Annotated in this window: 77 protein-coding genes; 40 read left to right on the top strand and 37 right to left on the bottom strand. The window is 61.5% G+C overall.

The window, feature by feature from the left end; genetic code table 11:
• Positions 1-38 precede the first annotated feature (38 nt).
• Positions 39-1,361, bottom strand: coding sequence for an MFS transporter (locus CFII68_RS16235; protein ID WP_018605826.1), 1,323 nt, complete (start codon positions 1,359-1,361; stop codon positions 39-41).
• Positions 1,362-1,554: 193 nt separating this feature from the next.
• Between CFII68_RS16235 and CFII68_RS16240 the strand changes: the two genes are divergently transcribed.
• From CFII68_RS16240 to CFII68_RS16250, 3 genes are all read left to right on the top strand, one after another.
• Positions 1,555-3,291, top strand: coding sequence for an IlvD/Edd family dehydratase (locus CFII68_RS16240; protein ID WP_018605824.1), 1,737 nt, complete (start codon positions 1,555-1,557; stop codon positions 3,289-3,291).
• 292 nt (positions 3,292-3,583) lie between these two features.
• The gene (locus tag CFII68_RS16245; RefSeq protein WP_018605822.1) at positions 3,584-4,309 is read left to right on the top strand and encodes a FadR/GntR family transcriptional regulator; all 726 of its coding nucleotides are present in this window, start codon (positions 3,584-3,586) and stop codon (positions 4,307-4,309) included.
• A gap of 113 nt (positions 4,310-4,422) precedes the next feature.
• Positions 4,423-9,105, top strand: a complete 4,683-nt coding sequence (locus CFII68_RS16250; protein WP_018605821.1) for a dermonecrotic toxin domain-containing protein — start codon at positions 4,423-4,425, stop codon at positions 9,103-9,105.
• Between the two features lie 206 nt (positions 9,106-9,311).
• Here CFII68_RS16250 and CFII68_RS16255 read toward each other — a convergent pair whose 3' ends face one another.
• The 8 genes from CFII68_RS16255 to CFII68_RS16290 all read right to left on the bottom strand — a co-directional run bounded on the left by CFII68_RS16255 (position 9,312) and on the right by CFII68_RS16290 (position 19,678).
• Positions 9,312-11,687 carry an RND family transporter gene (locus tag CFII68_RS16255; protein ID WP_018605819.1) on the bottom strand — a complete coding sequence of 792 codons (2,376 nt, stop codon included), beginning with the start codon at positions 11,685-11,687 and terminating at the stop codon, positions 9,312-9,314.
• Between the two features lie 43 nt (positions 11,688-11,730).
• Positions 11,731-12,783 (bottom strand): YCF48-related protein, encoded by a 1,053-nt coding sequence (locus CFII68_RS16260; RefSeq protein ID WP_033062598.1) that lies wholly within the window; start codon positions 12,781-12,783, stop codon positions 11,731-11,733.
• A gap of 360 nt (positions 12,784-13,143) precedes the next feature.
• Complete coding sequence (pepN, locus tag CFII68_RS16265) at positions 13,144-15,801, bottom strand: aminopeptidase N (RefSeq protein ID WP_018605817.1); 2,658 nt, start codon at positions 15,799-15,801, stop codon at positions 13,144-13,146.
• A gap of 13 nt (positions 15,802-15,814) precedes the next feature.
• The gene (locus CFII68_RS16270; RefSeq protein ID WP_018605815.1) at positions 15,815-16,645 is read right to left on the bottom strand and encodes a DUF2797 domain-containing protein; all 831 of its coding nucleotides are present in this window, start codon (positions 16,643-16,645) and stop codon (positions 15,815-15,817) included.
• Positions 16,642-16,902, bottom strand: a complete 261-nt coding sequence (locus CFII68_RS16275; protein ID WP_018605813.1) for a YeaC family protein — start codon at positions 16,900-16,902, stop codon at positions 16,642-16,644. Before CFII68_RS16275 ends, CFII68_RS16270 begins: the two co-directional genes overlap by 4 nt.
• 45 nt (positions 16,903-16,947) lie before the next feature.
• The gene (locus CFII68_RS16280) at positions 16,948-17,820 is read right to left on the bottom strand and encodes a rhomboid family intramembrane serine protease (RefSeq protein ID WP_018605811.1); all 873 of its coding nucleotides are present in this window, start codon (positions 17,818-17,820) and stop codon (positions 16,948-16,950) included.
• Positions 17,817-18,791 carry a metallophosphoesterase gene (locus CFII68_RS16285; RefSeq protein ID WP_172681158.1) on the bottom strand — a complete coding sequence of 325 codons (975 nt, stop codon included), beginning with the start codon at positions 18,789-18,791 and terminating at the stop codon, positions 17,817-17,819. The genes CFII68_RS16280 and CFII68_RS16285 overlap by 4 nt, the downstream gene beginning before the upstream one ends.
• The gene (locus tag CFII68_RS16290; protein WP_003202709.1) at positions 18,788-19,678 is read right to left on the bottom strand and encodes an NAD(+) kinase; all 891 of its coding nucleotides are present in this window, start codon (positions 19,676-19,678) and stop codon (positions 18,788-18,790) included. The genes CFII68_RS16285 and CFII68_RS16290 overlap by 4 nt, the downstream gene beginning before the upstream one ends.
• A 105-nt stretch (positions 19,679-19,783) precedes the next feature.
• Here CFII68_RS16290 and CFII68_RS16295 point away from each other — a divergent pair, with 105 nt between their 5' ends.
• Positions 19,784-20,749, top strand: a complete 966-nt coding sequence (locus tag CFII68_RS16295) for a DUF1853 family protein (protein WP_018605803.1) — start codon at positions 19,784-19,786, stop codon at positions 20,747-20,749.
• Positions 20,750-20,852: 103 nt separating this feature from the next.
• On the opposite strand, the gene CFII68_RS16300 is transcribed toward CFII68_RS16295, so the two are convergent.
• A complete protein-coding gene (locus CFII68_RS16300) occupies positions 20,853-22,136 on the bottom strand; it encodes an arsenic transporter (RefSeq protein WP_018605801.1) in 1,284 nt (427 codons plus the stop codon).
• Between the two features lie 227 nt (positions 22,137-22,363).
• Positions 22,364-22,921: an NADPH-dependent FMN reductase gene (locus CFII68_RS16305; protein ID WP_018605797.1), complete on the bottom strand. Its 558-nt coding sequence runs from the start codon at positions 22,919-22,921 to the stop codon at positions 22,364-22,366.
• A gap of 185 nt (positions 22,922-23,106) precedes the next feature.
• Between CFII68_RS16305 and CFII68_RS16310 the strand changes: the two genes are divergently transcribed.
• Together CFII68_RS16310 and CFII68_RS16315 are read left to right on the top strand one after the other, a co-directional pair.
• A complete protein-coding gene (locus CFII68_RS16310; protein WP_014339045.1) occupies positions 23,107-23,340 on the top strand; it encodes a hypothetical protein in 234 nt (77 codons plus the stop codon).
• 87 nt (positions 23,341-23,427) lie between these two features.
• Positions 23,428-24,321 carry a LysR family transcriptional regulator gene (locus tag CFII68_RS16315; protein ID WP_018605793.1) on the top strand — a complete coding sequence of 298 codons (894 nt, stop codon included), beginning with the start codon at positions 23,428-23,430 and terminating at the stop codon, positions 24,319-24,321.
• Here the strand turns inward: CFII68_RS16315 and CFII68_RS16320 are convergent.
• The 4 genes from CFII68_RS16320 to CFII68_RS16335 form a co-directional block, all read right to left on the bottom strand.
• The gene (locus CFII68_RS16320; RefSeq protein WP_018605792.1) at positions 24,287-24,901 is read right to left on the bottom strand and encodes a GNAT family N-acetyltransferase; all 615 of its coding nucleotides are present in this window, start codon (positions 24,899-24,901) and stop codon (positions 24,287-24,289) included. The two genes, CFII68_RS16315 and CFII68_RS16320, sit on opposite strands and share 35 nt — an antisense overlap.
• Before the next feature lie 301 nt (positions 24,902-25,202).
• Positions 25,203-25,964 carry a DNA polymerase III subunit epsilon gene (dnaQ, locus tag CFII68_RS16325; protein WP_018605790.1) on the bottom strand — a complete coding sequence of 254 codons (762 nt, stop codon included), beginning with the start codon at positions 25,962-25,964 and terminating at the stop codon, positions 25,203-25,205.
• Between the two features lie 241 nt (positions 25,965-26,205).
• Positions 26,206-26,658 (bottom strand): ribonuclease HI, encoded by a 453-nt coding sequence (rnhA, locus tag CFII68_RS16330; protein ID WP_003180633.1) that lies wholly within the window; start codon positions 26,656-26,658, stop codon positions 26,206-26,208.
• 89 nt (positions 26,659-26,747) lie between these two features.
• The gene (locus tag CFII68_RS16335) at positions 26,748-27,506 is read right to left on the bottom strand and encodes a class I SAM-dependent methyltransferase (RefSeq protein ID WP_018605776.1); all 759 of its coding nucleotides are present in this window, start codon (positions 27,504-27,506) and stop codon (positions 26,748-26,750) included.
• A 65-nt stretch (positions 27,507-27,571) separates the two neighbouring features.
• On the opposite strand from CFII68_RS16335, the gene gloB reads away from it, so the two are divergent.
• From gloB to fabI, 8 genes are all read left to right on the top strand, one after another.
• Positions 27,572-28,339 (top strand): hydroxyacylglutathione hydrolase, encoded by a 768-nt coding sequence (gloB, locus tag CFII68_RS16340; RefSeq protein ID WP_018605774.1) that lies wholly within the window; start codon positions 27,572-27,574, stop codon positions 28,337-28,339.
• 99 nt (positions 28,340-28,438) lie between these two features.
• The gene (locus CFII68_RS16345) at positions 28,439-29,887 is read left to right on the top strand and encodes a transglycosylase SLT domain-containing protein (RefSeq protein WP_018605773.1); all 1,449 of its coding nucleotides are present in this window, start codon (positions 28,439-28,441) and stop codon (positions 29,885-29,887) included.
• A gap of 253 nt (positions 29,888-30,140) precedes the next feature.
• Complete coding sequence (locus CFII68_RS16350; protein ID WP_018605772.1) at positions 30,141-31,973, top strand: extracellular solute-binding protein; 1,833 nt, start codon at positions 30,141-30,143, stop codon at positions 31,971-31,973.
• On the top strand, positions 31,970-33,823 hold the full coding sequence (locus tag CFII68_RS16355; RefSeq protein WP_018605770.1) for an extracellular solute-binding protein: 1,854 nt from the start codon (positions 31,970-31,972) through the stop codon (positions 33,821-33,823). Before CFII68_RS16350 ends, CFII68_RS16355 begins: the two co-directional genes overlap by 4 nt.
• Positions 33,824-33,827: 4 nt before the next feature.
• On the top strand, positions 33,828-34,901 hold the full coding sequence (locus CFII68_RS16360; protein ID WP_018605768.1) for a microcin C ABC transporter permease YejB: 1,074 nt from the start codon (positions 33,828-33,830) through the stop codon (positions 34,899-34,901).
• Between the two features lies 1 nt (position 34,902).
• On the top strand, positions 34,903-35,922 hold the full coding sequence (locus CFII68_RS16365; protein ID WP_018605767.1) for an ABC transporter permease: 1,020 nt from the start codon (positions 34,903-34,905) through the stop codon (positions 35,920-35,922).
• Position 35,923: 1 nt separating this feature from the next.
• On the top strand, positions 35,924-37,534 hold the full coding sequence (locus CFII68_RS16370) for an ABC transporter ATP-binding protein (protein WP_014339033.1): 1,611 nt from the start codon (positions 35,924-35,926) through the stop codon (positions 37,532-37,534).
• 19 nt (positions 37,535-37,553) lie between these two features.
• Positions 37,554-38,348 (top strand): enoyl-ACP reductase FabI, encoded by a 795-nt coding sequence (gene fabI, locus CFII68_RS16375; protein ID WP_014339032.1) that lies wholly within the window; start codon positions 37,554-37,556, stop codon positions 38,346-38,348.
• Between the two features lie 195 nt (positions 38,349-38,543).
• Here the strand turns inward: fabI and CFII68_RS16380 are convergent, their stop codons facing one another.
• Positions 38,544-39,506: a diguanylate cyclase gene (locus tag CFII68_RS16380; RefSeq protein ID WP_018605766.1), complete on the bottom strand. Its 963-nt coding sequence runs from the start codon at positions 39,504-39,506 to the stop codon at positions 38,544-38,546.
• A gap of 138 nt (positions 39,507-39,644) precedes the next feature.
• On the opposite strand from CFII68_RS16380, the gene CFII68_RS16385 reads away from it, so the two are divergent.
• Positions 39,645-40,469 carry an AraC family transcriptional regulator gene (locus CFII68_RS16385; protein ID WP_018605765.1) on the top strand — a complete coding sequence of 275 codons (825 nt, stop codon included), beginning with the start codon at positions 39,645-39,647 and terminating at the stop codon, positions 40,467-40,469.
• Positions 40,470-40,646: 177 nt separating this feature from the next.
• Here CFII68_RS16385 and CFII68_RS16390 read toward each other — a convergent pair whose 3' ends face one another.
• Entirely contained in the window at positions 40,647-41,234 is a 588-nt protein-coding gene (locus tag CFII68_RS16390) for a LysE family translocator (RefSeq protein ID WP_014337925.1), read from the bottom strand.
• A gap of 174 nt (positions 41,235-41,408) precedes the next feature.
• On the opposite strand from CFII68_RS16390, the gene CFII68_RS16395 reads away from it, so the two are divergent.
• On the top strand, positions 41,409-42,863 hold the full coding sequence (locus CFII68_RS16395; RefSeq protein ID WP_018605764.1) for a TrkH family potassium uptake protein: 1,455 nt from the start codon (positions 41,409-41,411) through the stop codon (positions 42,861-42,863).
• A gap of 70 nt (positions 42,864-42,933) precedes the next feature.
• On the opposite strand, the gene CFII68_RS27900 is transcribed toward CFII68_RS16395, so the two are convergent.
• Positions 42,934-43,422, bottom strand: coding sequence for a hypothetical protein (locus tag CFII68_RS27900; protein WP_018605763.1), 489 nt, complete (start codon positions 43,420-43,422; stop codon positions 42,934-42,936).
• 144 nt (positions 43,423-43,566) lie between these two features.
• Here CFII68_RS27900 and CFII68_RS16405 point away from each other — a divergent pair, with 144 nt between their 5' ends.
• The 4 genes from CFII68_RS16405 (at position 43,567) to CFII68_RS16420 (ending at position 46,867) form a co-directional block, all read left to right on the top strand.
• Positions 43,567-44,649 carry a bifunctional transcriptional activator/DNA repair enzyme AdaA gene (locus CFII68_RS16405; protein WP_033062597.1) on the top strand — a complete coding sequence of 361 codons (1,083 nt, stop codon included), beginning with the start codon at positions 43,567-43,569 and terminating at the stop codon, positions 44,647-44,649.
• A 23-nt stretch (positions 44,650-44,672) separates the two neighbouring features.
• Positions 44,673-45,287, top strand: a complete 615-nt coding sequence (locus CFII68_RS16410; RefSeq protein ID WP_018605761.1) for a DNA-3-methyladenine glycosylase — start codon at positions 44,673-44,675, stop codon at positions 45,285-45,287.
• A gap of 201 nt (positions 45,288-45,488) precedes the next feature.
• Positions 45,489-45,977: a GFA family protein gene (locus CFII68_RS16415; RefSeq protein WP_018605760.1), complete on the top strand. Its 489-nt coding sequence runs from the start codon at positions 45,489-45,491 to the stop codon at positions 45,975-45,977.
• A 101-nt stretch (positions 45,978-46,078) separates the two neighbouring features.
• Positions 46,079-46,867 (top strand): MipA/OmpV family protein, encoded by a 789-nt coding sequence (locus tag CFII68_RS16420; protein WP_033062596.1) that lies wholly within the window; start codon positions 46,079-46,081, stop codon positions 46,865-46,867.
• A gap of 30 nt (positions 46,868-46,897) precedes the next feature.
• Here the strand turns inward: CFII68_RS16420 and CFII68_RS16425 are convergent, their stop codons facing one another.
• The 3 genes from CFII68_RS16425 to CFII68_RS16435 form a co-directional block, all read right to left on the bottom strand.
• On the bottom strand, positions 46,898-48,184 hold the full coding sequence (locus CFII68_RS16425) for an ATP-binding protein (RefSeq protein ID WP_018605758.1): 1,287 nt from the start codon (positions 48,182-48,184) through the stop codon (positions 46,898-46,900).
• Positions 48,185-48,892 carry a winged helix-turn-helix domain-containing protein gene (locus CFII68_RS16430; protein WP_018605757.1) on the bottom strand — a complete coding sequence of 236 codons (708 nt, stop codon included), beginning with the start codon at positions 48,890-48,892 and terminating at the stop codon, positions 48,185-48,187.
• A gap of 140 nt (positions 48,893-49,032) precedes the next feature.
• Complete coding sequence (locus CFII68_RS16435) at positions 49,033-49,641, bottom strand: tRNA-(ms[2]io[6]A)-hydroxylase (RefSeq protein WP_018605756.1); 609 nt, start codon at positions 49,639-49,641, stop codon at positions 49,033-49,035.
• Between the two features lie 178 nt (positions 49,642-49,819).
• Here CFII68_RS16435 and CFII68_RS16440 point away from each other — a divergent pair, with 178 nt between their 5' ends.
• Positions 49,820-50,683 (top strand): universal stress protein, encoded by an 864-nt coding sequence (locus CFII68_RS16440; protein WP_018605755.1) that lies wholly within the window; start codon positions 49,820-49,822, stop codon positions 50,681-50,683.
• Positions 50,684-50,851: 168 nt separating this feature from the next.
• Here the strand turns inward: CFII68_RS16440 and CFII68_RS16445 are convergent, their stop codons facing one another.
• Positions 50,852-51,322: a DUF1289 domain-containing protein gene (locus CFII68_RS16445; RefSeq protein ID WP_018605754.1), complete on the bottom strand. Its 471-nt coding sequence runs from the start codon at positions 51,320-51,322 to the stop codon at positions 50,852-50,854.
• Between the two features lie 408 nt (positions 51,323-51,730).
• Between CFII68_RS16445 and acnB the strand changes: the two genes are divergently transcribed.
• From acnB to CFII68_RS27895, 3 genes are all read left to right on the top strand, one after another.
• Positions 51,731-54,340 (top strand): bifunctional aconitate hydratase 2/2-methylisocitrate dehydratase, encoded by a 2,610-nt coding sequence (gene acnB, locus CFII68_RS16450; protein ID WP_018605753.1) that lies wholly within the window; start codon positions 51,731-51,733, stop codon positions 54,338-54,340.
• Positions 54,341-54,621: 281 nt separating this feature from the next.
• Positions 54,622-55,797 carry an integrase core domain-containing protein gene (locus CFII68_RS16455; RefSeq protein ID WP_018605752.1) on the top strand — a complete coding sequence of 392 codons (1,176 nt, stop codon included), beginning with the start codon at positions 54,622-54,624 and terminating at the stop codon, positions 55,795-55,797.
• A gap of 72 nt (positions 55,798-55,869) precedes the next feature.
• Complete coding sequence (locus tag CFII68_RS27895; RefSeq protein ID WP_256211722.1) at positions 55,870-55,995, top strand: hypothetical protein; 126 nt, start codon at positions 55,870-55,872, stop codon at positions 55,993-55,995.
• A 592-nt stretch (positions 55,996-56,587) separates the two neighbouring features.
• Here CFII68_RS27895 and CFII68_RS16460 read toward each other — a convergent pair.
• A complete protein-coding gene (locus CFII68_RS16460) occupies positions 56,588-57,868 on the bottom strand; it encodes a serine/threonine transporter (RefSeq protein WP_018605749.1) in 1,281 nt (426 codons plus the stop codon).
• A 731-nt stretch (positions 57,869-58,599) separates the two neighbouring features.
• Between CFII68_RS16460 and CFII68_RS16470 the strand changes: the two genes are divergently transcribed.
• The gene (locus CFII68_RS16470) at positions 58,600-59,553 is read left to right on the top strand and encodes a 2-hydroxyacid dehydrogenase (RefSeq protein ID WP_018605745.1); all 954 of its coding nucleotides are present in this window, start codon (positions 58,600-58,602) and stop codon (positions 59,551-59,553) included.
• Here the strand turns inward: CFII68_RS16470 and tssA are convergent.
• The 5 genes from tssA to CFII68_RS16495 all read right to left on the bottom strand — a co-directional run bounded on the left by tssA (position 59,550) and on the right by CFII68_RS16495 (position 67,075).
• Positions 59,550-60,632 (bottom strand): type VI secretion system protein TssA, encoded by a 1,083-nt coding sequence (gene tssA / locus CFII68_RS16475; protein WP_018605741.1) that lies wholly within the window; start codon positions 60,630-60,632, stop codon positions 59,550-59,552. The genes CFII68_RS16470 and tssA overlap by 4 nt on opposite strands.
• On the bottom strand, positions 60,629-64,453 hold the full coding sequence (locus CFII68_RS16480) for a type VI secretion protein IcmF/TssM N-terminal domain-containing protein (protein ID WP_018605739.1): 3,825 nt from the start codon (positions 64,451-64,453) through the stop codon (positions 60,629-60,631). The genes tssA and CFII68_RS16480 overlap by 4 nt, the downstream gene beginning before the upstream one ends.
• On the bottom strand, positions 64,450-65,211 hold the full coding sequence (locus CFII68_RS16485) for a DotU family type IV/VI secretion system protein (protein ID WP_018605737.1): 762 nt from the start codon (positions 65,209-65,211) through the stop codon (positions 64,450-64,452). The genes CFII68_RS16480 and CFII68_RS16485 overlap by 4 nt, the downstream gene beginning before the upstream one ends.
• A gap of 18 nt (positions 65,212-65,229) precedes the next feature.
• Entirely contained in the window at positions 65,230-66,561 is a 1,332-nt protein-coding gene (tssK, locus tag CFII68_RS16490; protein WP_018605734.1) for a type VI secretion system baseplate subunit TssK, read from the bottom strand.
• A 64-nt stretch (positions 66,562-66,625) separates the two neighbouring features.
• A complete protein-coding gene (locus tag CFII68_RS16495; RefSeq protein ID WP_018605733.1) occupies positions 66,626-67,075 on the bottom strand; it encodes a hypothetical protein in 450 nt (149 codons plus the stop codon).
• A 224-nt stretch (positions 67,076-67,299) separates the two neighbouring features.
• Here CFII68_RS16495 and tssB point away from each other — a divergent pair, with 224 nt between their 5' ends.
• Together tssB and tssC are read left to right on the top strand one after the other, a co-directional pair.
• On the top strand, positions 67,300-67,860 hold the full coding sequence (gene tssB / locus CFII68_RS16500) for a type VI secretion system contractile sheath small subunit (protein ID WP_018605731.1): 561 nt from the start codon (positions 67,300-67,302) through the stop codon (positions 67,858-67,860).
• Positions 67,861-67,890: 30 nt separating this feature from the next.
• The gene (gene tssC, locus CFII68_RS16505; RefSeq protein ID WP_018605729.1) at positions 67,891-69,372 is read left to right on the top strand and encodes a type VI secretion system contractile sheath large subunit; all 1,482 of its coding nucleotides are present in this window, start codon (positions 67,891-67,893) and stop codon (positions 69,370-69,372) included.
• A gap of 197 nt (positions 69,373-69,569) precedes the next feature.
• On the opposite strand, the gene speA is transcribed toward tssC, so the two are convergent.
• The 4 genes from speA to CFII68_RS16525 form a co-directional block, all read right to left on the bottom strand.
• Entirely contained in the window at positions 69,570-71,483 is a 1,914-nt protein-coding gene (gene speA, locus CFII68_RS16510; RefSeq protein ID WP_014336393.1) for an arginine decarboxylase, read from the bottom strand.
• A gap of 211 nt (positions 71,484-71,694) precedes the next feature.
• The gene (locus CFII68_RS16515) at positions 71,695-72,066 is read right to left on the bottom strand and encodes a translation initiation factor Sui1 (RefSeq protein ID WP_003197435.1); all 372 of its coding nucleotides are present in this window, start codon (positions 72,064-72,066) and stop codon (positions 71,695-71,697) included.
• A gap of 168 nt (positions 72,067-72,234) precedes the next feature.
• A complete protein-coding gene (locus tag CFII68_RS16520) occupies positions 72,235-72,792 on the bottom strand; it encodes an NUDIX hydrolase (protein WP_024617882.1) in 558 nt (185 codons plus the stop codon).
• Between the two features lie 3 nt (positions 72,793-72,795).
• Positions 72,796-73,863 carry a DUF2333 family protein gene (locus tag CFII68_RS16525; protein WP_018605722.1) on the bottom strand — a complete coding sequence of 356 codons (1,068 nt, stop codon included), beginning with the start codon at positions 73,861-73,863 and terminating at the stop codon, positions 72,796-72,798.
• A gap of 284 nt (positions 73,864-74,147) precedes the next feature.
• Here CFII68_RS16525 and CFII68_RS16530 point away from each other — a divergent pair, with 284 nt between their 5' ends.
• From CFII68_RS16530 to accC, 5 genes are all read left to right on the top strand, one after another.
• Positions 74,148-75,818, top strand: coding sequence for a PleD family two-component system response regulator (locus CFII68_RS16530; protein WP_018605719.1), 1,671 nt, complete (start codon positions 74,148-74,150; stop codon positions 75,816-75,818).
• A gap of 52 nt (positions 75,819-75,870) precedes the next feature.
• On the top strand, positions 75,871-77,817 hold the full coding sequence (locus CFII68_RS16535; RefSeq protein ID WP_018605717.1) for a methyl-accepting chemotaxis protein: 1,947 nt from the start codon (positions 75,871-75,873) through the stop codon (positions 77,815-77,817).
• Positions 77,818-78,125: 308 nt separating this feature from the next.
• Complete coding sequence (gene aroQ / locus CFII68_RS16540; protein ID WP_018605716.1) at positions 78,126-78,578, top strand: type II 3-dehydroquinate dehydratase; 453 nt, start codon at positions 78,126-78,128, stop codon at positions 78,576-78,578.
• A gap of 47 nt (positions 78,579-78,625) precedes the next feature.
• The gene (gene accB, locus CFII68_RS16545) at positions 78,626-79,090 is read left to right on the top strand and encodes an acetyl-CoA carboxylase biotin carboxyl carrier protein (protein WP_018605714.1); all 465 of its coding nucleotides are present in this window, start codon (positions 78,626-78,628) and stop codon (positions 79,088-79,090) included.
• Positions 79,091-79,107: 17 nt separating this feature from the next.
• On the top strand, positions 79,108-80,463 hold the full coding sequence (gene accC / locus CFII68_RS16550) for an acetyl-CoA carboxylase biotin carboxylase subunit (RefSeq protein WP_018605713.1): 1,356 nt from the start codon (positions 79,108-79,110) through the stop codon (positions 80,461-80,463).
• 80 nt (positions 80,464-80,543) lie between these two features.
• On the opposite strand, the gene CFII68_RS27680 is transcribed toward accC, so the two are convergent.
• Complete coding sequence (locus CFII68_RS27680; protein WP_018605711.1) at positions 80,544-84,515, bottom strand: dermonecrotic toxin domain-containing protein; 3,972 nt, start codon at positions 84,513-84,515, stop codon at positions 80,544-80,546.
• 193 nt (positions 84,516-84,708) lie between these two features.
• Here CFII68_RS27680 and prmA point away from each other — a divergent pair, with 193 nt between their 5' ends.
• From prmA to CFII68_RS16590, 7 genes are all read left to right on the top strand, one after another.
• Positions 84,709-85,587, top strand: coding sequence for a 50S ribosomal protein L11 methyltransferase (gene prmA / locus CFII68_RS16560; protein WP_018605709.1), 879 nt, complete (start codon positions 84,709-84,711; stop codon positions 85,585-85,587).
• Positions 85,588-85,617: 30 nt separating this feature from the next.
• Positions 85,618-86,850 carry a DUF3426 domain-containing protein gene (locus tag CFII68_RS16565; RefSeq protein WP_018605708.1) on the top strand — a complete coding sequence of 411 codons (1,233 nt, stop codon included), beginning with the start codon at positions 85,618-85,620 and terminating at the stop codon, positions 86,848-86,850.
• 185 nt (positions 86,851-87,035) lie between these two features.
• Positions 87,036-88,043, top strand: a complete 1,008-nt coding sequence (gene dusB / locus CFII68_RS16570; RefSeq protein ID WP_018605706.1) for a tRNA dihydrouridine synthase DusB — start codon at positions 87,036-87,038, stop codon at positions 88,041-88,043.
• Positions 88,040-88,360 (top strand): DNA-binding transcriptional regulator Fis, encoded by a 321-nt coding sequence (gene fis, locus CFII68_RS16575; RefSeq protein ID WP_003186237.1) that lies wholly within the window; start codon positions 88,040-88,042, stop codon positions 88,358-88,360. The genes dusB and fis overlap by 4 nt, the downstream gene beginning before the upstream one ends.
• Positions 88,361-88,443: 83 nt before the next feature.
• The gene (gene purH, locus CFII68_RS16580; RefSeq protein ID WP_018605695.1) at positions 88,444-90,051 is read left to right on the top strand and encodes a bifunctional phosphoribosylaminoimidazolecarboxamide formyltransferase/IMP cyclohydrolase; all 1,608 of its coding nucleotides are present in this window, start codon (positions 88,444-88,446) and stop codon (positions 90,049-90,051) included.
• Positions 90,052-90,272: 221 nt separating this feature from the next.
• The gene (gene purD, locus CFII68_RS16585; protein WP_018605693.1) at positions 90,273-91,568 is read left to right on the top strand and encodes a phosphoribosylamine--glycine ligase; all 1,296 of its coding nucleotides are present in this window, start codon (positions 90,273-90,275) and stop codon (positions 91,566-91,568) included.
• Between the two features lie 99 nt (positions 91,569-91,667).
• Complete coding sequence (locus CFII68_RS16590) at positions 91,668-94,442, top strand: hybrid sensor histidine kinase/response regulator (RefSeq protein ID WP_018605691.1); 2,775 nt, start codon at positions 91,668-91,670, stop codon at positions 94,440-94,442.
• Positions 94,443-94,471: 29 nt separating this feature from the next.
• Here the strand turns inward: CFII68_RS16590 and CFII68_RS16595 are convergent, their stop codons facing one another.
• From CFII68_RS16595 to CFII68_RS16605, 3 genes are all read right to left on the bottom strand, one after another.
• Positions 94,472-95,005, bottom strand: a complete 534-nt coding sequence (locus CFII68_RS16595) for a hypothetical protein (RefSeq protein WP_018605688.1) — start codon at positions 95,003-95,005, stop codon at positions 94,472-94,474.
• 98 nt (positions 95,006-95,103) lie between these two features.
• Positions 95,104-95,832 (bottom strand): hypothetical protein, encoded by a 729-nt coding sequence (locus CFII68_RS16600; protein ID WP_018605685.1) that lies wholly within the window; start codon positions 95,830-95,832, stop codon positions 95,104-95,106.
• A 59-nt stretch (positions 95,833-95,891) separates the two neighbouring features.
• Positions 95,892-96,668, bottom strand: coding sequence for a hypothetical protein (locus tag CFII68_RS16605; RefSeq protein WP_018605683.1), 777 nt, complete (start codon positions 96,666-96,668; stop codon positions 95,892-95,894).
• A 246-nt stretch (positions 96,669-96,914) separates the two neighbouring features.
• On the opposite strand from CFII68_RS16605, the gene CFII68_RS16610 reads away from it, so the two are divergent.
• Complete coding sequence (locus tag CFII68_RS16610) at positions 96,915-97,511, top strand: MarC family protein (RefSeq protein ID WP_014336378.1); 597 nt, start codon at positions 96,915-96,917, stop codon at positions 97,509-97,511.
• Positions 97,512-97,522: 11 nt separating this feature from the next.
• Here the strand turns inward: CFII68_RS16610 and CFII68_RS16615 are convergent, their stop codons facing one another.
• Positions 97,523-104,581 carry a TcdA/TcdB pore-forming domain-containing protein gene (locus tag CFII68_RS16615; protein WP_018605680.1) on the bottom strand — a complete coding sequence of 2,353 codons (7,059 nt, stop codon included), beginning with the start codon at positions 104,579-104,581 and terminating at the stop codon, positions 97,523-97,525.
• Between the last annotated feature and the right edge of the window lie 347 nt (positions 104,582-104,928).

Here is a 104,928-nt window from a genome sequence, read left to right as displayed (position 1 = left end):
CGCGAGCAAGCCCGCTCCCACAGTTGATCGCAGTAATTTCAGGTACGCGTCGCCCCGCGGGCGCTGGCGGCGAACTGGTCCGCCGGCAACACATGCTTGCGCTCCAGCAGGCGATAGACCACGCCGGTCAACACCAGGCCGAACACCATCACACAGGACAGGAAATACAACCCAGAGGCCAGGTTGCCGGTGTACTCCTTCAGCGCACCGATCACGAACGGGCCGATGTAGCCGCCCAGGTTGCCCACCGAGTTGATCAACGCAATGCCCGCCGCCGCACTGGCGCCGGCAAAGAAACGCCCCGGCAAGGTCCAGAACACCGCCGTGCAGGAAAACAGCGCGAACGCCACCAGGCACAGCGCCGCCAATTGCAACACCGGCACCGACAACCAGGCGCTGAGGAACAGACCGATGGCGCCCAGCACGTACAACACGGCCAGGTGACCGTAGCGGTCGTTCAAGCGGTCGGAGCTGCGGGGAATGATCAGCAAACCGATGATGCCGAAGATGTACGGCACCGACGACACGAAGCCAGTCACCAGGTCGCTGCCGCCGAACTGCTTGATCAGCGTCGGCAACCACAGGCCCAGGCCGTAGATGCTCAAGGTCACCGGCAGGTAGAACAGCGCCAGCAGCAAGACACGCTTGTCCTTGAGGGCATGCAGCGGATTGCCGTGGCGGGTCTGGCCGTATTCCTGCAGGTCTTTTTTCAGTTCACCGGTCAGCCAGTCCTTCTCGGCCTGGTCCATCCATTTCACTTGTTGCGGGCCGTCCGGCAAGTAACGCAACACCGGCCAGGTCAACAGCACCGCCGGCAGGCCGATGACGATGAACAGCCACTGCCAGCCGTGCAGGCCAAGGATGCCGTCCATGCCCAGCAAACCACCGGACACAGGGCCGGTGATCATCATCGCGATGGGTTGGGACAGAATGAACAGGCCCAGGATCTTGCCGCGATGACGCACCGGGAACCACTGAGTGATGTAGTACAGCACGCCCGGGAAGAACCCGGCTTCGGCCGCGCCGAGCAAAAAACGCATCACATAGAAGCTATGCGGGCCTTGTACGAACGCCATGCCGATGGTGATCGCGCCCCAGGTGACCATGATCCGGGCGAACCAGCGCCGGGCACCGAAGCGCTCCAGCATCAGGTTGCTGGGGATCTCCAGCAGGAAGTAACCGATGAAAAACAGCCCGGCACCCAGGCCGTAGGCGGCGTCACCAATACCGAGATCGGCGCCCATGTGCAGCTTGGCAAAGCCCACCGCAGAGCGGTCCACGTAGGCGATCAGGTACAGCAGGATCAGGAAGGGAATCAGTTTCAGCGTGATGCGACGTATAAGCCGCAATTCCTGGCTCATGGGACCGGTCTCCGATTGTTGTTGTTATGGAACCTCGGGGGATTTCTCTCGCGAATGACCGCCAGGACAATCCCTCCATTGAATCGGACTATATAGTAATACTATTTACCCAACAACACTTCCAAACCGCACAAATTGCGCTTATGTTACCCTTCAGCTAGAACAATATAGTCATACAATAAGAGAATCGATCATGTCTGATAAGAAACCCTTCCTGCGCTCGGCCCAATGGTTTGGCACCGCCGACAAAAACGGCTTCATGTACCGCAGCTGGATGAAAAATCAGGGCATCGCCGACCATCAGTTCCACGGCAAGCCGATCATCGGCATCTGCAACACCTGGTCGGAGCTGACGCCGTGCAACGCGCACTTCCGGCAGATCGCCGAGCACGTCAAGCGTGGCGTGATCGAAGCCGGGGGCTTCCCCGTGGAATTCCCGGTGTTCTCCAACGGCGAGTCGAACCTGCGCCCCACCGCCATGCTGACCCGCAACCTGGCGAGCATGGACGTGGAAGAGGCGATTCGCGGCAACCCGATTGACGGCGTGGTGCTGCTCACCGGTTGCGACAAGACCACCCCCGCCCTGCTGATGGGCGCCGCCAGTTGTGACGTACCGGCCATCGTTGTTACCGGCGGGCCGATGCTCAACGGCAAGCACAAAGGCCAGGACATCGGCTCGGGCACGGTGGTCTGGCAATTGAGTGAACAGGTCAAGGCCGGCACCATCACCCTCGACGATTTCCTTGCGGCCGAGGGCGGCATGTCCCGCTCGGCCGGCACCTGCAACACCATGGGCACCGCCTCGACCATGGCCTGCATGGCCGAAGCCCTCGGTACTTCCCTGCCGCACAACGCGGCGATTCCGGCCGTGGATGCACGGCGTTATGTACTGGCCCACATGTCCGGCATGCGCGCCGTGGAAATGGTCCGTGAAGACCTGAAACTGTCGAAGATCCTGACCAAGGAAGCTTTCGAAAACGCCATCCGCGTCAATGCGGCCATCGGCGGTTCGACCAACGCGGTGATCCACCTCAAGGCCATTGCCGGGCGCATCGGCGTGCAACTGGACCTGGACGACTGGACCCGCATCGGTCGCGGCATGCCGACCATCGTCGACCTGCAACCGTCCGGGCGCTTCCTGATGGAAGAGTTCTACTACGCCGGTGGCCTGCCCGCCGTGCTGCGGCGTCTAGGCGAAGCCAACCTGATCCCCCATCCGAACGCCTTGACCGTCAACGGCAAGAGCCTCGGCGAGAACACCAAGGAAGCGCCGATCTACGGCCAGGACGAAGTCATTCGCACCCTGGACAACCCGATCCGCGCCGACGGCGGTATCTGCGTGCTGCGCGGCAACCTGGCGCCACTGGGCGCGGTGCTCAAGCCGTCCGCCGCCACCGCCGAACTGATGCAGCATCGCGGTCGCGCGGTGGTGTTCGAGAACTTCGACGAGTACAAGGCACGGATCAACGACCCGGAACTGGACGTCGACGCCAACTCGATCCTGGTGATGAAAAACTGCGGGCCGAAGGGTTATCCGGGCATGGCTGAAGTCGGCAACATGGGTTTGCCCGCCAAGCTGTTGGCTCAGGGCGTGACGGACATGGTGCGGATTTCCGACGCACGCATGAGCGGCACCGCCTACGGCACGGTGGTCCTGCACGTGGCACCGGAAGCCGCCGCCGGCGGACCTCTGGCGGCAGTGAAGGAAGGCGACTGGATCGAACTCGATTGCGCCAGCGGCCGCCTGCACCTGGACATCCCGGACGCCGAACTCGCGGCGCGCCTGGCCGACCTGCCGCCACCGCAGAACCTGTTGGTGGGCGGTTATCGCCAGTTGTACATCGAGCACGTGCTGCAAGCGGACCAGGGCTGCGACTTCGACTTCCTGGTCGGCTGCCGCGGCGCCGAGGTGCCACGCCACTCCCACTGATCCACCCATCCCCTGTGGCATCCCCCTGTGGGATGCAAGCTTTTGTGGGAGCTGAGCTTGCTCGCGATAGCGGTGTAACAGACAACAGAGATGTTGACTGGAAGGACCTCATCGCGAGCAAGCTCAGCTCCCACAAAAAGCTCACTCCCACAATGGGTCTGTATCTCTCACAATGGGTCTGTATCTCCCACAATGGGTCTGTATCTAAATCAAAAATCGCACTAGCGACCCGCCATCGCCGCGCCTGCTATCATGCGCAGCACTCCCCTCGCACAGGATCGCGCCGCGTCCCATGGATTACCGTAAACCTTCCGACCGCAAAAGCATGCACGCGCGCATCGTCCAGGAACTGGGCATGCAGATCGTTTCCGGGCGCTTCAAACCGGACGATAAACTGCCCGCTGAAGCCTTGTTGTGCGAAGAGTACGCGGTCAGCCGCCCAGTGCTGCGTGAAGCCACGCGGGTGCTGGTCGCCAAGGGCCTGGTGTATTCGCGACCGCGCGTGGGCACGGTGGTCAAGGCCCGGCGGGAGTGGCACATGCTCGATCCGGATGTGCTGCATTGGCTGATGCAGAGCAGCCCGCAGAATGAATTCTTCAACCTGCTGACCAGCGTGCGCAGCATCATCGAGCCGGCCGCCGCCGCCCTCGCCGCACAGTTCGCCAACGAGGCCGACATCGCGTCCATCCGCGAGGCCTACCAGCGCATGGAAGCGGCACCGACCCCCGAGGCCGTGCTGCAACCGGACCTGGACTTCCACAGCCGCATCGCCGACGCCACCCACAACGACCTGCTCGCCAACCTCTGCAACATGTTGTCGGTGGCCATCGCCGAGGCGCTCAAGCATTCCAACCAGCGGCCCAACCTGCATGAGCTGGCGATGCCACGCCACAAGGCGATCCTCACCGCCATCGAGAACCGCGACGCCCTCGGTGCCCGCCATGCCACGCTGGTGCAACTGGACGATGCCCGCAGCGCGCTGAATGTGGTGCTGGGCAGCGATCCCGACCAGGCCTGACATAACGCAGGCCCAACGGGTGGTATCTATATACCGCCCGCAGAGCAAGGAAATCCCGACACTTGACTCTCGCCGTCATCCCGACGGCCATGAGTTCAGGAAAAGGACTTCTTATGACCTCGCCCACACCGGCCGACACCCCCTCCGAGTTGGCACAAAACGTCAGCCAGCAATTCGCCAGCCGCCCGACCTTCGAGCAGGTCGCGCAACAAATGCTTGAACAAGCCATCACGGCAAAATACCCCTCGCTGACCATCGACCTCTCCAAGACCCAATTGGCAACGCCGAATGCAGCCGTTCACGCCTGGAACTTCCAACCCTTCATGCCCCTCGTGCTTGACTACCTGGCCCTCGACACACCCGTGGATTTCAGTTCACGGGGTCATCTTGACTGTTATCTTTCCGACTCGATTCCACACCGCCTTTGGTCAGGCGATGAAAAGCTGGACATGCAGGTCATCAAAAAGCTGTTGCTTGAACTGCCCTGGACCCTACCGATCGGGCTGGAGGATGCGCTGACCCGCTATTGGAACACCGACATCAGCCCCCACGCCCAAACCGACACCCATACCAGCCGCTGGCAATGGCTCAGCGACACCCTCAAAAACCTGCTGCATATCCGTGGGCTGCAACAGCCAGGCCTCACGGAACCAGCACGCGAGACCCTGGAGCAGATCGTCCGCTGGCCGGACCGTGAGCAACGCTTCAGCCGCAATACGCCCCCCGTCTACGCCTACAGCCTGGAAAGTACCGTCACCCAGGGCACCTCCAGCACCGTACTGCCCAGCAACGAGATCCTCCTGCTTCATTACACACGCTACGGGCTCATCATTCTGCTTTGCAGCCCCGGCAGCGCCGTGCAGTCCTTCGCATCGATGGACGCCTTCAATCGCCATTGGGGCGAACGGATCGCCAGCCGCTACATTGTCGACACCGTCACCTGCCAACGCTACGAGATCGGCGGCAATGCCTTCGACACCCAGGCCGCCCTGATATTGGAGCAGCAATTGGCCGACCTGAAGGCGGTGCAATTGCCCTCCCGAATTGGCCTGCAAAACCTCAAGACGCTCTACAACGAGTTAAGCGACCCGGCCCGCTCTCTGCGCGACGCGCCACGCCTCACGCCTGAAACATCGACACGACTCGAGCCGCTACTGCCCGAATGGTTGAAACAGGCGTCCCTGGCCGATCAAACAAGGTTCCAGCGCTACAGCCTGGCGCTGGCCAGTGCCAAGAAACGCGATCAAGGGCGAACCTCTCTCAGTGACCTCAAGACTTTTACGGCTGACGCTTTACTCACGCTGATGAGCAAAACCAATGACAGCAGCCCGGCCAAGGCTCCCCCCAGCCAGTTCCAACCCGACGATGTGGCGCTGGTTTTCACCGTCTCCGCGGGGTATCCGGGGACCGTCGGCATCAGTGAGAAAAGAACGATGAGCCTGACTCAGCTGGCCATCGACAATCTCGTTGCACGCCCCAGTGGGCACCTGACACTCAGCCATCGCCTGGGCCTGGCGTTGCCTGCCTGGTTAACGCCGGACTTCATTACCCGCAAGGACGGGCTGATCGAACAGGCGGACATCGGCATGACCTATCCGCGTTATCTGCAACAGGAACTGTTGAGCGACTCGCCTCAAGCGCAGGAATACCAGCGAATGTTTGCCGAACAGCTCCCGGCGCAGTTGCCGCTTGAGGCACTGCAGCAAACGCTCAACGACGAAAACGGCATGACCCGCCAAGGGCTGCGTCTCATTGAGGCCCTGCTGCAACCCGACACGGCTGGTCGGCAGGTTGACGGCCGCCCCGTGGTCATTCGACACCTGGCCTTCCTGCGCAAGCCCCTGGCCCGGCCCGACATCGTGACCAACATGTTCATCGTCGAGGCACAGGACGTCGAAACGGGTCCACACCTTTTGTATCGCCCCCTGTACGCGCCGTCGCTGCTGGCGTTCCCGACGCGCCAGGCCCTGTTGCAGGCCGTCGCCGCCAAAGGGGATTTGCAAGACAGCATCCTGACCTGGATGTCCGACAGCGCACGCCCGGTGTATGCCAATGGTGGTTTCGCGGAGCCACACATTGTGCGTTTTTTCCAGGGTGACGAATTCAATCGTCCCGAAAAACCCGCTCCGGCGACACTCGCCACCCATGGCGCCAACGACGAACTGCTGCAATACCTGCACAAAGGCGAACTGATGCAGTACCTCTATGGCTGCAACGCCCAAGCGCTGGTCACCCAGGCCGACCGCCATTCAGTTTCCAACAGCGAAAGCCGCTGGGCGGTGTTTCTCCAGGGCGGCAGCCTGCTGTTCAATACGCTGCTGTTTCCGTTGCTGCGTGGCCCGGCCATGACCGTCGCCTGGCTATGGAGCCTGATGGCCAGCGCCAGTCATGATATCCCGGCCCTGAGCAGTGAAGATCCGACGACACGGGAACTCGCCGCCGTCGACTTGCTGGTCAACCTTGCCATGCTGGTGAGCCAATTTCCCTCCGCCCGTGCGCCCTCTCGTGCATCCGTGCCCACATCGGTCAAGGAACAAGCGATGCGCTCCCCCGCACCGCGTGTTGTCGAGCAGCAGTGGCCCGCACCCGCCTCGCCGAGAATCTTGGAAGGGTCCGTTGCCTTGCCCGGCGAACAATCCGAAGTCGCCAGCAGGACCCTCGATCTCAGGTACTCCACTCCCCGTTTCAATTTGACGCCGGAGCAACGCACCCGCATAAGGCGCATGCAGGTACTGCGCCCTGCGTCACTGCCTGAGCCGATTCAATATGGTCCTTTCAAGGGCTTGTACGTGATCGGCAACAAATGGCACGTATTCATGCAAGACAGCCTGTATCAGGTCAGCCCGGATCCGGACGGCAGCACCACGATTGTCGATCCGCTCGACCCCGCACGAACGGGTCCTGCGCTGCAATCAGACATTGACGGTAACTGGTCTATGGACCTGCGTTTACGCCTGCTGGGAGGCTCTCCCCCCAAACGCGTGGCGGACCAGCGTCGTCTCAATGCCCAAAGAGCCGCCGATTTGACCGGTGAGTTAACGGAATACCTCTCCCAGGAGTCCGGACGGGGAAAAGCCCTGGACATCGCCCAGCAAGTGATGACGAGGCTCGAAGAAGCAAGCGCTTATACCGAGGAGCAGCGCGCACCCAAACGAAAGGTGTTTTATGACCTGCTCAACGAGCAGACCGACATCTATTTGAAACTGCTGGACAGTGCGCCCGAACGCGCAAGGCTGGGCATTGGTTTGCCTTCCGCAAGCGTCCGCGGGCTGATGGAGAATGTCGTCAACAATGCCCGCAAGGCCTTCCTGATGGTGGAAATGGATCAACGGGCCCTCAATACCGCTCACCCGCAGTTTTTCGGAACGTTTGTGGAAGAAGACGTGGCTCGCGACATGCAGCGCTACGTGGTGTTCCTCGAAGCCATGAGCGACATCAATGATCGCGCCATCCATTGGCTGCAACTCAAGGATGAGTACCTGGAGAAGCTATTGAACCTGGATTCGGTGGGGGCCCAAGCGTTCGACCGCCTGACCCGCGGCCGTCCGCAGAATGAAAGGAATGTCATAGGCACCAAGGCCCTGCAGTTGGCCGCCCTGCCGATACTGGCCATCAAACACCCGGAAACCGACTTGCCCGATAGCCTGTATCGCATCGTCAAGCCATTGGCCGAGCAAGTACGCTCCCACGCTGACCTGCAACTGTACGACCTGAGCGCCTCTGAGCAGCTTGAGGTACTGACCAGCCTGACCGAGCATTATGGCGAAGCCCTCGACGCCTTGCAGGGCATGAAAACCCTTTATGCCGACGATATCAACGACGCCTATTTCGAGAAGCTGACCACGCTGCTTGACAGCCTGTACCAGGATGCGTCCGGCAAACTGGCGGCAGAAGTCAAACCCGAACCGACACCGCGCAAGCGCGCGCCCAAACGTCCCAAAGCACCTTCCGGAAGTCCTCAGAAAAAGGTGATCAAGACCCGCAGGAGTGGCGTTCTGATTGGTGACCTGAAACCGGCCGGCACCTCCTTGCCGATTGAAGTCGTCGAGTTGCGCTCCCAAGTCGACGATCAGGTGCTGTCCACCTATTCGCGTCACGACGACGTCTGGGACGTTGTCGACGTACGCCGACCGGCTCGAGCCCCCAGGACCCGATCGGTCAACGCGATCAAGGGCGATGCGCGAACACTGCTGGAGGAGCTGGAAGAACGTCTTCGCCGCGCTGAAAGCTATAAAAAGCGTTGCCGTCATCCTCAGGAAATCGAAGAGATCATGAACAATGAGGCCAGTCGCTTCCGTACGCTTTCTGAAGAACTCGACAGGGCCTTCTCAGCCTCACAAACGCCACGCACGCCGGCCGATCAAGCGCTGGGCAGGCAGTTGACCGAGGCCATTTCCAGACTGACGTCCAGGGGCAGCGCCCTGCGTGTCGAATTGAGCCTGCACCTGCCGCCCACCGACGGCAACCTCCAGTACCTGTTCGAACAGAACCTGATACAAGTCGCGCGACTGGGTGAGCGCAAAGCGTTGAAAGGCGCCCGCAAGGACTTCCTCCAGGAATATGCCATCAACAACCGTGACGGCTTCCCCCTCTGGTACGCGCATTTTCACTACGAAAAAATCGATACGCCGAAAGCCGACTACAGCGTCGCCCACCTGAAAACCAAGGCACAACGCCGGGAAGACTATCACTCGCTGCTCGCCAAGGCGGATAGCCCCTACGCGGTGGTGAATGTGCATCGAGGGAACATCGGCAAGCTCATGGCGCAGAGCAAGTTCTTGCCGTTGGCGACCTGATGACAACGCAAGCGTAAGGGTTGTGATGCCGCTCACCCAAGGCGGGGTCATTCATTGTGGCTAGGAATGATCAGCGTCTGAGCACCAGAAAAACCTGTGGGAGCGAGCTTGCTCGCGATTGCGCACTGACATTCAACACCTTCATTGACTGTCACACCGCTATCGCGAGCAAGCTCGCTCCCACACTGGGCAGGTTCTATCGTCGATCAATGAGCAAACAATGAATTGCCCTTCTGCCCCGCCAGTTTCTCGGGCTTGATCAGGAACCGCGCCAGCGCCGGCAACAGCCACAACGCGCCGAACATGTTCCACAGCAACATGAACGTCAGCATCAACCCCATGTCCGCCTGGAACTTGATGGCCGAGAAGATCCAGGTGCACACGCCGATCGCCAGGCACAAACCGGTGAACAGCACCGCCTTGCCGGTGGATTTCAGTGTCTGGTAGTAAGCCTCCTGCAACGGCAACCCGGCCCGCAGGAAACTTTCCAGGCGGCTGTAGATGTAGATGCCGTAGTCCACGCCGATGCCCACGCCCAGGGCCACGACTGGCAAGGTCGCGACCTTCACGCCAATGCCCATGAACGCCATCAGGGCGTTGCCCAGCACCGAGGTCAGCACCAGCGGCAGCACGATGCACAGCGTCGCCGCCCAGGAACGGAAGGTGATCATGCACATAGTCGCCACGCAGATGTACACCAGGACCAGGATGGTCAGCTCCGATTCCTTGATCACTTCATTGGTGGCCGCCTCGATGCCGGCGTTACCGGCGGCAAGGATGAATTCCAGGCCATCGCGGTTGTTTTCCTTGGCAAAGTCCTGCACCGCCTTCACCGCGCGGTCCAGGGTCTCGGCCTTGTGGTCGTTGAGGAACACCAGCACCGGCGCCAGGGAGCAACTGTTGTTGTACAGGCCATCGGCCCGGGCAATGGAGTTGTTCAGCACGTCAGGGTTGCGCGACAGGGTCTCCCATTTCAGGTTGCCCTCGTTCATGCCCTTGATCATTTGCTTGGACACGGTCACCAGGGAAATCGCCGACTGCACCCCCTCGGTGTTCTGCATCTTCCACATCAGCTCGTCGATGGGGGCCATGGCTTCATAGCGCGAGCAACCTTCGGTCTTGGTCTTGACCATCACCACCAGTACATCGGAGCTGGTGGAATAATTGCTGATGATGAAATTGTTGTCCTGGTTGTAGCGCGAGTCCGGACGCAATTCCGGCGCGCCCTGGTCCAGGTCGCCGATCTTCAGGTTCTGGCTATACCAGAGGCCACCGCCAAAGGCGACCACCGCCAGGGCAATGGACACCGGCGCGACCTTGGCGCTGGCGAAGTTCGACAGCAGGCGCCAGAACGGATGTTCGCGGGTCGCGTCTTTCTTGCTGCGCTCGACCGCACGCTTGCTGATGCCGGCGTAGGAGATCGCCACCGGCAGCAGGATCAAGTTGGTGAACACGATCACCGCCACGCCGATGGAGGCGCCGATGGCCAGTTCGCGGATCACGCCGATGTCGATGATCAGCAAGGTGATGAAGCCCACGGCGTCCGCCAGGATCGCGATCATCCCCGGCAGGAACAACTGCCGGAAGGTACGCCGCGCCGCTGTCAGGGCGTTGTCCGCCTCGCTGGACTGCAAGGCGATGCCGTTGATTTTCTGCACCCCATGGGAGATGCCGATGGCGAAGATCAGGAACGGCACCAGCATCGAGTACGGATCCAGGCCGAAACCGGCCGCATGCATCAACCCCAGTTGCCAGACCACGGCCACCAGGGTGGTGGTCAACACCGCCACGGTGCTGCGCATGCAGTTGGTGAACCAGTACAGCAGGACCAGGGTGATGACGAAGGCCACGCCGAAGAACAGCACCACCATGATCAGGCCGTCGATCAGGTCGCCGACCTTCTTGGCGAAACCGACGATGTGGATCTGCACGTTGGGGTTCTGGGCTTCGAACTTGTTGCGGATCTTGTCTTCAAGCTCGTGGGAGAACTTCTGGTAATCCAGGGCGAGCAACTTGCCCTGGTCCTGCGGGTCGGGATAAGACTCCAGCAGCGGGATGTCGATGATGCTCGACTTGAAGTCGTTGGCCACCAGGCGCCCGACCTGGCCGGACTTGAGCACGTTGTTGCGCAGCAGGTCGAGGCTGTCGGCCGAACCGTTGTAGCTCTGGGGGATCACCTCACCACCGGCGAAGCCCTCCTCCGTCACTTCGGTCCAGCGCACGCTGGGGCTCCACAACGACTTGAGCCCGGAACGGTCGACGCCGGAGATGTAGAAGACCTCGTCGTGGATCTGGCGCAGGGTCTCCATGTAGTCCTTGGAGAAGATGTCGCCATTGGTGGCTTCCACGGAAATACGCACCGTGTTGCCGAGGTTCGCCAGGTCGTTGCGGTGCTCGAGCATCTTCTGGATGAAGGGGTGCTCGAGGGGGATCATTTTTTCGAAACTGGTGGAGGGCCGGATCAGCGTGGCCTGCCAGAACAGGAAAACGCTGACCAACAGGCAAATGATGATCACTGCCGGGCGGTTGTTGAAAATCAGGCGCTCGAGGAACGTCGCCTTGTCTTGGTGATGACTGCTCATGGGTTCCGCCTTCTTGTTTTTGTGCCCGTCTTGCAGGACTGACTCATTTGCTCAGTTCGGCGCCGGTGGACGTGGTGGCACGCACGCCGCCTTGCCCCGCCAGGATCAGGTTGCCGTTGCCTGCCGCCGTGACGGCTGCCACGGAAATCCGGTCCGGGCGGTTGAACACACTGAAGGTCTCGCCGTCGTCGGTACTGCGCACCACGCTGCCGCCGTTGCCGACAATCACGATGGAACCGTCCGCCAGCAGCGTGGCGCCTGACAGGCCGAACTCCAGGGCACCGCGTGCGGCCTTGAGCTCGACCTGCTCCCACGTGCCGCCGAAGTCAGTGGAACGATACAGGTTGCCGCGCAAGCCGTAGGCCAGCAGCGTCGACGGCTGGGCGGTGCCGATGACCCCGAACAGCGAGCCTTCGTACGGGCCTTCGACTTTTTCCCAGGTCTGGCCTCCGTCGGCGGAGCGGAACATGCTGCCGGCCTCACCGACAATGAACAGCCCGGCGTCTTTCACGGCGGCTATCGCATTGAGGTGGAACTGGTCTTCGTTTTCGAGGCGGTCGCTGGCGTCTTCCCAGTGCTTGCCGCCGTCAGTGGTTTCCAGCAGTGCGCCGTAGGCACCCACGGCGAAACCGTTGCTGGCGTCCTTGAACCAGACATCCAACAGCGGCGCTTCACGGGTGAGGTCTTCGAATTGCTTGGTCCAGGTGCTGCCACCGTCATCGCTGGCGAGGATCTGCGCGTCGTGCCCCACGGCCCAGCCGTGTTTGTCATCGACGAAAAATACCGCGGTGAGCAGTTGGCGAGTCGGCACCTTGGCCTGGGTCCAGGACGTGCCCTGGTCGTCGGAATAGACAATGTGCCCACGGTCACCGACCGCCACCAGGCGCTGGCCGGCGTGGACCACATCGAGCATCAGGGTTTTGCTGGCCTTGGCCGACTCGACGGAATAGATGACATCGGACGTCGACGCCGCAACAGCCATCACCGGTGCCGACAATACCGCAGAGCCCAGCAGCGAGAGCGCCGAAGCCAGCAACGCAACTCTGCGCAGCATCGGCGGCCGGCTGCGGCCCACAGCCATGACAGGCTCATTCATAGACCTTTCCCCCATTATTATTGTTATGGCTTGGTGTGTTGCCAGTCCTGGAGCATAGTCCTGAAACCTGCAATCTAGAGCCACTTCGGAAGCTGATCTATCCTATCGGGCTTTCGAAAGGTCTGACAATCGACGCCGCGTTATCTTTTGTTAACCGGGGGGCTATCGGCCAAGGGTGAATCAGAAGACATTCGCGAGGGTGATGAATGTGGCGAGGGGATTTATCCCCGTTGGGCTGCGCAGCAGCCCCAAAGCAGTGAACTCAGTTTTCCCGACACACCGAGTTGCATGGTTTGGGGGCTGCTTCGCAGCCCAGCGGGGATAAATCCCCTCGCCACAAAAAAGCAATGCGCAGCCCGGTCACGCCAGGCTCTTGCTCACCACTTCGAACACATCGGCGGAAAGCGCGCCGGAGGCCAGGATGCGCTCCAGCTCGGCTTTCATCAGCGCCTGGCGGGCGCTGTCGTATTTGCGCCAGCGAGTCAGCGGCGCCAGTTGCCGGGAGGCGATCTGCGGGTTGAAGCCATTGAGCTGGATGACCAGGTCCGCCAGGAAGCGATAACCCGAACCGTCGGCGGCGTGGAAGTTGATCAGGTTCTGCCCGGCAAACGCCCCCAGCAGCGCCCGCACCTTGTTCGGGTTCTTGATATTGAACGCCGGGTGCTCCATCAATGCCTTGACCCGCGCCAGGCCACCCGGCAACGGGCTGCCGGCCTGGACGCTGAACCATTGGTCCATGACCAGTGGGTTGCCCTTGAAGTTTTCCGCAAATACTTCCAGGGCCTTGGCCTTCTCGGCTTCGAATGGCGAGTTGACCAGCACCGCCAGCGCGGTCAGGCGCTCGGTCATGTTGTCGGCGGTGTCGAACTGCTCAAGCGTCGCACTCAGCACCTCAGGCTTGCCGGTGAGCATCAGGTACGACAGCGCGATGTTCTGCAACGCGCGACGGGCGAAATGCTCGGCCTCGGCCACGTAAGGCGTTTTCTTCGACAGGTCGCGGTTGGCTGCATAGCGCAGCCAAAGGGCTTCGAACAGGTTCTCGGCCAACTGCTGACGGGCGAAATCACGGGCGACATGGATCGCCTCGACGTCGGCCACTTCGCTGATCTCCGTCAGGTAGGCTTCGCTTGGCAGCGAGAGCATTTCGGCGACCATGGCCTGGTCCAGGGACTCGTCCGACAGCACGCTGCGCAGTGCACTGACCAGGCGCGGGTCCAGCGTCAGGCTGGCGCCCTGCTGATGCTGGGCGATCAGTTCCTGCAGCACCTGTACCGACAACTGCTGGCCGGCATCCCAGCGGTTGAAACCGTCGCTGTCGTGTTGCATCAGGAACATCAACTGGTCGCGGTTGTACGGGAAGCTCAGCTTCACCGGCGCCGAGAAACCACGCAGCAACGAAGGCAGCGGCTGTTCAGCGACATCGACGAAAGTGAAGGTCTGCTCGGCTTCGGTCACCGAGATCACTCGGGACGTGCCATCTGCCGCGGCTTCACCGACCAGGCGCAGAGGGATTTCAGCACCCTTGCTGTCCAGCAGGCCCAGCTCCACGGGAATCACGAACGGCAGCTTTTCCATCTTGTCCGGGGTCGGCGGGCAACTCTGGCTGAAGGTCAGGCTGTAGGTCTTGGCAGCGGCGTCATAAGACTCGCTCACCGCCAGCCGCGGTGTACCGGCCTGGCTGTACCAGCGCTTGAACTGGGCCAGGTCGACGCCGTTGGCATCTTCCATGGCCTTGATGAAGTCATCGCAGGTCACGGCCTGGCCGTCATGGCGTTCGAAGTACAGGTCACTGCCCTTGCGGAAACCCTCAGGCCCCAGCAGGGTGTGGATCATGCCAACCACTTCCGAGCCCTTTTCGTACACGGTCAGGGTGTAGAAGTTGGAGATCTCGATAAAGCTGTCCGGACGCACCGGGTGCGCCATGGGGCCGGCGTCTTCGGCGAACTGGTGGGTACGCAGGTACGCCACGTCCTGGATGCGCTTGACCGTGGCAGAGTTCATGTCGGCCGAGAACCCGGCGTCGCGGAACACCGTGAAACCTTCCTTGAGCGACAATTGGAACCAGTCGCGGCAGGTCACGCGGTTGCCCGACCAGTTATGGAAGTATTCGTGGGCCACGATCGCCTCGACCCGCTGGTGCGCGGCATCGGTGGCGGTTTCGGCGCGGGCCAGCACGGCGCTGGAGTTGAAGATATTGAGGCCCTTGTTCTCCATGGCACCCATGTTGAAGTCGTTGACCGCGACAATCATGAAGATGTCCAGGTCGTACTCGCGCCCGTATACCTCTTCGTCCCAGCGCATCGACTTCTTCAGGCTGGTCATGGCGTGCTGGCATTTGTCGATGTTTTCCGGCTCGACATAGATGCGCAGCGCTACGGTGCGCTCGCTCAGGGTGGTGAAGGTGTCTTCGACGCACCACAGGTCGCCGGCCACCAGGGCAAACAGGTAGGCAGGCTTCTTGAATGGGTCTTCCCAGGTTGCCCAGTGCCGGCCGTCTTCGCCGGGGCCGCTGGCAATCGGGTTGCCGTTGGACAGCAGCACCGGATAGCTGTGCTGCTCGGCCACCACGGTGGTGGTGAACGTGCTCATCACATCCGGGCGGTCGAGGTAATAGGTGATCTTGCGGAAACCCTCGGCCTCGCACTGGGTGCAGAACATGCTGCCGGATTTGTACAAACCTTCCAGGGCGGTGTTGGTTTCCGGGTGGATCCGGACGGTGGTGTCGACCGTGAAGGCCTGGGCCTTGGGGTGAACGGTCAGGTGACTGTCGTCCAGTTGATAGTCGCCCTGCCCCAGGTCGGCGTCGTCGAGCTTGAGCGAGAGCAGTTCCAGGTGCTGGCCATCGAGCACCAGCGGCGGCAGCCCGGCACCGCGCTCGGGGTTGCGGCGCATCACCAGTTGCGCATGGACCAGGCTGTGGTCCTCGAACAACTCGAAGGTCAGGTGTGTTTCGTCGATCAGGTACTCGGGCGCCTGATAGTCCTTGAGGTAAATCATCTTCGGTTGTTCGGTGCGCATGGGTCGAATCCTTCTACTGATGCACGGCGAGCTGGTAGGCCGTGTATTTACGAATGTTGATCACGCCGGTGTCAAAAATCAGGTACTGGCCCTTGATCCCCAGCAGCGTGCCTTCGGCGATCGGGTTCTTGTCCAGGTTGAAGCTGACGATCTTGGCCGGGTATTGCTCCACCGGATAACGGATCTCGATGGGTTCGACGTCCGCTATGGTCTGGATCGCTTGCAGGCCGAATCGTTCCTGCAAACCCTGCAATCCCTCGGCGCAGCTGTCGAACAGCGCGTCGCGGATCGCCGGCAGGTCCACCGCCACGGCGTCGCCCTTGAGCAAGGCGCGCCAGTTGGTCTTGTCCGCCACCTGGCTGCGGAACAGGTCCTCGACAAACCCCGATTGCTGGCGGGTGGCGACCCGCAGGATCGGCAGCGCCTGGCTGGCGCCCTGATCCAGCCAACGGGTCGGCAACTGCGTGGCGCGGGTGATGCCGACTTTCACGCCCGAGGAATTGGCCAGGTAGACCACATGATCGGTCATGCAGAACTGCTCGCCCCAAGCTGGATCACGGCAGGTGCCGGCGTCGAAATGGCAACGCTCGGGGCTCATGATGCACAGGTCGCACTGGGCCAGCTTGGTCATGCACGGGTAGCAATAACCCTGGCTGAAGCTGGTCTTGGTCCGGCGTCCACAGTGGGTGCAGTGGATCGCACCGAGGTACTCCAGGCGTATCGTGCTGCCGATCAACGGGTTGACCGGCACCTCGACGTCGTCCAGGCGAAAGGCGTATTGAACGGTCGGCCCGTCAAGGCGCGCCGACATCTTGCTGATTGCACCGCGGCCAATCTCGATCAATGGATGGCGTCCGACTTGAACAGGATATTTGGCACTTCGGTCGATTTCGAATGGCATTCCTGCGCGCCCATGTAACCGGTGCGCTCGTCTTCGGGCAGGTTCTGGATTTCCCAGGCGATCATCGCCTGCAGCGACAGCTCGCGCTGCTCGGCGGTGAGTTTGTTGCCATCGGCCCATTTACCGATTTCCACCGCCTGTTTCAGGCTCTGGTAGATGTCGGGGGTGATGTTCTTGATCATTTCGTTGAAGGAAGACATGGGTTCTCCGCGCAATCGCGCATTTTAAAAAGGCACAGGCGCCGGTCAAAGGGCCATTTTACGGCGAGCGAACAGTCCGCCCAACAACCCCGTGAAGCAGCCGACGAGCAGCCCGCCGACGTGAGCCGCATTGGCGATTTCACCGAAACCGATCAGCGAAACCAGCCCGGACAGGCACAGCAGCAACCACACCAGCATCATCACCAGCACCCCACGGGGCAAGTGATAGGCCGGGTTCGGTGCAAGCAGTTGGTAGATCCAGCAATGGCCCAGCAGGCCGTACAGCACCCCCGACAAGCCGCCGAACAACGTCGGGCCGCTGAAAAAGTACTGGGCGAAATTGGAGACGAGGCTGAACAGCAGCGTCAGCCCCAACAAGTTGATACCACCCTGGCGCGCTTCGATCCGTCGTCCCAGTTCCCAGTACCACATGCCGTTCATGGCGATGTGCAGGAAGCCAAAGTGAATCAGCATCGGCGTTACCAGCCGCCACCACTGCCCCGCCGCCAGGCTATCGGCCAACGGTGTGAACTGGATGTAGTCGCCAACGATGCGAAATTCTAGGAAGGTCAACCAGCGCAGGGTCTCGAGATTATCCCCCAGCAGGGTGACCGCGCTGACGATCAGGCTCAGCAACAGCACCAGGGCCGTCACTGGACTGCGGGTCAGTTGCTGGACGAACCCCGCTCGCCGAGAAGTGCCACCCGTGTCTGGCAGTTCCAACTGCTGATCGGGATCGCCGGCGGGAAAACGTGCGTACAACGAACGCACATCCTCACTGATTTCATCCGGCACCCAGAGCACCTGCTCGCCCGCCTCTTCGCTGACACGATGGGGGACCTGCATGCGTTGCAGCAGCTTGACGAAGCCGCTCAGGTCGACTGCCAGGGGCAGGCGCAGAACCGCGACGACACTCATTGCAACACCTCCGGCCGCTCGACATCGACCCAGACAAACTTGTGCGGATCCAGGCGGGTTTCCTGGTCGAGGCGGTAGGCGACCAGCTTGCCGTAGAGCACCGCACTGTAATCCAGGCAGGCCAGGTTCGGGCGAATGGGCGCGGGCTTGCCGCTGCGCCAATAGTGGCCGACGAACAGCAACGGTTCATGGACGCCATAGCGCAGCAGGTTGTTTTTTTCATCCGGCGACAGTGGCGTGCGGGCCACCGGTTCCGGCAAGGCGTCGGGCTGGAACACGATGTCGCCGTAGGTCTGCGGGTTGTCTTCCCAGAACTTGGTGCGGAAAAACGAACGGGTCAGGCCATCGCCACCGGTCAGCGTCAGGCCATGGGGCAGGCGCATGTCCGTGCCGCGCAGCAAACGGTCGAACACCGTGCAGGCAAAACTGCCCGGTTGCGCCGAGGCCTGGAGGAAATGTTCGTCGACACAACCATCCGGGAACAGGCCACGCAGCGGTTCGATCAGGCCCGCATCCCAACAGGCATGCACCACCCGGAACCGGCCGGCGTCGACAAACAGCGGCAGCTCATAGAACCACTTGAGAAAGTCATGCCAGTCGCCGGGATGCTGCTCGAACTGGGTCAGGGTTTCGTTGAGCAGGCGGGCGTGGCGTGGCGTGTGTTCGCGCACGTAGCGCTGGCCGCTGCCCGGCAACGCCGGTGTGCTCCAGCCCAGGGCGTTGAACTCGTGGTTGCCCATGATGCACAGTGCCTGGCCGGCCACGACCATGTCGTGGACGATGTGCAGCGCCTCGCGAATCCGCGGGCCACGGTCGATGATGTCCCCCAGGAACACAGCCATGCGCGACGGATGCCGCCAGACCCCGCCCTGCTTGTGGTAACCGAGTCGGTCCAGCAGGTGTTCCAGGGTCAGGGCGCATCCGTGCACGTCACCGATCAAATCGTAACTGCGCGCAGGATCGAGCATCAGTCGCCTCCACCCCCCAACCGACTGCCCCAGCCGAGCTTGGTCCGGCAGACTTCATAGTAATTGTGATCCAGCGGATGGATCAGGCGCAGCTTCTGCGCTTTTTTGCTGACGGTGATGGTGTCACCCGGCGCGCAGGTGAAATGGTTCTGGCCGTCACAGGACACTTGCGGATAGATCTGCATATCCTTGGACACGACGATTTTCAGCTCACTGTTGCCATCGACCACAATCGGTCGCCCAGACAAGGTATGGGGGTACATGGGCACAATCACAATAGCGTCGAGCTTGGGGTGCATGATCGGTCCGCCGGCCGACAGCGCGTAGGCCGTGGAACCGGTCGGGGTCGCGACGATCAGGCCGTCGGCCTTCTGGCTGCAGACGAACTGGCCGTCGATGTACAGCTCGAACTCGATCATGCGCGTGGATTTACCAGGGTGCAGCACCACGTCATTGAGGGCATCGCCCTGGCCGATGGCTTCGGCGTGACGACGGACCTCGGCTTGCAGCAGGAAGCGGTTTTCCACCAGGTAGTGGCCGTCCAGCACCTCGGCGACCTTGGTTTCCAGCTCATCAGGACGAATATCGGTAAGGAACCCCAGGCTGCCCCGATTGATCCCCAGCACCGGGATATTGTGCCGCGCCAGGGCCCGGGCGGCCCCCAGCAGGCTGCCGTCGCCGCCGACCACGATGACCATGTCGCAGACCTCGCCCAGCATCTTGCGCGACGACGTCTGCAGGCCATGGCCCGGCAAGACTTCGGCGATGGTATCTTCGAGGATCACATGCAGGTGCCGCTCCAGGAGGAAACGTTTGAGACGGCGAACGGTGTCCAGCACCTGCGAACTGCCCAGGCGACCGATGATGCCGATATTGCGAAATTGCTCCATGAGGCTCCTGCGAGGGTCTGCGGCGGGCGAAAAACACGATTATGGGCGAAAGCGCTCCATAGACAAAATCCTTTAAGCCTTCGTCGCAGCAGCTATGCTCGCAAAATGATCCTGTTCCCTGAATTGCTGGACTTGCCCCGCCGCCTTCGCCATCCCGAAGTGCGCGACCTCGCGTGGGCGATCATCGCCCCGCCGATGCTCATCGACACGCCCTGGCCCCAGCGCCATCCCCTGGCCGGCAGTGACTGGGTACAGGAGCCTGGTCGACTGGAGCACTGGCTGCGGCAACTGGACCGTGACAGCTACCCACTGCTGCACTGCCTGTCCCAAGGGCGGACACGCCGCCTGGGCCTGTATTACGAAAGGCTGTGGCAGTTTGCCGTGCAGCAGGCCCCGGGCATCGAGTTGATCGCCGCGAACCTGCCGATCCGACGCGAAGGCCATACGCTAGGTGAATTGGACCTGCTGCTGCGTGATCGCGACGGCATCCATCACCTGGAACTGGCCATCAAGTTGTACCTCGGCCCCCAGCACGGTAACGGCCTGGACGCCGCGCAATGGCTGGGCCCGGGTTGCCATGACCGGCTCGACCGCAAGCTGGCGCATCTGCGCGAACACCAATTACCAATCTCGGCCCGCCCGGAAAGCCGCGACGCCCTGGCGGCACTGGGTATCGAGCCCTCAGGCATCGAACTGTTTCGCTCCGAACTCTGGCTGGGCGGGTATTTGCTGTACCCCTGGCCGGGCGAGGCCGAACCGCCGGCCGGCGCCCACCCCAGGCATTTGCGCGGTCACTGGCTGCATCAACGGGACTGGCTTGCGTTCATCGCCCAACATCCGCCGGGTCGCTGGCAACCCCTGCCCCGCGCCGCCTGGCTGGCCCCGGCGCATTATCCGGCCGAGCAGACCTGGAGCACTGCGCAACTGGAGGCCTGGCGACTGGACCTGGACCCGATGGCGCCGGCACAACTGATGGTGCGCCTGACTGAAAATACCGAGGGCGAGTGGGAAGAAGCTGAGCGGGTGTTCCTGGTGGCCGATCTCTGGCCGAATGTGCCGGGTAATGGTTGAGTCTTGTACTGCCTGAACGGCCGTCTTCGCGAGCAAGCCCGCTCCCACATTGGAATGCACTCTCCTGTGGGAGCTGGCTTGCTCGCGAAGGGGCCGCTACGGTTTAGAGTGACAACCGCACCGCCAGCGCCGCCAAGGTCACCAACAACACCGGCAGCGTCAGCACAATCCCGACCTTGAAGTAATACCCCCAGCCGATCTGGATGTTCTTGCGTTCCAGCACATGCAGCCACAGCAAGGTCGCCAGGCTGCCGATCGGGGTGATTTTCGGGCCCAGGTCGCTGCCGATGACGTTGGCGTAGATCATCGCCTCCTTCACCACCCCGGTGGCCTGGCTGGCGTCGATGGACAGGGCGCCGATCAGCACCGTTGGCAAATTGTTCATGACCGACGAGAGCAACGCCGTCAGCAGGCCTGTCCCCATGGCCGCACCCCACACGCCATATTCGGCGAAACCGTCGAGCCATTGGGCCAGGTAGCCGGTCAGCCCGGCATTGCGCAGGCCATAGACCACCAGGTACATGCCGAGGGAGAAGATCACGATCTGCCAAGGCGCCTCCTTCATCGCCTTGCGGGTGGAAATCTTGTGGCCACGGGCCGCGACGGCCAGCAGCAGCGCAGCGCAGACCGCCGAGATCGCGCTGATGGGAATCCCCAGTGGCTCCAGGGCAAAGCAGCCCAGCAGCAGGATCACCAGCACCACCCAGCCGGCATAAAACGTTGCCTTGTCGTGGATCGCCGTCGCCGGATCGTCCAGTTGCTCGGGGTCGTAGTCACCCGGAATGTCGCGACGAAAGAACCACATCAATATCGCCAGGCTCGCCGCCACGCTGACCAGGTTCACCGGCACCATGACCGCCGCGTAGCGGTTGAAACCAATGCCGAAGAAGTCCGCCGAGACGATGTTCACCAGGTTCGACACCACCAGCGGCAGGCTCGCGCTGTCGGCAATGAAACCGGCGCCCATCACGAACGCCAGGGTCGCCGCCGGGGAAAACCGCAACGCCAGCAGCATCGAAATCACGATGGGCGTCAGGATCAACGCCGCCCCGTCATTGGCAAACAGGGCCGACACCAGCGCCCCCAGCAGCACCATGAACGCAAACAGCTTGTGCCCGCTGCCCTTTCCCCAACGGGCCACGTGCAAGGCCGCCCAGGCGAAAAAGCCGGCCTCGTCCAGCAGCAGGCTGATGATGATCAGCGCGACAAACGTACCGGTGGCGTTCCAGATGATCTGCCAGACCAGCGCAATGTCGCCGACCTGCACCACCCCGCTCAACAACGCCAGCAGCGCGCCGAGCGTCGCGCTCCAGCCGACGCCAAGCCCCTTGGGCTGCCAGATCACCAGCGTAATGGTCAGCAGGAAAATCAATGACGCGATGAGCATGCACAACAGCCTTGGAAGGTTGATTGAAAAGAGGGAGTCAGACGTGACAAAGAACGGTCTGGTGGTGCGACGGGGCGAATATATCCCACTGTGGGAGCAAGGCTTGCCCGCGATGAAGATATCGCGGTTCGACTGTTAAACCGCGGTGCGGCCATCGCGGGCAAGCCTTGCCCCCACAGAACATCACTTCGCCACAGAAGTGATTGGCTTGAAGTTGCGCAAAGGTATCAAACCTTCTTGTGTTGCTCGACCCACTTGCCGTAGGCATCGATGAATTTCTGCAGGATGGGCCGTACCGAGTCCGACAGGTTGCCCGCCTCGTCAAATGCCGTCCCGGCACCGCTCAGGTAGGCTTCCGGCTGCTGCATGCAGGGCACGTCAAGGAATACCAGCGACTGGCGCAAATGGTGGTTGGCGCCGAAACCACCCATGGCGCCCGGTGAAGCACTGATCACCGCGCCCGGCTTGCCGCTCAGGCAACTCTGGCCGTAGGGACGCGAGCCGACGTCGATGGCGTTTTTCAACGGCGCCGGCACCGAGCGGTTGTACTCAGGCGTGACGAACAACAAAGCATCAGCCGCACCCACCCGCTGACGGAATGTGGTGTAGGCTGCCGGCGGTGTCACATCAATGTCTTCGTTATAAAGTGGCAACTCGCCGATCTCGACAATGTTCAGCTTGAGGTTGGCGGGCGCCAGGTCAGCCAGTGCCAGCGCGACCTTGCGGTTGATCGATGCCTTGCGCAGGCTACCCACCAAAACGGCCACTGTGTAGACATTACTCATGAGAGGCTTCTCGACTATCGGCTCAAAGGAGCCTGTAGTTATAGATGATCGGGGTGACAATTGGACCAGTGGAGCGACGAAAACCTGTCGGCTGGACTATTTTTTTCATGTAGGAAAACTTACCACGCTTGACCAGGGTCTACAGAACCGCAAATCGAGTGATTTATTTCCAGAGGTTCTAAGCAATGGCAGCAGTACTTGTCGGACAATTTCATGCGCGGGACGCCGAAGGTCGCGTCTATTCGGTGCATGAGTTCCAGGAATCGACCCCGTCACCCGACGGAAACGGCAAGGAGCCTGTCACCACTTACAAGCTGGCGATCGGTGATCGAGTCAAGAAACTCAACGAGGACGAGTTTGAATTGGTGCAGACCGGCATCAAGTTGACGCGCGAACCCGAAACACAAATAGCGCTATAACCTGTTGGTTATTAGCAGAAGTCATGCCCGGACTTGGGTTAGGATTCAGCCACTCAATGGCTCACCCGCCGAACATGGACTTCTTGCATGCGTTTACGCCACATCGAAGTGATCCAGGCGCTGCTGCAGACCGGTCACCTCGGCACGGCGGCCGAATGGCTGCAACTGCCGGTGACAGAGGTCGAGGCGATCCTGCGCGATGCCGAGGCCCAGTTGGGCTTCATGCTGTTTGCCAGCGTGCGCGGGCGCCTGCAGGCCACCCGGGAAACCCTTGAACTGCGCGACGGCATCACGCGGGTGTACGACACCCTCGAACCGGTGCAGCGCCTGGCCAGCAGCCTGAAACACTATCAGGCACCACCCTTGCGCATTATCTGCACCCCGCCACTGGCCCAGCAGTTGTTGCCCCAGAGCATCGCCGCCTTGCGTCGCCGCCATCCGGATGCGCCTTGCACCCTGCTCAGCCAACCGACCCGCGACATCGTCCACAGCCTGCTGTTGCGTGAAAGCGACCTGGGCCTGAGCCTGCACGACCCTGAACACCCCGACATCCATTGCCAGATGATCGCCCAGGGCAAGCTGCAATTGCTGGCACCTCACGGCTGGCTGCAACCACGACAAAAATACATTTCGCTCCAGGACCTGGCGGGCCAGCCGTTGGTAGGCCTGGATGGCCATGACCCGTTGAGCCCTGCGTTCGAGCATAAATTGGCGGCACTGCGTCCGGCGCCGATGATCCAGATCCGCGTCCAGACCCATCAGATGATGCGCGCCATGGTCGAGGCCGGCGAAGGCCTGGCCATCGTCGACCCGTTCACCGCCTCGGGAGCCAAGGGCAGTGGCCTGGACGTCTGCCCGGTATCGCCGGCCATTGCGATTGGCCTCTATGCCCTGAGCCTGAACGGCACGCCGCCCTCACCCACCCTCCAATCGCTGCTGGAACGGGTTACGGAACAAGCCGAGGCGTTGTTGAACCACTGATCGACATGCCCAGCGGATCGTCGAACAGCCGGTACCAGAACAGCGCCACTTCGGCGGTATGCCGGTCAATGCCGCGATAGCGCAGGTGATCGATACCGCCGAGCACGTAACCGCAACGCTCATAGAGTCGGCAGGCGCCCAGATTGTTGTTCTGGGTCTCGAGCATGATGCCCGGCAGCTTTTTCTTGCGGCTCCAGAACTGGGCGACATCGAGCAATGCCTTGGCTACTCCGTGGCGACGGGCTGGGGCGTGTACCGCCAACTCGTCGATGTGGGCATAGCCGTTCCAGTTGGTACTGACCACCAGATGCCCCACGGGCTGATCATCGAGATAAGCCATGAAGATCTCGCTGTCCGGGGCATCGCGGAAGCTGCTGAACTCCTCGGGATCGATGCCATAGCACTTGCGATAGGGAACAATAGGTGTCACCGCCCACTGGCTGACGGGCCGGCCGATCTGCGCCGTCCCGTAGTCGTTGACTTCGAAGCTGAAGTCACTGCCCCAGATATAGGCGGCAAAGCCGTCATCGACGACGCGCACCGACAACCCGGGGTGCTTGGGATTCATGACCGGTTGCATACTGGGGAAGGTCCTCATTCCTTGAGACAACCAACGGCGTGGTGCCATCCATTGCCCTTGCCTTTCAAATCTTCACACATCAAGCGGGATCCGTAGCCTGCCCGTTACCTCAGGGTAGAAGGTCGTGGCGATTGTGGCGAGAAATGAACGATGGATAACCTTGCTCGCGATGGTCCCTGTAGGAGCTGGCGAAGCCTGCGATCTTTTGATCTTTCACGCGAGACTCAACTGCCAGGGGAAAGATCGCAGCCTCGCTCCGCTCGGCAGCTTCTACGGAACGACATGGCCTAACAGGGTTTCATCAGTGCGTTGCAGCCTGCGCCTCGGCCAACTGCGTCCACAATGCCGGAGCACCTGCGGACTTGGCGATGGCTTCCAGACGCGCGGCATGTTCGGCCAGGTCGCTTTCGCTGGCGCGGATAATCCGCGATGGCTGGCGCTCAGCGGGCAAACGGCGAATCTCCGAGGCCTGGTTGCCGGAGCCTTCGCCAGTACCGTTGCCGTCCGAGGCGTTGCCGGCCAGGGACAGGCTGGTCTGGCCGCCGGTCATGGTCAGGTAGACGTCGGCCAGGATCTCGGAGTCGAGCAAGGCGCCGTGCAGTTCACGGCCGGAGTTGTCGACGCCGTAGCGCTTGCACAAGGCATCGAGGCTATTGCGCTGCCCAGGGTGGCGTTCCCGGGCCATCATCAGGGTATCGAGAATGGTGCAATGCTGGGTAATGTCAGCCCGGTCGTGCTGGCCCATCAGGGCGAATTCGTTGTTGATGAACCCGACGTCGAACGCCGCGTTGTGGATGATCAACTGCGCGCCCTGGATGAATTCGAAGAACTCATCGGCCACTTCGGCGAAACGCGGCTTGCCCACCAGGAATTCGTTGGTGATGCCGTGGACGCCAATGGCGCCCTCGTCGCTTTCGCGGTCCGGTTGCAGGTACACATGGAAATGGCGACCGGTCAGGCGCCGGCCGATCAGCTCGACACAACCGATTTCAATAATCCGGTGACCATCGGTCACCGGCATGCCGGTGGTTTCGGTATCCAGTACTACAGATCTGTTGGCCATCAGTGTTCAGCTCTCAGCGGGCAGTCTTGCAAAAGCGCGGATGTTAACACGCTCTTGTCGCAAGGGGATTTACCTGGGAGCCAGGCTCTTGCAAGCAAGTGATGAACGAGAGCAAACACTGTGGGAGCAAAGCTTGCTCGCGATGAAGATCATGCGGTCTTTCAGGAAAACCAGGGCGCCTGTGTCGCGAGCAAGCTTTGCTCCCACACAAGCGCCCTGGCCACAGGGGCGCAACCGAGAATCAAGCCTGCTTGTAGCCCCGCACCTCATCGACCCCACGATTGGCCAACTGGTCGGCCCGTTCGTTGCCGTGGTGGCCGATGTGGCCGCGCACCCATTTCCAGGTGACGTTGTGGCGGTTGACCTGTTCATCCAGCAGCTTCCAGAGGTCGGCGTTTTTCACCGGTTCCTTTGCCGCCGTCTTCCAACCGCGCTTCTTCCAGTTGGCCATCCACTCGTTGATGCCTTTCATGACGTACTGCGAGTCGGTCACCAACAACACATCACAGGACCGCTTGAGCTCTTCCAGGCCTCGGATGGCGCCCATCAGCTCCATGCGATTGTTGGTGGTATTGGCTTCGCCGCCCCAGAGTTCCTTCTCCACGCCCTTGCACACCAGCAACGCGCCCCAGCCGCCCGGACCGGGGTTGCCCTTGCAGGCGCCATCAGTGAAGAGTTCTACGCTATCGCTCATGCCAATCTATCCAGGAAAAAATGCAAAGGCCCGCCGATCGGGCCCGACAACACCCGCAGCCCATTACCGGCAAGAACCCTCGAAAAAGGTTACGGCTCGATGTGGCGACGATTGACCTTGGCCATTGGCAAGGGAATCAACTTGCCCATCGGCTCGCGTCGCACCTGACGCACCGGGCGCAGTCCGACCGCGATCTTGCGCGCCACCAGCAGGTAGAAACCGCCGCCGGACAGCTGCCAGTCACCGGCCTTGCGCTCCCAGCCGGCCAGGCGCGCCTGCCACTTGGGCGACGCAAGCGGCGGACGATAGCACCCGAAGCGGCGTTTCTCCAGCGCAAAACCCAGCAGGTTGAGCCAGTCACCGACCCTCGACGCCGAGATGCAGCGGGCCTGGCGCAAGGCGTCGTGGGCAAACACATGACGCAACCCCCAAGTGCTCCAGGGGTTGATGCCGATGATCAACAGATGCCCGCCGGGGCGCACGCTGCTGGCGGCTTCACGCAACAAACCGTGGGGTGACAGGCAGAAATCCAGGCCGTGCTGCATGACCACCACATCGGCGGCATGTTCGCTCAACGGCCAGGCCTGCTCCTCGCAGACGATTTCCACCCCGGGCAACGGCGCCCCCAGGCGTACGTTGCGCTGGACTTGCGGTGCCGACGGCGGGGTTTGCGCCGAGGGCCCGTAGTGCACCAGGTAGCCGCCGAAGAACCGGCCCAACTCGTCTTCGAGCATGCGCCGTTCTTCATCCAGCAAAAATTGCCCGACAGGGCCGGACAGCCATTCACGGGCGGCGCTGATCAACGCCAGCCAGTCAGGATCAGCCTGAGCGAACGCTTCATCGGTCATTGCATTCTCCAACGCGTCAGGAAGTTCTAAGATGCGCCTTTGTTTTCCGCTTGGCGAATTCCACGATGATACAGATCAGTGCCCTGCCCGCATTCACCGATAACTACATCTGGTTGTTACAGGACCACGCCACCCAGCGCTGCGCCGTGGTCGACCCGGGTGACGCCGCACCGGTGCAGGCCTGGCTCGAGGCCCATCCGGGCTGGGTCCTGAGCGATATCTTGATCACCCATCATCACCATGATCATGTCGGCGGCGTCCAGGCGCTGAAGAAAGCGACGAACGCCACCGTTTACGGCCCGGCCAGCGAAAACATCCCGGCGCGGGACCAGGCCCTGCATGACAACGACCAGGTCAGCGTGCTCGGCTGGGACTTCGATGTCTACGCCGTGCCGGGCCATACCCTGGGGCACATCGCCTACTACCACCACGGCCTGCTGTTCTGTGGCGATACCCTGTTCGCCGCCGGTTGCGGTCGGCTCTTCGAAGGCACGCCTGCGCAAATGCACCACTCGCTCAGTCGCCTCGCCGCCCTGCCTGAAGATACGCTGGTCTACTGCACCCACGAATATACCCTCAGCAACCTGAAGTTCGCGGCCGCCGTGGAGCCCGGCAACCCGGACATCGTCGCCCGCCTGGAAAAAGTCAGCCGGCAACGCAGCGAAGGCATCATGACGCTGCCCTCGACCCTGGCCCTGGAAAAACTCACCAATCCGTTCCTGCGCACGACTGAAACATCCGTTAAACAAAAAGCGGACGAACGGAACGGCCAGCGAAACCAGACGCCGAGTGAGGTTTTTGCGGCCTTGAGGGCTTGGAAAGATACGTTCTAAGGCAGCTATCGATTGATACAAAAATTCTGAAAGGTTGACCTGTTGGGGTGCGCTTCCTAGAATCGGCCGACATTTTTGCCCGGAACTTACTTCCAGCCAATGTCGTCATCTATACGCAGGTCCGTCCAGTCAGACACATTGACCCGCTTGGCTCAAGCCATCGCGGTGGCTGTGTCCGCCACCTTGGCGGGCTGCCAGAGCACGAGCCAGCCGCCGCAGACCGACGCGGCGCACACCCCGAATATCGCCGCTCGCGCCAAACAGAAGCCGGTATGGCTCACCGAGAAACCCAGCCCCCAAGTACCCCAGGACGTCTGGGAACGCATGCGCCAGGGCTTCCAGCTGCAGGAAACAGCCGGCGTCAACCCGCGTATCGAGCAACAGCGCCTGTGGTTCGCCAGCAACCCCTCCTTCCTGGAGAACGCCGGTGAACGCGGCAGCCTGTACATCCATTACATCGTCGAACGCCTCGAAGAGCGCAACATGCCGCTGGAGCTGGCACTACTGCCGGTGATCGAGAGTGCCTACAACCCCATGGCCTATTCCCGGGCCAACGCGGTGGGCCTGTGGCAATTCATCCCGTCCACGGGGCGTTACTTCAACCTGCGCCAGACCCGCTTCTATGACGGGCGTCGCGACATCACCGCTTCCACCACGGCCGCCATGGACTACCTGACGCGCCTGCACGACATGTTCAACGGCGACTGGTTGCTGGCGCTGGCGGCCTACAACGCTGGCGAAGGCACGGTCAGTCGCGCCATCGAGCGCAACGAGAAGCTTGGCCTGCCCACCGACTACTGGAACCTGCCGCTGCCCAGCGAGACCCAGGCCTATGTGCCGAAGCTGCTGGCGCTGTCCCAGGTGGTGCTCTCGCCCGATGCCTATGGCGTGAACCTCAACCCGATCGCCAACGAACCCTATTTCCAGGTCGTCGAGATCAACCAGCGCATGGACCTGTCCAAGGTCGCGGCGGTGGCCAACATCGATGAAGACGAGCTGTTCCAGCTCAACCCGGCCTTCAAGCAGCGCACCACCATCGACGGCCCGCAGCACCTGCTGGTACCCACCTCCAAGGCTCAATTGCTGACCGCCAGCCTGTCGACCATGCGCCCGGAAGAGCTGATCAGCCAGCGCTCGCTCAAACCGGTCTTCGAATCGGCCGATGACAGCGACGTGGCAGGTGCGAAGCGCACCTACCGCGTCAAGCGCGGCGACAACCTGGCCCAGATCGCCAAGGCCAACAACGTCCAGACCAAGGACCTGCAACGCTGGAACAGACTCAGCGGCAACAAGCTCAAGGTCGGCCAGACCCTGGTGATGCAGGATGCCAAGGCCAGCAAGGCCACTGGCAAGCGCATCAGCACCGTGGTGGCCGCCAATAGCAAGGACCCGAAGAAGCAGACCCAGTACAAGGTCAAGCAGGGTGATTCGCTGTACGTCGTCGCCAAGCGCTTCAACGTGGAAATGCAGCACCTCAAGCGCTGGAACCCGCGGATGGGCAAGGCACTCAAGCCTGGGCAGATGCTAACGGTCTATTCCCCGCACTGAGATGACCGGGGAGCTTTGTGTGGTGAGGGCCTCATCTGTGGGGGCAAGGCATGTGGGAGCAAGGCTTGCCCGCGATGGCCGCACCGCGGTTTAACAGTTGAACCGCGATATCGTTCATCGCGGGCAAGCCTTGCTCCCACAGGTATCCGCTTAGCTGACTGGCATCCCCTCTAAACCCCGCCTTTTTCCTGCCGATACAAGCTGTTACTGTACAGGCCATAAAAGCCCAAGCCGCCTGGATCGGATCTCATACTTGATACGTCCCCTCCTCCTGCTCCTGATCAGCCTGGCCTTGAGCTCTCCCGCCAGCGCAGCCATCAGCGAAAGCCATGGCTATGCGCAGTTCGGCACGCTCAAGTACCCGGCCAGATTCACCCACTTCGACTGGGTCAACCCGCAAGCGCCCAAGGGCGGAGTCTTGCGGGTCATGGCATTCGGCACCTTCGATACGCTCAACCCCTACACGTTCAAGGGCAGCAGCCCGGTTTCCACGCCTAACTTCCTGCAGTACGGCATCAATGAGCTGAACGAACCATTGATGGTCGGCACTGGCCAGTACGCCCCCTCCGGTGACGAACCGACGTCGAGCTATGGCCTGATCGCCCAGTCGGTGGAATACAGCGAAGACCGCAGCTGGGTGGTTTTCAACCTGCGCCCCGAAGCGCGGTTTCACGATGGCGTACCCATCACCGCCTATGACGTGGCGTTCTCCTACAGGACGCTGCTCAAGGACGGCCACCCGCAGTACCGCACCAACCTGCAGGAAGTGCTGCGGGTCGACATTCTCAACCCGCTGAAAATCCGCTTTGTCTTCAAGCGTGCGGGCAATCCGCTGCTGATCCTGCGCCTGGGTGAACTGCCGGTGTTGCCCCAGCATTACTGGAAAAACCGCGATTTCAAGGCGACGACCTTCGAACCGCCCCTGGGCAGCGGGCCGTATCGCATCACCAAAGTGCAACCAGGCCGCCAACTGGTGTTCGAGCGGGTCAAGAACTACTGGGGCAAGGACCTGCCGGTCAATCGCGGCAAATACAACTACGACCGCATGGACGTGGAGTTCTACCGCGACAGCGAAGTCGCCTTCGAAGCCTTCAAGGCTGGCGAGTTCGATATCTACATCGAACACCAGGCCAAGAACTGGGCCAACGGCTATCAGTTCCCGGCGGTCAACCGGGGCGATGTCATCAAGGCGCAAATCCCCCACCAGATCCCGACCCAGACCCAAGGCCTGTTCATGAACACCCGGCGCAGCACGTTTGCCGAGGTCAAGGTACGTGAAGCCTTGGGGCTGATGTTCGATTTCGAGTGGACCAACCGCACCCTGTTCAGCGGCGCCTACAAGCGCACCCTCAGTTACTACCCCAACAGCGAATTCTCCGCCACCGGCCTGCCGGTGGGCCATGAATGGCTGTTGCTCAAGCCGTATCGGGAACAATTGCCGCCCACACTGCTCACCGAACCCTTCAGCTTGCCCAAGACCGACGGGCGCGGCATCCCCCGGGAAACCTTGCGCAAGGCCCTGGGGCTCTTGAAGGAAGCCGGCTGGAGCCTTAACGGCCAGCGCCTGCTCAATGCCGACAGCCAGCCCCTGAGTTTCGAAATCCTGCTGGTGAACCCGAACCTTGAGCGCATCCTGCAGCCCTACGTCGAAAACCTCGCCAGCATCGGCATCCAGGCCCGGTTGCGCACAGTGGATCGCGCCCAGTACAAACAGCGCCTGGACCAGTTCGATTTCGACATGATCCTGCTGACCTTGGGCCAGACCCTCAGCCCGGGCCTTGAGCAATGGCAGTACTTCCACTCCAGCCAGGTCGGGGTCAAGGGCAGCAAGAACTACGCGGGGATCGCCAACCCGGTGGTCGACCACCTGCTGGAAAAATTGCTCGCCGCCCAGACCCGCGACGAACAGGTCGCCGCCGGCAAAGCCCTGGATCGCGTGCTGTTGTGGCAGCATTACTGCATTCCCAACTGGTATCTCAATTATCATCGCCTGGCGTACCGCAACCGGTTCGCCTTCGTCACCACGCCGCCCTACACCCTGGGCCTGAGCGCATGGTGGCTGAAATCTTCGGAGAAAGATCAATGAAGCCTCTACGTGCCCTGCTTCTGCAGGCCAGCAGCCTGTTATTCGCCGGGTTGGCCTGCGCCGCGCCACAGCACGCCTTGACCTTGTACAACGAGCCGCCGAAATACCCGGCGAACTTCAAGCATTTCGACTACGTCAACCCGGATGCGCCCAAGGGCGGCATCTTCCGCCAGGGCGGCTTTGGGGGTTTCGACAGCCTCAACCCATTCATCAGCAAAGGCGTGCCGGCCGATGACATCGGCCTGATCTACGACACCCTGGCCAAGCAGGGCCTGGACGAACCTTTCACCGAATATGGCCTGATCGCCGAAAAAATCGAGAAAGCCCCGGACAATGCCTGGGTGCGCTTCTACCTACGCCCCGAAGCCCGCTTCAACGACGGCCACCCGGTACGGGCAGAAGACGTGGTCTTCAGCTTCCAGACCCTGACCAGGGACGGCGCGCCGATGTTTCGCGGCTATTACAACGATGTTGCCGACGTCATTGCCGAAGACCCACTCAAGGTCCTGTTCAAGTTCAAGCACACCAACAATCGCGAACTGCCGTTGATCCTCGGCCAACTGCCGGTATTGCCGAAGCACTGGTGGGCCGAGCGCGACTTCAGCAAGGGCAACCTGGAAATCCCCCTGGGCAGCGGCCCCTACAAGGTTGCCGAAGTGAAGGCCGGTCGCTCGATCCGCTATGAGCGGGTGAAGGACTATTGGGGCAAAGACCTGGCGGTCAATCGCGGCTTCTACAATTTCGACGTACTGGTCACCGACTACTACCGCGACAACACCGTCGCGGTCGAGGCCTTGAAAGCCGGTCAATTCGATTTCTGGTTGGAGATGACCGCCAAGAACTGGGCCAATGCCTACAACATCCCAGCCGTGACCGAGGGCCGGCTGATCAAGGAACAGATCCCCAACGGCAACCCCACCGGCATGCAGGGCTTTATCTACAACCTGCGCCGGCCGATCTTCCAGGATGTCCGGGTACGCAAGGCCTTGAGCCTGCTCCTCGATTTCGAGTGGACCAACAAACAACTGTTCAACGGCGCCTACGCTCGCACCCGCAGCTACTTCGAGAATTCGGACATGGCCGCCACCGGCCTGCCCGGCGAAGACGAACTGAAGATTCTCGAGCCCCTGCGCGGCAAGATTCCCGAGCAAGTCTTCACCGACGCCTTCCAGCCTTCAATGTGCGACGGCAGCGGCATGATCCGCGACCAGCAGCGCAAGGCCTACCAATTGCTGCAGGAAGCCGGCTGGCGCATCGTCGACGACAAGATGGTCGATGCCCAGGGCAAACCGGTGGTGCTGGAGTTCCTGCTGGCCCAGACCGAGTTCGAACGGATACTGCTGCCGTTCAAGCGCAACCTGAGCGACCTGGGCATCGAGCTGATCATCCGCCGAGTCGACGTCTCCCAGTTCGTCAACCGCGTACGCTCCCGAGACTTCGACCTGGTGGTGGGCAGCTTCCCGCAATCCAGCTCGCCGGGTAACGAACAGCGCGAGTTCTGGATGTCGGCCGCCGCCGACAAGCCCGGCAGCCGCAACACCATGGGCCTGAAGGATCCGGCCGTGGACCAACTGGTGGAACAACTGATCAACGCCGATTCGCGCAAGAGCCTGGTGGCCCACGCCCGAGCACTGGACCGGGTTTTGCAGTGGGGCTACTACGTGATTCCCAACTGGCACATCAAGACCTGGCGCGTGGCCTACTGGAATCACATTGGTCATCCGAAAATCACGCCAACCTATGACATCGGCACCACCACCTGGTGGGTCAAGCCGGAGGTCAAGCCGGCCGATGAAGTAGAGAAGCAGGTCATCGAGCAGCAAATCGCCGCCCCTGCGAGCGTGGAGTAACAAGATGCTGGCTTATATTTTTCGGCGACTGCTGCTGATCATCCCGACCCTGTTCGGCATTCTGCTGATCAACTTCGTCATCATCCAGGCCGCGCCCGGCGGGCCGGTGGAACAGATGATCGCCAAGCTCGAGGGCTTCGAAGGCGCCACCAGCCGCATTGCCGGCGGCGGTGCCGAAGTGGCGGTGGCCGGCTCCTCGTACCGCGGTGCCCAGGGCCTGGATCCGGCACTGGTCAAGGAAATCGAGCACATGTACGGCTTCGACAAGTCGGCGCCCGAACGCCTGTGGATCATGATCAAGAACTACGCCCACCTGGACTTCGGCGACAGTTTCTTCCGCGATGCCAAGGTCATCGACCTGATCAAGGAAAAGATGCCGGTGTCCATCTCCCTCGGGTTGTGGAGCACGCTGATCATGTACCTGGTGTCGATCCCGCTGGGGATCGCCAAGGCCACGCGCCACGGCAGCCATTTCGATGTCTGGACCAGCTCGGCCATCATCGTCGGCTACGCGATCCCGTCATTCCTGTTCGCCATCCTGCTGATCGTGGTGTTTGCCGGCGGCAGTTATTTCGACTGGTTCCCGTTGCGCGGGCTGACCTCCAACAACTTCGACGAATTGAGCATGGGCGGCAAGATCCTCGATTACTTCTGGCACCTGGCCTTGCCCGTGACCGCCCTGGTGATCGGCAACTTCGCGACCATGACCCTGCTAACCAAGAACAGCTTCCTCGACGAAATCAACAAGCAATACGTGGTCACCGCCAAGGCCAAGGGCCTGACCCGCCATCGGGTGCTCTACGGCCACGTATTCCGCAACGCCATGCTGCTGGTGATCGCCGGCTTCCCTTCGGCCTTCATCGGGATCTTCTTTACCGGCTCCCTGCTGGTGGAAGTGATCTTCTCCCTCGACGGTCTGGGCCTGATGAGTTTCGAAGCGGCGATCAACCGCGACTATCCGGTGGTGTTCGGCACCCTGTTCATCTTCACCTTGCTGGGGCTGGTGGTGAAACTGATCGGCGACTTGACCTACACCTTTGTCGATCCGCGCATCGACTTCGAAAGCCGGGAGCATTGAGATGAACCTGTCCCCTCTCAATCGCCGCCGCTTCGAACTGTTCAAGGCCAACAAGCGTGGCTGGTGGTCACTGTGGCTGTTCCTGATCCTGTTCGGGCTGAGCCTGGGCGCCGAGTTGATCGCCAACGACAAGCCGCTGGTGGTGCATTACGACGACGGCTGGTACTTCCCGGCGCTCAAGCGCTACCCGGAAACCACGTTCGGCGGCGAGTTCCCGCTGGAAGCCAACTACAAGAGCCCCTACATCCGCGAACTGCTGGCGACCAAGGACGCCTGGGTGCTGTGGGCACCGATTCCGTTCAGCTACCAGAGCATCAACTACGACCTGAAGGTCCCGGCCCCGGCGCCGCCCTCTTCGGTGAACTGGCTGGGCACTGACGACCAGGGTCGCGATGTCCTGGCCCGGGTCATCTATGGCTTCCGCATCTCGGTACTGTTTGCCCTGACGCTGACCGTGCTCAGCTCGATCATCGGCGTGATCGCCGGCGCCCTGCAGGGCTTCTATGGCGGCTGGGTGGACCTGGCCGGCCAACGTTTCCTGGAAATCTGGTCGGGGTTGCCGGTGCTGTACTTGCTGATCATCCTGGCCAGTTTCGTGCAGCCCAACTTCTGGTGGCTGCTGGGCATCATGCTGCTGTTTTCCTGGATGAGCCTGGTAGACGTGGTCCGTGCCGAGTTCCTGCGCGGGCGCAACCTCGAATACGTGCGCGCCGCCCGGGCCCTGGGCATGCAGAACGGCGCGATCATGTTCCGCCACATCCTGCCCAACGCCATGGTCTCGACCATGACGTTCATGCCGTTCATCCTCACCGGCGCCATCGGCACCCTCACCGCCCTGGATTTCCTCGGCTTTGGCCTGCCGCCGGGCGCGCCGTCGCTGGGCGAGCTGGTGGCCCAGGGCAAATCCAACCTCCAGGCGCCGTGGCTGGGCATCAGCGCGTTCGCCGTGCTGGCCGTGATGCTGAGCCTGTTGGTGTTCATCGGCGAGTCCGCTCGCGATGCCTTCGATCCGAGGAAGTGATATGAACCAGGATAATCTGATCGAAGTGCGCGACCTGGCGGTGGAGTTCATTGTCGGCGAGCGTCGCCAGCGTGTGGTCGAGGGCGTCAGCTTCGATATCAAGCGCGGCGAAACCCTGGCCCTGGTGGGTGAAAGCGGCTCGGGCAAATCGGTCACCGCCCACTCGATCCTGCGGTTGCTGCCCTACCCGCTGGCCCATCACCCCACCGGCACTATCCAGTACGCCGGCCAGAATTTGCTGGGTTTGAAGGAAAAAACCATCCGGCATATCCGTGGCAATCGGATCGCGATGATCTTCCAGGAGCCGATGACCTCCCTCAACCCGCTGCACTCCATTGAAAAACAGATCAATGAAGTGCTCGGCATCCACAAGGGCCTGAGCGGCAAGGTCGCGACCCGCCGCACCCTCGAGTTGCTGGAACTGGTCGGCATCCCCGAGCCCCACAAGCGCCTCAAGGCCCTGCCCCACGAGCTGTCCGGCGGCCAGCGCCAGCGGGTGATGATCGCCATGGCCCTGGCCAACGAGCCGGAACTGCTGATCGCCGACGAGCCGACCACCGCGCTGGATGTCACCGTCCAGCTGAAAATCCTCCAACTGCTCAAGGAATTGCAGGCGCGATTGGGCATGTCGCTGCTGCTGATCAGCCACGATTTGAACCTTGTGCGAAGAATTGCGCATCGCGTATGTGTCATGCAGCGCGGTTGCATCGTCGAACAGGCATCGTGCGAAGAGTTGTTCCGCGCACCGCAGCATCCGTACACTCGGGAACTGCTGGGCGCCGAGCCCAGCGGCACCCCGGCGAACAACGTTGTCGGCCCGCCGTTGTTGCAGGTCGAGGACCTGAAAGTCTGGTTCCCGATCAAGAAAGGCCTGTTCAAGCGCACGGTAGACTACATCAAGGCCGTGGACGGTATCCGCTTCAGCCTGCCCCAGGGCCAGACCCTGGGTATCGTCGGCGAAAGCGGTTCCGGCAAATCCACCCTGGGGCTGGCAATCCTGCGGTTGATCGGCAGCCAGGGCGGGATCCGCTTCGAGGGCAAGCAGCTGGACAGCCTGACGCAGCAACAAGTCCGGCCGCTACGCCGGGAGATGCAAGTGGTGTTTCAGGACCCGTTTGGCAGCCTGAGCCCACGGATGTGTGTAAGCCAGATCGTCGGCGAAGGCCTGCGGATCCACAAGATCGGCACCGAAGCCGAACAGGAACAAGCGATAATTGCGGCATTGAAGGAGGTAGGCCTGGACCCGGAAACCCGGAACCGCTACCCCCATGAATTTTCCGGAGGGCAACGGCAGCGTATCGCCATTGCCCGGGCCCTGGTGCTCAAGCCGGCGTTGATTCTGCTGGATGAACCGACGTCGGCCCTGGACCGTACCGTGCAACGCCAAGTGGTGGAGCTGTTGCGGTCGTTGCAAACCAAGTACAACCTGACGTACCTGTTTATCAGCCATGACCTGGCTGTCGTCAAAGCGCTGAGCCACCAGTTGATGGTGGTCAAGCATGGCCAAGTGGTCGAACAAGGTGATGCCCGCAGCATATTCGCCGCGCCGCAGCACCCCTATACACAGCAGTTGCTGGAGGCCGCCTTCCTGGCCCCAACAACTGCCGAATAACCTGAAAGAGGAGCAACACATGGGTTTTCTCGCCGGTAAGCGCGTACTGATCGTCGGTGTCGCCAGCAAGCTGTCCATCGCATCCGGCATCGCCGCCGCCATGCATCGCGAGGGCGCTGAGCTTGCCTTCACTTATCAGAACGACAAACTCAAGGGTCGTGTCGAAGAGTTCGCACAGGGCTGGGGTTCGAGCCCTGAGCTGTGCTTCCCGTGCGACGTGGCCAGCGATGAAGAAATCGCCAAGGTCTTCGAACAACTGAGCAAGAAGTGGGACGGCCTGGACTGCATCGTGCACTCCGTGGGCTTCGCCCCGGGCGACCAACTGGACGGCGACTTCACCGAAGCCACCACCCGTGAAGGTTTCCGCATTGCCCACGACATCAGCGCCTACAGCTTCGTGGCCCTGGCCAAGGCCGGTCGCGAAATGATGAAAGGCCGCAACGGCAGCCTGCTGACCCTGTCGTACCTGGGCGCCGAGCGCACCATGCCGAACTACAACGTCATGGGCATGGCCAAGGCTTCCCTGGAAGCCGGCGTCCGTTACCTGGCCGGCTCCCTGGGCCCGGACGGCACCCGCGTCAACTGCGTATCGGCAGGCCCGATCCGCACCCTCGCCGCTTCCGGCATCAAGAACTTCCGCAAGATGCTGGCCGCCAACGAAGCGCAAACCCCGCTGCGTCGCAACGTCACCATCGAAGAAGTCGGCAACGCCGGCGCCTTCCTGTGCTCGGACCTGGCATCGGGCATCAGCGGTGAAATCATGTACGTGGACGGCGGCTTCAACACCACCGCCATGGGCAACATCGAAGAGTAATCTTCACGTTGCAGCAAAAACGCCGCTTGCCCTGGAAAGGCCAAGCGGCGTTTTTTTATGCCCACTACAAATCCCTTGTGGGAGCGAGCCTGCTCGCGATTGCGGTGGGTCAGTTGACATAAATATTGAGTGTGACTCGGTCATCGCGAGCAGGCTCGCTCCCACAGGGATAGGCGGTGGCCTGATCAGTCTATGTTAGCTGCGTAACGCCTGTTTCTGCGTGTACATCGCCGCATCCGCGTCCGCCAGTAGCGTGTCGATCGACTGATGGCGCTGGGCGTCGTACTCGATCTGGCCGACACTGAAACGAATGTCATAGCCACGCTGCAACATCGCATTGCGCTCATCAAGGATTTCCTTGAGCCGCACCATGATCGCCGCTGTCTCGACACGGGAAGAACCGGTGAGCAGTGCCACGAACTCATCACCGCCCAAGCGCCCGATCACGTCACTTTCGCGAAAGGCGATACGCAGCACATCGGCGAAGGTTTTCAGCGCGCTGTCACCCTCGGCATGCCCATAACGGTCGTTGATCGGCTTGAAGTCGTTGAGGTCGAAGAACAGCAACGTCGCCGGCCGCGACAAGCGATCACACACATTCAAGGCATGCTGGGCCAACGTCCTGAAGCCACGCCGATTGGATAACAACGTCAGCTCGTCCATGCTCGCCATCTGCACCGCGACCATTTCCTGCTCGGCCATGCGCGCCAGGTCACGCAGCAGCTCGCGCTCTTCGTCATTGAGCTTGCGCGGCCGGGTGTCGAGCAGGCACAACGTGCCAAGCTTGCTGCCGTCCTCGAGCCCCAGCGGATACCCGGCGTAGAAGCGAATGCCTGGTTTGTCCGTGACCAACGGGTTGTCGTGGAAGCGCTCGTCCTGTTCCGCGTCGCAGATCTCCAGGATCTGATCCTGCAAAATCGCATGCCCACAAAACGAAACGTCCCGCGGGGTTTCGCTGGCGTCCAGGCCCGCGCTGGACTTGAACCATTGCCGGTTGGCGTCCACCAGGGACACCAGGGCGATGGGCACGTCAAACAGGCGTCGGGCAAGGCGGGTCAGGCGGTCAAACCGCTCTTCGGGTGCGGTATCCAGCAGCTTGAGCGAGTGCAGATTCTTGAGGCGATCGGCTTCGTCGTCCGGTTTGCGTGGCACAAGCATCGGAAACTCCATTGGCAGGACTTCATGAAGTCTAGCCCAGGACCAATGCCGTTCAAACCGAACGGCTAAATCCCACGGGCATTTGCCGGCCAGGGCTAATACACTGCCACTCAAGGTTCAAGACGAGGATGCTGACCGATGAAGCACGCCCCCCATGACGACGCCCCACGCTTCTGGCGCGACGCGGCCCTGCCCTTCATCGAAGCCCGGGCCATCGGCGACGGGCGCAAGGTCTGCTACTCGCGCCATTCCCATGACCACTTTTCCATCGGCGCGATCACCGCCGGGCGCAGCACCTACCTTCACGAACGCTCGAACTTCCAGGTGGAGAGCGGCACGGTGGTGCTGATGAACCCCGGCGACGTCCACGCGTGCAACCCGATCGACGATCAGCCGTGGTCCTACGTGATGCTGTACGTCGACACCCTGTGGCTCAGGGACCTGCAGCGCCGTATCGGCTTTGACGAAAACCTGGATTTCCAGGGCTTCGCCACCACGCACAGCCGCGACGTGGAACTGTTTGCCGCGCTGGGGAAGCTGTATGAGCAATTGGTGGACGCGCAACTCGACACCGCCCACAAACACGCCGCCGCCGAGGCGTTTTTCATCGACCTGCAACAGCGGCTCAACCCTGCCGGTCGCCCGGATCGTGGCAGCCATCCGGGGCTGATGAGGGCGGCGCAATTCATCCACGACCATTGCAGCGAAGCCTTGAAGCTCGAAGACATCTGCACCGCCGCGCAACTGTCGCCGTCCTACCTGAGCCGAGCCTTCAAGCGCCATTACGGGATGACGCCCCACGCCTTCCTGGTCAACCGCCGGATCCAGTTTGCCCGGCACCAATTACGCGAAGGCAAGCTGATCGCCGACGTGGCGCTGGACAGCGGGTTTGCCGACCAGGCGCATTTCCAGCGCGCATTCAAGCAACACCTGGCGGCTACGCCCGGGCAATATCGCGGCTGACCACCTCGCTGTTGTGGCGAGGGGATTTATCCCCGCTGGGGCGCGAAGCGACCCTAAAACCTGACAACTCGGTGCATCAGATAGATCCAGGGGCTGCTGCGCAGCCCAGCGGGGCGGTGCGACGTTTCGCTAAATCCCCTCGCCACAACAGCGTTCCAACCGCAAGGACGGGTTGGCTCACGGCAACAACAGATACACCGCACTGGCCACCAACAACACCGCCATCGCCCGATTGAACAGGCGCATGGTCGCCGGATTACCCAGCCAGGTGCGCAGAAAACTCCCGGCATAGGCCCAGCAGCCCACCGAGACGTAGCAGATCACCAGGTAGATCGCCGCAAACTGCCACACCAGCCGCGCCTCGCCATCGGCCACGAATGCCCCCATCCCCGCTACGCAGGCCAGCCACGCCTTGGGATTGAGCCATTGCATCAGCGCGCCATAGAACATCGAAGGCGCCCGCCCCTCGTCTTCGCCGCCCAGGTGCCCGCTGTCCATCGCCAGTTTCCAGGCCATGAACAACAGGAACGCCACGCCGCCCAGTTGCACCACTCGTGTGAGACCAGGCCAGCGCTGCAACACTTCATGCAACCCCAGCCCCATCAGCACCAGCAGCAAGACAAACCCGAGGGTGGCGCCGGCCACATGGCGCAGGGTGGCACGAAACCCGTACCGGGCCCCAGAGCTGAGGGCGACGATATTGACCGGGCCGGGTGTAATGGAAGCCACCAAAGCAAAAGTGGCCATGGAAAGTATCAAGCTCATCACTTATCTTCTTCATTCCAGGAAAGAGCCCCCAAGGTAATGGGCCCGGCTCCGGTGGTATTGAAGAAAACTGCCTTGTCGACGAGCGCGACCGCTCATTTTTTTACGCAAACTTTACGCGCCAGTCGATTCACCAAATCGATACTGTGCGGCTCATTGAATCAGGCGTTATTCATGTCCATTGCGGTTCTGCGTCTCATCGGTTTCATCCTCGGCATTTTCCTGATTACCCTGGCGATCAGCATGGCGATTCCGCTGTTCACGCTGATGCTCTACGAGCGCAACGATGACTTGTCGGCGTTTCTCTGGTCGAGCCTGATTACCTTCGTCTGTGGTATCGCGCTGGTCGCCCGTGGACGACCGGAACATGTCCAGATGCGCCCCAGGGAAATGTATCTGCTGACCACCGCCAGCTGGGTTATCGTGTGCGCGTTCGCCGCCCTGCCGATGGTGTTCATCCAGGACATCAGCTATACCGATGCGTTTTTCGAGACCATGTCCGGTATCACCACCACGGGCTCGACCATCCTGACCGGGCTGGACACAGCGTCTCCCGGCCTGCTGATCTGGCGCTCGATGCTGCATTGGCTCGGCGGGATCGGCTTTATCGGTATGGCCGTGGCGATCCTGCCGCTGCTGCGGGTCGGCGGCATGCGGCTGTTCCAGACCGAATCATCGGATTGGTCGGAGAAAGTCACGCCGCGCTCCCATGTCGCGGCGAACTACATCCTGTGGATCTATATCGGATTGACCGCCCTTGCCACCCTGGCCTTGTGGTTGGCCGGCATGACGCCCTTCGAGGCGATCAACCACGCAATGTCGTTGATTTCCACCGGGGGCTTCTCAACCTCCGATGCGTCCCTGGCGCACTGGCCTCAACCGGCTATTCATTGGGTATCAGTCGTTGTCATGATGGCCGGATCGCTACCCTTTACGCTGTATGTAGCGACACTGCGGGGAAACAGGCGCGCGTTGCTCAAGGATCAGCAAGTTCGGGGCTTCATCGGATTTCTGGTCATTACCTGGCTCGTGGTAGGTACCTGGCTGAGCCTGAACAGCGACCATGAGTGGTGGGACGCGGTCCGCATCGTGGCCGTCAACGTTACCTCTGTCGTCACGACCACCGGCGTGGCGCTGGGTGACTACACGTTGTGGGGCAGTTTCGCCCTGTTGCTGTTCTTTTACTTGACGTTCGTTGGCGGCTGTTCGGGATCCACGGCCGGCGGGTTGAAAATCTTTCGCTTCCAAGTCGCCGGGGCGCTGCTGATGGGCAGCCTGAAACAACTGATCCACCCCCGGGCGGTGATCCGAAAAAAATACAACAACCACCCCATCGACGAAGAGATCGTCCGCTCGCTGCTGACGTTTTCGTTTTTCTTCACCATCACCATCGGCGCTATCGCCCTGGGGCTGGCGCTGATCGGCCTGGACTGGACAACCGCCCTGACCGGCGCGGCCACCGCCGTGTGCAACGTCGGTCCCGGACTGGGTACGATCATCGGGCCAGCGGGTAACTTCTCGACGCTGCCAGATTCGGCCAAATGGCTGCTGACCGTTGGCATGCTGCTGGGTCGACTGGAAATCCTGACGGTACTGGTGTTGTTCACGCCGGTGTTCTGGAAGTATTGAAGACTTCGGGCACAAGAACAAAAAAAGCCGCGATGCCCTGAACAGGCGTCGCGGCTTTTTTTTCAAGCGATCAGCGGTCGTTCTTGATCGAAGAACTGGTCGCGTTGGTCAGGCCCTTGGTGTTGTGGGTACCTGGCGTAGCGGTGGAAATCGCCGACGCCTTGGTCAGGCCGCGTGTATCACGGTCCTTGGCGATGGTCGAAGTCAGCGAGGACTTGCTGGTGCGATCGGTGCGGGTGGTGCCGGTGTGCTTGCCGCTCAGGCCATGATCGCGGGTGCGGGTGCCGACATGGTCGCTGGCCAGTCCCTTGCCAAGGCCGCTGGAGTCACTGGACTTGCCATTGCCCTGGCCTCCACCGATGCCACCACCATGGCCGCCGCCGTTTCCTCCACCGTGACCGCCACCCCCACCATTGCCACCACCGCCACCACCGCCGCCGCCATTGCCTGCGGCATAGCTCGAACCGATAGGCGACAGGTCGGCAGGCAGCAAGGCCGAGGCACCCAAGGCCAAGGCACAGACAGCAACGGCAATGAGGGATTTCTTATGTTTGGACATGATGTCTCCGAAAGACAAAAACAACGGTGAACCTTTAAGACTCAAAGGTTCCACTTTTGTTCGTGAGCATCCGACCAAGTGCGCGGAAATTCCCTGTCGATTTTTCGGTGGAGTCGTTCCGGGCACGGTTCTATGCTCAGCCCCATGAACCTACACGACTCGCTGCTCCCGCCCCATGCCGAGATGGTCCGCGCCATGCTCGAACGAGACACCGCCTATGAGGGGGTGTTCTTCACTGCGGTCAAGACCACCGGCATTTTCTGCCGCCCCAGTTGCACCGCGCGCAAGCCGAAGCCGGAGAACGTGGAGTTCTTCGCCCATGCCGACGAAGCCATGTCGGCCGGCTACCGGGCCTGCCTGCGCTGCAAACCGCTGGACGCCGCCGCCATCGCACCCGACTGGATCCAGGCCCTGCTCAAAACCGTGGACGCCGAACCCGACCTGCGCTGGACCGACGCCCTGCTACTGGAGCAAGGCATAGAACCGCTGAAATTGCGGCGCTGGTTCAAGCAACACTTCGGCATGACCTTTCACGCCTACCTGCGCACCCGCCGCCTGGGCATTGCCTTGGGCGGCATCAAGGACGGCACGTCCATCGATAATGCCGCGTTCGATTCCGGCTATGAATCGTTGAGCGGGTTTCGTGACGCCTTCGTGAAATCCTTCCACATCACCCCGGGTCGTTCGGCCCTCAGCGAGCCCTTGCTGTTCACCCGCCTGACTACCCCATTGGGGCCGATGCTGGCCATGGCCGAACGCCGGGGCCTGGTGCTGCTGGAGTTCCTTGACCGCCCGGCCCTGACCAAGGAGCTGGAAGAGCTGCAGCAACGCTACGGCTACACGGTTGCGCCGGGCCACAACGCTCATTTGCAGCAGATCGAAACCGAACTGGCCGAGTATTTCGCCGGCAAGCTCACGGCCTTCAACGTCCCGTTGCACATGCCCGGCAGCGCCTTCGCCGGGCGGGTCTGGGCTGAACTGCAAAAGATCCCATACGGCGAAACCCGCAGCTATGGTGGCGTCGCCACGGCCCTCGGCAGCCCTGGCGCCAGCCGCGCCGTGGGCCTGGCCAACGGGCAGAATCGCCTGGCCATCGTCATTCCCTGCCACCGGGTGATCGGCGCGGATGGCTCGTTGACCGGCTATGGTGGCGGACAACCACGCAAGGCGTTTCTGCTGCGGCTGGAAAAAGCCGCCGTGCAGGTGTCGCTGCCCCTGGCGTTTTGAACGCCCCGGAGAACGAACCCCTGATGCCTGTGCCCTACCACGACGCCAGCGCCTTGCTGGCAAGCCTCGATGAAGACTGGCGACGTCACGTCGAGACGATCGGCCCTTGCCTGCTGCAGCCCAAGCCGGCCCGCGATCCCTATGAAGCCTTGGTGCGGGCGATTGCCTACCAGCAACTGCACGCCAAGGCAGGCGATGCCATCCTCGGTCGGCTGCTGGCGTTGTTCACGCCGGGCCCGTTTCCCAGGCCTGAGCAGATACTGGCAACGGACTTTGCGCAACTGCGCAGCTGCGGATTTTCCGCCAGCAAGATCGCGACCATCCAAGGCATCGCCCAGGCGACGCTGGACGCAATCGTGCCGGATTACGCCACAGCACGGGCGATGGAGGACGAAGCGTTGATCGAGCGCCTGATCAGCTTGCGTGGCGTCGGACGCTGGACCGTGGAGATGCTGTTGATCTACAGCCTGGAGCGGCCAGACATCCTGCCGGCCGATGACTTTGGCGTACGCGAAGGCTATCGACGGCTCAAGGGCTTGGCGCAACAGCCCAGCCGCAAGCAGATGGTGGAGATCGGGCTGGCCTGGAGCCCTTATCGGACGGTGGCGGCGTGGTATTTGTGGCGGGTGCCCAAGTGATGTTGCCTGTACCGACGCCTTCGCGAGCAAGCCCGCTCCCACACTGACTGAGAGCGGGCAGAAGATCTATGACCGACACAGATTCCCTGTGGGAGCGGGCTTGCTCGCGAAGGCGGTCGCATGGTCACCTTCAATTCAACTGTCAAGACACAAACTGTCTAGGCTGTACTGAGTCATTTCCAATCCCACTGGAGGTTCCCCATGCAACTAGAAGGATCCTGCCACTGCGGCGCGGTGTCGTTCACCCTCGACAGTGCCCACCCCTACCCTTACCAGCGCTGCTACTGCTCGATCTGTCGCAAGACCCAGGGTGGCGGCGGTTTTGCGATCAACCTGGGAGGCGACGCCCGAAGCCTGAAGGTTCACGGTCGCAAGCACATCTCGATCTATCATGCGCGGCTCAAGGACGAAGGCGATAAGCGCGCCCACCGCAGCAGCGCCGAACGGCACTTCTGTTCCTTGTGCGGTTCAGGACTATGGCTGTTCAGTCCTGAATGGCCGGACCTGATTCACCCCTTTGCCTCGGCCATCGACACACCGCTGCCGGTACCGCCGGAGCACACCCACCTGATGCTCGGTTCCAAGGCACCGTGGGTGGAAGTCGAGGTGCATCCCGGCGACCAGCCGTTCGAGGTCTATCCCGAGGAATCCATTGCCCAGTGGCATGAACGCCTGGGTTTGAGTCGTTAGGTCGCTTCACACTCTTTGACAATTTCCCGACAAAACTGTCAAAGATTGCCCGCCGGCAACTACCTAGCATGGGCGCATCCAACTTCCATCCGGGTGCTCCCATGTTTCGTTCGCTGTGTCTGTCGTTGACTTCATCTGGCCTGCTTCTGCTCTGCGACTCATCGCAAGCCGAAGACTGGCGTTACAGCTTGCGGGCCGGCGCCGCCAGCGTGCCCCGTTACAGTGGCAGTGACGAACGCGTCGTGGCGCCACTGTTGGGCGCGAAGATCGTCAGCCCCTATGGCGTTTTTCTCGATACCGACAAGGGCGTGGGCTGGGTGTTTGACGAAGAAGACTTCGGTTTGCGCGTGTACATCGGTGCCAGCGATGTGCGCAAGGATCGCAAGAGCGGGTTCAAAGGCTCGGATGAACTCAACGGCATGGGCTCGATCAAGTCCAGGCCGGTGCTGGGGCTGGATGGGACCTATCAAATGGGGCCTATCGTCCTTGAGGCCAGCTTCGAACATGCGCTGGAAGAAAATGACGACAACCGTGATACCGGCTCCGCCTGGAACCGGCTGAAACTGAGCATCAGCATGCCGTTTTACGAGGGAAGCCATGGCAAGCTCATGGGCAGCCTCAACAGTCAGTTCGGCGACGGCGACTATGTCCGCACCTGGTATGGCGTCAGCGCCGCCCAGGCTTCGCGCAGTCAGTTCCGGGCCCACGACACCCATGGCGGGCGGGTGAGTCGCGGGGCGGATTTGACCTGGTCATTGCCGTTCAACGAACAGTGGAGCGTATCGACGGTGCTGGCCGTGCAGTACCTGGCCGGCGACGCAGCTCGCAGCCCGATTGTGGCTCGACGGATGCAAGCGTCGTTGGTCGGACAAGTGGCTTATGCCTTCTGAAGAGAAGGCTCCCTCGCGAATGCGCCCGATCTAATCGAGGTGCGACCAGGTCATGCGAAACGATGCTCCGCCCCAGGGCGAGTCCGCCACTTCCACGTGCCCGCGGTGAGATTGCGATACTCGTCGCACCAGCGCCAGGCCCAGGCCAAAACCCCCGGTGCGACGGTCGCGGCTGGCGTCCAGGCGCGCGAACGGCTCGAAGATCTTCTCCCGACCGTCCAGCGGCACACCCGGCCCGTCGTCGTTGACCCGCACTTCATAATGATCACCCGCACGCGTCAATGACACCTGCACTCGCTCATCAGCGTAGCGAATGGCATTGCGCAGCAAATTGATCACCGCGCGAGCCATGAAACGTGGCTCGATACGGACCACCTCGACCGGACACTCGCAAATCAATAGCTGTACCCCGGCGGCCTCCGCCTCCAGCGCCACACTGCCCACCACGCTGTCGAGCCAATCGCGAGCGCGGATGTCCTCCCGGACAATCACCGTGGCGCCCTGTTCAAGGCTGGCGTAAGTCAGCAGCTCGGAGACCATTTCTTCCAGCTCGCCGAGATCGGCGTACATGTCGGCAATCAATTCGCAGTTCTGGCTCGGATCGGGCTGCTGCTTGAGTTGATCCAGTTCAAACGACAAGCGTGCAATGGGCGTGCGCAGCTCATGGGACACCGCATTGGTGAGCTCGCGTTGATTGGCGATCAGGCCCTCGATGCGCGCCGCCATCAAATTGAAATGCTCGGCCAGGTCGCGAATGTTCGAACGCTTGGACAGCTGAATACGCACCGACAGATCGTTGCCGCCAAAGCGCTCGGCCGCCAGGCGCAGCTTCTCCAGGTCGCGCCAGTGAGGTCGCACCCAGAAAAACAGCACGAAACCGATCATGATCGCGATCATCAGGTAGGCCACGGCGAGATAGAACGTCATCAGGCTCGGCTCTGCCGGCAGCTTGATGCTCAGCAACTGCGAACCGTCGTCAATGCGCGAGATGAACTGTGTGTACTGCTCACGCATCACCACACGCCCCTGGGCCAACTCGGCTTGCTCCTGAGGGGTCAGGGCCACCTGATCGCGCTCGACCAAGGCCAGGCCCAAGCCGTAGTGAGGCCGCACGGTTTCCAATTGTCGCTCCCGGGCCGAACCGTCCAGGCCACGCAGTTGCTCGACCAATGACCAGGCCTGACCACGAACCGCCTCTTGGTTGTAATGCTGCATCTCACCGTCAAGAAGCGCTGCGAAGGTGCGATCAACCGTTTGCAACGCCAGCACCAAGCCAATCGTCATGACCAGGAACAATCCCAGGAATAACCGCAGCATCTACAGCTCCCACCCAAACGGATTGAACAGGTAACCCTTGCCCCAGACGGTTTTGATCCGCATCGGCTCCCGGGGATTGTCGTTGAGCTTGGCCCGCAGCTTGCTGACATAGACATCGACGCCACGGTTGAGACCATCGAAGGCGATGCCACGCATGCGGTTGAGAATGTCATCGCGCGACAGGATCTTGCCTGCCGCGCTTGCCAGCAGCCACAACAGCTCGAACTCCATGGTGGTCAGCTCGACCAAGTCACCGGCCAGTCGCACCTCCCGACTGCTGCGGTCGAGGGACAATCGTCCGAATTCAAGGGCACCGCGCACGGCGGTATCTGGCAATTGCCGACGTTGCAGCGCCCGCAGGCGGGCCAGGAGTACCGCAGGCTTGATGGGTTTGATCACGTAGTCGTCGGCACCGGATTCCAGGCCGAGGATATGGTCCACGTCATCTTCCTTGGCCGTCAGGATCACGATCGGGGTATCAGCAACGTTGCGAATCCCGCGGCACACCTGCAACCCACTCTGCCCCGGCAGCATCAAGTCGAGCACCACCACTTTGGGCTCGAATGCCAGAAACGCCGCCAGCGCCAGGTCGCCTCGGTGCTCGATACGCACCTCGAAGCCATGTTGAGAGAGAAAGTGCGCGATCAGTCCGGCGAGCCTTTCGTCATCCTCCACCAGCAACACTTTGCCCGAACCCAGGTTATCCATAACAACCGCCCGCCAACCCATAATTGAAGTGGCCGCATTATGGCGCCAACCGCCCACGGGACGGGTAATGCAGACAGCAAAAACCGGCCTCATGGGCCGGTTCTCAACGAAGTTTCATGTTTTTAAGAGTTTTTAACAATTCAGGCCGCCATCGGCACACCACTGTGAAAACGAAACTCCACGTCCGCTGATTCGATCAGCTCCCGCTCGGCCTCACGGACCTTGTCGATGACCTGGGCAATGTCCTTGGCGTCGCCGTACTGGTAAGCCAGTTTCAGGTACCCCTGGAAATGCCGGGCTTCGCTTTTCAGCAAGCCGAAATAGAACTTGCCCAGCTCTTCATCCAGATGTGGCACCAAGGCCTCGAAACGCTCGCAACTGCGGGCCTCGATGAAGGCACCCACCACCAGGGTATCCACCAGCTTGACCGGTTCGTGACTGCGTACCACCTTGCGCAGCCCCGAGGCATAACGCCCGGCGGAGAGCTGGCGCAAGCCGATCTTGCGCTTTTTCATCAAGCGCATGACCTGCTCGTGATGCACCAGCTCTTCCCGAGCCAGGCGCGACATCAGATTGATCAGGTCGACGTGGGAATGGTACTTGGCGATCAGGCTCAGGGCGGTGCTGGCCGCCTTGAATTCGCAGTTCTTGTGGTCGATCAGTAACGTTTCCTGGTCGGCCAGCGCGGCCTGGACCCAGGCATCGGGGGTGCGGCAACCAAGGAATTCGTGAATTTCGGGAAGATTCATGGGGCTCACGGGAAAAGGTAGTCGAGCGAAGGGCGCCGATTATACCGGCCTGCCCCCAGACCACCAGCTACCGCCGTTGATATGCATCAAGTCGACGACTCACCCACAGCGACTAGACTGCTCCACAACAACTATAGTTGAGCAACGCCAGCCTTTTTATTGCAGGAGAACGCCGATCATGCAAGCCATTCGCAGCATCCTGGTGGTCATTGAGCCCGAACATTCGGAAAGCCTGGCGCTCAAGCGCGCCAAACTGATCGCCGGAGTGACCCAGGCCCACCTGCACCTGCTGGTGTGCGACAAGAAGCATGACCATGCTGGCCTGCTCGGCGTGCTCAAGGCCGCACTGCTGGCCGACGGCTACAGCGTCACCACCGAGCAGGCCTGGAACGAAAGCCTCTACGAAACCATCATCGACGTGCAGCAGGCTGAAGGTTGCGGGCTGGTGATCAAGCAGCACTTCCCCGACAGCCCGTTGAAAAAAGCCCTGCTGACCCCGGCGGACTGGAAGCTGCTACGCCATTGCCCAACCCCGGTGCTGCTGGTGAAAACCGCCGGCTCCTGGAAAGACAAGGTGATCCTGGCGGCCGTCGACGTAGGCAATGCCGACGGCGAGCATCGCCACCTGCACACCACCATCATCGACCATGGCTATGACATCGCCCTCCTCGCCAAGGCGCACCTGCATGTGATCAGCGCCCACCCCTCACCGATGCTCTCGTCCGCCGACCCGACGTTCCAGCTCAAGGAGACCATCGAAGCCCGTTATCGCGAACAATGCCGGGCGTTCCAGGCCGAATTCGACATCGATGACCAACACCTGCACATCGAAGAAGGTCCCGCGGACGTCTTGATTCCGTACATGGCGCGCAAGCTGCAGGCGGCGGTGACGGTGATCGGCACCGTGGCCCGCTCGGGGTTGTCCGGGGTGCTGATCGGCAACACCGCCGAGGCTGTGCTCGACACGTTGGAAAGCGATGTGCTGGTGCTCAAGCCGCAGGAGGTCGAGGACCATCTGGTGGAGTTGGCGGTCAAGGATTGACATACCAACCTGTGGCGAGGGGATTTATCTGTGGGAGCAAGGCTTGCCCGCGATAAAAACGACGCGGTCTCTCTGGAACCGAGACGCCTGCATCGCGAGCAAGCTTTGCTCCCACAGTGGGGCGGTGTGACGTTTCGCTAAATCCCCTCGCCACAAAAGCTCTCTCTTTCAGCCGCCGAACGCATCCTTCAGGAACCCCGGCGCGATATAACGCTGGTAATGGGCTTCGGACAGAAGGAAAAACTCCCGATCAATGGCATCGCGCAGATCCGGCAGATCCCAGTCGCGAAACTCCGGCATCAACACCATGCCGTAGGCTTCCAGGTTGTTGATCACCCGCGCGCCGCGGGCAATCAGTTGATAGGCCCAGCAATATTGCGACTGGTGCGGCACAAAGCGGATCTTGCGCGACTCCAGTTGCTGGCGCAGCAATACCGGGTCGAAAACCTCCAACTTGGCCACCATCACCTGCACCAACAACTGCTCGAGCCGCATCCACACCGCGCGTTTTTCGTCCTCGTTGTAGCCGTTCCAGTGAATCACTTCATGGTGGAACCGCTTGCAGCCGCGGCACACCAGGTCACCGTAGACAGTGGAGCAAAGGCCGACGCAGGGGGTCTTGATGAGCTGGTTGGGCATAAGGAAACGCACACGCAAAAGCAGGACAGGCCGGCATGTTAGCCCTTTGTCTAAGATTGATCACCCCTCAAACTTCCAGGCCCAACTTACCTTTAATTTTTTTTTCCCGTAGAATCAGCCAGCCTTTTAAGGCGCCAATGTCCGTTAGAAGCTGTTTTCAAAGCGTCACGAGCACAGTCGTTCCTTCAGAGCGGTGTTGGCGGAGGGTCTTTCCAGCGGGGAAAGCCCAACGCCAACCCTCATCAGCTCCCCGTTCTGCAGGCGTAAAACTTTGAAAGCAGCTTCTGTGAGGAACGTGCGGAAACTCTGGCGTGGTGGCTCAAAAAGCCGCCGACGCGCATGAGTACCGTGGGTTCCTGGATGAGCGTCCCGGACACCCATTTGGGACCACTGATGAGGGTAATAACTGTGCTTGAAGCCTACCGCAAACATATCGAAGAGCGCGCAGCCCTGGGTATCGTTCCCCAGCCGCTTAACGCCGAACAAACCGCAGGCCTGATCGAGCTGCTGAAAAATCCTCCGGCTGGCGAAGAAGCTTTCCTCGTTGACCTGATCACCAATCGCGTTCCGCCTGGAGTCGACGAAGCCGCCTACGTCAAGGCCGGTTTCCTGTCCGCCCTGGCCAAGGGCCAGGCCCAATCCCCTCTGCTGGACAAGAAGCGCGCTGTTGAACTGCTCGGCACCATGCAGGGCGGCTACAACATCGTGACCCTGGTGGAACTGCTGGACGACGCCGAACTGGCGCCGGTAGCTGCCAAGGAACTCAAGCACACCCTGCTGATGTTCGATGCCTTCCACGACGTAGCTGAAAAAGCCAAGAACGGCAACGTTCACGCCCAGGGCGTGCTGCAATCCTGGGCCGACGGCGAGTGGTTCAAGAACCGCCCTGTGCTGGCCGACAAGATCAGCCTGCGCGTATTCAAGGTCACCGGCGAAACCAACACCGACGACCTGTCCCCTGCCCCGGACGCCTGGTCCCGCCCGGACATCCCGCTGCACGCCCTGGCCATGCTGAAAATGGCCCGTGACGGCATCGTTCCGGACGAGCAAGGCAAGACCGGCCCGATGAAGCAGATCGAAGAAATGCGCGGCCAGGGTTTCCCGATCGCCTACGTCGGTGACGTGGTCGGTACCGGTTCCTCGCGTAAATCGGCGACCAACTCGGTGCTGTGGTTCTTCGGCGACGACGTTCCTTTCGTTCCGAACAAGCGCGCCGGTGGTTTCTGCTTCGGCAGCAAGATCGCTCCGATCTTCTACAACACCATGGAAGATGCCGGCGCACTGCCTATCGAGTTCGACGTTTCGAACATGAACATGGGCGACGTGATCGACCTGTACCCGCATGCCGGCAAAGTCTGCAAGCACGGTACCGATGAAGTCCTGACCACCTTCGAAATGAAGACCCCGGTCCTGTTGGACGAAGTCCGTGCCGGTGGTCGTATTCCGCTGATCATTGGCCGTGGCCTGACCGAGAAGGCTCGCGCCGAGCTGGGCCTGCCAGCGTTCGACCTGTTCAAGAAGCCTGAAGCACCCGCTGAAAGCACCAAGGGTTTCACCCTGGCGCAGAAGATGGTCGGCAAGGCTTGCGGTCTGGCAGAAGGCCAAGGCGTCCGCCCTGGCACCTACTGCGAACCGAAAATGACCACCGTGGGCTCCCAGGACACCACAGGTCCCATGACCCGTGACGAACTGAAAGACCTGGCGTGCCTGGGCTTCTCGGCTGACCTGGTGATGCAGTCCTTCTGCCACACCGCGGCCTATCCAAAGCCGATCGACGTGACCACCCACCACACCCTGCCTGACTTCATCATGACCCGCGGCGGCGTTTCCCTGCGTCCGGGCGACGGCATCATCCACTCGTGGCTGAACCGCATGCTGCTGCCAGACACCGTGGGTACCGGTGGTGACTCGCACACCCGTTTCCCGATGGGCATCTCGTTCCCGGCCGGCTCCGGCCTGGTCGCGTTCGCCGCAGCCACCGGCGTCATGCCGCTGGACATGCCGGAATCGATCCTGGTGCGCTTCAAGGGCAAAATGAAACCTGGCATCACCCTGCGTGACCTGGTTCATGCCATTCCGTACTTCGCCATCCAGAATGGCCTGCTGACCGTCGAGAAGAAAGGCAAGAAAAACGCCTTCTCCGGCCGCATCCTGGAAATCGAAGGCCTGGAAGGCTTGACCCTGGAACAGGCTTTCGAATTGTCCGACGCCTCGGCCGAACGTTCGGCTGCCGGTTGCACCATCAAGCTGTCGAAAGAGTCGATCACCGAGTACCTGCAATCCAACGTCACCCTGCTGCGCTGGATGATCGGCGAAGGCTACGGTGATGCACGTACCCTGGAACGTCGCGCCCAAGCGATGGAAGCCTGGATCGCCAACCCGCAACTGATGGAAGCCGATGCCGACGCCGAATACGCCGAAGTCATCGAAATCGACCTGGCCGACATCAGCGAGCCTGTGCTCTGCGCGCCAAACGATCCGGACGACGCCCGTCTGCTGTCCAGCGTTGCTGGCGAGAAGATCGACGAAGTGTTCATCGGTTCGTGCATGACCAACATCGGTCACTTCCGCGCTGCCGGTAAACTGCTGGAGCAGGTCAAGGGCCAGTTGCCAACCCGTCTGTGGCTGTCGCCGCCGACCAAGATGGACGCTCACCAGCTCACCGAAGAAGGCTACTACGGCATCTACGGCAAGGCCGGTGCACGGATGGAAATGCCAGGCTGCTCGCTGTGCATGGGTAACCAGGCACGCGTCGAGCCGAACGCCACCGTGGTGTCGACTTCGACCCGTAACTTCCCGAACCGTCTGGGTGACGGCGCGAACGTCTACCTGGCTTCGGCCGAACTGGCGTCCGTTGCTTCGATCCTGGGTCGCCTGCCGACCGTCGAGGAGTACATGGAATACGCTGGCAAGATCGACAGCATGGCAGCGGACGTGTACCGCTACCTGAGCTTCGACCAGATCGCCGAGTTCCGTGAAGCGGCTGCAAACGCCAACATCCCGGTCGTTCAAGCCTAAAGCTTAAGACGCCCGACTGAAAACGCCGCCCTTCTTGCGAGGGGCGGCGTTTTTTTATGCCTGTCTATTTGAGGGGAAGTGCCTTTTTTTGGGGACATATCCGTTGCTGCGGTAACGGCGGCTTAGGGTTCCGCTCTTACAGCGGGTCACTTTTGGAAAGAGCGCCAAAAGTAACCAAAAACGCTCTGCCCGGTATGACTCACCCACATGGGTTACAAATCAGTTCACGCACATAGGTAACAGTTTTTAACTGGCATGGTCGATTTCGCGAGGATCTGACCATGCCCTGGAGAGAGCTGAAACCTATGGACCTCAAAGTGATGTTCATCGCTGAGTATCTGTCTGAAAAGCACAGCTTTAGCCGGCTGTGCCAGGACTATCAGATCAGCCGAAAGACTGGTTACAAGTGGGTCGAGCGCTATGAGCTTGAGGGACCCAGTGGGCTCGACGAGCGTAGCCGTCGGCGGCACAACCAGACCTATGTGGTGCCGCTGGTTGTGAGGCTGGCAATCATTGAGTTTCGTTGTACTGGCGAAACGACTCCGGGTCCTAAAAAGATCCAGAACGACCTGATGAAACGCTTTCCCGGACAGGATCCGCCGTCGAAAACGACCATCTACAACATCCTTAAGGCAGCGGACTTGATCACGCCTCGACCGTTGCGCCGGCGTGTCGCTGTCTACCCCAAGCCTTTGCGTAAGGCCGAAACGCCTAACCAGCTCTTCAGTGCAGATTACAAAGGCCAATTTCTCACCGGCGCGGGTGTCTGGTGCTATCCGCTGACGATCATGGACCATGCCAGTCGCTTCTTGCTTGCCTGCGAGAGCATGGCTAACACCAATCTCAAGGAGACCCAGCAAACCTTTGAGCGCATTTTTCGGGAGTATGGGATGCCTGAACGCATCCGCACCGATAACGGCGTGCCGTTTGCCAGTACGGGTCGTGCGGGGTTGTCGCAGTTGTCGATCTGGTGGCTACGCCTTGGGATTATCCCTGAGCGAATTGAGCCCGGTCGGCCAGATCAAAATGGGCGTCATGAGCGTATGCACCGGACGTTGAAAAGTACGCTTCCCAAACCACCAGCCGTTGCCTGGGAGGCCCAGCAAAAACACTTTGATCGATTTATGCAGCACTACAATCACGAGCGAGGACACGAGGCGCTCGGCCAGAAAACCCCGGCCTCCTGCTATACACCCTCAACCCGAGCTTACCCGGAGAAGCTACCGGAAATGGGGTATGCGAGCCATGTTGAGTGTTACCTGGCTGATGGTAGCGGAATCATTAATCGGGCTGGTCTGCGGATATACGTGGGGAACCTGCTCAGGCATCAAAACATTGGAATGGAGATGATCAAAGACGGAGTATGGAATGTGATCTTCGGTCCGGTGATCCTAGGTCACGTCAACGCTAGGGACGCAAAGAACGGCTACGTGTCAATCAAAGTGTCACCTATGTGAATGCACTTTTTTGTAACCCATGTGGTTGTCCCGTACACTGCCCCACCACTTGGTGCCTCGCTTAGGCTCGGCATGCCCTCACTCCGGCATTGCTCCGTGGGCCGCCGCGAAGGGCCATCCATGGCCCAGCGCGGCTACCTCGGCATCCATGCCGAGGTGCCCACTGCGCAATGCCTGCGTTCGGCCAGCGTGGTTTAACGGGGCGTCGAGATCAAGATCAAGATCCAAAGCAAGAGCAAGAGCGGGATACATGCCAGCATCTATGTGGCTGAGCCTCCGCTATCGCGAGCAAGCTCGCTCCCACAGGGGATCTTCAGCAGACACAAAATCCATGTACACCGTAAAACCTGTGGGAGCGAGCTTGCTCGCGATGAGGCCGGCACATCCAACATCACCGCAAACTGACACACCGCCTTCGCGAGCAAGCCCGCTCCCACAGGAGAAACGCGGTCCCACCAAGAACCAGGTCGGCCGTTAGGCCGCCTCGCGGTGGACGTTGATCTCGGGCGCCCCGTTAACCACGCTGGCCGAACGCAGGCATTGTGGAGTGGGCATCCCGGCATGGATGCCGGGATAGCCGCGCTGGGCCATGGATGGCCCTTCGCGGCGGGCCCACGGAGCAATGCCGGAGTGAGGGCATGCCGAGCCTAGGCGAGGCACCAAGTGGTGGGGCAGAAGCGCTTTGGTTACTTTCGCGCTTTTCGAAAGTGACCCGCCGTCAGGGCGGAACCCTAAGCAGCCGTTACCGCAGAAACGGATATACACACCAACCTCACCCCCCAATAAAGGCCTACGCCAAGAGGGAGTAAACCAACGCCGTAATCGCCACCAAACCCACCAACGTAACGAAGACATTCGAAGCCTGGCCACGATAACGGGCCATGGCCGGAACTTTGCGAATGGCATACATCGGCATCAGGAACAGGATGGCCGCGATAACCGGCCCCCCCAAGGTTTCAATCATGCCCAGGATGCTCGGGTTGAGGGTCGCGACGATCCAGCACACCACCAGCATGAACGCAGCGGTGAGGCGGTCCAGGGTCTTGGGCGCCGGGCGGCGGCCGCTCTTGACGATCAAGCCCTTGAGGCCTTCGCTGGCGCCGATGTAGTGCCCCAGGAACGACTTGGAGATGGCGACAAACGCAATCAACGGCGCGGCAAAGGCGATAGTCGGGTTGCTGAAGTGGTTAGCCAGGTACGACAGGATCGACAGGTTCTGCGCCTTGGCTTCGGCCAGTTGCGCCGGGGTCAGGGTCAGCACGCAGCTGAACACGAAGAACAGCACCATCACCACCATCAGCACATGGGCGCGCGACAGGATCTGCGAACTACGCTCCTCGGCGTTGCCGCCGTAGCGACGTTTCTGGTCCACCGCAAAAGCCGAGATGATCGGCGAGTGGTTGAACGAGAACACCATCACCGGGATCGCCAGCCACAAAGTATGCAGCAGCGCCGAAGGTTCCGGCGGCGTGGACGCGGTGGTCAGGATGCCGCCGCTCCAGTGGGGAATCAGGAACACCGCCAGGAACAGCAGTGCAACGATGAACGGGTAGACCATCAGGCTCATGGCCTTGACGATCGCCTGCTCGCCGCAGCGGACCACCGCCAGCAGGCCGAGGATCAGCACCAATGACAACACAGCCCGAGGAGGCGGCTGGATATGCAACTGATGCTCCAGGAAACTGCCCACGGTGTTGGTCAACGCCACGCTGTAGATCAGCAGGATCGGGAAAATGGCAAAGAAGTACAACAGCGTGATCAACGCACCGGCCTTGAGGCCGAAATGTTCCTCCACCACTTCGGTGATGTCCGCGCCGTCGCGACCGGACAACACAAAACGGGTCAGGCCCCGGTGGGCATAGAACGTCATGGGGAACGCCAGCACCGCCAGGATCAGCAACGGCCAGAAGCCGCCCAGGCCCGCATTGATGGGTAAAAACAGAGTACCTGCACCGATGGCGGTGCCAAACAGGCCCAGCATCCACGTGGTGTCCTGGCGACTCCACTGGCTGAGGGTGGCTGGGACTGTCGTTTCAAAGCGCTCTTCGACGCTATTGGCCTGATCATTCATCCGGGCGGATCTCCGTATTCCGGTCACATGCACCCGGCCGGGACGAGTCGGAAAAACCCGACAGGCAGCGCCCTGGCCGAAACAGGGGCGCGATTGTCCGGGATTAGTGAGCAGAAGCAAAGGCTTAGCTGAGGAGCGGTTATGCATATCAGATCGCTGCCATAGAATTATCCCTGCATTCCCTGTGTGAGCGAGCTTGCTCGCGATAGCGGTGGGTCAGCTTGCACCAGCACTGAATGTACCGCCGCCTTCGCGAGCAAGCTTTGCTCCCACAGGTCTTGCTCAAGCAGATCCGATGGGTGTACGACCAGGAGAGCCAGGCCGGCTACTAGGCCGCCTCGGCGTGGACGTTGATCTCGGGCGCCCCGTTAACCACGATGGCCGAACGCAGGCATTGCGCAGTGGGCATCCCGGCATGGATGCCGGGATAGCCGCGCTGGGCCATGGATGGCCCTTCGCGGCGGGCCCACGGAGCAATGCCGGAGTGAGGGCATGCCGAGCCTAAGCGAGGCACCGAGTGGTGGGGCAAAAGCGCTTTGCTTACTTTCGCGCTTTTCGAAAGTGAGTCGCCGTCAGGGCGAAACCCTAAGCAGCCGTGACCGCAGCAATGGATATGCACCCAGTCAGTCAACAAAATCCGAAATGCACATAAAAAGCCAAGCCCCCCTGCCCCCGGCTCCTACAATCAGGTTGAATACTTGAAATCGCCCCAGCGCCCACAGGAGCCCAGCATGACCGCAACCGTTCTGGTACTGGTTGAAACCGTCAATGAATGCCTGCCGATTCTCGAGAAGCAGGGTTACCACCTGGAATTGGCGCCCACGCCTGCCGAACGCAAGACGGCGATTTTCGAACACGGTGAACGCTTCAGCGCAGTGCTGACCCGCGGCCCCCTGGGCCTGACGGAGGAAGAGATCGCCGCCCTGCCCAATCTGAAAATCATCTGCGTGATCGGCGCCGGTTACGAACAAGTAGACCTGCAGGCCGCGCGCCATCGGGGCATCGTGGTCACCAACGGCGCCGGGGTCAACGCGTCGTCGGTGGCCGACCATGCCATGGCGCTGTTGCTGGCGCTGGTGCGCGACATACCCCACTCCGATGCCGCCCTGCGGCGGGGCGAATGGCCAAGGGTTGCGCGCCCTTCCCTGGCGGGTAAGCGGCTGGGCGTGTTGGGCCTTGGCGCGGTGGGCATGGCGATCGCCAAACGGGCCGCCCTGGGCTTTGACATGAGTATCAGCTATCACAATCGGCGGGTGCGCAATGACGTGCCCTACACCTTCTGCGCCACTCCCACGGAACTGGCGCGGGTTTCGGACTTCCTGATCGTCGCCACGCCAGGCGGCCTGGATACCCGGCAATTGATCAACAAACAGACCCTCGATGCGCTCGGCCCAAAAGGGTTTCTGGTGAACGTCGCCAGGGCCAGCGTGGTTGCCACCGCCGATCTGATCAGCGCCCTGGAGCATCGGCGAATCGCCGGAGCGGCCCTGGATGTGTTCGATCACGAGCCCGAGGTGCCACAGGCGCTGAAAAACCTGCCCAACGTCGTCCTCACCCCCCACGTGGCCGGCCTGTCACCGGAAGCGACCCGCGCAATGGTAGAGCTGGTGGGCCAGAACCTGACCGCGTTCTTTTCCGGCAAACCGGTGTTGACGCCAGTGCCGTGGTCCGACGAGGAGCGTTAGAGAACGCCCAATAACGTCCACAAGCGCCGGGATTCGGCATCGGCACTGATCAGTTCCCCCAGCAACTCGCTCAACGGCTTGTTCCCCCACTCCACGCCGCGTCGGATCAGGTAGGGCACCGGGCTGTGGGGTTCGGTGCGGGCCAGGTAACCGGCGATGACCAGTAATTGTCGGTAGGCCTCTTCACGATTGGCCGGTTCCTGGAAGACCTGGGCAGGTGCCGCCTGCGGCTGGGACGTCGACGTCGTGGTCGCCGGGGACGTTTGCACCGGCGCGACGGTGGGTTGCTGTGGGTGCATCGCGATGAACTCCTCTACCAGTGCCAACAAGGCCTGCATCACGTCCTGCAGGGATTTGTAGCCCGGGGCCAGGTTGCCCAGGTAAGCGTCGCTCCAGGCTTCGAGCCGTTGCAGGTGTTGCAGGCTCAACATCAGGCTGCCCTGGCGATGCAACCAGAACGACAAGGGTGTGTTGCGAATCAGTTCGCTGAGTTTCTTTTGATCGTTGCGCGCCGCTTCGGCCGAGGCCTTGGCGTTCTTGCTGTCGTTGACCAACACTTGCTGGCGCTGCAAGCGTTGCCAGTCGTCCAGGCAGAAAGCGGCGAAGGTCTGTTCCCGGCCGTCGAACAACGGCACCCGCGTCAGCAGCACTTCGCTGTAGCGACGGGCCAACCACTCCAGCGGGATCACCCGCCATGACTGGTCGCCTTCCTCGGCCTGGGGGTGCAACTGCTCCGGATAGCGCTCACACAGTCCAGCCACCAGCGCCAGGCTGCCCGGCAACCCTTCCAGCCCAGCCATATGCAGCCAGGCCTCCCCCAGCCAGGCACTGATCATCAGGTCCTTGCTGCGCTCCAGCAGCAACGTGGTCGCGAGCCGTTCCAGGTCCGGCCACAGGGCGCGCTTGATCGAAGACTGCCACACACCGGTGGGCAGGCTGGTGTCGTCCTCCCGGCGCAATTCGCGCAACTGGTCATATTCCGGTTCGTAGCGCAGGTCCGGGCCACAGGGCGATTCGGCACTGATCGGCTCGAGCAACTGGCTGACCAACTCAGGCAAAGGCGATATCGGCAAGCTCACAGGCCCTCCTCACGAGTGGCAATGGCGGGGCTCGATGCGGTCGCCATGAAAGGTGAACGGGGCGCCCGCGTCGGCAGCGGCGGGATCGACAAAGGCAGCTTGGAGCCCTGGCTCATCAACGACAGGCGCATGAACATCAACGTTTGCTGCGCCGTGCGGGCCTGGGTCTGGGCGGTCACCGGCAGTTGCAGGGCCAGGGGGAAATCGGTGTAGTCGACATTCGGCTGGCGCTGACTCGCCACCTGCGAGCGCATCAGGCGCAGCAACGACCAGGGTCCCTGGTATTCCCAACCGGCCTCCAGGTCGCGCACCACCAGGTTCGGTTGCAGCGGGTCGTTGGCCGGACGCTGGTAGCCGTTGCGGGCCCAGCGCAAGGTCAGGCGCACGGGCTGGCCGACCATCCAACGCAGGTTCGGCTGGCCGCCGCCGGGGTAGCTGATCTGTTGGTTGCCGGCGTCCAGGCTCCAGGCGATCACCTGGTCGGCACCGCGCTCCTCATCGCGATCGGTGCGCCAGCGCACGTCCATTTCCACCCCCAGGATGCCACTCTTGTCGCGCACGAACAGCGGCCCGAGCCAGGTACCGGCCTGTTTCAAACGGTTGAGGAAATCCTCGGCTGCCAGCCGCTCTGGCGTCTGGCTCAACGTCAGCCCGGCCTGGGCCAGGGGCAGGCGCGTGTCGATCAGTTCCAGCAAATGCTGGACCCGCGCCGGGTCGGCATCGCTGGCCCGCACGTCCTGGGAAAACGGAAAGCGCCCGGCCAGGTATTGATTGAAATAGTTGGCCAGGTCATTCCAGGCGGTCGCGGCCTGGTTCTGTTGCAGGTACAGGCACCGTTGCAGGGCGCCCTGCTGCAACGCGACCGTGCGCAGGGCCAGGTCGCCGCGCCCGCCGGGCAAGCTGGCGGTCTGCAAGATCTGCGCGCAGGAGGTGGTGTCCATGGCGATAAAGTCCCGGCTCACCAATTGTTCCAGTTGGGCCGCCGAGCTCGCCGGGTTCTGGTTCTTGTACTTGAGCAATTCATCGTTGAGGGCCATGAAGCGTGCCACCTGGTCGTGTTCCAGGGCCGACAGGTTGTCCTGCTGGACGATCAACCATTCCAGCGCGGGCATTCGCTGCTCGGCGATCTGCAGCATCGCGCCGAATTGCTGGGCCAGGTTCAGCTTCAGGTCTTGTGGATCGCTGGCACCGTAGAGCTGCAAGCCGAAGTTCTTCGAGCCGTCCCAGCGCTGGACATCGGCCCGCTGGCTGAACAGCGGCTGGGCATCGATTTCGTCCAGGCCACTCTTGAGCTGCGCCAATGCCCGGCGATTGAGCAGACGTTGGAAACGCATCGCCAGGTCGCCACGGTGCACGTCCATGAAGGCTTTCTGCAGCGCAACGGCCTGGGTCGTTTGCACATTGAAGCCCATGCCGGGCAGCGCCTCGTCGCTTTCATCCAGGCTCAACCACATGGCCCGGGCCGCGGCGCCTTCAGCGGCCTGCATCAGCGCATCACGGTAATCCGGCGGAATGCGCGGCATTTCTTCATTGGCATAGCTCTTGTAGCTGGTGAAGTAGTTCAGCGCGACGCTGAAATCATCGCTGCCATCGCCCTGGCCCATCGAATCGGAGTTGTTGCCCGACGGATCCTTCTGCATGGCCAGCGCCACGAAATCACGCTTGAACAGCGCCTGCACCGCACCGTCCAGCGCCGTGACATGGTCTTGCAAGACCAGCAGGCCACTGCCCTGTTGCACCAGCAGATTGTCCCCGGAGCCGGTCTGGACGATCCACTGGTCACGAAAGCTCTGCTGCAACTTCGCCGCCTGGCTCTCCAGGTCCTGCTCGATATCCGGCCCCAACAACGTGCTGTGGCTGACCTTGTCCAGCATCTGGCTGTAGCCGGGCACCAGGTCCTGGCCCTTGCCCCGGCCCCAGGCCGAGTTGGTCAGGCTGACCAGGGTCTGCAAATCGTCGATCAGCGCCATCAGGTCTTCGAGTTCACTCAACGAATTGCCACTGCCGGCCTCCAGCCGTTGCAGGTGCAGCTTGAGGTAACCGGCCTGGCGCACAAAGTTGTCCGCCAGGAAGTAATGGTCCAGCCAGCGCTGCATCAGGCCGGTGAAGTTATCGGAGATCACCGGGCGCGCGGCGTTCAGGTCCAGCCCTTTCAAATCGCTGTTCTGGGCATCGAACAGCACCCGGTTGTAGAACCGTGGCCGGCTCAAGGTGCCGGTGTTGAGACCCAGGGACAAGGCGGTGTTGCTCAGTTGCACCAGTTCGTCCAGCGGTGCCTTGGGATCGTTCACCACCTGACTGAACATCTGGTTGTGCTGCTCAAGGCGTACCGCGAGCTCCACCAGTTCCTTGGCCTTCACGTAGCTCTGCCACTGCGCCGGGTCTTCGTTCTCCACATTGCCCCGCCGCTCAGTGTTGCGGATGGACTTGAGCTGTTCCAGGTCGGAATTGAGCAGGTCCCGCAAGGGCAATATCCAATGGTGCCGAGCCGTCAGGCGCAACCCATTCTCCAGTTGCGTGTCCACGGAAGAGAACCACGAAGTAGGAAACACCACTGAAACGAAGCGCCAGCTCGGGGCCTTTTCCAACACGTTCCAGTAGTTCTGCACATTGTGCCGGGTCGGTTCCAGTTGCGGTTCGTCAGGGTCGACCACGAGGTGGTTCTTATGGGCGCTGAGGATCAACCGCGACAGCCCCTCGGCTTGCTCCACCGAATCGTGCCAGACCCAGACCATGCCTCCCAGCCAGACCAGGCCCACCACCAACGCCACCGCTCCGGCCAGCCGATGCCCGCGCTGGCGCAGGCGCAACAGCCGTGGCACAGGCTGGGCCAGGCCACGTTCGGCCATCAGCCGTCGCGACCACAATTGCCGGGCGAACACGGTTTGCCGCTGGGCACTATCGGAAGCGGTCAAACCGTCGCCGCTGACGGCCGGTGCCTGGCTGGCGGTGAAGTACACCCCGCGAAAACGCGGTGCTTCACCTTGGGCGTTACCCTGGAACACCGGCTCCAGCAGGATCTGCAAGGCCCGCCGCAAACCTTCGAAACGTTCCGGCAACCCATAAAGATCGGTGCTCAATTGCCCCGACAGCGCACCGATCTCGATGATCGACTGCGACAGCGCCGCGTTGACCTGGTCCAGGGCCTGGTCACTCCACTGCGACTGCCAGGCCGCATCCGGCAAATAGGGCGAGGACCAACCCAGCATCGACTCACGCGCCTCGGCGGGCAGCGCACTGACCAGTTCCTGGACCCCGGGCAGTTCTTCCATCCCGGTGATCACCACGTACACCGGCAGGCTGAGGCCGAACCGTTGCAACAGGTCGATAAAGACACGCCGGACCTTGAGGCTCAGCTCGGTGGTGTGCTCGATGTCGTCAAGGGTGCTCAAAGGTACGGTCCAGATCACCGCATCCAATGGCCGCTTGCTGCGCAAGCGCAACATCAGCCCCAGCAGGCGCCACCAGTTGCCCCGTTGCCGGTTCATGCCGTCATCGGGCAGGAACAACGCCTGGGGCACCACCAGCACCGAGCCCTCGGCATCGGAAAACCAGCGCCCGAACCAGGCCGCCTTGTCGGTCGGTTGCAAGCGCCACTGGGCGCACAGTTGGGCGCCGTCGGTTTCGTTGCCGAGCATCATCAGCCAAGGCATCTGATAGCGGTCCCGGGTGCCCTGCTCCTGCTCCATGCGGCGCACCGCCCCATAGAAACTGCGGATCGCCGCCCCGCCCTGGGTCCGCAGCCACCAGATCAGGGCCGCGATCAACAGCACCATGACGATGGCGAGCACCACCAGGGCAACGATGCTCAGGGTGCTCATGAGTCCTGCTCCTGAACCACCGACTCATTCAGTTGCAGCACCGGCTCGAGTTCCGAACGGATGTCACGCCAGAACACCTGCCCCAAGCCGGTCAGCAGCAACACCATCGCCAGGATCGCCAGCCCCAGGCGAAAGCCGTCCGGCAGCGATTGCTGCACTGGCATGCGCACTGGCGGCGTCGCCGAAGACAGCGCCAGGCGCTGGCTGACGTCGACGTAATCAGGGTCGTGTTGCCAGGCGAAGGTGAACAGCGCCACGCGCCACTTTGCATGCTGGACCTGGCCCGGCTCGCCACGCAATCGCCCCTGGAACCCGAGGATCAGGCATTGCAGATAGACATTCGCCAGGTCCCGGGTGCCGGGCATCTGCTCGTCCAGCAGTTTCTTGATCGCCGCCGGCAAGCGCTCGCCGGCCTGGCGGCTGGCATACATGCGTGACTCGAGGGGGTGCTGCTGCCACGCCAGTTGTCCGGGCCAGGGGCTGAACAGCAAGGTTTCGTCCACCAGCGCCACGAAGGCATAGACCAGCGACTTGACCTGCTCGGTGGCGGCATCGCCGACGGTGGCGAAGGCCACCCGCCACAGACGCTGGGCGCTGCGCCCGGAAAACTCCACCACCCGATTGACCAATACCGCAGGGTCGCTGTCCTTGGGCAAGTCTTGCCACTCCTGGGACCACTTCAACCAGGCCTGGCGAAAAGCACTGCTCAGCGGCGCCTCATGCAGACTCCGAACCGCCCCGCCACTTCCATCAGGCATACGACTCCCCTTTTGCGATCAGGCACTTTCACTGGCTTGCGCCACGAACAACACCACTTGCCACGGGCTGCTGGCCTGGGCCGATGCCGGCGCCACGATGTGCAGCGGCAATTGCGCGTCGAACCATTGCCCGCTGGCGGCCACCACAAACAAACGGGTGTCCTCGCCCACGCTGTAGGCCACCTGTTCGTTGCGGCTCATGGCCTGGTGGGGCAGACCGCTCATGCGTTGTCGGCTGAGCAGCGGGATGTGCCGCGCCGACGCGATGATCGCCCCGCGCAACCACTCGCCCGCCGCCTGCTCGCTGGCGCCGTTGGGCATGCGCAGGCCGATCACCAGGCGTTGCTCCGGTTGGTCGTCAGGCAACTGGATCGAGAAGACCTGCTCATTGCGCTCGAAGGCCAGGCTGCGATAGCCGGCGCGAACCAATTCCAGGGTGGTTTCCAGCCAGTCGAGCAATGGCTCGTAGCCGCGCTGCAATTCGAGGAAATCCAGCGGTGCGAAGGCCGGGACGCCCGCCAGTGGATCGAGGGCCGACCAGCTCCCGGCCAGCCCCAGCAGCAAACCGTAGAGTGCCTGCGGCGTGGCCACCCGAGTGTTCAGCGCCCCTTCGACTTCCGGCAAGCGCGCCCACAAGGCGGTCAATTGCCGACGGATCTCCATGGCATCGTCCTGGTTGCCGGCCGCCTGGGCCTGACGCAAGCGACCAGCGAGAAACATGCATTTTTCCCGGGCCCGGGCGCACACACCGGCGACCCGTCGACCGAGGGCCGACTCCGGCAACAGGATCGGCGTCGGCGGGGTGTAGGGCACGCGCCAGAAGCCACCGCCCTCCTTGCGGATGCGCAACAGCGGCAGGCAGATCGAATCAGCCTTGCTCAGTTGCGTGCACAGCCTCGGGTTGGGTCGCCAGACGGTGATCGACTCGGGAAATGCACCGCTGGTGAGGTCTGGCAACGCCTCGCCGACCACCGATTGCAGGCGCCCCTTGAGCGGCACCAATTGCCCGGCGCGCCACAGCGGGCTGACGGCCAGGTACACAGTCACGGTGGCGTCGTCGGTCTTGTCGATCGCCTCACCGATGTCCAGCTCCAAGGTCGGCCCGACGCCGGCCTGCAGGTTGACCGGCAAACCGTCCGGCAAGGTGCCCTGCAATTGCAGCAGCCGCACCAGGCCGGCGCTGAGGCCTGAAGGATCGACTTCCAGCTGGCTGACACCCCAGAACCAAGGGTTGCAGGCCCCGGCAAAATACGCAGCCAGCGCCTCGGCACGCAGCCCTTGCAATTGAAAATGCTGGGGCAGCAATTGCATGCCCTCATGCCAGCACACCGCGTCAGGTAACAGACTCATACGACTCCCTTCGACATCCCAATGTCGCCGCGCATGGCGGCCCGCGGTCACTCAAGGCTGGCTGTCATCGAGCCCCATCATTCACGAGGGTCATCTCGCGACTGTCGAACTTCAGCCAGGCCTGGCGCTGATCGTCCAGCCGAAGCCGGTGGGCTCCGGGAGTGTTATAGCTGGCGAAGACCAAAAGTCCAGCGGCGCGCCGGCCCTCCAACGGGAAGGGTTGGCGGTCGATGAATTGCCCCGGAACCAGCTCCAGCCCCCACACCGACATGAGTTGACGATAGTCGCGCTGGAACTGTTCGCGCTCGGCGAACCACTGGCTGGCGGTGATGCCCGACAGCTGCTTGAGCAGGTCCGGGTCGTTCACCGCGATGAAATCCACCGCGATCGGTGTGTCGTCATTGGCCCGGGGGGCGACGTCCAGGGTCAGGCTGTCCAGGTCGACACTGGGCGCAAAAAGCGAGCAACCGGTGAGCGCCAGGCTCAAAAAAAATCCGAAAAAAAACCCACGCAAAATGAATCTTCCTTTTCTCAGCGGTCCAAAATTGTTTTTGCTTGCTTTTTTATAGACCTGTTCTAGCGTCTTGGGTAGTTCGACCCACACGGTCGAATGCGCCAGGTTCGTCAAGGGAATGACAGGTTTTCTGCCGTCCATTTGCAACCTGTGGATCAGCAAGGGAATGCGATGAGCGGGACTCCCGATGCATTGCGCCCGCACATGCATCGGAGTCGGCCGCCATGGCAGAAAGTACCCAGCACAAGCTCGACAGAGTCCGTCCTCCCCGCGTCCAGATCACCTATGACGTGGAAATCGGCAACGCCATCGAGAAAAAAGAATTGCCACTGGTTGTCGGCATTCTGGCCGACCTCTCGGGCAAGCCACTGGACCCGCTGCCCAAGCTCAATGAGCGGCGCTTTACTGAAATCGATCGGGATAATTTCAACGAGGTGCTCGCCTCCATCTCCCCCCGCGCCACGCTCCAGGTGAACAACACCCTCAGCGGCGACGACAGCAAGCTCAACATCGAACTCAACTTCCGTCATATCGACGACTTCGACCCGGTCAAGGTCGTGGAGCAGGTCACGCCGCTGCGCCGGTTGTTCGAAGCGCGCCAACGCCTGCGGGACCTGTTGACCAAACTCGATGGCAACGACGACCTGGACAAGCTGCTGCGCGACGTGATCGCCAACACAGAAGGCCTGCAGGAGATCAAGTCGGCCCGGCCCCAGGACGTACCGCCAGAGCTGCCGACCGTGGCCGCCAACGATGACCCTGCCCCGGCCGAACCACAGGCCTGATCGCGCGCATCATTCAAGGGAGATAACGCCATGCCTGCTTCATCCAGCGCTCAAACCAGCGAGAGCACGACCCAGACCCTGTCCCTGCTGGACAAGATCATCGCCGAAGGCCGCATGGCCCACGACGACAGCCAGCAAGATTACGCCCGCGACATGCTGGCCGAATTCGCCACCCAGGTCCTCGACGAAGGCATGGCCATCGACAAGGACACCGTGGCGATGATCAACGACCGCATCAGCCAGATCGACCAACTGATCAGCGCCCAGCTCAACGAAGTGCTGCACCACCCTGACCTGCAGAGACTCGAAGCCTCCTGGCGCGGCCTGCACCTGCTGGTGCAGAACACCGAGACCAGCACCCGGCTCAAATTGCGCCTGCTCAACGTCACCCAGAAAGAACTGCAGAACGATCTGGAAAAAGCCGTCGAATTCGACCAGAGCGCGCTGTTCAAGAAAATCTACGAGGAAGAATACGGCACCTTCGGCGGGCACCCGTTCAGCCTGCTGGTGGGTGACTACACCTTTGGCCGGCATCCGCAGGACATCGGCCTGCTGGAAAAACTCTCGAACGTCGCCGCCGCCGCGCACGCCCCGTTCATTGCCGCCGCCAGCCCGCGGTTGTTCGACATGACCAGCTTCACCGAACTGGCGATCCCCAGGGACCTGTCGAAGATTTTCGAGAGCCAGGAGCTGATCAAGTGGCGCGCCTTCCGTGAAAGCGAAGACTCGCGCTACGTGTCCCTGGTGCTGCCGCACTTCCTGCTGCGCCTGCCGTACGGCCCGGACACGCTGCCGGTGGAAGGCATCAACTACGTCGAAGACGTCAACGGCACCGACCACAGCAAATACCTGTGGGGCAACGCCGCCTGGACGCTGGCGCAACGCATCACCGAAGCCTTCGCCAAATATGGCTGGTGCGCGGCGATTCGCGGGGCCGAGGGCGGTGGCGCGGTCGAAGGCCTGCCGGCCCATACGTTCCGCACCAGTTCCGGGGATCTGTCGCTCAAATGCCCGACCGAAGTGGCGATTACCGACCGCCGCGAAAAAGAACTCAACGACCTGGGCTTCATCTCCCTGTGCCACAAAAAAAACAGCGACGTGGCGGTGTTCTTCGGCGGCCAGACCACCAACAAGGCCAAGCTCTACAACACCAACGAGGCCAACGCCAACGCGCGGATCTCGGCGATGTTGCCGTATGTACTCGCGGCCTCGCGTTTCGCCCATTACCTGAAGGTGATCATGCGTGACAAGGTCGGCAGTTTCATGACCCGCGACAACGTGCAGACCTACCTCAACAACTGGATCGCCGACTACGTGCTGATCAACGACAACGCGCCGCAAGAAATCAAGGCGCAGTACCCGCTGCGCGAAGCGCGAGTGGACGTGACGGAAGTGGCAGGCAAGCCAGGCGCCTACAAGGCCACGGTGTTCCTGCGGCCGCACTTCCAGCTGGAGGAGCTGACCGCCTCGATCCGCCTGGTGGCGACCCTGCCGCCGCCGGTAGCTGCCTGACGGTTGAAACCTGTGGCGAGGAGCTTGTTGTGGCGAGGGGATTTATCCCCGCTGGGCTGCGCAGCAGCCCTCTAAGCGATCCACTCAATCTGCCTGACACACCGGTTGTCGGCATTTAGGGCCGCTTCGCGCCCCAGCGGGGATAAATCCCCTCGCCACAAAGGGAGTTCTTTGCTCAGCGAATACTCATGGCTCTATCAAGAAGACAGATAAGACGAACGCGTCAGCCCCAAGCGCAAGGCATCGAGGAACTGGGTACGCTCGGCGGCGCTGATACGGGCGCTGGCGCACTTGTCGCGGTAGTGAGTCATCAACTCCTCCGGCGACAAGTGCACGTAGCGCAGCATGTCCTCGATGGTGTCGTGGGTTTCGATACCGGCGTGGTACACGCTGCCATCGGCGTTCTGGTAGATGTTCACCGAGTCGGTGTCACCGAACAGGTTGTGCATGTCACCGAGGATTTCCTGGTAGGCGCCCACCAGGAAGATGCCCAGCAGATAGTCTTCATCCGGCTTGAGAGCGTGGACCGGCAGGCTGGTCTCGATGCTCTGCTCGTCGACGTACTGCTTGATCTTGCCGTCGGAGTCGCAGGTCAGGTCTTGCAACACGGCGCGGCGCAGCGGCTCTTCGTCCAGGCGATGCAGCGGCAGGATCGGCAACACCTGGCCGATGGCCCAGGTGTCCGGCAGGCTCTGGAACACCGAGAAGTTGCAGATGTATTTGTCGGCCAACTTGTCGTTGAGCTCATCCAGCACCTGGCGGTGCGAGCGCTGGCGCGCCTTCAACGAGTTGTGCAGGCGACGGCACACCGCGAAGTAGCACTGCTCGGCCAAGGCTTTTTCGGCCAGGGTCAGCTTGCCGTCGGCATATTGGGTCGCCACGTCGCTCATGTAGTGAGTGGCGCGCCAGTAAGTCTCGGTGACCATCTCGATGTCGGTCGGGCCCAGCAGGTCAACCAGCCATTGCACGGTTTCCGGCAGTTCCTGCTTGTTGTCGATCACTGGCACGTCGTCGTTGTGTTTCTCGACGTCGGTCACCTGCACCACCAGCATGGCGTGGTGAGCGGTCAGCGAGCGGCCGCTTTCGGAGAAGATGTTCGGATGCGGCAGGCTCTGGGCATCGCAGAACTCCTTGAGCATGCCGACCACGACACCGGCGTAATCGTCCATGTCGTAGTTGATCGAACTCGCATTGCGCGAGTGCGTGCCGTCATAGTCCACGCCCAGGCCACCGCCGACGTCGATGTGATCCACCGGTAGGCCGAGGTTGCGCAGCTCGCCGTAGTAACGGATCGCTTCCTTGAAGCCGTGCTGGTAGTCCGCCAGATTGGCGATCTGCGAGCCCATGTGGAAGTGCAGCAGGCGGATGCCCTGGTCCAGGCCGGCAGCGCGGAAGCGCTCGACCACCGACAGCAGTTGCGCGGCCGACAAGCCGAACTTGGACTTCTCGCCACCGGTATCGGCCCACTTGCTCGACGCCAGGGACGACAGGCGCACGCGCAAGCCGACCTGCGGCTTGACCTTGAGCGTTGCGGCCTCTTCGATCACCAGGCCGACTTCGGACTCTTTCTCGATGACGATGAAGACGTTGTGACCGAGCTTCTGGCCCATCAGCGCCAGACGGATGAATTCGCGGTCCTTGTAGCCGTTGCAGACAATGGTCCCGCCCTTCGGCGCCAGGGCCAGGACCGCCAGCAGCTCCGGCTTGGAACCGGCTTCCAGGCCGATGGAGACGTTCTGGGTGGCGATGATGTTCTCGATCACCGCTTCCTGCTGGTTGACCTTGATCGGATAGAGCGCGGTGTACTTGCTCTGGTATTCCAGGCGCGCGATGTTGCTGTCGAAGGCGCCGGTGAGCTGGCGCACACGGTCTTGCAGGATGTCGGGGAAGCGCACCAGCAAGGGCAGCGACAGGCCGCTCTGGCGCAACTGGTCGACTTGCTCGAACAGGTCGATGGGCGAGCTGTCGGGACCGTTCGGACGGACTTCGACGCGACCGGCTTCATTGATCGCGAAATACCCGGCCCCCCAATGGCGAATCCCGTAAACACTGCGGCTGTCCGCAACTGTCCATTGGCTGCCATCGTCTTTGCGTGTGCGTCGTACGGACATCGAAGTCCCCTATAAAGAAGTCAAAATGCACCATCCGGTCGGAGGCTGGGGCAGTCTAGAGAGTGAAAATGACGAATTGCCTGTTAGCAAGGTAGACCCTGCTCCCAGCGATGAGTTTAGAAACCCGTTCAGAACAGGCTCTGTGAAAACCATGCGGGCGACCTCGAACGTCGGGTTCGGGTCAAGCCGAGGGTGGTTTTCACAGAAGCTGCTAGCCGCCGGATTTCTTTGCCTTGAAGCCGTGCTTGACCAGTTCCGCCAACAGCAGCTCGACGTGATCGCCCTGGATCTCGATGATGCCGTCTTTCAACGCACCACCGGTGCCACAGCGTTTCTTCAACGTGGTGGCCAGTTCCTTGAGCGCGTCTTCGGCCAGCGGCACGCCGGTGATCGTGGTCACCGTCTTGCCGCCGCGACCTTTGCTTTCACGGCGCACGCGCGCAATGCCGTCACCGGCGGGGATGGCGGTCTGTTTGCAGATGCAGGCATCCACCGGCTGACGGCAATCAGGACAATGACGACCGGCGTCGGTAGAAAATACCAGGCCGCCCAGGGCGGCGAAGGATGCGGCTTTTTTGGCCACCGGCAATCCTCTTGGGAGGACAAAGACTGGTCGAGGGGGAACATGCCTCGACCGCGAAACCCCACTCAGGCAGGGGCAGCGCTACTGGACCGCAGACACGGTTCAGCTTGAAAAGTCGCGCAGTGTAACGGCAAAAAGCCGACTTGCTAAGGGCCAATCAGCGCCAATTTATAGCTTCTTTGCGACGCTGCCGCCATGGACCCGCAAATAGCGTTCAAGCGCCGCCAGAGAGTCCGGGCAGTAAGGCTTGCGCTGGATTTCATCGAGCACCTGCTCGAGGGGCAGGAAACGCGCTTCGAGGACTTCTTCGGGCTGCAGGACCAACGGGCCGTCCCACACCGCCGAGAACGCCGAGCACCACAGGCGACTGCCAGGGTCTTCGAAATAAAAATGGTCGTGGGCGGTGAGCTCCACGCCGCTCACGCCCAGCTCCTCCGCCAACTCACGGGCAGCCGATTCGGCGTAAGTCTCATCGGCCTGCACCATGCCGCCCGCCGCCACGTCCCAGAAACCAGGGTAGATGGCCTTGCTCAGGGTGCGCCGATGAACACACAGCTCACCGGACGAATTGAACAGCATGATGTAGGTGCCGCGTCCGATCAGGCCACGCTCACGCAGCTCTGAACGCACCAGGCTGCCGAGCAGGTTGTCGTGCTCATCGACCCACGCAATCAGCTCGGCATCCGAGGCCACTCGATGAGCGACCTCCCGGGGGCTTTCGCTCATGAATCAACCCTGGTTCAGCAGTTGTCGCAAGTCGATGACCGCTGCGTTGGCTCGGGAAATGTAGTTGGCCATGACCAGCGAGTGGTTCGCCAATACACCGAAGCCGCTGCCGTTGAGGATCATCGGGCTCCAGACCGGTTCCTGGGACGCTTCCAGTTCACGAATGATCTGCCGCACGCTGACCGTGGCGTTCTTTTTCGCCAGGACATCGGCGAAGTCCACTTCGATGGCGCGCAGCAGGTGCGACAACGCCCATGCCTGGCCACGGGCCTCATAGAACACGTTATCGATTTGCAGCCACGGGGTCTCGACCACCTCTTCGTCCACCTGCGGCACCTGGCCCGGGGCCGGGACTTCGGTTTTCAGCGAGGTGTTGAGCTTGACCCGGCCAACGCTGGCCGACAGACGCTGGGACAACGAACCCAGGCGAGTGCCGACATCCCCCAACCAGTTGTTCAGGTTGTCGGCGCGGGCGTAGAACAGTGCGCTTTTCTGGCTTGGGTCGGACAGGCGCGCCTGGTAGCGGCTCAGGGAATTGATGCCTTCCTGGTACTCAGACTCGCTGGAGGGCAGCACCCAACTGCGGTTATCGAAGTTGAAGCGCGGCTCGGCCTTGGCCAGGTCGGCGTCCTCGGCGGACTGGGACTGGGAACGGGCGAAGTCCTTGCGCAAGGCGCGGCTCAGGTCGCGGACCTGCACCAGCACGCCGTATTCCCAGCTCGGCATGTTGTCCATCCACAGGCCAGGCGGGAAGCGGTCATTGGAGATGTAGCCGCCTTGCTTGGTCAGCAGGGTCCCGGCCACTGTCTTGAGCGTCTCGACCGTGGTGTAGCCCACCACCATCTGCCGGCCATCTTTCTCGGCCGCGGCCTGGGCGTTCTGCTGCACGGGGAACAGCGCAGGCTCCTGGCTCCAATACCAGCCGACGGCAATGGTCACCAGCAGGTAAAGGGCGATCAGCGTCGCCAGTGCGCGGCTGAAAAAAAGCCCACCCAGGTAGCTGCGGGTGTCCGATTTCGGCTCGGCGGCACGTTCAGGCGCGCTGCCCGCGCGGTTTTTCCAGTCCAGCATGGTGATATCCCTTCAATCACTTGAGTTCTCGGTTCGACCACAACCCTACGCCATCGTGCCTGATTTGAAACGCGATAATGCGGCGCCAATCATGCCGGGCGCGACAGGGCAATCGAACAGCACTATAAAGGAAGCGCTGCCATCGGCCTATGAGACTGGTCAGTCACAAACTGAATTTCGCGACTGGACAGAATATTGACGTATGACACTCATGCCGAGGAAAAGAGGTGCTAGCATAGAGCCACCAGTCGATCTCAGCATGCACCCTAACTAGTAGTCAGGATATGACCGAGCCAGAAGACCCCAGCCGTGAGCGCCTCAAGCACCACTTTGCCCAGCGGGTAATTCATCAGGCTCGTCAAATCCTGGAGATTTGGCAGCGCCTGCAACGCAGTGAGTGGTCCAGCACCGACCTGTCGGAGCTCAGCGAAGCCAATCTGCGCCTGCTGCGCTTTGCCGAGCGTTTCGAACAGCCCGAGCACTCCCAGCTGGCCCAGGGCATCAACCAGTCGCTGCAAGCGGTGGACGCCAATCGCGGGCGCCTGAGCAGCCACCTGATCACCGAAATCAACCGCCTGATGCAGCGTTTGTCTCGTACCGGCCTGCGCCATGGCGACCAGCTGGAACAAACCTTCCTGCCGCCGCTGCGCAAACCCATCTACGTGTTGCTGCAGGACCATGACCGCGCCGAGCGCCTGGCCAAGCAGTTGGAGTTCTTCGGCCTCAGCGCCCAGGCATTGGACAGCGTCGCGGCGTTCCGCGCCTCGATGGTCGAGCGCCTGCCGGCGGCGATTGTCATGGATGTGGATTTCAGCGCCCCTGGCGCCGGCCTGAAACTGGCCGCCGAAGCCCAGGAAGGCCTGGAGCAACCGCTGCCGCTGTTGTTCTTCAGTTTGTTGGAAACCGACACGCCCACCCGCCTGGCCGCGGTGCGCGCCGGTGGGCAGGAATTTCTCACCGGCACCCTCGAAGCCTCGAGCCTGCTGGAAAAAATCGAAGTGCTGACCTGCGTCGCCCAGTACGATCCGTACAAAGTGCTGATCATCGATGACTCCCGCGCCCAAGCCATGCACACCGAACGCCTGCTCAACAGCGCCGGCATCATCACCCGCACGCTGATCGAACCGATCCAGGCCATGGCCGAACTGGCGGACTTCCAGCCCGACCTGATCATCCTCGACATGTACATGCCGGCCTGCACCGGCACGGAACTGGCCAAAGTGATACGCCACAACGACCGCTACGTCAGCGTGCCGATCATCTACCTGTCCGCCGAAGACGACCTGGACAAGCAACTCGATGCCATGAGCGAAGGCGGCGACGACTTCCTGACCAAACCGATCAAGCCCCGGCACCTGATCACCACGGTGCGCAACCGTGCCGCCCGGGCGCGCAACCTCAAGGCGCGGATGGTGCGCGACAGCCTCACCGGCCTGTACAACCACACCCATATCCTGCAACTGCTCGAGGATTGCAGCTTTCGTGCTCGTCGCGAAGGCAAGCCCCTGAGCTTTGCCATGCTCGACATCGACCATTTCAAACGGGTCAATGACAGCCACGGCCATCCCATGGGCGACCGCGTGATCAAGAGCCTGGCGCTGTTTCTCAAGCAGCGCCTGCGCAAGACCGACTTCATCGGCCGTTACGGCGGCGAAGAGTTCGCCATCGTCATGCCCGACACCGATATCGACGCCGCCTGCAAAGTGCTGGATGAAATTCGCCAGCGCTTTGCCGAAATCCACTACCCGGCCCAGCCCCATGATTTGTGGTGCACCTTCAGCGCCGGCGTGGTGGAGATGAGCGATGACTCCGACAGCCTGATGATGGCCAGCCAGGCGGACGAAGCGCTGTACCGCGCCAAGCATGCCGGGCGCAACCGGGTACAGAGCGCCCGCCAATCAAAGCAAAGCGCCACCTTTTCATCGGAATCGACCGATTCGGTCATAAACCTGTAATGCAAACGCAATAACTTCAGGCACTTACGATTCTGCCCCTGGTAGACCTTTAATGCGCCTGAAGCTGCTGACCAATCTCAACACCCTTCTTTTAGTTGCCGTGTGCCTGGGCCTTGGGGCCACGCTGTGGTGGTCGCAAATTGCCCTGGAACGACCCTATCTGCTGATGGAACGCTACCTGGGATTGTCGCGGCAGTTCCAGGGCGAAGTGGCGCGCAATATCGAGGACTACCTGGCCAGCGGCGACGCCTTGCGCCTGAGTGCTGCGACCCAGGCCCTGGAAACCCTGCAAAAAGACCTCGATCAATTCCCCCCGGCATTGGCCAAGCCCCTGCGCCCGAGCCTGTCGAACCTCGATGGCTTCAGCAAGACCGATCTGCTGGCCGCCGGCAAACTGGCCGGCGATCCGCAGGCCTTGCTGCTGCAGGCCGAGCGTGAACTGAGTGCCAGCCTCGACCAACTGGCCCAATACGCCAATGGCGCCCCGGACTACTTGCCTGCGTTGTTTGCCGCTTCTCAGCACCTGGGCCGGCTATCCCTCACGCGGGACAAACTGGTCAGCAGTGGCCGCAGCGAATTGGCCGCCGACGTCGAGCGGGAACTGGCGAGCATCCGTGTCGAGGCCGAACGCCTAGGCAGCCTGCCACTGCTGGGCGTCACCGCCAGCAGCGAATCAGGCAGCGATGATTTCGCCGCGCTGATGGGTTTGGAAACCCAGGAAAAAACCGCCGCCGAAGATGCGGGCATCGCCCTCAAGCGCGAACTCAACAGCCTGCTCGGTCGTTACCCGGCAGAACTGGCCCGCACCCGTGAACTGATCCAGAAACGCACCGAGCTGAGCAGCGCCACGCACCTGAAAATCGCCGATGTGCAACAGGCAATCGATGCCATGGAGCCGGCGGTACGGGCCCAGCATGGGCAGATCCAGGGTGAGGTTCGTTTGATCCAGGGGGTAATGATTGGCCTGATCCTGCTGATCGCGCTGCTCATCGACACCTTGCAGCGGCGCCTGGCGCGCACCTTGACGCACTTGGCTCCGGCCCTGTCGACCTGGGCCGAGGGCGACTTCAGCCGTGATATCCACGTAGGTGCCAGTAACCGCGAATTGCAAGACATCGGGGCCTCGCTCAATCGTCTGCGTGCTTATCTGGTGGACTTGGTGGGCACCATTCGGGTGAACGCCGAACAGGTCGCGGGTAGCAGCCGGACCCTGGCCGAGCTGAGCGGCGAGCTGCACAGTGGGGCCGAGCATCAGGCTGGCGACACGGCGCTGATCCGCGACTCCCTCAGCGAACTGGAAGCGACGATCCAGCAAGTGGCCGGCGATGCCAGCCAGGCCGCAGACGCCAGCCGCAGCGCCGGGCAGGCGGTGGAACAAGGGCAGAAAGTCATCGGCCTGAGCCTCACAGGCCTGCATGCGCTGGTGGGAGAAGTACAAGGCAACGCGCAGATGATCGAGCAACTGGCCGAGGAGTCGGCCACCATCGGTGGCGTGCTGACGGTGATTCGCTCGATTGCCGACCAGACCAACCTGCTGGCCCTCAACGCCGCCATCGAAGCCGCCCGCGCCGGGGAAATGGGCCGGGGCTTTGCGGTGGTGGCCGAAGAAGTCCGCTCCCTGGCCCAACGCACGGCCGGCGCCACCGCCGAAATCCAGACGCTGATCGCCCGTCTGCAACAGGCTGCACGCCAATCGGTGGACGGCATGCGCACCCAGGTCGAACACGCCGAAGCCACCGCCAACCAGGCGCAAGCGGCCGACGGCGCACTGGATGAGATCGTCGGCGCCATCCAGACCATCTCCGACACCGCGGTACGCATCGCCGACGTCACCGCCCAACAAAGCGGCGCCGTCAGCGAAATCCGCGATCACAGCGAGCGGATTCACCAACTGGGCGGCGACAACCTGCTGCGCATCGGCCAGGGGCGCGAACAAGGCGACCATCTCCTGGTACTCGGCGGACGCTTGCACACCGCCGTGCAGGCCTTTCGGGTTTAGCACCACCGACTGCATGAATCCCTGTGGGAGCGAACTTGTGGGAGCAAGGCTTGCCCGCGATGCAGACACCTCGGTGTAACTAATAGACCGAGGCGATGCCATCGCGGGCAAGCCTTGCTCCCACAAGCTCCCACAAGGTCCAGTGCAGGTTTTCCGAACGCGGGTGACCGGATCTTGGGGCATGGTCACAAATTTCGCGCAAACATCGGTCATCGTGCTGGCTATTGCAGAGAACTGGACAGTCACAAAGGCTTTGCGGCATAGTCGCCAAGTTCTGATACCTGCTCACAGATAACAAGGAACAGCAGATGGCGACCCTATTGGTCCTGCACGGACCCAACCTGAACCTGCTGGGCACCCGTGAACCGGGCGTCTACGGCGCCGTGACACTGGCGCAGATCAACCAGGACCTGGAGCAGCGGGCCCGTAACGCCGGCCATCATTTGCTCTATCTGCAAAGCAACGCCGAATATGAATTGATCGACCGTATCCATGCCGCGCGTGGCGAAGGCGTGGACTTCATTTTGATCAATCCAGCAGCTTTTACACACACAAGCGTCGCATTACGTGACGCGCTGCTGGCGGTGAGCATCCCATTCATCGAAGTGCATTTGTCCAACGTGCACAAACGCGAACCTTTCCGCCATCACTCCTACTTCTCCGATGTAGCCGTGGGAGTGATCTGCGGCCTTGGCGCCAGCGGTTACCGGCTGGCCTTGGAGGCCGCCCTAGAGCAGCTTGAAAAACAGGCAACAGCTTGAAAACAAGCGTTAAGCGCCCCTGACCGACCCTTGGGAGTTGATGATTCATGGATATCCGTAAAGTTAAGAAATTGATCGAATTGCTGGAAGAGTCCGGCATCGACGAGCTTGAGATCAAGGAAGGCGAAGAGTCCGTACGCATCAGCCGCCACAGCAAGACCCCGGCCCAGCAGTTCTATGCACCGGCACCGATGCATGCTCCAGCCGCCGCGCCTGCTCCAGCAGCAGCGCCGGTTGCCGCAGCAGCGCCAGCCGCACCGGCTGCGCCAGTGCTCAACGGCACTGTCGCCCGTTCGCCAATGGTGGGCACGTTCTATCGCAAGTCTTCGCCATCCTCGCCGTCCTTCGTTGAAGTCGGCCAGACCGTGAAGAAAGGCGACACCCTGTGCATCGTCGAAGCCATGAAGATGATGAACCACATCGAAGCTGAAACCAGCGGTGTGATCGAATCCATCCTCGTCGAAGACGGCCAGCCGGTTGAGTACGACCAACCGCTGTTCACCATCGTTTGAACCGCGGAGAGCCTTTGATGACTGCGAAGTTGGAAAAAGTTCTGATCGCTAACCGCGGTGAGATCGCCCTGCGGATTCTGCGTGCCTGCAAAGAGATGGGCATCAAGACCGTCGCCGTTTACTCCAAGGCCGACAAAGAACTGATGCACCTGGGCCTGGCGGACGAATCCGTCTGCATCGGTCCGGCGTCGGCTGCGCACTCCTACCTGCACATCCCGGCGATCATCGCCGCTGCCGAAGTGACCGGCGCCACCGCCATTCACCCTGGCTACGGCTTCCTGGCGGAAAACGCCGACTTCGCCGAACAGGTCGAAAACTCCGGTTTTGCCTTCATTGGCCCGAAAGCCGACACCATCCGCCTGATGGGCGACAAGGTCTCGGCCAAGCACGCCATGATTGCAGCGGGTGTGCCGACCGTTCCGGGTTCCGACGGCCCGCTGCCTGAAGACGAAGAAACCGCTTTGCGCATCGGTCGCGAAGTTGGTTATCCGGTGATCATCAAGGCCGCTGGCGGCGGTGGTGGTCGCGGCATGCGCGTGGTACACAAGGAAGAAGACCTGATTTCCTCGGCGAAACTGACCCGCTCCGAAGCTGGCGCGGCGTTTGGCAACCCGATGGTCTACCTGGAAAAATTCCTGACCAACCCACGTCACGTCGAAGTCCAGGTGCTGTCCGACGGCCAGGGCCATGCGATCCATCTGGGCGACCGCGATTGCTCGCTGCAACGTCGTCACCAGAAAGTCCTCGAAGAAGCGCCGGCACCGGGCATCGACGAGCAGGCTCGCGAAGAAGTCCTGGCGCGTTGCGTCAAGGCCTGCATCGACATCGGCTATCGCGGCGCCGGTACCTTCGAGTTCCTGTACGAGAACGGTCGTTTCTACTTCATCGAAATGAACACCCGTGTTCAGGTGGAGCACCCGGTTTCGGAAATGGTCACCGGTATCGACATCGTCAAGGAGATGCTCAGCATCGCCGCCGGCAACAAGCTGTCGTTTACCCAGGATGACGTGGTCATCCGCGGTCACTCGCTGGAATGCCGGATCAACGCCGAAGACCCGAAAACCTTCATGCCAAGCCCAGGCACGGTCAAGCATTTCCATGCCCCGGGCGGCAATGGCGTTCGCGTCGATTCGCACCTGTACAGCGGTTATGCCGTTCCGCCGAACTACGATTCGCTGATCGGCAAGCTGATCACCTACGGGGCGACCCGTGACGAAGCCATGGCGCGCATGCGCAATGCGCTGGACGAAATCGTGGTAGACGGGATCAAGACCAACATCCCGCTGCACCGCGACCTCGTACGTGACGAAGGCTTCTGCAAAGGCGGCGTCAACATCCATTACCTGGAACACAAGCTGGGCAACCAGCACTGATGCTTCAAGTGATGTGAAAAGACCCCGGTCCATTGGCCGGGGTCTTTTTTTGCCTGTCGTTCACGATGCAGGCAAGAACATCAGCTCAGCAGCACCGTAGAGAATTCCTGCAAGGCCAGTTGCGCCGCCGTCGCCGGCCGGCCCTGATGGGTGCGAACGGCACCGTTGGCATTGGCCACCAACGGTTCGCTGCGCATGCGCGTCATGAACCCGCGCGCACGTACCGATACCGGATCAGAGCCCTGCTTCGCCCTCGCCAGTACCGGTATGTAATAGCGCTCGATTTGTCCGCGGGAGGTCTTGAACACCGAAGTGACCCCATTGCGCAGATCCAGTGACACGCCATAGGTATTGCCGAGGCAGGAAGAATACGACCAGTGATCCCAGGTCGGTCGCAGCCCGTGTTGCCTCAGCACTGTCCTGACCGGCTCGCCGATGTCGGCCCCCGTCAGCCAGTCCCCACCCACCAGCGTGGCACGAATATCCTTGGGCGATCCCCCCAGGCGCCGCGTCACATCGCGAACACTGCGCTCGATCAGCGTGCGGATGTTGTGATCGAAATGAATGACCGCCCCGACCTTGGTGGTCGGGTTGTACAACGAAGCGATCACGCACGTTTGCGCATTCAGCGAGAACAGATAATTGTCCGCCGCCTCGCTGAACCTCGCCACCACGGCTTCGCCCTGCAACGCCCCCCTTGTCACGTCCGGGAAGACATGCCCGGGAAACGCCTCCCGCAGCTCCCCCACTCGCCCGAGGTTGCGCACATGGTCATTGCCGCCTCTCAAGCCAACCTTGTTATGGATCCATTTGCCATTCGCCAGCCTGCGGATGGGCAGCTTGTACAACGCGCCGGGACGCCTGGCATCCACCAGGCATAACCCGCCGAAGTAGGGATCCTCCATCACCTGGTAGTACCGGCCCTTGCTCCGGATGTAGTGAGCGCCTCGCGGTTGCGTTGCGCTGGGTGGGCTGCGATAGGTGCCAAAAAAAATCCCCTCCTCGGTCACCGGCTGCAAGTGCTCCGGTGTTCTGCTGACCGCCTGCTGCGGCTTCAGGCGTATGGGCGGGATCACCGGCCCAGCCTCTTTGGCGATGCCCGATGTCGCGCGCCTCAAGCGTTGAGCGGACAACGACAGCGGTTTCACCGCAAGCTTCAGGTTCCTGGCCGCGCGTCCTAGCAGCGTGGCCATGCTTGCGGCACCGAGCGTGGCGAACAGCGTCCCCCAGGTCGCGGCCAGCCAGTGGCCAAGCGCGCCTTCCGTGTCGCCCTGCCCATGCGCCTCGACCGCCTGCCCGGCACTGACCGCCACCAAGCCAATGTCCAGCAACAAGGCAAACGGGGGATAGACCATGCACACAGGAGCCGCCGCGAAGATCAGGCCCTTGAACACCTGATCCCTGATCATTTCGGCACGACTTGTGGTGATGTCCTCCACATCGGTGACAGCGCGCTCGATGCAGGCATCGAATTCAGCGCTGATGTCCACGACCCGATTGAATTCGCGCACTGTATCGACGCGCGTGCTCCCGCTCGCCAAAGCCACCAGCGAACGTCCTGCAGCGGCACGCGCGCTCAGTGCGACCCGCTCCAGTAGGTAATGATGCAGTTGCGCGGCGATGCTCCCGGAGAAATCCAGGTACTTGCGAAACAGGATCCCGTCCGGGGCGTCGGGTGTGTACAACCAGTAAAAAACCTTAGGGTCGAAGTAGGTGAAAACGTAGACCCCTTGTACGACATGACCGCCGACGGTCAACTTGATCACGCCTTCGCGCGTCACGGCAGCGCCGGGGTGCGTGGCGCTGTTCACTGGCCTCCCATCGCTCAGCAGCGTGACTTGCCGGGTGAGCCACTGGAATTCGTCGGTGGTCAACATCGACTTGCCATGGGCCACACGCAGGTCGCGATCCATTCGGGCCAACAGCATGTAGCGATATGCCTCGCGGCGTTTCGAATACTCAGGGTCCTTGGCATCGAGAAAGCTGGCGCGGATGTGCTTGGCATATCGCTCCCCCAGGTAAGCCACGCGGATGTATGACGCCAGTTCGGCGCTGCGAACCTGCTTCAAGTCCTGCCCGACAGAAGAACGCACCCCTTTTGCAGGGTCGTCGATATCCGAGTTGTGCTCGTATCCAAAAATGGCAAGGTCCAAGAGGCTGGCGGTTTTTTTCTCGGCTGCCAGCCCTGGGCTGTAGTCGATGAGCACAGTGGCCGGATCGACCGCTTCAAGCACCCCCTTGCTACGCAGGTACGGCGCAATCGAATGGGCGAAGGTGCGCTTGGCGAAGTCGATGAAGACTTCATAGTCGACCAGTTGGTCATCGAACACCTGCCGCTGAACCAGAAACGCCTGGTTCAAGCCGCTGATGTTGCGCCGGGACTCAAGCGGCAACGCCGAGTACCAGCGAGGCGACTCGTTCAGTTCCACTTGCGTCAGGTTATTGGCCAGGCCGGTCAAGACCGTGTTCTGAAGACCGGCCCTGAAACCGCTGACCGCCCCCCTGAGGTCTTTGCCCAGGTCCCACGAGGCTGGTTTTTCCGCCACGCCGGCAAAGTATTCCCGGGCTTGCCCATGATCGGTCGCAGAGAGTTGCTGCAGCAGATACTCGCGACCGGCTTCGTTTTGGGTCCAGGCACCGACCTCCCCGCTCAGCGCCCGAAGCGAGGTCAATTCGACCCATTCCTGGCCATCGGGCTTGCCGGGGGCATACAGCAGCAAGCCGCTGACGTCGTCGCCCAGGTCTTCGCGGTAGAACAGAAGAAGATCGGCACACTTCAGGCCATTGGGAAGCACAAGGCCGGCGATACGCCACACGCTGGCGGCTGGCGTCGCGACGTCACTCTCCCATTGGGCACGGAGAGCGTCATGGCCGGTCGCCGACAACTGGCCCGCACAACGCGCGATAAACGCACTGTGCTGCAGGCGCGCCAAAAACCAATCGAGCATGGCCTCTTTCAGGTCTGCCCGCTCATATCGGTCGGCCAGTGCTTGCAGGTACCCGGCAGGCGCATCGACGTTCGCCAACAATCGGCCAATGAAGGCTGGCGAAAGGGACTGGTTACGCAGCATGCCGCCATTTTCCACCAGGAACACCGACACCGCGTCCGGCCGTACCGGGCCTGCCGCCACCAGCTCACTCAGGCTGTAGGTGTGCACCGGCTGCCCCATCACCGTTCGCCACTGTAACTGCACGCGAATGCTGTCGGGTTCGACCACCATGTCCAATTCATCCCTGACATAGTCCCTGGCCAATTGCCGAGCGAAGGTCCGCAGCGAAACCAGGTCATCGACCAGTTCATCGACTTGTATCTGCGCCAGCGCGGCCTGGTTTTCAAGCGCCCGCAGCCGTTCACGATCCGGATTGCTCAAGCCCCGCAGCCAATGCGGCAATTGCAATCGCGCGAGCGCTCCAAGATCCCGCCGCTCACGGGTTGTTGCCAACGCGGTCAAGCGACTCGTCTGGCGCCAGGCGTCCTGGAGCTCTTCGATCTGTTCTCGCAATTCATCGACGTCCAGGCCGGCCAGATGGTCAGGCTGGAAAAGCCCGTCGACCGCTACCCCATGCTCATCAAGTTTTTTCCTGACCAACGCTTCGAGCGAGGCATCCTGCGACGCCATTCGCCAATGCCGTCGCAGATAGTCCTTGTAGTGACTGACAAACCTCAGCGCCGCACTTTCCACCGCCTGGGCAACGCACTCACGACGCTCGGGGGCGAACCCCAGGTCTACTCCCTCGGGCCAACGGTAGGGCAAATCCTGCTCTTCGTCATAAACCACAGGCGCCTGGTCGATCATGCGCTGCAACACCGTGTCGAGCAGGGTGTCGATGAAGTGTGGATCAATGTTGCCTTGGTGATAATGGGTGCGCAGCTCGACCAGCAGGCACTCTTCCAGCACCTCCAGCAAGCTCATCTGGGTTTGCAGTCGCGCGTCGATAGCCACTTGCCAACGCGTCAATTTCTCCAGGGTCACGTGTGCAGTCGCCGCCTGCGGGGAAGAGACCAGCCCCGTGCGCGCCATGTTGCTGTGCCGTTCGGCAGTGATGTCCATACACATTCCTCCCTGCTGTGTGGACCGGCACCTTATCCGCCCGGCGATACGCCCATGGCATACATATATATATCGAAACACCCACCCGGACGGCGCGAGACTCGCTTATCCACTTTGCCCGCGACCTGGCGTACACTGCGCGCCTTTGCAGCCCAGCGCTGCCCCCTGTAGAATTTTTTCAAAGGTGCCCGCCATGCCTTGGCTGCAAGTACGTCTGGCCATCAGCCCGGAACAAGCCGAAACCTACGAAGACGCGTTTCTTGAAGTGGGCGCCGTATCGGTAACCTTCATGGACGCCGAAGACCAGCCGATCTTCGAGCCGGAGCTCAATACCACCCCGCTGTGGTCCCACACCCACCTGCTGGCCCTGTTCGAAGGCGGCACCGAGGCGGCCAGCGTACTGGCCCATCTCGAGTTGCTGACCGGCAGCCCGCTGCCCGAGCATCACAGCGAAGTGATCGAGGACCAGGACTGGGAACGCAGCTGGATGGACAATTTCCAGCCGATGCGTTTCGGCCAGCGCCTGTGGATCGTCCCAAGCTGGCATGCCGCGCCAGAGCCGGAGGCGGTCAACCTGCTGCTGGACCCGGGCCTGGCGTTCGGCACCGGCACCCACCCGACCACCGCACTGTGTCTGGAATGGCTCGACGGCCAGGACCTGAAGGGCTGCAACGTGCTCGACTTCGGCTGCGGCTCGGGGATCCTGGCGATTGCCGCGCTCCTGCTGGGCGCCCGGGAAGCAGTCGGCACCGACATCGACGTCCAGGCCCTGGAAGCCTCCCGCGACAACGCCGGACGCAACAACATTGCCGAAGCCCTGTTCCCGCTGTACTTGCCGCAGGACTTGCCACAGGTCCAGGCCGACGTGCTGGTGGCCAACATCCTTGCCGGCCCGCTAGTGTCCCTGGCGCCGCAACTGTCGAGCCTGGTCAAGCCGGGCGGACGCCTGGCGCTGTCGGGCATCCTCGCTGAACAAGGTGAAGAAGTCGCCGCCGCTTATGCCGCGGACTTTGACCTGGACCCGATCGCCAATCGCGATGGCTGGGTGCGCATCACCGGACGTCGGCGCTAGAATGACCGCCTGTATCCACCGGATTGCCGCATGACTGACAGCTTCGTCACCCAGTGCCCGCATTGCCACACCCGTTTTCGCGTCAGCCATGCTCAATTGAGCGTGGCCCGCGGGGTGGTTCGTTGCGGCTCGTGCCTGCAGGTGTTCAATGCCGCACGACAGTTGCTGGAACAACGCACTGCCAAGCAAGCGGTGCCTCCCGTCGTGCCGCCCTCCAAGCCCGCCGCCGAAGCCCCGCCCCGGGCGATCAGCCAGAAACAATGGAGCGCCGCCGAGCTGGATCTGGATGACCTGGACAAGGAACTGGCGCGCCTGGAGCGGCGCGACAATCGCGCGCCGGGAAACACCGGCCGGCGCCGGGAAGACAACCTGAGCGCGCAACGCGACTCGCTCTCTGGCGAACAGCACGCCTGGGACGACAGCCTGTACAGCGAAACCCTGAGCGAACGCGCCGAAACCGTCCTCGATACCCCCTTCGAACCGTTCGAACCCCACGAACCGGTGCGGCCACCGCGTACCGAGCCGTCCCTGTCCCTGGCCCTCGAACCGCTGGAACCGGACGACGAACCGGTCGCCCCGCTCCACCTGGCGCCGGACGACGAGCCCGAGGAACACCTCGAACGCCTGTCCGCCACCGATGACCACGACCACGACGATGAGCCCGAGCGACCGCTGCCGCTGCGCAAGTCACGGGAACGCCAGGAGCCGGGAATACGCGCCGAAGCCCTCCACGACCTGGACGACGACCCGCTGCAACTGGACTGGCGCAAACGCCGCTCGCCCTGGGGCCGACGCATGTTATGGGGCCTGCTGATATTGCTCGCCGCCGCGGCCTTGGGCGGCCAGTACATCGCCTACCATTTCGAGGAACTGGCCCGTCAGGACCAGTACCGGCCATGGTTCCTGCAAATCTGCCCGACCATCGGCTGCGACGTACCGTCCAAGGTCGACATCGCCAAGATCAAGAGCAGCAACCTGGTGGTGCGCAGCCATCCGGAGTTCAGCGGTGCCCTGGTGGTGGACGCGATCATCTACAACCGTGCGCCCTTCTCCCAGCCTTTTCCGCTGCTGGAACTGCGCTTTGCCGACCTCAACGGACACCTGATCGCCAGCCGCCGCTTCAAGCCCGGGGAGTACCTGGGTGGCGATCTCCAGGACCGCGGCGAAATGCCGCCCCAGACGCCCATCCACATCGCACTGGATATCCTGGACCCTGGGCCCAAGGCGGTGAACTACAGCCTGAGCTTCCATTCCCCCGAATGAAACCGGCCAGGGTCGGCCGATTGACGGCAGCTTTCTGACTGACCCCACCCAGACCAAACCGCTGGCGATAACAAAATAGCTGTTCAGATTTTATCCAATTCGATCTTTATCCAGTCATCGAGAGCGGGTATCATGCCAACCCTTTTTCGAAGTCTCATGATCCGGCCCCACTTCAGGGAAGTCCTATGTCGGCGGTACGCATCGGCCCATATACATTGCAGAACGGCCTGGTTCTCGCCCCTATGGCGGGCGTCACCGACCAGCCCTTTCGTCAGCTGTGCAAGCGCTTGGGCGCAGGATTGGTGGTTTCGGAAATGGTCACCAGCGACATGAGTTTGTGGAACACCCGCAAATCGCGTCTGCGCATGATCCACGAAGGCGATCCCGAGCCCCGCTCGGTACAGATCGCCGGTGGCGACGCACAGATGCTGGCGGAGGCGGCCCGGGCGAACGTCGAGCTGGGGGCGCAGATCATCGACATCAACATGGGCTGCCCGGCAAAGAAGGTCTGCAACAAGGCCGCAGGCTCGGCACTGTTGAAAGATGAAACGCTGGTCACCGAGATCCTGCAGGCGGTCGTCGCCGCGGTCGATGTGCCGGTGACCCTGAAGATCCGCACCGGGTGGGACCGGGAGAACAAGAATGGCCTGGTGGTGGCGAAGATCGCCGAACAGGCGGGCATCACGGCGTTGGCGGTCCATGGCCGCACCCGTGCCGACCTGTACACCGGCGAAGCCGAGTACGACACCATCGCCGCGATCAAGCAGGCAGTGTCGATTCCGGTCTTTGCCAACGGCGACATCGATTCGCCCGAGAAGGCCCGGTACGTGCTCGACGCGACCGGTGCCGATGGCCTGTTGATCGGCCGGGCCGCCCAGGGGCGGCCATGGATTTTTCGTGAGATCGAACACTTCCTGCGCACCGGCGAAAAGCTCGCTGCGCCGCAGTTGTCCGAGGTGGAACGTATTCTGCTAGAGCATCTGGCCGCGCTACATGCCTTCTACGGAGAAGTCATGGGTGTACGCATTGCTCGCAAGCATGTGGGCTGGTATCTCGCAACCCTGCCGGGCGCCAGGGAGTTTCGCGCCCGTTTCAATCGTTTGGATGGTACACAAGCACAATGCGCCGACGTTCAGGCGTTCTTCGCTGAGCGTTACAAGAGCCTGACAGGGGACGAAGGGGTGGCCGCATGACGATGATGACCGAGACTTTAGTGAGTGGAACAACACCCGTGAGCGACAACGTGAATTTGAAACAGCACCTCAATACGCCCAGCGAAGAAGGCCAGACCCTTCGCGGGAGTGTCGAGAAGGCGCTGCACAATTATTTCGCCCACCTTGAGGGCGCTGCCGTCACGGATGTGTACAACCTGGTGCTTTCCGAAGTCGAGGCACCGCTGCTCGAAAGCGTGATGAACTACGTCAAGGGTAACCAGACCAAGGCCAGTGAGCTACTGGGCCTGAACCGCGGCACCCTGCGCAAGAAACTCAAGCAGTACGATCTGCTGTAAGCATTCAATCAAACCAGAAAGGCGCCCGCGTAAAAAACGGTCGCCTTTTTTGCTGACTTCCCTTGCTTTTGATGGAAATTGAAATGACCGACCAGACCACCCGCCTGCCGATCCGCCGCGCCTTGATCAGCGTCTCCGACAAGACCGGGATCCTCGAATTCGCCCGCGAGCTGCAACAGCTGGGCGTCGAGATTCTCTCCACCGGCGGGACCTTCAAGCTGCTGCAGGACAACGGCGTTGCCGCAGTGGAAGTCGCGGACTACACCGGTTTTGCAGAAATGATGGACGGTCGGGTCAAGACCCTGCACCCGAAAATCCACGGCGGGATCCTGGGTCGTCGCGGCATCGACGACGCCATCATGAACGAACACGGCATCAAGCCGATCGACCTGGTAGCGGTCAACCTCTACCCGTTCGAAGCCACCATCAACAAGCCCGGCTGCGACCTGCCGACTGCCATCGAGAACATCGACATCGGCGGCCCGACCATGGTCCGCTCGGCGGCCAAGAACCACAAAGACGTAGCCATCGTGGTCAACGCCAGCGACTACGCCAGCGTGCTGGACAACCTCAAGGCCGGTGGCCTGACCTACGCCCAGCGTTTCGACCTGATGCTCAAGGCCTTCGAACACACCGCCGCCTACGACGGCATGATCGCCAACTACATGGGCACCGTGAACCAGACTGCTGAAACCCTGTCGACCGAAGGCCGCAGCGAATTCCCGCGCACCTTCAACACCCAGTTCGTCAAGGCCCAGGAAATGCGCTACGGCGAGAACCCGCACCAGAGCGCGGCGTTCTACGTGGAAGCCAAGCCTGCCGAAGTCGGCATTGCCACCGCCACCCAGCTGCAAGGCAAGGAACTGTCGTTCAACAACGTGGCCGACACCGACGCCGCGCTGGAATGCGTGAAGAGCTTCGTCAAGCCTGCCTGCGTGATCGTCAAGCACGCCAACCCGTGCGGCGTGGCGGTGAGCCCGGACGCCGAGGGCGGCATCCGCCAGGCCTACGAACTGGCCTACGCCACCGACACCGAGTCGGCTTTCGGCGGCATCATCGCCTTCAACCGTGAGCTGGACGCCGAGACCGCCAAGGCCATCGTCGAGCGTCAGTTCGTCGAAGTGATCATCGCCCCGTCGGTCACCGAAGAAGCCCGCGCCATCGTTGCCGCCAAGGCCAACGTCCGCCTGCTGGCCTGCGGCCAATGGTCGGCCGACCGTGTGCCGGCCTGGGACTACAAGCGCGTCAACGGCGGCCTGCTGGTCCAGAGCCGCGACATCGGCATGATCGGCAGCGAAGACCTGAAAGTGGTGACCAAGCGCGCCCCGAGCGAGCAGGAAATCAACGACCTGATCTTCGCCTGGAAAGTCGCCAAGTACGTCAAGTCCAACGCCATCGTCTACGCCAAGAACCGCCAGACCATCGGTGTCGGCGCTGGCCAGATGAGCCGCGTGAACTCGGCCCGCATCGCCGCCATCAAGGCTGAACACGCCGGTTTGCAGGTACAAGGCGCGGTCATGGCTTCCGATGCGTTCTTCCCGTTCCGCGACGGCATCGACAACGCGGCCAAGGTCGGCATCACCGCCGTGATCCAGCCGGGTGGTTCGATGCGTGACAACGAAGTGATTGCCGCAGCCGATGAAGCCGGCATCGCCATGGTCTTTACTGGCATGCGCCACTTCCGTCACTGATACACCGACTCACTGTGGGAGCTGGGTGGGTGTGGGAGCAAGGCTCTGTGGGAGCAAGGCTTGCCCGCGATGCAGGCAACTCGGTCCATCAGGCAAACCGAGGTGATGCTATCGCGGGCAAGCCTTGCTCCCACACAAGACCAGCTCCCACACAAGCTCGCTCCCACAGAAAAGCATCTCTGCGATGCTCAACAGAATCAGCGTCATCCGAGGTTTTTGAAATGAATGTTTTGATCATTGGCAGCGGTGGCCGCGAACACGCCCTGGCCTGGAAAGTGGCTCAGGATCCACGCGTGCAGAAGGTTTTCGTGGCACCGGGCAATGCCGGCACCGCCATCGAAGCCAAATGCGAAAACGTCGCCATCGACGTGCTGGCCCTGGAACAACTGGCCGACTTCGCCGAGAAGAACGTCTCGCTGACCATCGTCGGCCCGGAAGTGCCGCTGGTCGCCGGTGTGGTCGATCTGTTCCGCGCCCGTGGCCTGGACTGCTTCGGCCCGACTGCCGGTGCCGCGCAGTTGGAAGGCTCGAAAGCGTTCACCAAGGATTTCCTGGCGCGTCACAAGATCCCGACCGCCGACTACCAGAACTTCACCGAAATCGAACCAGCCCTGGCGTACCTGCGCGAGAAAGGCGCACCGATCGTGATCAAGGCCGACGGCCTCGCTGCCGGTAAAGGCGTGATCGTTGCCATGACCCTGGCCGAAGCCGAAGACGCCGTGCGCGACATGCTCGCCGGCAATGCCTTTGGTGACGCCGGTTCCCGCGTGGTGATCGAAGAGTTCCTCGACGGCGAGGAAGCCAGCTTCATCGTCATGGTCGATGGCAAGAACGTCCTGCCAATGGCCACCAGCCAGGACCACAAGCGTGTCGGCGACGGCGACAGCGGCCCGAACACCGGCGGCATGGGTGCCTACTCCCCAGCCCCGGTGGTAACCGCCCAAGTACACCAACGCGTCATGGACCTGGTGATCTGGCCGACCGTACGCGGCATGGCCGAAGAAGGCAATGTCTACACCGGTTTCCTCTATGCTGGCCTGATGATCGACAAGGCTGGTAACCCAAAAGTCATCGAATTCAACTGCCGTTTCGGCGATCCTGAGACCCAGCCGGTGATGCTGCGCCTGCAATCGAGCCTGGTCCTGCTGGTCGAGGCCGCACTGGCCCAGGCACTGGACAAGGTCGAAGCCCAGTGGGATCCGCGCCCAAGCGTCGGTGTCGTACTGGCGGCTGGCGGTTACCCGGGCGACTATGCCAAGGGTAGCGCGATCCAGGGCCTGGACGCCGCGGCCCGCCTGGAAGGCAAGGTCTTCCATGCAGGCACGGCGTTGAAGGATGGGCAAGTGGTCACCGCCGGCGGTCGTGTGCTTTGCGCCACCGCCATGGGCGCCAGTGTCGACGACGCTCAGCAGCAGGCCTACAAGCTTGCCGCCGAGATCGACTGGGAAGGTTGCTTCTACCGCAAGGACATTGGCTACCGTGCCATTGCCCGCGAGCGTGGCGAAAATCTGGAATAACCCAGCCATTCAGCCAGGCAAGGGTCTGCGGCCCTTGCCTGACTGTTCCGGCGCCGCGCATAGTTATAATCTGGCATCAACCTACGAAGGGATTTCGCCGTGCGCTGGCTCAGGATTGCCATAGGCCTTACCGTCACCCTGCTGACGCTGCTCTGCATGCTCCCGGCCCAGGCCGCGCCAGGCAGTGGCTGGGCGGTATTGCTCGACGAACAGGGCGACCTGACGCTGAGCGACATCCGTTCCGCCCGCTACACCAATCAATTCAGCCCCATCGACCTCGACCGCCTCAAGGCCGCCGAGCCCGGCGGGGCATTGTGGTTGCGTTTCCGCCTGGCCCCCGACCGGCATGAACAGATCCTGCGCATCTTCGCGCCCGACCTGTCACGCCTGAACCTCTATGTGCTGGACGGCGACGCCCTGGTTGACCAACAAGTCAGCGGCAATGCCACGCCGCACACCGAACCGGCGGTACCGAGCAGCGATTTCATGCTGCCCCTGCCACGCAGCGACAAATCGCTGGACGTCTACCTGCGACTGTCCTCGCGCCATGAACTGCGCCCCTACATCACCTTGCAATCGGCCGTCGTGGCCGCGGCCGATCAGAACCAGACGCTGATCTATGGGTTGCTGTTCGGCTGCATCGCCATGCTGATCCTGCACAACCTCACCCGCTATGCCTACACCCGCTCACGCAGTTGCCTGTGGCTGGCAGCCTGTGAAGGGCTGCTGATGCTCAGCCTCGCACTGTTGCTGAACCTGGCCGGGCCCTGGCTGCCCAACTGGCCTGCCGTCCAGACACCCGGGGCCTACCTGGCTTTGTTGCTGACCGCGCCCTGCGGCCTGATGTTCGCCTACCGTTTCTTCGCGCCCCTGGGACCGCACCCGTTGAACCGGCTGCTGCTGGGGGACATCGTGTTCGTCATGCTGTGCAGCCTGTTGCTGTTGTTCGTCAATACGCTGCCACTCAATATCATGACTTATGCCCTGGTGGCCCTGGCCGGCCTGAGCATGTTGTTCGTCAGCGCCTGGCACTGGCAAAAGGGCTACCGCCCGGCCCGGTTGTTCGTCGCGGCCATGGTGGTATTCAACCTGGGCACGCTGATCATCCTTCCAGCCCTGCAAGGGCTCACGGAAGTGCCTCCCCAGGGTTTGATCATCACCCTGCTGGCCTTCATCTGCATCAGCGGCCTGTTGATGAGTGTCGCCCTGGGCGAACGCCAGCGCTCGATCAACGAAAGCCGGTTCAGCATCAGCCGCGACCTGGCGGCGAGCAATGCCGAGATCAATGCCAAGGCCGAGTTCCTGGCCAAGATCAGCCACGAGATCCGCACCCCGATGAACGGCGTGCTGGGCATGACCGAGCTGCTGCTGGGTACGCCGTTGTCGGTCAAGCAACGCGACTACGTGCAGACGATCCACAGCGCCGGCAATGAACTGCTGACCCTTATCAACGAGATCCTCGACATCTCCCGGCTCGAATCCGGGCAGATCGAACTGGACGACGTGCAGTTCGACCTCAATGCACTGATCGAGGATTGCCTGAGTATCTTCCGGGCCAAGGCCGAACAGCAGAATGTCGAGCTGATCAGTTTCATCCAGCCCCAGGTGCCGCGCGTGATCAGCGGTGACCCGACGCGGCTGCGCCAGGCGCTGCTGAGCCTGCTGGAAAACGCCCTGAAGAAGACCGACGAGGGCGAAGTGCTGATCGTCGTCGCCCTCGACGAGCGCAGCAATCAGCCGCGCCTGCGCATCGCCGTGCAGGACAGCGGGACGCCGATGGACGCCGAAGAGCGCGACACGCTGATGCACGCCGAGCTGCACAGCAAGAATTTCCTCTCGGCCACGCGCCTGGGCGGCAACCTGGGCCTGGTCATCGCCCGTCAGTTGATCGTGCTGATGCACGGGGAATTCGGCATCAAAAGCGGCAGCAACCAGGGCAGTACCCTGTGGCTGACCCTGCCGCTGGACCCGGATCGCCTCGAACACCCGACTTCCGACCTCGATGGCCCGTTGCAAGGGGCGCGGGTATTGATCGTCGACGACAACGACACCTGCCGCAAAGTACTGGTGCAACAGTGCAGCGCGTGGGGCCTGAACGTCAGTGCGGTGCCATCGGGCAAGGAAGCCCTGGCGCTGCTGCGCACCAAGGCGCACCTGCGCGATTATTTCGACGTGGTGTTGCTGGACCAGAACATGCCAGGCATGACCGGCATGCAACTGGCGGCCAAGATCAAGGAAGACCCGAGCCTGAACCACGACATCCTGTTGATCATGCTCACCGGTATCAGCAATGCGCCGAGCAAGATCGTGGCACGCAACAGCGGGGTCAAGCGCATCCTCGCCAAACCGGTGGCCGGCTATACCCTCAAGACCACCCTGGCGGACGAGCTGAACCAGCGCAACCGGGGCCAGGCGACGAATGTGCAGGTGAACGCCGGCCCTCCCCTCCCGGTGAAGGTGCCGAGCGATTTCCGCATCCTGGTGGCCGAGGACAACAGCATTTCCACCAAGGTCATCCGCGGCATGCTCGGCAAGCTCAACCTGCAACCCGACACTGCCAGCAACGGCGAAGAAGCCCTCAAGGCCATGAAGGAGCAGCGCTACGACCTGGTCCTGATGGACTGCGAGATGCCGATCCTCGACGGGTTTTCCGCCACCCAGCAATTGCGCGCCTGGGAAATGGGCAACCAGCGGACCCGCACTCCCGTGGTGGCGCTCACTGCGCACATCCTGGCCGAGCACAAGGAACGCGCCCGCCAGGCCGGGATGGACGGCCACATGGCCAAGCCGGTGGAGCTGTCGCAGTTGCGTGAGCTGATCGAACACTGGGTGGCCCAGCGCGATCAGCAAAAACCGACTGCATCGACTTATTGAACCGAGCCAAGCCTGCGGGAGAGCACGCCTCAGAGTTCCAGGGCGCTGAGGTAGGCGGATGTTTGGGACATCACCGAACGTTTTACCTTTTCCCTGAAGGTGGCGTAGTACAGCGTATTGAAGTTGATGACGGTCATTTGCTCGACGCTGTTGCGCACCCAGTCGCCGCGCTCGATGAACAAGAATCGAGACGTCTGTCGACGCAGCTGGAACTGGCAGTGATAGACACCCATTTCAATTCGATGGGTGCCGTTCGGCACACAGGGAATCATCTGGAAAATGCCCGTGTCGCGCGACAGGCTGGTTGATTCGAACAGCTCGAGCGCTTTGAGATTGCTCTCCAATGCCACCAACGCACCACTGGCCGGGGCGTGAAAAGCTTCGCCAAGACGAGCCTCGATATGTTGTGTCGCTCCCACCCCCATCGGACCTTCAATGACCGGCAGCGTCTGCGGGCGCGGTACGTCCCAGCCCAGGAATCTGAGCTGATTGCAGTAATAGTCGAACCAGTGACCAGACAACCCGTCGCGATAGGCCGCCCAGGTGGCCCGTTGCGCATACATCGTGCTCAAGTACACATCTTCCCGATGGGAATCAGGTAGACCGGCGGCGAACGAAACGACACTGCCACCAACGACTGCGGCAGATGGAATCGGCCCCCTCATCTGCAGACCTCTTCGGCAGGAAGAACATCTGAATCATCGATCGCCTTGGTGATATCGGCAATGTTGTCGCCGACGAAAGCCGCAACCTTACGGGCGATAACCTCACGGGCAGGCGCGAACAATGTTTCGCTCAGTTGCATGCGGACGTAACGCGCTGACACACAACCGTCAATATCCTTGCCATCAAAGCCTTGCCGCCAAGGGTTGGCATCGATTGATTTCCCTGTGTTGAACTGCAAACAGATACCGGTCATCGAAACAGGGCTGTGCGCCACGATCACCAACAAGCGCACGGGGCTGGACGATGAAGGGCTCTGCGGCGGATCAGGTTCGTTGTGTTTTTGCATATGCTTGCGCAGGATACTCAGCGCTGGCAGCGAGCCGGGTAACGCTGCGACACGGTCCAACACCGCCATGATCTGCTGTTGCTGATCCGGACGATCGTCCAAGGGTATTGCTGCAACCCACTCCAATGGCGAGCTGGTCCCTTCTTGTTTCGGTAGCAGGTCCTTTCGCCGCTTGGCACCTGATATCCAGGCGACTCTCAGGACGTCCATATAACTACCGTACCAATCAGCGTTTGGTATGCGTTGCAGATTTTTGTTAGCCACCAATTGCGCGAGCAAGACCGAGTTCATCAGGTCGTCAACTGCTGCGTCCCGCACAATGGAGGGAACTAAAACAATCGCCGCCGCGTTAACAAAAACCGAATATGCCTTGTCCATGCTTTTATTCCTCTTAAAAAAAAGCAACCGACCCTCCGGCTGCCTTATTGAAATGAAGCTTAGATTTCGTATTCTTCGATCTTGCTTACGGCATGATTACCCAACCTGCCAATAATGATGCCCCGGGTGCGCTCGACAATACTCGGCACTTTCCTGAAAACCGACTCACCTTTATACAACTTCACTTCGCGACTGCTCCAATCTGCAAACAGGACCTGGGTCGCGCTGTTGCGCCGGATAAAGCGCACGGTGCCAAGCAACATGCTGACTTCACCATCAATCTCGACGCAGGTACCGGCCGCCATTCCGCCCACCCCATGTTCCAGCAGGTTTCGCTCAAAAAGAGTCAGCGTCTTTTCTTTCTTCTGCAAGGCAGTAATCGCACTGTCAGCGACCTTCAACAGCAACGCCGAAGCCGCGCTTCCGAGGGCAATACCCGACACTACGGACGCGAGGATGTCCAACACCAGTTTGTCCATCCGCACAGTGTTACCGGCGATGCTCAGGTCATCATAGAACCGCTGGGTAGCGACCCAACCGGCGTTCGTCATGACTTCAACAAACTTGTAGTACCACTCTCGCCCTTGGGATTCGAGAGGGAATTGCCTGTTGGCGACCAGGGAAGCAAAGAGAAAAGCATGCTGCGCGTCCTCTTGATGCTGGGGAGAAAGACCACCGGCGAACGCCAGGATGCCTTCACCGACAACCGATCCCTTCGCAGGGGGCTCGATATCACCCGAATACAACGAGCGGGGACTGACATCGGGATAAATATCATAACTTTCCAGACGCGCCACACAGGCGGCCACACTGCTATCACACACTTCAAAACTCATAAGTTACTCCTTAAGTTATAAAGCAAGTCACTCCATGACCTGCGACCCCACACTAACCAACTCAATCAGGCACAACAACACCTGACTTGTAACTTCAAAATAAAAGTCAACCCAGCAACATTAATAAAACAAAGTCAAAACAACCCTTCGAATAAAAAACGTCCCGCCATTACATCCAATCAAATGCCGACAGTCGATTCAGAGGCTGATAGACTCCAGCGATGTCTTTCGCAATGAGTCTGAACCATGCTCCACGTGCTATTCAGCGTGTACCTCAAGATGCTGGTGCTCTATAGCCCCTTCTTCGTGCTGTCGTGTTTTATCGGGCTGACTCGCGGCTATTCGCGCAAGGAACAACGCCGCCTGGCCTGGAAGGTCGCGACCGCGACGCTGGTCTCCAGCGTGTTGCTGTATTTGTTCGGACGGGTGATTTTCAGCGTGTTCGGCATCACCGTGGACGCCTTCCGTATCGGCGCCGGCAGTGTGCTGTTCATTTCGGCACTGGGCATGGCCCAGGGCAAGTCGGCCGTACAGACCGACAACGTGCAGCAGGACGTGACCATCGTCCCACTGACCATTCCGTTGACCGTCGGCCCCGGCACCATCGGCGCCCTGCTGGTGATGGGTGTGAGCCAGCCGCACTGGGACGACAAACTCATGGCCATCATCAGCATCGCCCTGGCGAGCTTCACCGTCGGTGTCGTGCTCTACCTGTCCAGCCGTATCGAACGAATCCTCGGCGACCAGGGCTTGCAGATCGTCAGCCGCCTGATGGGGCTGTTTGTCTGCGCCTTGGCGGCGCAGATCATTTTTACCGGGGTGAGGGGCTACCTGGTCCCCTGAAGGGGGACCGCCTAGCCTTCGACCGGCGCTGACGCCTGCAGCTCTTTCAGGGTTGCACTGCCGACCCCTCCCAGGTCCCGTAACCGTGCCACCAACGTCGACACCGGGCGGGCCTGCGCAGCGTTGAAGCCCAGGCATATTTCACCGCGCAAGTCCGGATCGGCGGAACACACATCACGCAAGATCAGGCAGTGTTCACTGTCCGGATCGACAATGACCAGATGCGCCTGGACAATCTCGAACACGAGTTTTCCAGGCTCATCGAATGCCCAGATCAATGTGCTTGCCGTGGCGGGTGGCTCACCCAGGGCATGTCGACAGTCGACAATGACCGAGTCCAGTTTCAGCCACTCCGTCTTCGTCAAATGACACGTCACTGCGCCTTGGCCCAAGCGCAGGATCAACGTATTGACCTCATCGGGAATCAGCGGCAAGAGATCGCGGCCGACCTTCGCCCCTTCGACGACCAGCACCTGGGCGTTGCGCTGGACATAATCGAACGGCCCGATGCTGCGCTTGTCCGGATAGATGAGCACCCGCCCATCCTGATGCTTGTGCAGCAGCACGTTGACCTGAGCCTGAGTGCCGAGCAAGGTAAAGTTCCTGGGCAGGTTTTGGCCGGTCACCCGCAGCAGCCGGGCACTTTGCACGTCATACCATTGCAGGCTTCCAGGCTCGGATTCCACCGACACGAACTCCGTATGCTGCGCTTGCTCCAGCAGGCGCTGGAGGGCTTCGACCAGACGTTCGCCCTGGGCGCTCACCCAGTCGTGGTTGACCCCAGTGATGGTCCCCGCTTCCTGATAACGCAGCGCCAGCGACACGCCGTCCACGCGGGTCCCGCGCAAGCCGCTGCCCTCAAGCGTGACCTCGGCAAACCGCCAGCTCGCCCACTCCCGTTGATACGCCGGCAGGCTGTCGCCCGGCAACAATTGCGAGCCAGTGCCGAATGCCTGGTCAAGCCGCTGCGGGTCGAAGAATGCCTGGTTCAATACTTCACCGCTCGACCGATCGAACAACCAGACCGACTGGTTATCGGGCGTCACGCCAAGCAAGCGAACTTCCTTGTCGAGTCCCGGATCGCACAACAACAATCGGCTGTTCACGTACCAGGCACACAGGTTGCCGTCACCGGCAACGTTGCGCAGACCGGCAATGGCAAAATCCTTGCCCGGGTAGCGCGTGGCCAACGGCTCGAGCGCCTGCCACCACCGGGCACGCCCCTTGAGCCACTGTTCGCTCACGCCAGCAAATTGCAACGTCTCTTGCGCGCCCAGGTTGAAAAACAGCCCGTTTTCATCGAGCGCCACATACCCCCCGTCGACGGCCAGGATCTGCTTGAGCCCCTCAGGCTGCACCCATTGCTGGGTCCACAGCGCCCTACCGTCGTACACGCTGCGCTGCAGTCGGCAGAGCGTCTGGTTGGAGGTCACTCGCTGGTAAACGAAGAACACATCGCTGTCGTCGGCCATCGGCAATAGCATCACCCCGTCCAGGTTCTTGATCGAGTCATCCCAGCCACGGGGATGAGAACTGGCGGGTTGCGCAAGGATCAGCCGTCGATCGCTGCTGCGTACCCACGCCAGGTCTCGGGAGTCGGGCGCAATCGTCCAGCAGATCGAAACGTACGAAGCCGGTTGCCAATCGACGGTCGTCGCCCCGTTATTCGAAGGCCCGGGGGGCAGCCGCAGAACGTCGCCCAGTACGGACGACCACTCGGGCAGGGTATCGGTGGTCAGCAGCAGCGCCTGCAGTTGTGGCGCAGTGTCGTAAGTGACGGAACTCAACAGCAATTGCCCGTCATGAATCAGGTAGCGGTATTGCCGGACGGTTTGATCATTGAGGCGGTATTCCTGCACCACATGAATCACCCCCTGCGCATCCGCTTCCAGGCTGCGAATGGTGCTTTGCCCCTCCTGGAGCAGTAACAGGTAGCGACACTTGAGCAAACCCGTGGCGCAATCCGTCTGCCAGATCTGGAACCCGTCGGGATCGTAGAAATACGCAGACGTGCCCATGACGACCGACAGCTGCGGCTCGCCGAGCACAGCCATGTCGTCGCGGATATAGAGAAAGCGGTCTTCGCCCCCGTCATACCAGGCCGTGGTGTAGCGCAGTTGCCGGGGATCCTCGAACGGGATCAGATAGTGATGGATCGGCGTATAGGGCAGCGCCAATCGATGCTCGCGCGCCAGGGCCGTGTAGTGGTCAAGCAGCGCCTGCTCATCGAGCCCCTCGGGCGCCGTCTGCTCGATCAGATCCAGTTGGCGCTTGTCCCCGGTGACGCTGAACAATTGATCAGCGGTACGGATCAGCACTTCCTGCCGGCCGCCGGAACGCGTGACATGGACGGAGCCGATGTACAGTTCGCCGGAAGACTCGACACGGATATCACTCTCATTGGCCCAGGTTGCCTGCAACACCCAGCGGCAATACGTCTGGTTCGGTGCAACAAGGCTGATATCGACCCCGGGATTGAGCGTCACGGTACAGCGCGCACCCGCGCCCCTGAGCCGATAGGACAACTTTCCATGCCAGGCTTCTGGCAGCACGGGAATCACCAGTGTCCGCTCCAGCGCATCCAGGTTCACCCGGATGACCGTTTCGCCATACACCGGACTCAGGCGATTGAGAATGTAGTCGGACGGAAACGAATAGAACGAGAACAAGAACAGCCAGGTGCCGTCCGCTTGCCTCTTCTCCAGCCGCCGGGCCGTGTCGAAGCCGCGATCATGGCGCCAGCGAGCAAAGGGCAGCGCCTTGTATTCATAGCCGTAAGTGGTTTGCGGCGTGCAGGGCAGCACGATGGGTTGTCCGGCCGGCGGGACGAATCCGATCCGTCCGGGCAGCCCCAGTTCTTGACGGATGTCGATCGCCCGCGCCTCATCGGGATCGAAGCCCGGCACACCAAAATGATCATGCAGGGGATACAGCTTCGGACTGTCGAGCTGCAATGTCCCCTCCGCCAGGTCGATGCTTCTGACGATCAGTGAAGGCCGTGCCACCCACGCGGCCAGCGTGTGATCGTAGTGGTAGCCGTCACCACGATAGGCCTGTTCCAGCTCATCGAAAAACTGACCGACGTCCCGCGCCTGCTGCGCGATGCTGGCAAACCCCTGGGCCAGGGCGGCCACCCCGACGGCCACCCCACCCAGAATCACACCCGCACCGCCAAGCACCGCCGCAGCGGTAGACGCCCCGGCCAACCCCGCGCCAACGCCGCCCGCCGTCAAGGCCAGGCTGGCAGAGTCGAATGTCAGCTGGGTACCGAATTGAGCTTTTTCGATGCCGGTTTGCGCGGTCTTCAACTGATAGATATCAAAGCCGACATTGGCCAGCCCCAACACCGCGCCGACGCCCTCGTTGGCCGCATGCCCCAGCGCCTGACCAACGACCGGGGCACACGTGCCGGCAATGAGCCGTTCTTCCGCCAGGGCGGTGCGAGCCAACTGCACCAGCCCCGCCACATCCACGACATTGCCGTGCGCCAACTGCGCGTAGTTGACGTAGGCATGCAAGCGCACGGCAGTGGTCAACGTTCGGTCATCCCCTTCCCGCCCGCGCAAGGCGTTCATCAAGGCCTGGATGGTGAAGCCTGCGTTGAGGGTATGGACACTGCCGGCCTCGGTCGGATCCACGACGCCACCGGTCTGCACAGGTTGGCGGGCCAGGGTCGAGAACTGTTCCGACAACCAGTTCTTGATCCGCAGCAGGCGATGATCGTCACTGAGCACGCGGACCTGCTGTTGCGGTTGCGCGGGATCGATCAAGCTCACTCGGTATTGGCCTTCGGGCGTGATCTCCAGCGTTTCGAACAAGGGCACCAGCGGCGTCGGCGAGTCATGCAGCGCCTGCAAACCGACCGTTGCCTGGGCGATCTGCTGTCCCCACCAATGGCTGTCCAACGCCAGCAAACTGCTGCCCAGGTGCGAATTGTCGACCAGGGATTTTCCATAGGCCCTGTTCAAGCGCTGGCGAATCTCAAGCGCCGGTTTTCCTGGCAAGGGATCGGGCTTGAGCAGGTGCTCCACCGTGAAACCGTCAGACAGTTCCAAGGTCGAGATCTTGGCGCTGTGCAGGTCGATCAGATCGAATTGCGGTCGAGTTTCAGAACCATAGGCGGCGTAATAGCGGGCCATGCCCTCGGTCTGGAAAAAGTGTTCCAGCGCACGTTGCAGCCCGTCCACATGGTCGAATTTGCACAGGCCAAAATTGGGGTCGAAAAAATGATAGCTGGCGCGTTCTCCGCTGGCGGTCTTGGCCACCAGCATCGAATGGTTGTCCGAGTTGAGCATCAGCGTACGGGGCGCGACGTGTCTTTCGAGTGCGGCAGTGATCTGGTCCAGGCTCGCCTGGCCAAGCCGCGTACCCACCTCGCCCAGCGACACGTCCCGCAGAGCTTCCAGGCTTTGCACAAAGGCCTGGGAGTCGGCTTGTCCGGGTTCGAGTACTGCCAGGAAGAAGCGCTCGCGCAAGTGCCCGGAGGCGACGTCACCCTGGGCAAGCGCTGCACTCATCACCAACGCCAAGGGATAGCAGCGCCCACCAATCGCCTCGCCATCGCCGTTGAGCAGCAAATCCTGGGGGACCATTTGCACACCGGTGTGGCCGAATCCGTCCAGCACCTGCCCGGAGCGTTCGACCACTTGGAGGCGATGCTCAAGGGTTGCCACCTTCTGGATCCGTGCGACATGACGCCCCCACTGGAACAGCGTCCGCGCCTGTTTCAAAGCGGTTTTCTTCAGCGCCAGCGCGCTGTCGGACGGCAGCGGCACATCCGCCAAATCGCTCGCCAGGCCGCTCATGAACCCTGGCGCCTTGCGCTTGAACAATTGCCGCTCGATGACCGCGTAACGGCCGGCCACAGCCTGTTCGGCAACGCTGTTGGCCAGGTTCTCCAGCGCGCTGGTAGCCGCGTTGAAATGCGGGTTATCCAGAGTCTCCAAGCCGAGCAACACGCCCAGCGACAACCTTTGCACAGGGCTGGCCTCAATGACGCGCCGCAAGCCGCTGGCAATCTCGCCCAGTACGTCGTCGATCCCCAGGCTTTGCATCTTTGCGTCGCTCAGGAACACCGGAACCAGTTCATCGGCAGGCTGCTGCCGGATACGCTGGCGATCATCGAAGCTCAACGGCAGCGGCTTGTCGAAGCGAATCTCACCATCGTGGCCCCGGCTCATCGCCTCGATGAACGGCTCACCGAGCCCCTCGACCAATCGCTCCAGGAGATCGGTCAGCAGCACGGCTCGGCCTTCGATCAGCGGCCAGCCCTGTTGGAACTCAACGGTCGAATGCTTGAGCAACTGGGCGATGTCGCCGCTGTAGCGCGTGCGGTACTGACCTTCACGCCAGCGTGCCTGCTCGTCGGTGACCCATTTTTCGGGTTGGTTGCCATTTTCTTTCCAGGAGTGATCCTGCTCTTCTTCTGTGGCGCCGTTCACCGTCAGGTGAGGGGCTATGCCTGCCTCCTTGTGCAAGGTGCTGGCAACTTCCGCGCTCAAGTGTGTGTTCGCGTAGTCGGCCATGCCGTCGCGCATGGCGCCGGGGCCCGTCAGATGGACGGTGCCTTCACTCTCGAAGCGAATGCCGTCACCAAAGTGGGTGGCTACGGCCGATATCCGCGCGATCGCCCTGAGCACCTCGCCCATCGGCAGACGGCTCAGCGGTCCATGGTTTTTTTCGAAGACTTCTTCCACCAGACCCAACATGCCGGCCACGTCGCTCAATGCAACATCGCGCTGGGCGGCCAGTTGGACCGACGCTTCAATCAACTCGTGATTGGCGCGCAGACGATCGATCACGCTTTCAAGCATCTCAGCGCCCGGATGGGCCATCAGGAAGGCATTGGATAACGACATTTCCATGCTCAAGGCCCGCAGCGCGAAAGGTCGGGCCAACCGCTCCGTCGGCAATGCGAAGACCTCGCTCACGCTTGGCCGGCCTTGCGCGAACGCTTGCAGTGCCGGCAGATGCTCGGCAGGAATATGCACCCGATAAAGGGAGGAGGCCTGGCGACCCGGCATCCATCCGGGGTTCTCGTTCAGCAGCAATTGCAGGGTGCCCAGGCGGGCATCATCGCTAAACCCGCTGATGTCGACGCCGCCCAGGGTTGTCGATAACGGTGGAAGGTGGTCGATGTCGGTATAACTGCCACCTTCGGCAAACAGGACTTCAGCGCGCACCACATCCGAGGCTGCCGCCATATTGCCGAGCAAGCGCATCTGCCGGTCATAGACCTCCTGCAATTGCAGCGAAACTGCGCCGCCGGCAAGATCGCGCAACTTGAAGCCGTCCATGTCCAGGACACTGCGCCGATTGCGTTCCAATTGTTGGCGCAGCACTTGCGTATCCTGACCGTAGGCGCGGGCCAGTAAATCGATCCGGGCCTCATCGGCGGATCCGCCATTCGTCACCGCGGTATTAATATGGGCCTGCATCTGTTGTTTCAGAACCAGGGCATGTTCGTTGTACAGGGCACCCAACTCGATTTCACTAATACGCACATCTACGTCGTGTAAAAAAACATTGGCCTTGGCGGCCTCGACAATAAGCTTATTGGTTTGCCAGGCCAGCAGTGCATCGCTGTCATACCAAAGATTCAGGGTATAACCCTGCCGGGCCAACACCTGTCGCCATACATTGAGGTAATCGCGCTGAATGTCGCCAAGGCCACCGCCGAGCCAGACGAAGTGCAACGTCCTGGGCACCTCCGCGGGCAACTTTTTCATCTGCTCGGCACTGAACTGAAGGCGCGCTTCATGCTGTTCGACTTTGTCGTATATCTGCGCAAGATCAATCCCCGCCCTGGCAGGGCCAGAGATATGTGTCTCCTGGCTGCGCTTGACCCTGCGCGTGCCCACCAGCTTGGCGAGCGTCTGCTTCAAGAGCCCCAGTGGCTCGAGCAGCCTGTGGGAATCCGGCATGCCGATACAGGCAAAGTAATAACGGATGACCGCGTCGTAGTGCTCATTGTTCTTGTAGGGCAACAGTGCCCGTTCGAGGTCGGCCAGTTTGAAAAGGCTGATGAAGCCGAGCGCACTGTCGCCTGTCTTGATGTTTGCTTCCTGCATAAAAAGACACTCCTTGGCCTGTTCCATTAAAAACAGGCCTATAACAACGCCGCCGCCAGCACGTGTTCTGGCGAGCTATTGATTCAATTTAATATTTTGCAACCTGGCGACATCTAAAACGTTTGCCAAGCACTGACAAGCGCACACCGACAACTTATCAGGCACGCAAACTAACGCTTGAAAACCAACAACTCAAACGGGAAGGTTTTCAATGCATTTCAAAGAAGAGTCAAGACTGCAACTTGCTATTTTATTTATACGGGCGACAACTAAAGCGAAAGAATCGAATGCACGGTCCTGAGGGCGATGTTTCTCTGTCGTTGTTGGCACAGCATGCTGTGACCACG

It is taken from the genome of Pseudomonas sp. CFII68 (assembly GCF_000416195.1).
Classification (GTDB): Bacteria; Pseudomonadota; Gammaproteobacteria; order Pseudomonadales; family Pseudomonadaceae; genus Aquipseudomonas; species Aquipseudomonas kilonensis.
Note: the sequence above shows the minus strand (reverse complement) of the source record. Positions and strands in the feature narration are given on the sequence as shown.

Coding starts and splice junctions, on each gene's coding strand:
- CFII68_RS16235 (WP_018605826.1), bottom strand. CDS start 1,361: ATGAGCCAGGAATTGCGGCTTATACGTCGCATCACGCTGAAACTGATT.
- CFII68_RS16240 (WP_018605824.1), top strand. CDS start 1,555: ATGTCTGATAAGAAACCCTTCCTGCGCTCGGCCCAATGGTTTGGCACC.
- CFII68_RS16245 (WP_018605822.1), top strand. CDS start 3,584: ATGGATTACCGTAAACCTTCCGACCGCAAAAGCATGCACGCGCGCATC.
- CFII68_RS16250 (WP_018605821.1), top strand. CDS start 4,423: ATGACCTCGCCCACACCGGCCGACACCCCCTCCGAGTTGGCACAAAAC.
- CFII68_RS16255 (WP_018605819.1), bottom strand. CDS start 11,687: ATGAGCAGTCATCACCAAGACAAGGCGACGTTCCTCGAGCGCCTGATT.
- CFII68_RS16260 (WP_033062598.1), bottom strand. CDS start 12,783: ATGAATGAGCCTGTCATGGCTGTGGGCCGCAGCCGGCCGCCGATGCTG.
- pepN (WP_018605817.1), bottom strand. CDS start 15,801: ATGCGCACCGAACAACCGAAGATGATTTACCTCAAGGACTATCAGGCG.
- CFII68_RS16275 (WP_018605813.1), bottom strand. CDS start 16,902: ATGTCTTCCTTCAACGAAATGATCAAGAACATCACCCCCGACATCTAC.
- CFII68_RS16280 (WP_018605811.1), bottom strand. CDS start 17,820: ATGAGTGTCGTCGCGGTTCTGCGCCTGCCCCTGGCAGTCGACCTGAGC.
- CFII68_RS16290 (WP_003202709.1), bottom strand. CDS start 19,678: ATGGAGCAATTTCGCAATATCGGCATCATCGGTCGCCTGGGCAGTTCG.
- CFII68_RS16295 (WP_018605803.1), top strand. CDS start 19,784: ATGATCCTGTTCCCTGAATTGCTGGACTTGCCCCGCCGCCTTCGCCAT.
- CFII68_RS16300 (WP_018605801.1), bottom strand. CDS start 22,136: ATGCTCATCGCGTCATTGATTTTCCTGCTGACCATTACGCTGGTGATC.
- CFII68_RS16305 (WP_018605797.1), bottom strand. CDS start 22,921: ATGAGTAATGTCTACACAGTGGCCGTTTTGGTGGGTAGCCTGCGCAAG.
- CFII68_RS16310 (WP_014339045.1), top strand. CDS start 23,107: ATGGCAGCAGTACTTGTCGGACAATTTCATGCGCGGGACGCCGAAGGT.
- CFII68_RS16315 (WP_018605793.1), top strand. CDS start 23,428: ATGCGTTTACGCCACATCGAAGTGATCCAGGCGCTGCTGCAGACCGGT.
- CFII68_RS16320 (WP_018605792.1), bottom strand. CDS start 24,901: ATGCAACCGGTCATGAATCCCAAGCACCCCGGGTTGTCGGTGCGCGTC.
- dnaQ (WP_018605790.1), bottom strand. CDS start 25,964: ATGGCCAACAGATCTGTAGTACTGGATACCGAAACCACCGGCATGCCG.
- rnhA (WP_003180633.1), bottom strand. CDS start 26,658: ATGAGCGATAGCGTAGAACTCTTCACTGATGGCGCCTGCAAGGGCAAC.
- CFII68_RS16335 (WP_018605776.1), bottom strand. CDS start 27,506: ATGACCGATGAAGCGTTCGCTCAGGCTGATCCTGACTGGCTGGCGTTG.
- gloB (WP_018605774.1), top strand. CDS start 27,572: ATGATACAGATCAGTGCCCTGCCCGCATTCACCGATAACTACATCTGG.
- CFII68_RS16345 (WP_018605773.1), top strand. CDS start 28,439: ATGTCGTCATCTATACGCAGGTCCGTCCAGTCAGACACATTGACCCGC.
- CFII68_RS16355 (WP_018605770.1), top strand. CDS start 31,970: ATGAAGCCTCTACGTGCCCTGCTTCTGCAGGCCAGCAGCCTGTTATTC.
- CFII68_RS16360 (WP_018605768.1), top strand. CDS start 33,828: ATGCTGGCTTATATTTTTCGGCGACTGCTGCTGATCATCCCGACCCTG.
- CFII68_RS16365 (WP_018605767.1), top strand. CDS start 34,903: ATGAACCTGTCCCCTCTCAATCGCCGCCGCTTCGAACTGTTCAAGGCC.
- CFII68_RS16370 (WP_014339033.1), top strand. CDS start 35,924: ATGAACCAGGATAATCTGATCGAAGTGCGCGACCTGGCGGTGGAGTTC.
- fabI (WP_014339032.1), top strand. CDS start 37,554: ATGGGTTTTCTCGCCGGTAAGCGCGTACTGATCGTCGGTGTCGCCAGC.
- CFII68_RS16380 (WP_018605766.1), bottom strand. CDS start 39,506: ATGCTTGTGCCACGCAAACCGGACGACGAAGCCGATCGCCTCAAGAAT.
- CFII68_RS16385 (WP_018605765.1), top strand. CDS start 39,645: ATGAAGCACGCCCCCCATGACGACGCCCCACGCTTCTGGCGCGACGCG.
- CFII68_RS16390 (WP_014337925.1), bottom strand. CDS start 41,234: ATGAGCTTGATACTTTCCATGGCCACTTTTGCTTTGGTGGCTTCCATT.
- CFII68_RS16395 (WP_018605764.1), top strand. CDS start 41,409: ATGTCCATTGCGGTTCTGCGTCTCATCGGTTTCATCCTCGGCATTTTC.
- CFII68_RS27900 (WP_018605763.1), bottom strand. CDS start 43,422: ATGTCCAAACATAAGAAATCCCTCATTGCCGTTGCTGTCTGTGCCTTG.
- CFII68_RS16405 (WP_033062597.1), top strand. CDS start 43,567: ATGAACCTACACGACTCGCTGCTCCCGCCCCATGCCGAGATGGTCCGC.
- CFII68_RS16410 (WP_018605761.1), top strand. CDS start 44,673: ATGCCTGTGCCCTACCACGACGCCAGCGCCTTGCTGGCAAGCCTCGAT.
- CFII68_RS16415 (WP_018605760.1), top strand. CDS start 45,489: ATGCAACTAGAAGGATCCTGCCACTGCGGCGCGGTGTCGTTCACCCTC.
- CFII68_RS16420 (WP_033062596.1), top strand. CDS start 46,079: ATGTTTCGTTCGCTGTGTCTGTCGTTGACTTCATCTGGCCTGCTTCTG.
- CFII68_RS16425 (WP_018605758.1), bottom strand. CDS start 48,184: ATGCTGCGGTTATTCCTGGGATTGTTCCTGGTCATGACGATTGGCTTG.
- CFII68_RS16430 (WP_018605757.1), bottom strand. CDS start 48,892: ATGGATAACCTGGGTTCGGGCAAAGTGTTGCTGGTGGAGGATGACGAA.
- CFII68_RS16435 (WP_018605756.1), bottom strand. CDS start 49,641: ATGAATCTTCCCGAAATTCACGAATTCCTTGGTTGCCGCACCCCCGAT.
- CFII68_RS16440 (WP_018605755.1), top strand. CDS start 49,820: ATGCAAGCCATTCGCAGCATCCTGGTGGTCATTGAGCCCGAACATTCG.
- CFII68_RS16445 (WP_018605754.1), bottom strand. CDS start 51,322: ATGCCCAACCAGCTCATCAAGACCCCCTGCGTCGGCCTTTGCTCCACT.
- CFII68_RS16455 (WP_018605752.1), top strand. CDS start 54,622: ATGCCCTGGAGAGAGCTGAAACCTATGGACCTCAAAGTGATGTTCATC.
- CFII68_RS27895 (WP_256211722.1), top strand. CDS start 55,870: ATGCCCTCACTCCGGCATTGCTCCGTGGGCCGCCGCGAAGGGCCATCC.
- CFII68_RS16460 (WP_018605749.1), bottom strand. CDS start 57,868: ATGAATGATCAGGCCAATAGCGTCGAAGAGCGCTTTGAAACGACAGTC.
- CFII68_RS16470 (WP_018605745.1), top strand. CDS start 58,600: ATGACCGCAACCGTTCTGGTACTGGTTGAAACCGTCAATGAATGCCTG.
- CFII68_RS16480 (WP_018605739.1), bottom strand. CDS start 64,453: ATGAGCACCCTGAGCATCGTTGCCCTGGTGGTGCTCGCCATCGTCATG.
- CFII68_RS16485 (WP_018605737.1), bottom strand. CDS start 65,211: ATGCCTGATGGAAGTGGCGGGGCGGTTCGGAGTCTGCATGAGGCGCCG.
- tssK (WP_018605734.1), bottom strand. CDS start 66,561: ATGAGTCTGTTACCTGACGCGGTGTGCTGGCATGAGGGCATGCAATTG.
- tssB (WP_018605731.1), top strand. CDS start 67,300: ATGGCAGAAAGTACCCAGCACAAGCTCGACAGAGTCCGTCCTCCCCGC.
- tssC (WP_018605729.1), top strand. CDS start 67,891: ATGCCTGCTTCATCCAGCGCTCAAACCAGCGAGAGCACGACCCAGACC.
- speA (WP_014336393.1), bottom strand. CDS start 71,483: ATGTCCGTACGACGCACACGCAAAGACGATGGCAGCCAATGGACAGTT.
- CFII68_RS16520 (WP_024617882.1), bottom strand. CDS start 72,792: ATGAGCGAAAGCCCCCGGGAGGTCGCTCATCGAGTGGCCTCGGATGCC.
- CFII68_RS16525 (WP_018605722.1), bottom strand. CDS start 73,863: ATGCTGGACTGGAAAAACCGCGCGGGCAGCGCGCCTGAACGTGCCGCC.
- CFII68_RS16530 (WP_018605719.1), top strand. CDS start 74,148: ATGACCGAGCCAGAAGACCCCAGCCGTGAGCGCCTCAAGCACCACTTT.
- CFII68_RS16535 (WP_018605717.1), top strand. CDS start 75,871: ATGCGCCTGAAGCTGCTGACCAATCTCAACACCCTTCTTTTAGTTGCC.
- aroQ (WP_018605716.1), top strand. CDS start 78,126: ATGGCGACCCTATTGGTCCTGCACGGACCCAACCTGAACCTGCTGGGC.
- accB (WP_018605714.1), top strand. CDS start 78,626: ATGGATATCCGTAAAGTTAAGAAATTGATCGAATTGCTGGAAGAGTCC.
- accC (WP_018605713.1), top strand. CDS start 79,108: ATGACTGCGAAGTTGGAAAAAGTTCTGATCGCTAACCGCGGTGAGATC.
- CFII68_RS27680 (WP_018605711.1), bottom strand. CDS start 84,515: ATGGACATCACTGCCGAACGGCACAGCAACATGGCGCGCACGGGGCTG.
- prmA (WP_018605709.1), top strand. CDS start 84,709: ATGCCTTGGCTGCAAGTACGTCTGGCCATCAGCCCGGAACAAGCCGAA.
- CFII68_RS16565 (WP_018605708.1), top strand. CDS start 85,618: ATGACTGACAGCTTCGTCACCCAGTGCCCGCATTGCCACACCCGTTTT.
- dusB (WP_018605706.1), top strand. CDS start 87,036: ATGTCGGCGGTACGCATCGGCCCATATACATTGCAGAACGGCCTGGTT.
- fis (WP_003186237.1), top strand. CDS start 88,040: ATGACGATGATGACCGAGACTTTAGTGAGTGGAACAACACCCGTGAGC.
- purH (WP_018605695.1), top strand. CDS start 88,444: ATGACCGACCAGACCACCCGCCTGCCGATCCGCCGCGCCTTGATCAGC.
- purD (WP_018605693.1), top strand. CDS start 90,273: ATGAATGTTTTGATCATTGGCAGCGGTGGCCGCGAACACGCCCTGGCC.
- CFII68_RS16595 (WP_018605688.1), bottom strand. CDS start 95,005: ATGTATGCGCAACGGGCCACCTGGGCGGCCTATCGCGACGGGTTGTCT.
- CFII68_RS16600 (WP_018605685.1), bottom strand. CDS start 95,832: ATGGACAAGGCATATTCGGTTTTTGTTAACGCGGCGGCGATTGTTTTA.
- CFII68_RS16605 (WP_018605683.1), bottom strand. CDS start 96,668: ATGAGTTTTGAAGTGTGTGATAGCAGTGTGGCCGCCTGTGTGGCGCGT.
- CFII68_RS16610 (WP_014336378.1), top strand. CDS start 96,915: ATGCTCCACGTGCTATTCAGCGTGTACCTCAAGATGCTGGTGCTCTAT.
- CFII68_RS16615 (WP_018605680.1), bottom strand. CDS start 104,581: ATGCAGGAAGCAAACATCAAGACAGGCGACAGTGCGCTCGGCTTCATC.